The sequence below is a fragment of the Bosea sp. PAMC 26642 genome, from assembly GCF_001562255.1.
Classification (GTDB): domain Bacteria; phylum Pseudomonadota; class Alphaproteobacteria; order Rhizobiales; family Beijerinckiaceae; genus Allobosea.
In genome coordinates this window covers 3937501-4048495 of record NZ_CP014301.1, presented here as the reverse complement: position 1 = coordinate 4048495, position 110995 = coordinate 3937501, and the positions used below count along the sequence as shown (strand labels likewise).

Here is a 110995-nt window from a genome sequence, read left to right as displayed (position 1 = left end):
CGCTCGCCATCCGCGGCCTGCCGCCGGCGGCGGCGCTGATCTGCTACGAGGTCGTCTTTCCCGGCCAGGCGATGCCGCAGGGTCCGCGCCCCGGCTTTATGCTGAACCTGACCAATGACGGCTGGTTCGGGCAGACGAGCGGTCCCTATCAGCACCTCGCACAGGCACGGCTGCGGGCGATCGAGGAAGGCCTGCCGCTGATCCGGGCTGCCAATACCGGCGTATCGGCTGTCGTCGATGCCTATGGCCGCATCATCGCGAGCCTGCCGCTCGGCACGGAGGGAGTGCTCGATGCGAGCCTGCCGAGAAGTGTTGCCGCTACGCCCTACGCGCAGTACGGGGATGCTCTTTTCGCGGTGCTCGTTGTCGGTTTTCTTGCCCTATCGCGGGTTCGGCGAAGCTGATCATCCCATCTGGAACTTTTTTCGCGGGCCGGATGGTGGTTCAGTCTGGAACTTGTTACAAATGCGTTACAAGGGATTTCCGTCAGGTCGCGGTTCCCGTTGAGGTGGTTTGATCCGAGGGCCGTCGATCCATGATGAAGAAAGTCCCGAACCCGATCGATCGCCATGTCGGCGCCCGCGTCCGGATGCGCCGGATGCTGGCGAGCATCAGCCAGGAGAAGCTGGGAGAGGCGCTCGGACTGACGTTCCAGCAGATCCAGAAGTACGAAAAGGGCTCCAACAGGATCAGCGCCAGCCGGCTGCAGCAGATTGCCAAGACGCTCGATGTGCCCGTCTCCTTCTTCTTCGACGGCGCCCCGACCGGAGACATGCCGAGCGGCGGATTCTCGGACGCCGCCTCGACCGCCTATATCTCGGACTTCCTGGCGACGAGCGAAGGCGTGCAGCTGACCAAGGCCTTCATCCGCATCAAGAGCGCCCGCGTGCGGCGACGGGTCGTCGATCTGGTCGAGGCCCTGGCCGAGGAAGACGCCGGAACCGCGTGATCTGGTGCATATTTCGTTCTTTTTGGCGAACGAAGCTCCCGATAAACGGATAGTGATGCTTGACGGCGAACGCGTCCGCTGCAAAGAGAGCGTCCGTTTTCGCTGATCGAGCGCAGCTTCGCGCCGGTCATCCGATCCGCCGCATCTGAAGGACATCGAGATCGTGTCACGCCAGAATTACCTGTTCACCAGCGAGTCCGTCGGCGAAGGCCATCCCGACAAGATCTGCGACCGGATTTCCGACGAAGTCGTCGATCTGTTCTTCAAGGAAGCCGCCAAGTCCGGCATGGACGCGGCCCAGGTGCGCGTTGCCTGCGAGACGCTGGCGACGACCAACCGCGTCGTCATCGCCGGCGAGGTCCGCACCTCGCTCGACGAGAAGGCGATGAAGAGCAAGGTCAAGTCGGCCGCGCGCAAGGCGATCAAGGCGATCGGCTACGAGCAGGACGGCTTCCACTGGAAGAAGTGCAAGATCGACGTGCTGCTGCACGCACAGTCGGCCGACATCGCCCAGGGCGTCGACGCCGCCGGCAACAAGGACGAGGGCGCGGGCGACCAGGGCATCATGTTCGGCTATGCCTGCCGCGAGACGCCCGAGCTGATGCCGGCACCGATCTACTACGCCCACAAGATCCTCGAGACGCTGGCCAAGGCCCGCCATGCCAAGGACGGCGCTGCCGCCAAGCTCGGCCCCGACGCCAAGAGCCAGGTCACGGTCAAATACGAGAACGGCAAGCCTGTCGGCGTCACGCAGATCGTGCTGTCGACCCAGCATATCGACGAGAGCCTGTCCTCGGCCGACGTCCGCAAGATCGTCGAGCCCTATATCCGCTCGACGCTTCCCGAGGGCTGGATCACCAAGGAGACCGTCTGGCACGTCAACCCGACCGGCAAATTCGTGATCGGCGGCCCCGACGGCGATGCCGGCCTGACCGGCCGCAAGATCATCGTCGACACCTATGGCGGGGCTGCGCCCCATGGCGGCGGCGCCTTCTCCGGCAAGGATCCGACCAAGGTCGATCGCTCGGCAGCTTACGCGGCGCGCTATCTCGCCAAGAACGTCGTCGCGGCCAAGCTGGCCGACCGCTGCACGATCCAGCTGTCCTATGCCATCGGCGTGGCCAAGCCGCTGTCGATCTATGTCGACCTGCACGACACCGGCAAGGTCGACGAGGCCAAGCTCGAATCCGTGCTGGGCACCGTGATGGATCTGACCCCGCGCGGCATCCGCACGCATCTCCAGCTCAACAAGCCGATCTACGCGAAATCGGCGGCCTATGGCCATTTTGGCCGCAAGGCCGGCCGCGACGGCAGCTTCTCCTGGGAGAAGACCGATCTGGTCGATGCGCTGAAGAAGGCCGTCGCCTGAACAGCGCTGCTTGGATAAACCGATCAGGCCGGAGCCAATCGCTCCGGCCTTTTTCTTTTGCTACAAAGTCCCCAACGCGCCGTCATCCCGGGCGCAGCGAAGCGGAGACCCGGGATCCATTCCTGAACCTCACAGAGAGGCGTTCTGGAATGGATCCCGGATCGGCGCCGCGTCGCGGCTTGTCCGGGATGACGGCGCGTTTCCGAAAAACATCGTCAAAGACCGCTCATGACCGACGAGTTCAATCCCGACCGCGCCTTCTTCGGGCGACGCAAGGGCAAGGCGCTGCGCGAGGGACAGGCCGCCCAGATCGACGGCGTACTGCCGCGGCTGCGCCTACCCGAGGGCGAGATCTCCGACCTCACGGCGCTGTTTCCGCAGACTGTCAGTGCCGTGAGGCTCGAAATCGGCTTCGGGGGCGGCGAGCATCTCCTGCATCGGATGCGCGAGAGCCCCGATATCGGCTTCATCGGCGTCGAGCCCTTCATCAATGGGATGGCGAAATTCCTGGCCGTGATCGAACGCGACGGCCTGACGAACATCCGGCTCTGGGACGGCGATGCGGCACTGATGCTGCCGTGCCTGCCCGCCGGCTCGCTCGACGCGATCGACCTGCTCTATCCCGATCCGTGGCCGAAACGCAGGCAGCGCAAGCGCCGTTTCGTCTCCGAGCGGACGCTGGAGCTGTTTGCCCGCGCCTTGCGGCCTGATGGTCGGCTCAGGTTCGCCAGCGATATCGACGATTATGTCGGCTGGACGCTGTCGCGGCTGCTGGCTTCGCCGGATTTCGAGTGGACGGACGAGAAGGCCGACGACTGGCGGCAGCCCTATCCCGGCTGGGTCCGCACGCGCTACGAGGCCAAGGCGGTCGCGGCGGGTCGCGTGCCGAGCTATCTCACTGCGCGGCGTCGCGCGCCCTGAGGAAGCCGAGGACGCGCTGCGCCGTGGTGGGGGTGAGATTGCGGAAACTCTGGCGCGCCTTCTCGATGGCGGGCGCCGATTTTCCGTGATCGTTGCGCAGGCCGATCAGCGCGCGCGTCGTCTCCCAGGACCAGCCCAGCCCGCGCCCGACCAGCAGCACGGCGTCGCGATCGGCTCCCAGGATGATCTGCTCCGTCGCCGGCAGGCCAAGCCGTGCCAGGATGGCGACCGCGCAGGTCGCGTGTTCCGTCGCACCGGCCGTGGCAAATTCGGCGACCTTGGCTTCGTCGAGCCGGCCGGCCTCGTTCAGGCGGTTGATCTCCAGGAGAGCGGCGCTGACCTTACCGAGATCGTCGTGCATCTGCCGGCCCTGCGCGGCGACGGCCTCAGCCCCGCGCTCGACAGCACCGTCGATGGCGCCGGCGAGACCAGGATCGATCGTCGCCGAGAGACGGCGACGCGCGGAATTCTTGGCGGCGGTCATCAGCTGTTCGGCAAGTTCGGCGGGGATGTCGCGGCGCGTCCCCAGCGTCGCCTGCAGGGCGTCGTCCTGGGCGGCGCGCATCACGAGCACGCCCATGCCATGGCGCGAGAAGCGCGCCGTCTGGTTGGCCGCGACAGCGTGGGTGACGACCCGGCCGCCACGCAGGATCAGGAAATCTGTGACGGGCTCGCCGAGATGAGGCCGCTCGGTGATGGCCAGCATGTGGTCCCGGCCCTTGGCGGCCGAGACCGCGACCAGATCCTGGTCGGTCAGGCGGGGCGAGCCGATCAGGACGGAGCGGGCGACGGCGATCTCGTCGAGGGCGAGTTGGCGGATCACGCCGCCCGGCGCATTGTCGATACTGGCGAGGCGTTCGGCCAGTTCGATCCGGGCGCGGGTCTCGATGGCGCGTGACAGCCGGCCGATCACGACGTCGAAGATGTTGACCTGATCGTCGGCCATGCCGGATGCGGTGGCGACGAACAGGTCGGTCAGCCGCGCCAGAATCTGCACGCGCTCCTCGTTGGAACCACGCACCATCGTCGATTCGAGATCACGCAGCAGCGTGTTGACCGAACTCATTCCGCAACCCCAGGCCCACTCGCACCTGACCATGCGCCCAAAGAATGACCAGCGCGTTAGCGCGATCTTCGAAAGCGGCCCGGCCGTTCGGACAAAGCCCGCCGCGCTTCGAGCTTGCATGAGGCGGCAAGCGGGATTAGACAGGCGTCCAACAGCTCTGGTACGGTGAAAGCCGATGATCAAGAGTGGGCCTGCCGGCCCGCTCTTTTTTGTTGGCGCGAGCCCTGCCGGGGAAAAGGCAGGCCGGGCATGAACGAACCGAGAGCAGCTGACCAGGATCCACGGCTCATCACCGAGAGCGGTGTCGCTGCACGCGTCGCGGCCGTCGTCGAGCCGGCGATCGCGGATCTCGGCTACAGGCTGGTGCGGGTCCGCGTCAGCGGCCAGAACGGCTGCACGGTCCAGATCATGGCCGAGAAGCCGGACGGCACCATGAATGTCGAGGGCTGCGAGGCCGTCAGCCAGGCGGTGTCGCCGGCACTCGATGTCGACGACCCGGTGCAGGTCGCCTACCATCTCGAGGTGTCGTCGCCGGGAATCGACCGGCCGCTGGTTCGGGCCGGCGATTTCGAGCGCTGGGCCGGGCATCTTGCCAAGATCGATACCGAGCAGGTCGTGGCCGGGCGCAAGCGCTTTCGCGGCATCCTGCGCGGCGTGGACGGCGGCGACGCGCTGCTGTCGCGTGACGATGCGAAGTCGGAGGAGGAGCGCGACGTCGCGATCCCGATGCGGCTGATCGCCGAGGCCCGGCTCGTGCTGACCGACGCGCTGATCACCGAATCGCTCCGGCGCGGCAAGGCGGGACTTCCGCCCGAGATGCCGCCGGTCGAAGAACTCGCCACCCCGCCCAAGGGCCGGAAGAAATCGCTGGGACCGCGTCCGGACAAGAAGCCCGGCGCTGCTCCGCAGCCTACAGAAACCGAAGAGGAGTAAGCGCCATGGTCGTCAGCGCCAACAGGCTCGAACTGCTGCAGATCGCCGATGCGGTCGCCCGCGAGAAATCGATCGACCGGCAGATCGTCGTCGATGCCATGCAGGATGCGATCGCCAAGGCGGCGCGCTCGCGCTACGGCGCCGAGACCGACGTCCATGCCGAGATCAACACCAAGACCGGCGAGCTCAGGCTGGCCCGCCATCTTCAGGTCGTCGATCTGGTCGAGAACGGCGCGATCGAGATCACGGTCGACGAGGCCAAGCGCCACAATCCTGCGGCCCAGGTCGGCGACGTGATCGCCGATCCGCTGCCGCCCTTCGATTTCGGCCGCATCGCGGCGCAGTCGGCCAAGCAGGTCATCGTGCAGAAGGTGCGCGAGGCCGAGCGCGACCGCCAATACGACGAGTACAAGGACCGCATCGGCGAGATCGTCAACGGCGCGGTCAAGCGCGTCGAATACGGCAACGTCTTCGTCGATCTCGGCCGCGGCGAGGCGATCATCCGCCGCGACGAGATGATCCCGCGCGAGACCTTCAAAGTCGGCGACCGTGCCCGCGCCTATGTCTACGACGTGCGCCGCGAGCCGCGCGGCCCGCAGATATTCCTGTCGCGCACCCATCCGCAGTTCATGGCCAAGCTGTTCGGCCAGGAAGTGCCCGAGATTTATGACGGCATCGTCGAGATCAAGGCTGTGGCCCGCGATCCCGGCTCGCGCGCCAAGATCGCCGTGATCAGCCGCGATTCCTCGATCGACCCGGTCGGCGCCTGCGTCGGCATGAGGGGTTCGCGCGTCCAGGCCGTCGTCGGCGAGCTGCAGGGCGAGAAGATCGACATCATCCCGTGGTCGCCCGATGTCGCGACCTTCGTCGTCAACGCGCTGCAGCCGGCGGAAGTCGCCAAGGTCGTGCTCGACGAGGAGGCCGACAAGATCGAGGTCGTGGTGCCCGACGAGCAGCTCTCGCTCGCCATCGGCCGTCGTGGCCAGAACGTTCGCCTCGCCTCGCAGCTCACCGGCTGGGACATCGACATCCTGACAGAGGCCGAGGAATCGGAGCGCCGCCAGAAGGAGTTCGTGACGCGCACCGACATCTTCATGAACGCGCTGAACGTCGACGAGACGGTCGGCCAGCTGCTCGCCTCGGAAGGTTTCCGGACCGTCGAGGAAGTCGCCTATGTCGAGCCGTCAGAACTCGCCTCGATCGAGGGCTTCGACGAGGACACCGCCGCTGAGATCCAGTCGCGCGCGCAGGAATATCTGGCGACCATCGAGGCCGAGTTCGACGAGAAGCGCCTTGCGCTCGGCGTCGAGGACGCATTGCGCGAAGTCGACGGCATCACCACATCCATGATGGTGGCGCTGGGCGAGAACGACGTGAAGAGCGTCGAGGATCTCGCCGGCTGTGCCACCGACGACCTCGTCGGCTGGACCGAACGCAAGGATGGCGAGACGACCCGCCATGCGGGCTATCTCGACGGCTTCGATCTCTCGCGCCAGGACGCCGAAGCCATCGTGATGGCCGCACGCGTCAAGGCCGGCTGGATCGAGGCTCCCGTCGAAGAGACAATCGACGCGGAAGCGCCGGCCGAGACGGAAGAGGCCTGAGCCGGGGCGACCGCAGGAGTGCCGGCGATGAAGGCGGCCTCGACGCGCGAAACCCGCCGGGACGGCTCGGAACGGAGCTGCGTGGTAACGCGCGCCGTTAAGGCTCCCGAGGACCTGATCCGCTTCGTGGTCGGTCCAGACGGCGTGCTGACGCCGGATCTGCGCCGCAAGCTGCCCGGACGTGGTGTCTGGACGAGCTTGAGCGCAGCCCGGGTGACTGAGGCGATCAAGCGCAAGGCGTTCGAGCGATCGCTGAAGACGAAGGTGACCGTGCCGCCCGATCTGGTGGCGATGATCGACGGGCTGATGCTGCGCGACGCGCTTCAGGCGCTGGCCATGGCGAACAAGGCGGGGCTGGTCTCGTCGGGTTTCGCCAAGGTCGAGGCCACGGTCGGCTCGGGGCGCTGCGCGGCGGTGATCGAGGCGAGCGACGGCGCCGAAGATGGGCGCCGCAAGATCGGACAGGCCTTGAGGCGGGTCGAGATCGCGCGTGAAACGGACGGGCTCAAGCCCCGGAAAGTGCCGGTCGTCGCTATTTTCGCGTCGGCCGATTTGGAATTGGCGTTGGGGCGGGCACATGTGATACATGCGGCCCTTGCTCCGGGACCGGCGGCCGAGGGTTTCCTCTCCCGCTGGCGTCGGCTCGTCCGCTATCGGACGGATGACGCAAGTCCAGACGATGCGGATGTGATGCAGCCGGAGGCTCCGGCGGATCTCGACGACACCAACGAACTGACGACCGAAGCGGCAGGACCGAAAGCGGCAGGACCGAAAGCATAATGAGCGATACCAAGACCCCGGGCGACAAGACACTGAGCGTGGCCCCCCCGAAGACCCTGACCCTGAAGCGTCCCGTCGAGCAGAGCACTGTCCGGCAGAGCTTCTCGCATGGGCGCTCGAAGCAGGTGGTCGTCGAGGTGAAGCGGCGCGTCGCCGGCCCCGAAGTCAAGGAGGCGCCGGTCGTCCGCGCGCCCCAGCCAGCTGTGCAGCAGGCAGCGCCGCGCCCGGCCGCCCCGCCGACACCTCCGGCCCCGCCGCGTCCCGCAGGCGGGATGCTGCTGCGTACTCTTTCCGAGGACGAGAAGGATGCGCGCCAGCGCGTGCTCTCGGACTCCCGCGTTCGCGAGGCTGAAGCGCGCCGCATCGCCGAGGACGAGGCGCGCCAGCGTGCAGCCGCGGTCGAACGCGACCGTCAGGAGCGTGAAGCGGCCCTTGCCCGCCAGCGCGAGGACGAGGAGCGCCGCCGCCAGGACGACGATCTCAAACGCCGGGCCGAGAGCGCCGCGCGCCAGCGCATGAACGAGGAGGCGCCGCGTCCTCCGCAGCCGCCGCGCGAGTTCACGCCCGCACCGCAATCCGAGAACAACAGCACGCCGGCGCCGGCCTATGCCCAGGCTCCGCGTCCCGCACCGTCGGGCCCGCGTCCCGATTTCGCGCCGCGTACGCCGATGCGCGACATCGGTGCACGTCCGCCCCGGCTCGATTCTCGGCCGCCGCGCCTCGATACGCCGCGTCCGCCGCGCCCGGTCGATGCGACCGCTCCGGCGGAACCGGCCATCACCCGGCCGACGCGTCAGGCTCCTTCAACGGCAGCGCCGCGCAGCCGTCCCGACGACGGCGAGGCGCGTCCCGCGTTCCGCCGTCCCGGTGGCTTTGCCGGTGGTCCGCCGCGTGGTGCACCCGTGCCCGCGCCCAAGACCCCCAAGGTCGGGGAAAAAGTTCGCGGCCGCCTGACGCTGTCGACCGCCACGGGCGGTGACGACGAGCGTACGCGTTCGGTCGCGGCCTTCCGCCGCCGCGTCCAGCGCATGACCGGGCACCGCGCCTCGGATGTCGCCAAGGAACGCGTGATGCGCGAGGTGATCATCCCCGAGACGATCACCATCCAGGAACTCGCCAACCGCATGACCGAGCGGGGCGTCGACGTCATCCGCCTGCTGATGAAGCAGGGCGCGATGCACAAGATCACCGATGTGATCGACGCCGACACCGCCCAGCTCGTCGCCGAGGAAATGGGCCACACCGTCAAGCGCGTGGCCGAATCCGACGTCGAGGAAGGCCTGTTCGACACGCCAGACACTGACGAAACGCTGGAGCCGCGTCCGGCCGTCGTGACGATCATGGGCCATGTCGACCACGGCAAGACCTCGCTGCTCGATGCGATCCGCCAGACCCATGTCGTCTCCGGCGAGGCCGGCGGCATCACCCAGCATATCGGCGCCTATCAGGTGACGACTCCGTCGGGCGCCAAGGTGACCTTCATCGACACGCCCGGCCACGCCGCCTTCACGGCGATGCGCGCCCGCGGCGCCAAGGTGACGGACGTCGTCGTGCTCGTGGTCGCGGCCGATGACGGCGTCATGCCGCAGACGATCGAGGCCATCAACCACGCCAAGGCGGCCAAGGTGCCGCTGATCGTGGCGATCAACAAGATCGACAAATCGGACGCCAATCCCGAGCGCGTGCGCTCGGAACTGCTGCAGTACGAGATCCAGGTCGAGACGCTCGGCGGCGAGACGCTGGAAATCGAGGTTTCGGCCAAGACGCGCCAGAATCTCGACAAGCTGCTCGAGGCGATCGCGCTGCAGGCCGAACTGCTCGACCTCAAGGCCGACCCTGTGCGGCCGGCCGAAGGCACCGTGATCGAGGCCAAGCTCGACCGCGGCCGCGGTCCCGTCGCCACCGTTCTGGTTCAGCGCGGCACTTTGCGCACCGGCGACATCGTCGTCGCGGGTTCCGAATGGGGCCGCGTTCGCGCCCTGATCGGGGACACCGGTGCGCAGATCAAGGAGGCCCCGCCTTCGCTGCCCGTCGAGGTGCTCGGCTTCAACGGCACGCCCGAGGCCGGCGACCGCGTCGCGGTGGTCGAGTCGGAAGCGCGTGCCCGCGAGATCACCGACTACCGCGAGCGCCAGAAGCGCGACCGCGTGGCGGCGCGCGGCGGCGCCTCGGGCGGCGGGCGCTCGCTCGCCGAGATGATGCGCGACCTCAAGGAAGGCGCCGGCCGCAAGGAGTTCCCGCTCGTCATCAAGGGCGACGTGCAGGGCTCGGTCGAGGCCATCGTGGGGACTTTGGAAAAGGTCGGCAACGAGGAGGTGCGCGCCCGCGTGCTGCAGTCGGGCGTCGGCGCGATCACCGAATCCGACATCACGCTGGCCCAGGCCTCGGGCGCGGCCGTGATCGGCTTCAACGTCCGCGCGCACAAGGAAGCGCGTGAGGCGGCAGAACGAGCCGGCGTCGAAATCCGCTATTACAACATCATCTACAACCTCGTGGACGATGTGAAAGCGGCGATGTCTGGCCTGCTGGCCCCGACTTTGCGCGAAACCATGCTCGGCAATGCCCAGATCCTGGAGATCTTCGCGGTCTCCAAGGTCGGCAAGATCGCGGGCTGCCGCGTCACCGATGGTACGATCGAGCGCGGCGCCAATGTCCGCCTGATCCGCGACAACGTCGTCGTCCACGAGGGCAAGCTCGCCCAGCTCAAGCGCTTCAAGGACGACGCCAAGGAAGTGGTGGCGGGCCAGGAGTGCGGCATGTCCTTCGAGAACTACCAGGACATGCGCGCCGGCGACGTGATCGAGTGCTACCGCGTCGAGGAGATCAAGCGCACGCTGTAAGGCGAACCGCTTTTGCAACAAGCGCGTCATGGCCGGGCTTGACCCGGCCATCCCGTCGTGAACAGAGCGCCGCCCAGGCGCCTTATCCTTCAAGAGATGGTCGGGTCAGGCCCGACCATGACGTTTGATCCGGTCCGATCCCGGAGAACGAGAACCATGGCAAAATCAGCAAAACCATCCGGCTCTGCGCAGCGTCAGTTGCGTATCGGCGAGGTCATCCGTCACGCGCTCGCCGAACTGCTCGCGCGCGGCGACATTCATGACGAAGTGCTGGCCAAGCATGTCATCACCGTGCCCGAAGTCCGACTCTCGACGGACCTCAAGCTCGCCACCTGCTTCGTGATGCCGTTGGGTGGCGGCGATGTGAAGCCCGTGCTGAAGGCGCTGAACGACCACAAGCGCTATATCCGCGGCGAGATCGCCCATCGCGTGAACCTGAAATATGCGCCCGATATCCGCTTCCTGCAGGATGAGAGCTTTGCCGAGGCCGAGCGCGTCGATGCGCTGCTCTATTCCGACAAGGTGCGCCGCGACATTCTCAAGCAGCCGCTGCGGATCGGACAGGATGAGGGAACGCAGCAGGCGGAACCTGACGATGAGTGAGGTCACCGATACCGAGGACGCCGCTCCGGAAATCCTAGAAGGCGGCCGCAGCTTCGCGCCGCGACCCAAGAAGCGCGACGTCCATGGCTGGGTGGTCCTGGACAAGCCGGTCGGCATGACCTCGACCCATGCCGTCGCGGTGGTCAAGCGGGTCTTTTCCGCCAAGAAGGCAGGCCATGCCGGCACGCTCGATCCGCTAGCGTCAGGCCTGCTGCCGATCGCGCTCGGCGAGGCGACCAAGACCGTTCCCTTCGTGATGGATGGGCGCAAGGCCTATGAGTTCACCGTGGCCTGGGGCAGCCAGACCGACACCGACGATACCGAAGGCAAGGTCATCGCCTCGTCGGATGCGCGTCCGGAGATCGACTCGATCACAGCCCTGCTGCCGCGCTTCACCGGGACGATCAGCCAGGTCCCGCCGAAATATTCGGCGATCAAGATCGCAGGCGAACGTGCCTACGATCTTGCCCGCGACGGCGAGGATGTCGTGCTGGAGGCCAGACCCGTCGAGATCGATGCCCTGCGCGTCGTCAGCCATGAAGGCGAGCGCACCACCTTCGAGGCCGAATGCGGCAAGGGCACGTATGTCCGGGCGATCGCACGCGATCTCGGGCTGGCGCTGGGCTGCCTCGGGCATGTCGCGCATCTGCGACGGACGCGCGTGGGGCCGTTCAGCGTGGCAGACGCCGCCACAGTCGAGATGCTGCGCGACGAGCCGGACGGGCCCGCCAGGGCGCTGCGGCCGGTCGCCACCGCGCTCAGCCTGATTCCCGAGATCGCGGTGCACCGCGATGCGGCCCTGCGGCTGAAACGCGGTCAGAGCGTGCTCCTGCGCGGGCGCGACGCTCCGGTGGAATCGCAGGCCGTCTATGCGACATCCGGTGGCGTGCTGATCGCGACCGGCTCGATCGACCAGGGCGAATTCGTGCCGCACAGGGTATTTAACCTGTAGCTGCAGCGTGAATCTTGCTGCAGAGCGGCAAGGTTTAAACACAATCGCAAGCCTTTCGACCATATCGTTAATGGATACCGCGCCTGTTCAGGCTGCGGATTCCGCGACGGGGGCTTGCGTGGTGAAGCTATTTTCAACGATGTCGATCAAGACGATGCTTGCCGGCATGATCGGCATCATGGGCCTCGTCGTTGCAGGCCTGAGCGGTCAGCAGATGTGGACATCCTACTGGCAGCGCGATGCGGCCATGCAGGCCGCCAGCCTTTCGACGCTGAACAAGGACCTGTTCGAGGCGCTCGTCGCCGCGCGCTATGAGCGCTCCTCGCTGCAGACCTCGGTCATCCAGCCGCCAGAGACCAACCAGACCTCGGTCAAGACCTATATGGAGCGTCGCAAGGAAGTCGACGACGCCATGACCGATGCCCAGCCGGCGCTGGACAAGGCGTCGGCCGCGACCATGAAAGCTGCCGCCGGGACTCTCCGGAGCGCTTACGCGGATTACCGCAAACTGCGCGAGCAGGTCGACGCCGAGGCCAGGATCGCTCCGGCCAACCGCGAGAAAGGCCTGTCGGCAAAGGTCCAGACTGTGGGCGAGGCCTATCTCCAATCGCTCGAGGGCGCATCAGCCACGGTCGAGAACGAGATTCGCGCCATCAATCCGAATCTGTCGGAACTCGTGATTATCCGCGCGCTGGCGTGGTCGGTTCGCGCCGTGACGGGCACAAGCGCCGCGATGGTGAGCACGACACTGGCCCAGAACCGCGCCTTCGACGCCCGGGAGAGCCGCGCCGTGGTCATCGCGGATGCTCGCGGCAGCTTTTCCTGGGATTCGATGCGCGCCATCGCCGAGGCCCCGCAAGTGGCGCCGGAGATCAAGGCTGCCGTCGCCAAAGCCAACAGCACGTTCTTCGGCGGCCCCTTCAAGGAGATGAGGGACAGCCTCGTCCAGAAAATGACGACGGCCCCGGCCGAGATGAGCACCGAGAAATGGCGGGAGGTCGTGGTCCCAGCCCTCGATACCATCGGCGATGTCGCCAGCGCGGCGATCACCGTGCTCAATCGCCGCGCCTCCGCCGATGCCGAGGCCGCGTCCTGGACGCTCGGTAAATATTCCGTGCTGTTCGTCGGCGCTCTCCTGCTGACCGCCTTCGGCTACGGGCTGATACGGTCGCGTGTGACGACGCCGATCGCGCATATGACCAAGGTCATGAAGTCCATGGCCGACGGCGATCTGTCCGTTGCCGTTCCTTATGGAGAGCGGCAAGACGAGATCGGCGCGATGGCCGGTGCCCTGACCGTCTTCATGGAAAACGGATTGCGCGTCCGTGCGCTGGAGGATCAGGAGCGCACGGCTTCGGCGGCGCGTCTGGCGCGGGCGCAGTCGATGGAGGCGGTGGTTTCCGATGTCGGCGAGGTGGTCGCGGCTGCGGCCGCGGGCGATTTCTCGGCGCGGCTGCAGATCGACCACGCCGATGAGCAGATGCAGAAGCTGGTCTCCGGCATCAACGAGATCAACGCGGTGGTCGATTCGGCCACATCCGAGTTCGCCCTGGCCTTGCAGGCTGTGGCCGGCGGCGATCTGACGAGCCGGATCGAGACGGGCTACCTCGGCAAGTTCGCCGAGCTGAAGGGCGCGATCAACGAGACGGTCGACCGGCTGTCGACGACGGTGCGCACGATCCAGACGACCTCCTCGGATGTCGGTCTGGCCGCACGCGAGATCAACATGGGCGCCGACGATCTGTCGAAGCGCACCGAGGAGCAGGCCTCGAGCCTGGAGGAGACGGCCGCCACGACCGAGGAACTCGCGGCCTCGGTGAAGGCCTCGGCGCAAGGGGCGCGCCAGGCGGCGACGATCGCCGACGAGGCGATGCAGGCGGCGCAGTCGGGCGGCGCGATCGCGACTGAAGCCGTGGCGGCGATGGCGCGCATCGAGACCGCCTCGCAGAAGATCTCCGACATCATCCGGGTGATCGACGACATCGCCTTCCAGACCAATCTGCTGGCGCTGAACGCGGCGGTCGAGGCCGCGCGTGCCGGCGACGCCGGCAAGGGTTTTGCGGTCGTGGCCTCCGAGGTGCGCACGCTGGCGCAGCGCTCGTCCTCGGCGGCCAAGGACATCTCCGGACTGATCTCGTCCTCCAACGAGGAGGTCACCGGCGGCGTCAAGCTCGTGCGCCAGGCCGGCGAGCAACTGGCCCGCATCCTCGAGGCCTCGCGCAAGGTCGCCTCGACCATCGCCGAGATCTCGACGGCCTCGGCCGAGCAGGCCAACGGCATCGACGAGATGAGCCAGGCGGTGGCCCATCTCGACGAGATGACGCAGCAGAACGCGGCACTCGCGGAACAGAGCGCGGCCTCGGCGGGCTCGCTCACCGGCAAGATCGGCCAGCTCAACGACCTCGTCGCGGCGTTCAGGACCGGCCAGGACGCGCCCGGCCGAAGCACCAGCCCAGCCGGCGAGCCCGAACGCCTGCGCAAGCTCGCAGAGGCCGCCTTTGCCCAACCCAGGACTGCTGCCCCGGCAAGAGCCGCAGCCCCCGCCCGGCCCGCTCCCGCAGCATCGCCCGCCCGCAAGGCCGCCGCAGGCGGACGCGCCAGCGATGCGGGATGGGAGGAGTTCTGAGACGCGGGCGAAATGATCTGAGTAACAACGGCTTCCTGTTTGTCGTCCAGGGGCCGTCATTCCGGGCGTAGCGCAGCGGAGGCCCGGAATCCATGCCTGGACCTCCAGGGCCAGCGTTCCGGCATGGATTCCGGATCGGCGCCGCTAAAGCGGCTTGTCCGGAATGACAGAACCTTGGCGTGAAAGAGTTATTTCAAGCTCTGCGGGACAGCGACTCAGTCAGGCTCCGATCATCTCGACGGCGGAGGCGTTGCGCAGACGCGCAGCGTCCCGCAGCGGCGGGGCGCCGAACAGCCGGCGATACTCCCGGCTGAACTGGGAGGGGCTCTCATAGCCCACCCTGAAGCCGGCCGAGGCCGCATCAAGCGCGGCGCTGAGGATCAGTCGGCGGGCCTCCTGCAGCCTGAGCTGCTTCTGGTATTGCAGCGGGCTCATCATGGTGACCGCCTTGAAATGCTGATGCAGCGCTGACGGGCTCATGCTGGCCACCTCGGCCAGCGTCTCGATGCTGAAGCCCTTGTCGTAATTGCGCTTGATCCAGCCGATGGCGCGGTTGACCTGCTGCAGCCGGCTTTCGGCGGTGGCGATCTGGCGCAACCTCGCCGCCTGTTCGCCGAGCATCAGGCGATAGAGGATTTCCCGCTCGGCCAGAGGCGCCAGAACCGCGATGTCGCGCGGCGTCTCCAGCAGGCGGACCAGCCTCAGCGTGGCGTCGAGCAGTTCGGGTGCAATCGGATTCAGGGCAAGGCCCGGCCCCGTTCCAGCTGCTGTGGCGGCGTGGTCCGGCGAGTCCAGCATCAGCGCGGCAAGCAGCACCGGGTCGAGATCGAGCCGGACGCAGAGATAGGGTTCATCTGGCGTCGCCTCGATCACCTGCCCGACGACCGGGAGATCGACCGAGACGACGAGATAGCGCGAGCGGTCGTAGATATAGACCTGGTCGCCGAGCATGACCTGCTTGCGGCCCTGAACGAGGATGCACAGGGCCGGTTCGTGCAGCGCGTGCAGGGGTTCCGTCGGTCGGCCGAGGCGGACCAGCGACAGACGCGGGATCGCGGTCTGGTGAATGCCATCCGTGGGCGCCAGACGCATGATCAGGGCGGCCAGTTCATCGATCGCCTGCATTGCCGAGCTCCGTGGTCCTGATGGCGACCCGGATTCGAGCGGGTCGGGCTGGATTTTCATATAATGAATTCCCAGCCCGAAGCGAGCTCGAAACCGATCTTCTGGAGGATCAGGCAATCCTTGCGGCTTATCGGTCTACCGCCGGGACCCGCCGATGCGGCATTACGCTTTCCACACCGGCCACCACCGGCAACAGGGAGATCGAACCATGCCATTCAGCCAGGTTCTTCAGGCGCTCAGCACATTTTCGGCCAGCATCGTGCCCGCAGCCAGGCCGCCGCGTCCGCTCGAGATCGATTTCGACATGGCCGATGCGGCCAGCCCGTTCGAGCGGGCCGCGATCGGGACGTGGGTTACCGAAGACGGTGCGATCCATCTCCACCTGCAGCCCGACGGCCGCTACGACAAGGCCAAGAGCGCCACGCCCGCGCGCTATCGCGGTCGCTACGAAGTCGACCGCTCGAAGCTTTATTTCGAGGACGATAGCGGTCTTGTCGCGCTCGGCCGGATGGGCCGGGGCACGCTCGAAATCGGCGAAAAGCGCTTCCGCAAGGCGGCCTGAGCGGCTGCCGGTCAGTAGCCGACGGTGAAGCGCTTGCGGCTATGGGCCGGCTTTTCGAGTTCATCGACGAGAGCGATCGCATAGTCCTCGGTCGAGATCGCGCTTTTGCCGGCGGCATCGACCAGCAGCTGGTCGAGACCGAGCCGGAACTTGCCGGTGCGCTCGCCGGGCTGGATCAGCGCCGAGGGGGAGAGGAAGGTCCAGTCGAGCGCGGTTTCCTGCTTCAGCAGATCGAGGAAGACGCCGCCCTTCCTGGCCTCGTCGAGATAGATCGCAGGAAACTCCGGCGTGTCGACCAGCTTGACGCCGGGCGCGACCTCGAGACTACCGGCGCCGCCGACCACAAGGTAGCGCGCCACGCCCGACTGCTTCACCGCCGCGATCAGCGTTGGACCATCGCTCGCCATGTAATGCACGGCGCTGATCACGGCCTGATGGCCGGCCAGGAGGGCGGCGAGGCCGTCCTTGTCGAAGACATCGCCCTTCGCCGCCTTGACGCCCGGAAGGGCCGGCACCTTCTCGGGGTTGCGGACGATGGCGGTGACTTCGTGGCCGCGCGAGACGAGTTCGGAGAGCAGCCGCGAGCCGATATGACCGGTGGCGCCGATGAGTGCGATCTTCATGACAGGGTCCTTTTTGTGTGGTAACTCTTGGATACCAACATCCCAACGGAACCTACATGGCTTGCCTGTGCCGCCGCGTAAAGAAGGCACTTTCGCGAGACATGGTCACCTTCTGGAAACCGCCATGCTGATGCGCCCGGATCCCTTTCGATCGCAATGCCCGACGCGGCTGGTGCTCGACCGCATCGGCGACAAATGGGCGGTCCTCATCCTGATCCTGCTGGAACGCGAAACGCTGCGCTTCAACGAGCTGCGCCGCCGTATCGAAAACATCTCGCAGAAGATGCTGTCGCAGACGCTCAGAAGCCTGGAGCGGGATGGGCTGGTCCGGCGCAAGGCGTTTGCAACCGTGCCGGTGACGGTGGAATATTCCCTGACCGAACTCGGCCGAACGCTGGCCGCGACCGTCGATACGCTGCGGCTCTGGGCGGAGACGCATATCGAGGCGGTCGAGACTGCCCAGCAGCGCTACGACCGTGGCGTGCCCTCCGCTGCGGACACGCCCGACAAGGCTCCGTCACGCTAGCGTTTCGCCGGGTTTCGTGTATATCCGGCCACAACCGGCCTTAAAGCCGGCTGCGCAGCCTCTCCTCGATGAGAGCGCCTGCGGGCTTCGGACCCTGCTGGACGACATCCCGGCCTGGCCCGCCAGATCAACACCCAACCGAAGGATCATCCGATGTCGATCACTGCCGAGCGCAAGACCGCGCTCATGAAAGAACACGCCACCACGCTGAACGACACCGGCTCGCCGGAAGTCCAGGTCGCGATCCTGACGGAGCGCATCAACAACCTGACCGGCCACTTCAAGTCGCATGTCAAGGACAACCATTCGCGTCGCGGCCTGCTCAAGATGGTCTCGCAGCGCCGTTCGCTGCTCGACTATCTCAAGGGCAAGAGCGAGCAGCGCTATCGGACCCTGATCGAGAAGCTCGGCATCCGCCGCTGATCGAGACCTGACAGCCTTGCTGCCCGGTGCGATCTCGCTCCGGGCGGTCTTCCACGACGGGGACGGCCGCAATGGTGCGGCGACACGCCCCGATCCAGCGCGGTAGCCGCATGGGGCGGACTGCCGCATGACCCTCCGGGCGTCTCCGACGTCCATGGCAGGATCGCCGAGCGCCCGGGCGCGGACTTCCCCTCCCCGAGCGTTCCGCCGTCTTGCCCATGGGCTTGGTGACACCGGACGGGTCGCATCCGATCCGAAAGAAAATCAATGTTCGATGTACAGACCGAAGAACTGATGTGGGGCGGGCGCAAGCTCGTGCTCGAAACCGGCAAGATCGCCCGCCAGGCCGACGCCGCCGTGCTCGCGACCTATGGCGAGACCGTGGTGCTCGCGACCGTGGTCTCCGCCAAGACGCCCAAGGCCGGGATCGACTTCTTCCCGCTGACCGTGAACTACCAGGAAAAGACCTTCGCCGCCGGCCGCATTCCCGGCGGCTATTTCAAGCGTGAAGGCCGCCCGACCGAGAAGGAGACGCTGGTCTCGCGCCTGATCGACCGGCCGATCCGCCCGCTTTTCGTCGAGGGCTACCGCAACGAGACGCAGGTCGTCTGCACCGTGCTGCAGCATGACCTCGAGAACGACCCCGACATCGTCGCGATGGTCGCAACTTCCGCTGCGCTCACCCTGTCGGGCGTGCCCTTCATGGGTCCGATCGGCGCCGCCCGCGTCGGCTATTTCGACGGCGCCTACAAGCTCAACCCGCTGGTCGACGAGATCAAGGAATCGCAGCTCGACCTCGTCGTCGCCGGCACGCCCGACGCCGTGCTGATGGTGGAGTCGGAGGCCAAGCAGCTCTCCGAGGAGATCATGCTGGGTGCCGTGATGTTCGGCCACAAGCACTTCCAGCCGGTGATCGACGCGATCATCCGCCTGGCCGAGAAGGCCGCCAAGGAGCCGCGCGACTATACGCCGGCCGACAACTCCGTCGTGCTCGACGCGGTTCTCAAGCTGGTCGACAAGGATATCCGCGCCGCCTACCAGATCCGGACCAAGGCCGAGCGCTACAAGGCACTGGATGCCGCCAAGGCCAAGGTCGCTTCGCTGATCGCGGAGACGCCGGACGGCAAGACGACCTTCACAAAGGAGCAGGTCGGCGGCCAGTTCAAGGAGGCGCAGGCCAAGGTCGTGCGCTGGATGATCCTGGACGACAGCGTCCGCATCGACGGCCGCGACCTCAAGACGGTCCGCAAGATCGTCGCCGAGGCCGGCATCCTGCCGCGCACCCACGGCTCGGCCCTGTTCACCCGCGGCGAGACCCAGGCGCTGGTCGTGACCACACTGGGCACCGGCGACGACGAGCAGTATATCGACTCGCTGGAGGGCACCTACAAGGAGACCTTCCTGCTGCACTACAACTTCCCTCCCTATTCGGTGGGTGAAGCCGGCCGCATGGGTTCGCCCGGCCGCCGCGAAATCGGCCATGGCAAGCTCGCCTGGCGGGCGATCCGGCCGATGCTGCCGGCGAAGTCGGAGTTCCCCTACACCATCCGCGTCGTTTCGGAGATCACCGAGTCGAACGGCTCCTCCTCGATGGCCACCGTCTGCGGCACCTCGCTTGCCCTGATGGATGCCGGCGTGCCGCTGAAGGCGCCGGTTGCGGGCATCGCCATGGGCCTGATCCTGGAAGGCGAGCGCTTCGCGGTGCTCTCCGACATCCTGGGTGACGAGGACCATCTCGGCGACATGGACTTCAAGGTCGCCGGAACCGCCGAGGGCATCACCTCGCTGCAGATGGACATCAAGATCGCCGGCATCACCGAGGAGATCATGAAGGTCGCCCTCGACCAGGCCAAGGGCGGTCGCGACTACATCCTCGACGAGATGAACAAGTCGCTCTCGACCTCGCGCGGTCAGCTCGGGGAGTATGCCCCGCGCATCGAGACGATGAAGATCCCGGTCGACAAGATCCGCGAAGTCATCGGTTCGGGCGGCAAGGTGATCCGCGAGATCGTCGAGAAGACCGGCGCCAAGGTCAATATCGAGGATGACGGCACGATCAAGATCGCCTCGGCCGACGGCAAGTCGATCGAAGCCGCGATCAAGTGGATCAAGTCGATCGTCTCGGAAGCCGAGCCGGGCATGATCTATGACGGCACGATCGTGAAGATCATGGAGTTCGGCGCCTTCGTGAACTTCTTCGGCGCCAAGGACGGCCTCGTCCACATCTCCGAACTCGCCGCCGCCCGGGTCCAGAAGGTCTCGGACGTCGTCAAGGAAGGCGATAAGGTCAAGGTCAAGTTCCTCGGCCAGGACGAGCGCGGCAAGATCCGCCTCTCGATGAAGGTCGTCGACCAGGAGACCGGCGAAGACCTGACCGAGAAGCTCAAGGCCCAGCGCGACGCCGAGAAGACCCGCGAGAAGCAGTCGGCCGAGTGAGGCTTCGCGGTTTCACGTGAATCAGGACGCCCCCGCATCGCGAGATGTGGGGGCGTTTTTTTTGGTGTGTCCGTTGCCAGCGCCGTCATCCCGGACGCAGCGAAGCGCCGATCCGGGATGACGGTGAGGATACAGAAGTCAGCGGACAACGACGGACCAAAGCTGACGCCGATATATGGAGCCAATTCCCATGTCCCACGCAATCACCTCCCTCGACGCCCTTGCCGCGCTCTATCCGAATCCTCCCGCGATCGCCTCCATCGCCAAGGAGATCGATCATGTCGACGAAAACTACGGTCCGCTGATCGAGGCTTCGCCCTTCATGCTGCTGGCGACGAGCGGTCCGGAGGGGCTGGATTGTTCGCCGCGCGGGGATAAGCCCGGCTTCGTCAGAATCCGGGACGCCAAAACGCTGCTGATTCCCGACCGAAGAGGCAATAACCGACTGGATTCGTTGAAGAATATCCTGTCCGATCCGGGAGTCGGAATGCTCTTCCTGATCCCCGGATACGGCGAGACCCTGCGCGTCAACGGAACGGCGACGCTATCTGACGACCCTGAGTTGTGTGCGTCATTCGAGATGGCCGGAAAGCTGCCGGCCTGCGTCATCGTCGTCCATGTCGAGCGCGTCTACTTTCAGTGCTCGCGCGCCGTGGTGCGGGCCGACCTCTGGAACCCGGCGACGCATGTCGCCAGGGGCGCAGTGCCGAGCGCGGGCGCGATCCTGCGCAACATCACGGCGAAGAACGACGCGGTCGAGACGTTTGACGGGGAGGCCTATGACAAGGCCTTGCCAGAACGGGTGAAGGCGACGCTGTATTGAGAGGCGCTGGAAGAACCCCTCTCCTGTAAGGAGAGGGGCAGGGGTGAGGTGACGGACGTTTCGAGATTGGCCTCGACAGACGCGCGGACAGGTTTTCGTTACGCTGGTTGACGGGCCGACCCCTCACCCTGCCCTCTCCCTCCGGGAGAGGGTTCCCCGCGCCAGACTTCCCGGCCGATCACAGCAGCCCTTCGTTCCCCGCCAGCACCCGCAGGCTCACGTCCGGCCTCGCGCCGACATGGCTGATGATCTCGGCCGCCGCCAACGCGCCCAGTCTCAGCGAATCGCGGACCTCGCGGCCCGAGGTCAGGCCGAAGAGGAAGCCGGCGGCGAAGAGGTCGCCGGCGCCCGTCGCATCGACGACGCGGTCTACCGGGAAGACCGGCTCCTCGACGATGCCGTCGGGCGTCACGGCGAGCGCGCCGTTCTCGGAGCGCGTCACGACCGCAAGGATGTTTTCGGCCCGCAGCGCCGACAATGCGTCGTCGAAGGATGCGGCGTGGTAGAGGCTCTTCAGCTCGTGCTCGTTGGCGAAGACGATATCGACCATGCGGTTGCGGATCAGGCCGACGAATTCGTCACGATAGCGATCGACGCAGAACGAGTCCGACAGCGTGATCGCGACCTTGCCGCCCGCCTTGTGGGCGATCTCTGAGGCCTTGCGGAAGGCGTCCTTGGCCGCCGGCGGATCCCAGAGATAGCCTTCGAGATAGATGATGTCGGCGTTTTCGACCGCCTTGGCATCGACATCGGCGACGGTGAGCCCCTGGCAGGCACCGAGATAGGTGTTCATCGTACGCTCGCCATCGGGCGTGACGATGATGAAGGAGCGTGCCGTGGCGGGGCCTTCGGTCGCGAAGGCCGTGTCGAAGGACACGCCGAGCGAGGTCAGGTCATGACGGTAGAGCTTGCCGAGTTCGTCGGCCTTGACCTTGCCGATGAAGGCGCCCCTGCCGCCGAAGGAGGCGAGGCCGGCGATGGTGTTGGCGGCCGAACCGCCGGAGATGACCTTGCCCGGCCCCATGGCGGCATAGAGCGCCTCGGCCCGCTCTTCGTCGATCAGGGCCATGGCGCCCTTGGTCAGGCCGTGCTTCGCCAGAAAATCCTCTTCCGCCGAGGCAATGACGTCGACGATAGCGTTGCCGAGGGCGAGGACGTCGATACGCGAGCTGGTCATGGGTGCGGTGATCCGTGTTCTTGGCTGAAGATGGCTGGCGGCGCGTGTTGCATCCTGCCGTTGCGGGGTCAAGCGGGCTGGTCGGCAGCGCTGCGCCTAGCAGCGGCCTCATCGAGGATGGAAGCGAGGCGGAGCAGGTCTTCGGGCTCGAGTTCCGCGATCTCGCGGGCGAGCCGGTTGGCGAGCAGGGTCGCCTCCGGCTCGAGCCCGGCGGTATCGACCGTGACGCGCGGATGGGAGAGGTCGGCCAGACGGACAAGCTCGTCGGCCTCGTCCCAGATCACGCCGAGCACATGGATGACGCCCTGGATCAGGGTAAAGGTCGGGCGGCCGCGTTTGCCGTGTTCGAGTGCCGAAAGATAGGCCGGGGTGACGCCGAGTTCGCCCGCCATCTGCGCCAGGGTGACGCCACGCTGGGCCCTGAGACTGCGGACGCGCTCGCCGAAGGGGGTCACAGGTTGGGCTCGCGGCTGCGGCGAAGTCTGACATAGAGCGCGCCCGAGCCACCATGGCGCTGTTCGGCCTCCTCGAAGCCGACGACGAGCAGGCGCAGATCGGCCAGCCTAAGCCAATGCGGCACCATGCGGCGCAATACGCCGCGCTCTTCACCGAACAGGGCATCGCCGGCAGCGCCCTTGCCGGTGACGACCAAGGCGAGCTTGACCCCGCGCGACTGCTCGCGGCGCAGGAACGAACGCAAGGCGTAATGGGCTTCGTCCTGGCGCATCCCGTGCAGATCGATGACGGCCTCGACCGATTGCTGGCCACGGCGCAGCTGGGTGCGCAGCCGGCGTTCCAGCGGGGCGAGCGGCGGAGGCGCGGGCTTCGAGAGAGTCTGCTTCTGCGGGAGCGCCGGCGCGTGCGTTGCGGGCTCCGGAGTGGCCGTAACGGGCAGTTGCGGCGCCGGCGCCGGTTCGACAGGCTTTCGTCCCGGCAGCGGCCTGACCGAGCGGGCGACCTCGCGCCAGAGCGCGATATCGGCCGGCGTCAATGTCTTGCCCCGGCGCGAGCGCATCTCAGCGCGGCCAGAGCACGATGAAATCGAAGGGTTGGCGGATCAGCCCGGCGCGATGGCCCGCTGCCGCACCGGAACCGACGAAGAGATCGACACGCGCCGGCCCCAGGATCGCTGAGCCGGTGTCCTGCGCGATCGTCAACCGGGCCAGCCGTTCCGTGCCGCCCTGGCCGTTCGGCAGCGTGGCGTCGATCCAGGCCGGCAGGCCATATGGCCAGACGGTCCGGTCGATGGCGATGCTGCGCAAGGGCGTCAGCGGCAGCCCCGCGCCACCGATCGGCCCCGATTCGGGCGGCAGGTCGTCGCGACGGGCGAAGAAGACGAAGGAGCGGTTGAGCCGGATCAGGTCACGAGCGAATGCGGTATCGGCCTTTAGCCGGGCGATCAGCCGGTCCATGGTCATTTCGGCGGGCGGGATCGCCTCGCGCTCGCTGAGCACGCGGCCGAGCGAGGTATAGGCATGGCCGTTGCGGCCCGAATAGACCAGCCGCGTGACCTTGCCGTCGGGTAGCCGGATGCGGCCCGAACCCTGCACCTGCAGGACGAAACGATCAACCGGATCGCGCATCCAGAAGATTTCCAAGCCCTTGCCATCGAGCGCCCCGGTTTCGATGGCAGCGCGATCTGGGAAGACTTCAAGGCCCTTGCCGGTGGTCCGTGCGGCCGAGAGAGCGGGATCGAGACCCGGCCAGTCGTCTCCCGGCATCCTGGTCACGAGATCGGAGGGGCGGCCGTAGAGCGGCGTCGGAAAGGCATCCGAGCGTGTCAGCGAGCCCTCGAATTCAGGCTCGAAATAGCCGGTCATGAAACCGGTCTCGCTGTCGGCCGGCCGAATTCGCCAGAAGGAGAAATTATGCTCGAAGAAGCGACGAGCCTCGTCGCGACCGATCGCCGATGCCGGCTGGAGACGCCCGGCTTCGGTGCAGACCCGCTGCAGTGCATCGGGCGAGGCCACTGCGGCCCGCAGTGGCGGGTCGGCCATACAGCCGCGCGCGAAGATGTCGAACGCCGCCTTGTGGTCGTCTTCAAGCCAGCCCGAAATGGCATCAGGCGCCAGCGCTTGTGCGCGGGCGCCCTTCGAAAGCGGGGGCGATTGGGCGAGGCTCGTCGTCATGCCCGAAATGCCCGCCGAGAGAAGGAGCGCCAGCGCGACACCGGCGCGGCCGATCACGCGGCGGATTCGGTGGCGACCAGCAGCCAGTTCGGATCGCGGCTGCCGAGCTGGCGCGAGAAGGTCCAGATGTCGTTGACCTCGGAGACCGCCTCGGCACTGCCATCGACGACCGCGCCCTGCGCGTCGCGCGTCACGCTGATCAGCTGCGAGAAGAAGGCGATGGTGACCTGACCGGTCTTGCCCTTGACATCGACGGCGGTGATCTCGGCCTTGTCGATCGAAACGAAATTGGACTCCGCCTTCTCGCCGCGCTTCTCGCGGTCGGTGATGGCCTGCTCGAAGCCCTCATAAACCTCCTTGGCGAGCAGACCCTTCAGCGCCTTGCGATCGCCGCGGGCAAAGGCCGTGACGATGGTCTCGTAGGCCGCCTTGGCGCCACCGAGAAAGGCGCGCGGATCGAAGGACGGCTCCTGCTGGATGACGGCCTCGATTCCCGCGATGATCGGCGAATCCGGAGGGGCGATGTCCTTCCAGCGCTCGGCGGGAGGCGCGGCCGGAGCGACGGGCTCGCTCGCTGCACCGGGCAGGCGCACGACATTGTCGCGGCGGGTTTCGGCGGGCGCGGACTGGTCGGGACGAAGCGGCGGCGTCTCGCGGCGGGAGAACGGATCGGCCGGCGGTTTTTCGCTACCGGTCTTCTGCCCCAGCACGGAGCGCAGCTTCCAGGCGACGAAAACGGCCAGCGCGAGGAAGACCAGGGTCGTCATGTCGAAGGAATTTTGCATCGAACGCTGTTCCGAGGCTCCAGAGACCGTTTTGTATCAAGCCCGTAGCGGCAGCGGCGGGCGGTTGGAGCCGATATGGTGATCAAGGCTCGTAACATCCACCCCCGCGCTTGTGAAGGCGGCTTCTTGTGCCGGAAAGTCGTCCATGTTAGCCGACGCCCGCGTGGCGCCAGTAGAGCGGTGCGCAGTTCCTCAAGACGCCGGATGGCGCGGAACTTCCCGAGACAGCCTGCCAAACTCATGATGGGACCGATGGCCAACGAATTTCCCAACGGCAACGGCACGGGCGCTGCGGACGCGGCCCCGAGCATGAGCGCCCTGATCCAGTACACCAAGGATTTCTCCTTCGAGAACCCGAAGGCCCCGCGCGCACTCGGCCAGCAATCGCAGCAGGGGCCGCAGATGTCGCTGCAGGTCAATGTCTCGACCGTGGTGCTCGGCGATACCGACTACGAGACCGTGCTGCGGCTCGAGGGCAAGGCGGAGCTCGACAACGACACGCTGTTCGCCTTCGACCTCAGCTATGCCGGCGTGTTCCGCCTCGTGAACGTGCCGCAGGAGCATATCCACCCTGTGCTGGTGATCGACTGCGCGCGGCTGCTCTTCCCGTTCGCGCGCCAGATCATCGCCGATGCGGTGCAGGGCGGCGGCTTCCCGCCGTTCTATGTGCCGACGATCGACTTCGCGCAGCTCTATCAGCAGCGTGTTCAGGAATTGCAGGGCGAGGGCGCGCCGAACGCCTGAGGCTTCGCGCTTTACGGTGACTGTCACAAAAGGGCCCATCCGGGCCCTTTTTCGTTTTCGGCGCACACCGCCACCCCTTGCCGCCCGCCGAGTGAGCCTCCATGTCGCGATGCAATCGGCCGTCGTCCATAAGGGCTCCTGCCGTTTCGTCGCATGTGGAGGACAGATGGATTACCTGATGACGCTTGCCGCCGACCCTGCCGTATGGGCAGCACTCGGGGCACTGATCGCCATGGAGGTCGTCCTCGGTATCGACAACCTGATCTTCATCTCGATCCTGACCAACAAGCTCCCTGAGGAGCAGCGGGCCCGTGGCCGCAAGATCGGCATCGGTCTCGCACTGATCCTGCGGCTCGGCCTGCTCTCGACGGTGGCGATCATCGTGCAGCTCACCGAGCCGATCTTCTCCCTGTTCGGCAAGGCGTTCTCCTGGCGCGACCTGATCCTGATCGCCGGCGGTCTGTTCCTGGTCTGGAAGGCGACGAAGGAAATCCATCACAAGGTCGATGCCGATCATGGGCCCGACGTCTTCGACGGGGGCAAGGCCGCGGCCGTGACCTTCGGCGGCGTGATCGTGCAGATCCTGATCCTCGACCTCGTCTTCTCGATCGACAGCATCATCACGGCGGTGGGCATGACGGATCATATCCCGGTCATGGTCATTGCAGTCGTCTTCGCGGTGCTCGTGATGCTGCTGGCGGCCGATCCGCTGGCGACGTTCATCGAGAAGAACCCGACCATCGTGATGTTGGCGCTGGGCTTCCTGCTGATGATCGGCGGCACGCTGATCGGCGAGGGCTTCGGCGCGCATGTGCCCAAGGGCTACATCTACGCGGCGATGGCATTTTCCGCGGCGATCGAGGCGCTGAACATGCTGTCGCGGCGCGGCACGAAGAAGGGCTGAGATTGCCAGATGCTCCGCAGTCATTCCGGGCGCAGCAAAGCGGAGACCCGGAATCCATGCCTGATCCTCTCAAGACCAGCCTTCCGGCATGGGTTCCGGATCGGCGCCGCTGACGCGGCTTGTCCAGAATGACGGCTGGAATTCCCGTTATCTCAACTCTCGTCGGCGATGCCGAGATAGCCGTTCCAGAGCGGCGCCTTCAGCGTGCGGATGAAGGTCTCATGCGCGGCGATCGTCGCCGCGTCGAGGCGATGCGGCAGCGGGCGGAGGCGTTGCGGACGGTCGATCACGGCGCCGGCGGAACCGATCTGCCCGCTCGCGGCATTGGCAACGCCCAGGCCCAGCGAGGTCTGCTTGCCGCCGATCAGCTCGATATATACTTCGGCAAGGATCTCGGCATCGAGCAGCGCGCCGTGCTTGGTGCGGCGCGTGTTGTCGATGCCGTAGCGCGAGCAGAGCGCATCGAGGCTGTTCGAGGCGCCAGGATGCTTGCGGCGGGCCATGCCGAGCGTATCGACGACGCGGCTCTGATCGATCGGCCCGCGGCCAACCCGCTTCAGCTCCATGTTGAGAAAGCCGACGTCGAAGGCGGCGTTGTGGATCACCAGCCGTGCATCCTCGACGAAGCCGATGAATTCATCGGCGACGGCAGCGAAGACGGGCTGCGGCGCAAGGAAGGCATCGGACAGGCCGTGGACCTTGAAGGCGCCCTCCGACATCGGCCGCTCGGGATTGATGTAGCGGTGGAAACTGCGGCCCGTCGGGCAATGATTCAGCAGCTCGACGCAACCGATCTCGACGATGCGGTCGCCGCCATTGGCTTCGACGCCGGTGGTCTCGGTGTCGAGGACGATCTCACGCATGGGCGGCGCTTTCCGAAGACTGCTGGCGGCCGGGACGGCCGGCGAGTGCGCTCAGGATAGACCCGACCTGCCGGCGCGCCGCCATCAGGCCGCCACCTGAGTCCACAAGGAAATGGGCGCGGCGACGCTTTTCGGCATCGGGCATCTGGCGGGCCAGGATCGCCTCGAATTTCTCTACTGTCATTTCAGGGCGTGCGAGCACCCGTTCGCGCTGGACGGCGGCCGGAGCGGTGACGACGAGCACGGCATCGCAGCGAGTCTCGCCGCCGGTTTCGAGCAGTAACGGCACATCGAGAACGGCAAGTGCTGCGCCGGCCAGGCGGCAGTCCGCCAGGAAGGTCTGCTCCTCTTCGCGCACCAGCGGATGGATGATCGCTTCAAGGGCGTGCAGGGCCTCAGGCTTTCCGAGCACGGCGGCCGAGAGTGTGGCCCGGTCGATGGCGCCATCACGGACGACACCGGGAAAGACCGCCGCAATCGGAGCGACCGCCCTGCCACGATAGAGCCCATGGACCGCGGCATCGGCATCGTGAAGCGGCACGCCACAGGCTCGGAACATCGCCGAGGTGGTGGATTTGCCCATACCGATCGAGCCGGTCAGTCCGAGGAGAAAGGTCATGGCCTGGTCGTCGTCGCCCTTTTGCCGAATCAGGCCCCGACGATATCCACTTCGAGCCGCGCCCGCAGCGCCGGGGTGACCTCGGGCACGACGCCGAACCAGCGAGCGAAGCCGGGGACGGCCTGATGGAGCAGCATCCCGAGACCATCGACGGCGATGGCGCCACGCCTCTCCGCCTCAACCAGAAGGTCCGTCTTGAGTGGGACATAGACGATGTCGTCGACGATGGTGCCCGGGCGCAGTGTCGCAAGGTCAAGACCGAGCGGCGGCTGGCCCTTCATGCCGAGCGAGGTCGTGTTGACGATCAGGTCGGCTTCACCGACCAGAGCGCTGCGGGCCGACCAGTCCATGGCCTGCAACGGCGCGCCGAAAGCGGCGACCAGTTCGGCGGCGCGAGCCGGGTTTCGGTTGACGACGGCGATGCGGTCCAGACCCCTGCTCTTTAGGGCGTAGACGACAGCGCGCGCGGCACCGCCGGCGCCGATGACGAGCGCGGTCCGCACATGATCAAGCCAGCCCGGCGTTGTGGCATCGAGATGCCCGAGAAAGCCGGCGGCATCCGTGTTGTCGCCGCAAAGCCGGCCGCCCTCGCGCCAGAGCGTGTTCACGGCGCCGATGGCACGCGCCGCCTCGCTGACCTCATCAATCAGCGCTTCGGCCGCCTGCTTGTGCGGGACGGTGACGTTGCCGCCGACGAATTCGCCTGCCCGAAGACGAGTGATGAAGGCCGGCAGGTCGGCGGGTGCGACATCGATACGCTCATAGGACCCGTCGAGGCCATGGTCGGCCAGCCAGGTGCCGTGGATCAGGGGTGACCGGGAATGGGCGATAGGGTGCCCGATGACGAAGCAGCGACGTGTCATAGATCAGGTGTCCGGTCAGCGCAGGAGCAGGTCGTGGTCACGCAAAGCCGCGAGCACGGCAAAGAGCGGCATCCCCATGATGGTGAAATGATCACCCTCAACCGAGTCGAAGAGCTGGGAGCCAAGCTCTTCCATGCGGTAGGCACCGACACTGCCGAGGATGCTCTGGTCCAGAGAGGCGAGATAATGCGCGATGAAGGCCGGCGTCAGGGTTCGTACCGTGAGATGCGCGGTGACGGACCCTTCCGCGAGAATCGCGCCGTCGCGCACGAGCGCAAAGGCCGAATGGAGTTCATGCCTCTGCCCGCTCAGCATCGTCAGCCGGGCCTCTGCTTCGACGAGATCGGCCGCCTTGTGCAGCGTCTGCTCTCCGCAGGTCAGGATCTGGTCGGAGCCCAGGACGATGCGATCGGGGAGGCGGATGCTGACGGCCAATGCCTTGGCGACAGCGAGTGCCGAGGCGACAGCCTGCGGGGTTGCGCCTTCCGCGATGAGCGGCGCCTCGACTTCGCGTTCGTCGACGCCGGACGGCATCGTCTCAACTGGAATGCCGACGGCCATTAGCATGTCGCGCCGCGCGGAGCTGCCGGAAGCGAGGACGAGCGGCGCCGGCGCGAGCCAGAACGACGACCCGGTCATGTCGCGATGAATTGCAGACGATGATCACGCAGCAGATCGAGGATCGCGGCGGCGGTTTCCTCGATCGAGCGGCGGGTCACATCGATGACGGGCCAGCCCTTGCGGGCGCAAAGCCGGCGCGACTGCGCGACCTCGTCAGCGACCATGGCCGGATCGACATAGGGCGTCTCGTCATCGGCCTTGAGCGAGAGCAGCCGGTTCTGGCGGATCTGGACGATGCGGTCGGGGCTGGCGACGAGGCCGACGATCAGGGGTTTGCGGAGCCGTTCCAGCTCGGCGGGCAGGGGGACGTTGGGGACGAGGGGGATATTGGCGGTCTTGACGCCACGATTGGCGAGATAGATCGAGGTCGGCGTCTTCGAGGTGCGGCTGATGCCGACCAGGATGACGTCGGCGCTTTCAAGATCGCCGCCGAGCTGGCCGTCATCATGCAGCAGGGTGTAGTTCATCGCATCGATGCGGCGGAAATAATCGGCGTTGAGGACGTGCTGCGCGCCGGGCTTCGGAGCCGAGGCCTGGCCAAGATAGGACTGGAACAGCGACAGCACCGGCTGCAGCACCGAGAGGCAGGGGCACCCAAGCTCCTTGCAGAAATCCTCCAGACGCTTGGACCATTCCGGCTCGACCAGCGTGTAGAGCACGACTCCGGGCGAGGTCTCGATTTCGGCGAGCACACGGGCGAGCTGCGCCTCCGAACGGACGAGCGGGTAGACATGCTCGATCGCCGAGACGGTCTCGTACTGGGCGGCGGCGGCCCGGCTCACTGCGATCAGCGTTTCACCGGTCGCGTCGGAGACGAGGTGCAGATGGAAATAATTGCGCGCCACGACCGCTCCCAGGTTCGGCAAGATCCTGCCACCTCTAGCGCGGCGCCCGGGCAAAGCAAATTGCGACGCGGCAACCATGTTCGCCCTCTGTCGTCGATCGCCTGCAGCAGGCGGTAAAGATATCCGCCAGGCTGGGGAGGAATGTGGACAACCGGACCTTTTGGAAGGGCCGGTCCGGCGCTCTGTATAAGTCGGGGTATCGATCAACAGGCTGGAGGCTGTGCGCCGGAAACGGGGATGTTTCACGTGAATCATTTTGGCGGGTCATGCGCCGGCTCGGATTCGGATTGGTTAAGAAACTCTTAACGGTTGGATTGGCCTTGGTCGTATCGCCGCACCGGCACGTCCTGGCCTGTGGACTGGTTGTGGACGATCTTGTGCCGCGCTATGTGCCCCCCTCCAAGAGTCAAAAAAGAAGATTCTCTCTCTAGGATTCTTATTTGATTCAAGAAGGCCTTGAGAGCGGAGTGGCTATGGCAACGCGTGACGTACCGCTCTTCCTGCGTGCGCTGTCGGGTGAAGTCCTGCCGAAGCCGCCGATCTGGCTGATGCGGCAGGCTGGCCGATATCTGCCCGAATATCGCGAACTCAGGGCCAAGGCCGGCAGTTTCCTCGATCTCTGCTACAATCCTGAACGCGCCGCCGAGGTGACCCTGCAACCGATCAGGCGCTTCGGCTTCGATGCGGCGATCCTGTTTTCTGACATCCTCGTCATTCCGCACGCGTTGGGACAAAAGCTCTGGTTCGTCGAGGGTGAAGGTCCGCGGCTCGAACCTGTCGCCGATGAGGCGCGACTGAATGCGATCCATACCGAAGCCGATGAGGCGGTGCTGGCGCCGGTCATCGAGACCGTCCGCCGTGTCAAAGCTGCCCTGCCCAAGGAGACGGCCCTGATCGGCTTCTGCGGGGCGCCCTGGACCGTGGCGACCTATATGGTCGCTGGTCGAGGCACGCCCGATCAGGGGCCGGCCAAGGCGCTGTTTACCAGGGAACCGGAGCTGTTTGCGAGGCTCATCGACAGAATCGTCGTGGCGTCGACGGACTATCTCTGCGCCCAGATCGAGGCCGGTGTGGATGCGGTGCAAATCTTCGACAGCTGGGCGGGGTCGCTCGGACCGGTCGATTTTGATCGCTGGTGCATTGCGCCGACGAAACGCATCGTCGATGCGGTACGCGCGCGGCATCCCTCAGCCCGGATCATCGGGTTTCCACGAGGGGCGGGCCGGCTGATCCCGGCCTATGTCAAGGCGACGGGCGTCGATGCTTCGGGGCTGGAGACTGCGATCGATCGCGATTTCGCGCGCAACGAGATCCAGTCGCTGGTGCCGGTGCAGGGTCATCTCGATCCGCTGGTGCTGCGGGCGGGCGGTCCCGAGCTGGAGGCCGAGGTCGCTGCGATCCGCGCCGCCTTCGGCAGCGGGCCCTTTGTTTTCAATCTCGGCCACGGCATCTTGCCGGACACGCCGATCGCGCATGTCGAGCGTCTGCTCGCGGCGGTGCGAGCCTGACGAGGACCGATACGATGTATGAATGGATCAAGGCCTTCCATGTCATGGCGGTCATCGCCTGGATGGCGGGGATGCTCTATCTGCCCCGGCTGATGGTCTACCATACGGAGGCGCAGACCGGCTCGATCCAGTCCGAGACCTTCAAGATCATGGAACGGCGGCTGCTCAAGGGCATCATCAACCCGGCGATGATCGTGACCTGGGTGCTGGGTCTCTACCTCGCCTGGTCGGCCTTCGGCTTCAAGGGCGGCTGGCTGCACGGCAAGATTCTGCTGGTCTTCCTCCTCTCGGGCATCCACGGCTATCTCGCCGGACGGGTGCGTGCCTTCGCGGAGGATCGCAACGACAAATCGGCGCGCTTCTACCGGATCCTCAACGAGGTTCCGGCCGTGCTGATGGCGGCGATCGTGATCCTGGTCATCGTCAAACCGTTCTGAACGAGCGGGTTGAGATTCCCGCTTGAGCAGGCGGGCGATTCCGGCTATCAGGCAGGACGCTTCTCCAGCGTTCTCCCTGTTGCCGATGGTTCGTGAGCCGACTGCCGTTGCAGACGCTCGTGGCGCGCAACGTCCACGCCGGTCCGTTCTGGACTGTCGTTTTTCCTTTCACGTCCTGGTCCCGGCCGATCGCGCAGGGACATTTACGATGCGGGTGTCCCATGCGGGAAATCAAGCTCCAAGACCTCAAGGTCAAATCTCCGACCGAACTCCTGACCTTTTCCGAGGGGCTCGAGGTCGAGAACGCCAGCACGATGCGCAAGCAGGAGCTGATGTTCGCGATCCTGAAGCAACTCGCGGCGAAGGAGACGGAGATCCTCGGCGAGGGCGTCGTCGAGGTGCTTCCCGACGGCTTCGGCTTCCTACGCTCGCCCGATTCAAATTATCTGCCCGGTCCCGACGACATTTATGTCTCGCCGACCCAGATCCGGAAATTCGGTCTGCGCACCGGCGATACGGTCGAGGGGCCGATCCGGGGACCGAAGGATGGCGAGCGCTATTTCGCGCTGCTCAAGGTCAACACGATCAATTTCGAAGACCCTGAGAAGATCAAGCACAAAATCAATTTTGACAATCTGACGCCGCTTTATCCCGACGAGCGCCTGCGCATGGAAGTGCAGGATCCGACGAAGAAGGATTTTTCGGCCCGCGTCATCGACATCGTCTCGCCAATCGGCAAGGGCCAGCGCGCCTTGATCGTCGCGCCGCCGCGCACCGGCAAGACCGTGCTGCTGCAGAACATCGCGCAGTCGATCACGACCAACCATCCGGAATGCTATCTGATCGTGCTGCTGATCGACGAGCGGCCGGAAGAGGTCACCGACATGCAGCGCTCGGTGAAGGGCGAGGTCGTGTCCTCGACCTTCGACGAGCCGGCGACGCGCCACGTCCAGGTGGCGGAGATGGTGATCGAGAAGGCCAAACGCCTGGTCGAGCATGGCCGCGACGTCGTGATCCTGCTCGATTCGATCACGCGTCTCGGACGTGCGTACAACACCGTCGTGCCGTCATCCGGCAAGGTGCTGACAGGCGGCGTCGACGCCAACGCCCTGCAGCGGCCGAAGCGCTTCTTCGGCGCGGCCCGCAACATCGAGGAGGGCGGGTCGCTGACGATCGTGGCGACCGCGCTGATCGACACCGGCTCGCGCATGGACGAGGTGATCTTCGAGGAGTTCAAGGGCACCGGCAATTCGGAAATCATCCTGGACCGCAAGGTCTCGGACAAGCGCATCTTCCCGGCGATCGACATCCTCAAATCCGGCACCCGCAAGGAAGAGCTCATCACGCCGAAGGATGTGCTGGCCAAGACCTATGTGCTGCGCCGCATCCTGAATCCGATGGGGCCGCAGGACGCCATAGAATTCCTGATGGACAAGCTGCGCCAGACCAAACAGAACTCCGACTTCTTCGACTCGATGAACACCTAAGGCGTTTCGCGTCTCAGCGCGCGGAAGCCACGGCCTCAGCCAATCGATTCGGATCCGTTACGGGCGGCAGGCAGCGGCCGTGCAGGCAGATGAAGGCCGCGCCGGTTCCGGCATGACGGGCCATCGCGGCCGCCGGGTGGTCGGCCGGTACAGAGGCCGGATCGGGACAATCGAGCAGCATCGTCGCCGTGTAAGGCAGCCGGCGGGCCGCTTGGTGAAGGGCCTCGCGTTCGGGCCCGACCAGCACGATCTCGACGCCATGGCGCGCCAGATCATAGGCGTTCAGAATCGAGCCATGCGCCGTGGGTGAGCGGGCTGCTGCCGCCAGGGCGCGCGCCAACGTGTCGTCTGCCCTATCGGTGTCGGCAGCCTCCCCCGTCTTCGCGGCGATGCGAAGCAGGTTCGCGGCTTGAATGCCGTTGGCGTTGGGAACGGCATCGTCATGCGTCGGTCGAGGTAGGACCGGCAAGCTGTTGTTTTCAAGCCGAGTCATACCGAGCAGTTTGGTCTCGTCGCTGCGGTAGTGCTGCTCCAGATGGGCGGACCAGCGCTTCGCGTCGTCGAGGTAGTGCTTCGCGAAGCTGGCATCGTGCATGGCCAGGGCCGCGTCGATCATCGCGGCATGATCGAGCGCAAAGCCCGGACGGATCACGCGACCGGCGCGATAGGAATGGGCCAAGCCTTCGCCATCGGCCATCGATTCGGAAACGAAATGGTAGGCGTTTTCAGCCAGCGCAAGCCAGTCCGGGCGTTCGAGAAGACCCGCCGCCCGGGCCAGCGCCGCGATCATCAGCCCGTTCCAGTCGGCCAGTATCTTGTCGTCGCGGCCGGGTGGGATACGCGAGGACCGCAGCGTCAGAAGCTTGGCTCGTAAACCGGCAAGAGCGACCTCTGTGTCTTTGTCGGGATCGGGCGTCTCCAGGCGGTTGAGGATCGTCACCTCTTCCCAGTTGCCATGGGGCGTAACGTCGTAATGGGTCGCCAGCAGCTTGAACTCGTCGGGTGCCAGTACCCTTCCGAGTTCCGCCGCGGTCCAGACATAGAATTTGCCTTCCACCCCTTCGGAATCGGCATCGAGGCTCGCGGCGAAAGCGGCCTCCGGAAGCAGCATGTCGCGTTCCAGCCAGGCGACGATGCCCTCGGCGGCCGCGCGTGCGATGGGCGAGCCGCTGCGCGCGGCTTCGAGTGCATAGAGTCCGAGCAGCTGAGCGTTGTCGTAGAGCATCTTCTCGAAATGCGGCACGAGCCAGCGCTCGTCGACCGAATAGCGCGCGAAGCCGCCGCCGAGATGGTCATGGATGCCGCCGCGCGCGATTTGCTCGAGGGTGTTCGTCGCGGGGGTCAGCATCGTTTCGCTGCGCGTTCGCGTGCCATGCCGCCAGAGAAGCTCGATCAGGCCAGGATTGGGAAATTTCGGTGCGCCGCGCAGGCCGCCATGACGGCTGTCGAAGGCATTGGCGATCTGGCCCGCCAGAGAGTCGAGATCCGGCTCGCCGGCCGCTGTGGCCGGCGCCTCGCTTTGCCGCAGCGCCTCACCGATCGCGGCCGCGTTGCGAGCGATGCGATCCGGATCCTGGCTATGGGTCGCCGCGATCTGGCGCAGGACCGAGACAAAGGAGGGGCGGCCGTAACGCGGCTCGGGCGGGAAATACGTGCCGCCCCAGAAGGGCTCGCGATCTCCGGTAAGAAACATCGTCAGCGGCCAGCCGCCCTGCTCGCCGAGGCTGTGCAGGGCGCTCATATAGACATGGTCGATATCGGGCCGCTCCTCGCGATCGACCTTGATGTTCACGAAAAGCTCGTTCATGACCGCGGCCGTCGCGGGATTCTCGAAGCTTTCATGTGCCATGACATGGCACCAGTGGCAGGCAGCATAACCGACCGAGAGCAGCACCGGCCTGCGGCTGCTCTTTGCCTCTTCGAAGGCTGCATCGCTCCATTCCCACCAATCGACCGGATTGTCGCGATGCTGCAAGAGATAAGGGCTGGCGGCTTCGGACAGGCGGTTCATCGGCTGGAGCCTTGCAGGTGGCGGCATGAATAAGCTCACCTCATACAAGACGATTGTGGCGGTATCGTCCGGCAGCGGACGCGCCGGCGTCGCGGTACTGCGACTGTCGGGACCCGGCGTTCGATTCGCTCTCGAAACATTTGCCGGAGTTATTCCCGAGCCGCGAAAGGCGGTACTGCGGCGGCTGCGGGACGGGCAGGGCGAGACCATCGACACCGCCCTCGTCCTGTTCTTTCCGGCTCCCGCGAGTTTCACCGGCGAAGATGTCGCCGAGTTCCATGTTCATGGTTCCCGCGCAGTGCTCGCCAGAATGCTCGCTGCTTTGACGGCCCTTCCTGGTTTCGCACTCGCGGAACCCGGTGAGTTCACGCGTCGGGCGTTTGAGGCCGGCAAGCTCGACCTGGCAGCCGTCGAAGGTCTTGCCGACCTGATCGATTCGGAAACGGAATGGCAGCGACGGCAGGCGTTGCGCCAGATGGAAGGCGCTCTGGGCGCCAGCGTCGAGGATTGGCGCTTGCGGCTAATCGGAGCGATGGCGCTGCTGGAGGCGGAGATCGATTTTTCCGACGAGGGCGATGTCGGGAGCCACATCGTCGACGATGCCCGAGCGATGCTCGCGGCCATCCTCGCCGATCTGCGTGCCGCTCTTGGCAGCTTCGCGATGGGCGAGCGTGTGCGGGAGGGCTTCGTCGTCGTGCTCGCAGGGCCGCCAAATTCCGGAAAGTCCAGCCTTCTCAATGCGTTGGCACGGCGCGATGTCGCGATCGTATCGGCCATACCCGGTACGACCAGGGACGCGATCGAGGTCCGCCTCGATCTGAAGGGGCTGCCCGTGACCCTCATCGATACGGCAGGCGTTCGCGAAAGTACCGATCCGGTCGAATCGGAAGGGGTACGGCGGTCGCTGGCGTTGATCGCCCGAGCTGATCTCGTACTCAGCCTGCGCGCAATCGATTCGGAGCCGAACTCAATCGCTGCCGATGATCGAACCATGGCCATCGCTACCAAGTCCGACCTGGCGGGAACCGTATTTCCAAATGAGATGGCCCTTTCGGTTTGGTCAGGCCAGGGCATCGACGACCTTCTCGCGGCGATTGCAGAGCGGCTGATCGGCGAAGCCTCTTCGGAGCCCGCACTCCTGACGCGCGAGCGGCATCGACAGGCCGTGCGGGAAGCTATCGTCGCTTTGGAGCGCGCAGTCGCGGGTGAGAGTGCCCAGATCGAGCTGCTGGCCGAGGACGTCCGGGTCGCGGTCGGAGCGCTGGAGCGGTTGGTCGGGCGGATCGATGTCGAGGATGTGCTGGACCAATTGTTCAACGGGTTCTGCATCGGGAAATAACGGCGGCAGCTTCACAAGAGGGCAGTTTTCAATGGCCTTGGACAGGCTCCGTGTGCGAATTCGTTGACCCACCGCCTCGCTTTCGCTAGCGAAAGCAATGCAGAATTCTTCCGATAGAAGCCGATACGACGTCATCGTCGTGGGCGGAGGCCATGCCGGTGTCGAGGCGGCATCGGCTGCGGCGCGCATCGGCGCGCGCACGGCGCTGGTAACGCATCGTCGCGAGACGATCGGGGTGATGTCGTGCAACCCGGCCATCGGCGGATTGGGCAAGGGTCATCTCGTTCGGGAGATCGATGCGCTCGACGGGGTAATGGCGCGCGCCGCCGACCGGGCCGGCATACAATTCCGGATGCTGAACCGCCGCAAAGGGCCGGCCGTGCGCGGTCCGCGCGCGCAGGCCGACCGCAAGCTCTATCGGCAGGCCGTGCAGGAGCTGCTGGCCGAGCCGGACACTCTCGACATCATCGACGGCGAGGTTTTCGATCTGTCCGTTGAAGCCGGTCAGGTCGATGGCGTCATTTTGGCCGATGGACGTCGATTCGTATCCGGAACGGTCGTTTTGACGACCGGAACCTTTCTGCGCGGGCTGATCCATATCGGTGAGACCAAGACGCCGGCCGGGCGTGTGGGCGAAGCGCCGTCGCTAGGACTGTCGGCAACGCTGGAGCGGCATGGCTTTCCGCTCGGCCGCCTCAAGACCGGCACGCCGCCTCGGCTGGATGGGCGGACGATCGATTGGGCGTCCCTCGAGATGCAGGCGGGAGACGATCCGCCGGAGCCGTTCTCGGCGCTGACCGATCGCATCACGACGCCACAGATCTCCTGCGGCATCACGCGCACCACGGTCGCGACGCATGACCTGATCCGGGCCAATCTTCACCGCGCACCGATGTTTTCGGGCCAGATCGAGGGACGCGGTCCGCGTTATTGCCCGTCGATCGAGGACAAGGTCGGCCGCTTCGGCGATCGCGAGGGGCATCAGATCTTTCTTGAGCCCGAAGGGCTAGACGATCCGACCGTGTACCCCAACGGGATTTCGACTTCCCTTCCGGAGGATGTCCAGCTCGGGATGCTCAAGACGATCCCAGGTCTGGAGCAGGCGACGATGCTGCGGCCGGGCTATGCGATCGAGTATGATTTCGTCGATCCTCGCGCCTTGCAGAACACGCTCGAAAGCCGCGCAATCCGTGGGCTTTTCCTTGCGGGTCAGATCAACGGTACGACCGGCTACGAGGAGGCGGGTGCTCAGGGCCTGCTGGCCGGACTGAATGCGGCGCGACGAGCGAGTGGGGCTGAGCCTGCCGTCCTCGAACGGACGTCTTCCTATATCGGCGTCATGGTCGACGATCTCGTCACCCGTGGTGTTACGGAGCCGTATCGAATGTTCACCTCGCGGGCCGAATTCCGCCTGTCGCTGCGAGTTGACAATGCCGATGAGCGGCTGACGGCTATGGGGCTGGCGCTTGGTCTCGTCGGAGCCCGCAGAAAACTGAGCTTCGAGACCAGCACTACCCAGGTGGCGCGCCTGCGCGCTTTGCTGACGAGCTTAACTCTGACTCCGCAGCAGGCGGACGGCGCCGGTCTTCAGCTCAATCGCGACGGCCTGAAGCGTAGTGCCTTCCAGCTTCTCTCCTACCCGGATATCGGCTTGGAAGCGTTGGCGCGCATCTGGCCCGAACTCGGATCCTTCGCCCCGGCCATTGCCGCACGCGTTACCGCCGACGCGACCTATTCGGTCTACCTGGAACGGCAATCCGCCGAGATCCGGGCTTATCAGCGTGATCAGGCGCTGATCATGCCGGATCCTCTCGATCTCCAGGGCATTTCCGGCCTGTCGAACGAGTTGAAAGCAAAGCTGGCCGAGCATCGACCGGGCAATCTAGCGCAGGCGTCTCGGATCGAGGGAATGACTCCGGCGGCGCTGACGCTGCTGGCAGCGCATGCGCGCCGCGACCGCCGGCCCACCGCCGTTCCGGCGATTTGACGTGGGTGTTGAAAAGACAGACCGGGCCAGCGCATTGGCCTTGACACCTGTTTCACGTGAAACAGAGGAGCGCCTGGCACTACTGGTGTCGGAGCTGTTGCGATGGCAGACAGCGAAGAACCTCGTCTCCTCCGCAACGCTTGGCGATGTCTGGACCCGCCATATCGCTGACTCACTTCAGATTCACGCTCTGGCTCCCGATGCGACCCGCTGGCTCGATCTGGGCTCGGGGGGGGGCTTCCCCGGTCTTGTGATCGGGATATGTCTGATGGAGAAGGCCGGCGGGCATATCGATCTCGTCGAGAGCAATGGTCGAAAATGCGCCTTTCTGCGCCATGCGGCGCGGATCACCGGCGCTCCGGTCACCGTTCATGCGGCGCGCATCGAGAATGTGATCGGCGACTTCGTCGGCAAAGTCGATGTCGTCACGGCGCGTGCACTGGCGCCACTGCCGCAACTTTTGGAGTGGTGCAAAGACCTGTTGAGAACCGGTGCGTTGGGACTCTTTCCCAAGGGACAACATCTAGATGCCGAATTGACCGACGCCTCTAAATATTGGAAGATTCACGCCTCAACGGTTCCTTCCGTGACAGACAGCGCCGCCCGAATCCTGATGGTGAGGGGGGCCGAGAAGCAGGCCGATTCATGACCGATATGACCCCGATCCTGCTACCGCGCCGCCCGCGTGTGCTCGCTTTGGCAAATCAGAAGGGGGGCGTCGGCAAGACGACAACGGCGATCAACCTCGGCACGGCCCTGGCCGCGATCGGCGAAAAGGTGCTGATCGTCGATCTCGATCCCCAGGGAAATGCGTCGACCGGGCTTGGCGTCGACCGCCGCAGCCGCAAATCGTCGACCTATGATGTGCTTTGCGGCGATGTCGGACTCGGTCAAGCGTTGCAGGAGACGGCGGTGCCTGGCCTGTTCCTGGCGCCCTCGACGCTGGATCTGCTCGGCGTCGAGCTGGAGATCGCCGGCGCCAAGGACCGGGCGCATCGGCTGAAGAAGGCGATCGACGAGCTGGTCTACGACCAGCGCTGCTCCGACCTGACCTATATCCTGATCGACTGCCCGCCCTCGCTCAGCCTGATCACGATCAATGCGATGACGGCGGCCGATGCCGTGCTCGTGCCGCTGCAATGTGAGTTCTTCGCGCTCGAAGGCCTGAGCCAGCTGCTCAAGACCGTCGAGCAGGTGCGCAACGGGCTCAATCCCCGGTTGATCATCCAGGGCGTCGTGCTGACGATGTACGACCCGCGCAACAACCTGTCCGGCCAGGTCATGGCTGATGTCCGGGATTTCCTGGGCGACAAGGTCTACGACACCGTGATCCCGCGCAATGTCCGGGTCTCTGAGGCGCCGTCCTATGGCAAGCCGGTTCTGCTCTACGATCTGCGCTGCTCGGGATCGCAGGCCTATCTGAAGCTGGCATCCGAAGTGATCAAGCGCGAACGCGCTCTGCGCGCCGCCGCCTGAAACCGTTCGGACCGAGGATTGACGAGGATGACGATGGCCGAAGAACAGGGGCGTTCACGCCTGGGCCGTGGCTTGGCGGCCTTGATTGGCGATGTCGGCGAGGAAATGGGTGCGATCGACCGGGCGCGCGGCCAAAGGCGTGTGCCGGTCGAATTCCTGCGTCCGAGCGCGCGCAATCCGCGCCGCCATTTCGCCGAGGGTGACTTGGAGGACCTGACCGCGTCGATCCGCGAGCGGGGCATCCTGCAGCCGATGATCGTGCGTTCGATCACGGGCATGATCGACGCCTATGAGATCATCGCCGGCGAGCGGCGCTGGCGGGCCGCGCAAAGGGCGGGCCTGCACGACGTTCCCGTGATCCTGGTCGAGGCCGACGATCGCGAGGCGCTCGAGATCGCCATCGTCGAGAACGTCCAGCGTACTGATCTCAACGCGATCGAGGAGGCTGCCGGTTATGAGCGGCTGATCTCGGAGTTTGACTACACCCAGAACGATCTTGCCAAGATCATCGGCAAGAGCCGTAGCCACATCGCCAACACGCTGCGACTGTCGAAACTGCCGGAGTCGGTGCGGCAGATGGTCAGCGAGGGAACCGTATCCGCCGGCCATGCTCGCGCCTTGATATCAGTTCCGGAACCGGAACGGATGGCGAAGAAGATCGTCGATGAGGGTCTTAGTGTTCGCGATATCGAGCGTCTCGTGCAGACCGAGGTCAGGGGCGAGAGCAAGAGCGTTCCGGGCAAGCCCAGGCTCGACAAGGATCCCGACACGCGCGCCGTCGAGAAGGCTCTGGAAGAGGCGCTCGGCCTTTCCGTCTCGATCCAGCATCGCCCTAATGGCGGTGGCGAGATGAAGATCGGCTACAAGACGCTCGATCAACTCGAAGCCTTATGCCGGCGGCTGAAGGCCTGAAATCAGTCGCGCGCTGCGCTACGCGCCAGCCTTGCCATGGTCCAGAGGGCCCTTGCCGCTGCGGCTTTTCCGAGCTCGCCGTCCCGCCGGACGGCGAGGGTTGCCGCCCCTAGCACGCCGATCGCCTCCGTCAGCTTCGATTCCGTCCAGGCGGTGAGGGCGGCTTCCATCGCCGGAATGCGCGGATATGGCAGGCGCATCGTCGCGACGACGTCCTTGGCACTTCGTCCTCCGGTCATGCCCTGGCGCGCCTTCAGGAGGCTCAGCGCCTGGCGCAGGACCGCGCCGAGCATCACGCCGGCGTCGAGGCCTTCGCCTGCAAGTCTGGAATAGGCGAGGTCGAGCGCAGGCAGCTTGCCGGCAAAGACGGCCTCGACGAGCGCCGCCTGCTCGCGCTGGGCGGTGTCGCCGACGACAGCCTCGACATGAGCCTCCGTGATCGCCGGATCGGCCCCGGCGTAAAGCAGCAGCTTCTCGATCTCGCGGCGCGATGTCTGGCGGTCGCCGCCGAGCAGCCCGGCGAGCTGGTCGCGAGAGGCGCGGTCGATGGTCTTGCCCGCCGCGCGGGTCATTTCGTCGATGATCGTGGAGAGGTCGCGGGCTCCATCGCCGTAGCAGGGCACGGCGAGCGCGGTCTTTGCCCGCTCGCAGGCCACCCGCAGTGGATTGCTGCGCTGGAGGTCGCCGGCCTCGACGATAACGATGGCGTCCTTTGAGGGCGTCGTCAGCAGCGGTTCGATCGCTGGTAGCAGCATCTTCGAGGTCGGCGAGACCCGGATCGCGCGGCGGCCGCCGAAGAGCCCGATGGTGTTGGCCTCATCGACGAGCTTGAGCGGGTCAGCGGCGCAATCGTCGCCATTCATGCGGACGAGCTGGAAGGCATCGTCGGCGTCGTCGACATGGGCGCGTGCGAGCGCCTTCGCTCGTTCAGAGACCAGACCGGCATCGGGTCCGTAGATCAGCACGAGCCGCAAGGCAGGGTCGAGCCGGGTAAGCGCCCGGTCGGCTTCATGGGCCTTGATGGCGACCATGCGCGGCCCTCCGGCTCAGCCGGCAGTCAGATCGGCAGCGAGCTGGCCGCGTATCAGTGTCGCAAGGCTTTTCGCGGCGCGGATCTGGGCATCGCGCGCGGCGCGGACCGTGGAGAAACGCTGCTGCGAGCGCTCATAGGGCGAGCGGACGGTGTTCGTGCCTGAGGCGACGACCTCGCCGGAGCCGATCCGCTTGACCGACCATACGGCCTTGGCAACGAGAACCGCGGAATCAGCGCGGCCGTTCGTATAATCGACAGTCAACACCTCGAGCGATTCGGTGATGGCTGCCTCCAGCACAAGGCGCTTGGGGCCACTCGGCTCGCCGCCGCCATCGAGCTCGAAGACGAGTTCGTTGCGGAGATAGTGGCCGCTCAGCCCCTTCATCTCGCCGATCTCGACATCGCGAAGGGCGCTCTTAACGCTGCCGCCGATGGTGCTGGTCGTACCTTCGGCATAGAGCGGCCGCAGGCAGCCGCCGCTGAGTGCAGCCGCGCCGAGCGCGATCGCCAGCATAAAGCGGCGGGTCGGGGCTTCAGACGACGACATTCACAATTCTCCCGGGCACCACGATGATCTTCCGGATCGGCCGGCCTTCGAGTGCCCTGATGACGGCCTCGTTGGCACGGGCGATCGCTTCGACCGCCATTGTATCGGCATCGGCGGCCACGGTCACCTCCGCGCGCTTTTTGCCGTTGATCTGGATCGGCAGGACAAGGCTATCGTCGCGCAGCAGGCTGTCTTCGGCATCGGGCCAGGCGGCCTCGCCGACCAACCCGTTTTGGCCGAGAACCTGCCAGCAGGATTCCGCCAGATGCGGCATCATCGGCGCGACGAGCTGCGTCGCGATCGTCGCCGATTCGTGAAGCGCGAAGGCGATGTCGGGTTCGATCGCGGCGTTTTCGGCCGCGGCGTCGAGGGTTTTCCCGATGGCGTTGGTCAGCGTGTAGATGTGGGCGACGCAGCGGTTGAAGCCGAGGCGCTCAATATCGGCGCCGACAGCGTTCAAGGCCCGGTGGCTCGCCTTGCGCAGCACGAGGGCAGCTTCTCCAAATTCGGCGGGCCGGGCGGCCTGATTGCCGGTACGCTCTGCGATCTCGCCGATCAGGCGCCAGAGGCGCTGCACGAAGCGGGCGGCCCCCTGAACGCCTTCGTCCGTCCAGATCACGTCGCGCTCGGGCGGTGAATCCGACAGCATGAACCAGCGCGCGGTGTCGGCGCCGTAGGAGCCGATGATGTCGTCGGGATCGACGACGTTCTTCTTCGACTTCGACATCTTCTCGATCGCGCCGATCTCGATCGGCGCGCCGCCGTCGACATGGAAACCCTTGCGATCGCCGCCCATGCCCTCGATGCGGACATCGCCGGGCTCGACCCAGGTGCCGTCGGCGGCCTTATAGGTCTCGTGGACGACCATGCCTTGCGTGAACATGCCCTCGAAAGGCTCGTCGAGTCCGGCATGGCCGGTGGCCTTCATGGCGCGCGTGAAGAAGCGCGAATAGAGCAGGTGCAGGATCGCGTGCTCGACGCCGCCGATATACTGGTCGACCGGCAGGAAGCGATCGACGACGGCACGATCGGTCGGGCTGTCCGTCCGCCACGGGTCGGTGAAGCGGGCGAAATACCAGGACGAATCGACGAAGGTGTCCATCGTGTCGGTTTCGCGCCGGGCGTCCTTGCCGCATTGCGGGCAGGCGACGTGCTTCCAGCTCGGATGATGATCGAGCGGATTGCCCGGCTTCTCGAAGGAGACGTCGTCGGGCAGCTTTACGGGCAGGTCGGCATCCGGGACGGACACCGTGCCGCAATCGGCGCAATGGATCACGGGGATCGGGCAGCCCCAATAGCGCTGCCGCGAGACCCCCCAGTCGCGCAGGCGGAAATTCACCTTTCGCGCCGCGACGGGGGCATTGCCGCGCAACTCGGCTTCGAGCTGGCGCGCGACCGCTTCCTTCGCGTCGGGAATGGTCATGCCGTCGAGGAAGCGCGAATTGATCATGCGGCCGTCATCGACATAGGCCGTGTCGGTGATGACGAAGCTCGCCGGGTCCTGACCTTCTGGTGCCACGACAGGCGTGTTGCCGAGGCCGTATTTGTTGACGAAATCCAGGTCGCGCTGGTCATGGGCAGGGCAGCCGAAGATCGCGCCGGTGCCGTATTCCATCAGGATGAAGTTCGCGACATAGACCGGCAGGGTCCATGACGGATCGAGCGGATGCACGGCGCGGATGCCAGTGTCGAAGCCGAGTTTTTCGGCCTTGTCGATCGCTTCCTGGGCGGTGCCGGTGCGCTTGCAGTCCTCGATGAAGCTCTGCAGTGCCGGGTTGTTCGCGGCTGCGGCCTTGGCCAGCGGATGGTCGGGCGCGACCGCCATGAATTTCGCGCCGAACAGCGTGTCCGGCCTTGTGGTGTAGATTTCGAGTTCGTTCAGGCCGAACGCATTCGATTCGAGAGCGAAACGAATCAGCAGGCCCTCGGAACGACCGATCCAGTTCTTCTGCATCAGCCGTACCTTGTCGGGCCAGCGGTTCAGGCCCTCGAGCGCGTCATGCAGGTCCTGGGCGTAGTCGGTGATCCTGAAGAACCACTGCGTCAGCTCGCGGATTTCGACGGGCGCGCCAGAGCGCCAGCCCTTGCCGTCAATGACCTGCTCATTGGCGAGCACGGTCTCGTCGACCGGGTCCCAGTTGACCTTGGCGGTCTTGCGATCGACCAGCCCGGCCTTCAGGAAATCGAGGAAGAGCTTCTGCTGGTGCTTGTAGTAGCCCGGGTCGCAGGTCGCGAGCTCGCGGCTCCAGTCGAGCGACAGGCCCATGGACTGCAACTGCGTCCGCATCGTCGCGATATTGGCGTAGGTCCATTCGCGCGGATGGACCTTGTTGGCCTTGGCGGCGTTCTCGGCGGGCAAACCGAAGGCGTCCCACCCCATCGGGTGCAGGACAGCGAAGCCCTTGGCGCGCTTGTAGCGCGCCACGACATCGCCCATCGCATAATTGCGGACATGGCCCATATGGATGCGTCCCGACGGGTAGGGGAACATCTCGAGGACGTAATAGGTCGGGCGCGGATCGTCGTTGCGGGTCTCGAAGAGCTTGCGCTCCTGCCAGACACGGCGCCATTTCGGCTCGGATTCCTTGGGATTGTAGCGTTCGACGGCCATGAGAGCATGCAATTGTTGCGTGAGCGAAGTGAGCCGGACTAGGACACGATTGCGCGCGCGGGGTCAACGCCGCCCGCGAGCCGGAAAGGGCCTGCGATGAGCGAGACGGTTACGCGGCTGGACACAGTCAAGGCCGCGATCGAGCGGATGACGCGGGATTTCGAGCGTGAGCCCGGTTCGGTCACGCTGATCGCCGTTTCCAAGACCATGCCGGCCGAGGCCATCCTGCCGGCGCTGGAGGCAGGGCAGCGGGTCTTCGGGGAGAACTACGTCCAGGAGGCCAAGGCCAAGTGGCCGGCGCTGCGCGAGCGTTTCCCCGATGCGCAGGTGCACATGATCGGGCCGCTGCAATCCAACAAGGCGCGCGAGGCTGTCGAGCTGTTCGATGCGATCCATTCGCTCGATCGCGAGAGCCTCGCCAAGGAGATCGCGCGCGAAATCGCCAAAGCGGGGAAAGCGCCGACGCTGTACGTCCAGGTCAACACCGGCGACGAGCCGCAGAAGGGCGGGGTTTCACCCTCCGAGATCGACGCATTTCTGGAGACCTGCCGCGTGCATCATGGGCTCGTGATCGAGGGCCTGATGTGCATTCCGCCGGCCGACGATCCGCCTTCGCCGCATTTCGCACTGCTGGCTAAGATCGCCGCACGCCACGGTCTGAGCGGCCTATCGATGGGCATGAGTGCGGATTACGAGGCGGCGATCCAGCTCGGCGCAACCCACGTCCGCGTCGGCAGTGCGATCTTCGGCGCACGGGGCTGACGCTGCGCGTCAGGCGGCAATCTGGTTGGAAGCGTTGTCGGCTGCGGCCATGACGACCTGGTTCCGGCCCGCGGACTTGGCCGTATAGAGCGCGGCATCGGCCCGTGCGATCACGTCCTCGATATCGCGGTCGCCCTCGCGCGCCATAGCTGCGCCGATGCTGATCGTGATCGAGAGCTGTGCCAGTCCCTGGCTCACGATAGTGTTCTGGACCTGCTCGCGGATGCGGTTGGCCAGAAGTTTCGCGCCTGCGCCGTCGGTTTCCCGCAGCAGGACGACGAACTCTTCGCCGCCGATGCGCGCGACCTTGTCGGTCAGGCGGATCTGGCCGGCGATGATCTTGCCGACCGCCCGGATGACCTCGTCGCCGGCGGCATGGCCGAAGGTGTCGTTGACCCGCTTGAAGTGGTCGATGTCGAACATCAGGATTCCGAGATCGCGACGATAACGCTTGTAGTAGTTCATCGCGTCTTCGGCGAAGGGCAGGAAGGCGCGCCGGTTGAACAGCCCGGTGAGCGGGTCCGAATCGGCCAATGCCCGCAAAGTGTGGATGTCGGAGCCGAGGCGACGGGTCTTCTCGTCTGCGGCCTTGGCCTGGAGTTCGGCCCTGAGCTCGACCTCCCTGATGGTGTCCTGCGCCTCGCGCGCGCTTCGTTCCGCAGTGCCGAGGCGGCGCAGCAGCGAACGCAAGGCGGCCGACAATTGCAGGATGTCGCGCGAACCATGCTGGCGCTGGATATTGTTGGCTGCGGGATCACGCCCGATCAGGTCAATAGCGCTGCCCAGCCGGGTCAGCGGCCGCGTTACCGTGCCCGCGAGCAGCCAGGCCAGCGCCGCTCCGGCGGCAGCCGTGAGCAGACCGACCAGGCCGATCACCATCGTCAGGGCGTTGGCGGGTCCAAGCGCCACGTCGACGGGCCTGCGCGCCGCCACGATCCAGCCGAGGCCGGGGTAGTCGCCCTGCCCCTTGGTCGCGACGAGCGCGGTCAGCATCGGGCGCTCGCCGCTGCGATCGTCAAAGGTCGTTCCGTTTCCGTCGCGGGAGCGGGTCAGGTGTTCCGGTGCGAATGTTGCAGCGTTCGCCGGGCCGAGCAGGACGTTGCCGTCCCGGCCCAGCACCCAGATGTCGGTTTCGAGATCGGGGCTGTGCTTGAACAGGATATTGGCGCGGACGTCGCTGGCCCAGTTCCAGCTCAGATGGGCGCCGAGCACGCCGAGCTTAGCGCCGTTCTGGGCAGTGACGGGCATGGCGACATCGACGAATCGGAACGGCGCCGCGTCGGGGCTGCGCCGCAGCAGCGCGTCGAGCAGCTTTGCATCGTGAACGTCCTCGACGGCCGGCCCCTTCATCCCGTTGGCGAACCAGGGACGCTGAGCGACGGAGGCACCTTCGAGCATACCGCGCGTGGCGGCGCGCACCGTGCCGTCAGGGGTCGCAAAGCCAAGCCAGGCATAGTCCGGCAAGGTCGATTGCAACTGTCCAAGTACGCCGCGGATCTTCGCGGGGTCGCTCTGCCAGATACCGCGCAGTGGTTCGAGATCGACGATGTTGCGAATCTCGCGATAGCGTTCGAACATGTTCTGGTCGAGGCTGTCGGCCATGGTGCGCGCCATCGTCGCCAGTTCGAGATTGGCGTCGCGGACCGCTTCCCTGCGCGCGAGCAAGGCAGCACCGATCGTCACCATCGCGACCGTCGCGGCGCAAAGCAGGCCGGTCATGACGGCCGTCTGCTGCCTGACGGTCAGGCGGTCGGCCAGACGGGTGGACCAATAGCTGCTGAACATGGAAACTCCGGCGATCACATCGCGGAAGCTCGGTCATGAAGGCAAAACTGAGGTTAATCCCGCCCAAGGAAGTCCTTGCATGGTTCACATGGCCTGAATGGAACGGCTTGGATGCGCCGTTCAGACGATCCTCATCACGCAGGCGCGCGCCAGCCGCGGCAGCAGCTTGGCGAAGACATGGCCTTCGACCGCGACGCAGCCCGCTGTCGGCGTAAAGCCGGGTCTCGCGAGATGCCAGAAGATGGCGCTGCCGCGGCCCCGGATCACCGGGGCATCGTTCCAGCCGAGTTCGACGATGACATCGTAGAGATGGTCGGCCCGCTGCAGCCGCTCCTCAGCCTCGCCGGGTGGCCTGTCGATCAGGCGGTTGTAGCGGCGGTCGCCGGCGTCGTCGCACCAGGCGTCGCGGGAGGCGATAGCGCGCACCGGCAGCAGTGTCGGGGGGCGGCGGAGGCGGTCTCTACGATAAAGCACGCTGCGCAGCTTCAACGCCGCGCGTGGCGTGCCCCCGTCGCCCTCGCGCTTCTGCGCACGAATGCCGCCGCGACCCAGGGCGCAGGGGAAGACGGACCGGCCAGCGACCAGGAAACCACGGCTGCGGTTCGCGACCGAGGCGAAGACGCGCAGCGTCGTCAGGCCGGATCGCGTCGGTGCGCGTCCGGAGGTGATCGGACTCTCACGTTTTCTCACGGTAATTCCATCTCGCGTGACTTGCGGTCGTGATTCAGCGGGCTCATGGTAAAGCCATTGCAACCTGCCGATCGATTTTCCATGTCCGCCGTCCATCATATCCTGCTCGTCGACGACGACCAGATGCTGCGCGACGCGCTTGCCGAGCAATTGGCGCTCTATGACGAGTTCAAGCTCTCGGCGGCGGGCACTGCGACCGCGGCGGTGAAGCTGGTCCAGGCCGAGCGGATCGATCTCGCCGTGATGGATGTCGGGCTGCCCGACATGGACGGGCGCGAAGCGGTCAAGATGATGCGCAAGAACGGCTTCAAGAGCCCCGTCATCATGCTGACCGGCCAAGGCTCCGATGCCGACACGGTGCTCGGGCTAGAGGCCGGCGCCAACGACTATGTCGTCAAACCATTCAAGTTCGCCGTGCTGCTGGCGCGGATCCGTGCGCATCTGAGGCAGCACGAGGCCAGCGAGGATGCGGTTTTCCAGGTCGGCCCCTACACCTTCCATCCGGGCTCGAAGCTGCTGGTCAGCGAGAAGGGTTCCAAGACCAAGTTGACGGAGAAGGAAACGGCGATCCTGCGCTTCCTCTACCGCGCCGGGCGCAAGCCGATCGCGCGCGAGATTCTGCTTCAGGAGGTCTGGGGCTATAACTCGCAGGTGACCACGCATACGCTCGAGACGCATATCTACCGGCTGCGGCAGAAGATCGAACCCGATCCGGCCCATGCGCGGCTGCTCGTGACGGATGCGGGCGGCTACCGCCTCAATCCGTAAAGCCCCGACGTGGCGCTCGACGACGACATCGCGATCCTGGCCCGGCAGCCGCTGCTGGGCCTGATGGATCGGGACGCGCTGCGGCTCCTCGCCTTCGCGGCGGAAAGCCGGATCATGCGGGCTGGCGACATCCTGTTCCGGCGCGGAGAGGCCTCGGACGGGGCCTTGCTGGTGATCTCGGGGGCGGTGGCCCTGACCAGCGAGGATGACGGACGCAAGGCCGACGAGGTCGTCGGTCCCGGGTCGCTTCTGGGCGAACTCGCGCTTTTCACCTCGGTCGAGCGGCCGGTCACGGCGATCGCGCGTGAGCCGACGCAGGTGATGCGGCTGTCGCGCAGCGTGATGCGCCGGGTTCTGGGCGAATCGCCGGGCTCGGCAGAGGCGATTGCGGCCGCCGTCAGCGAGAGGCTGCGCCAGTTCGCAGAAGAACTTGCGCCGGTCCGCGATGCTCTGGACGCGCTCGACCGCGGCTGAGGCGGATTTCAGAGTTCGAGCGTGACCGTCACCGGAACGTGGTCGGATGGACGTTCCCAGCCGCGTGCCTCACGAAGAAAAGCAAGATCGCGCAAGGCGGGTTTGAGGCCGTCCGAGAGCCAGATGTGGTCGAGCCGGCGGCCGCGGTTCGAGGCCTCCCAATCGGCGGCGCGATAGCTCCACCAGCTGTAGAGCTTTTCGGGTTCGGGCCTGAGCGTGCGCGCCGCATCGGTCCAGCCGAGCTCGGTGCGCAGCCTTTCCAGTGTCGTGGTCTCGATCGGGGTGTGGCTGACGACGTCGAGCAGCTGCTTGTGGCTCCAGACGTCGTGCTCATAAGGCGCGATGTTGAGGTCGCCGAGCAGGATGCTGGGCCGGTCCGTCGGCCTTTTGGCGATGCCCCAGGCGCCGACCTCGTCGAGAAAGGCGAGCTTGTGGGCAAATTTGATGTTCTTTTCGGGATCGGGAATGTCGCCGCCGGCCGGGATATAAAAATTATGGATCGCGATGCCGGCTGCGGCACCTGCGCCCTTGTCGAGCACGGCCGTCATGTGGCGGGCATCGTTCCTGCCGCACATCGACATGGCGTCGCGCTCGCTGAAGGGCAGCTTCGACAGGATCGCGACGCCGTTATAGCCCTTCTGGCCGATGAAGGCCTGATGGACATAGCCGAGCTTCTCGAAGGCCTTTGCGGGAAACTGCTCGTCGGGCGTCTTGGTCTCCTGCAGGCACAGGATGTCGGGCTGATAGCGGGTCAGGAATTCCCCCACCATGCCGATGCGAAGCCTGACGGAGTTGATGTTCCAGCTGGTGACAGTGAGTTGCACGCGCATTTTCCGGGTCAAAGAACGGCCGGAAACTGGTTCGTGGCGCGGCGAAAAGCAAGCGTTATGGCGACGCCATAGCCCTCATCCTTCGAGACGCCGCTAACGCGGTTCCTCGAGATGAGGGCTGTGCGGAGCCGAGACAGCAGCCTTAAAGAACCCGCTCGTAGTTGATCACAAAGTTCTTCGGGTCGGGCCGGCGCTGGGTGTCGAGATTGTAGAGGGAGACGCTGGTCTCGTAGCCCTGGGGGTCGATGACGACCCATTGCCGCAGCTCATTGGAGGTGAGGTCGTAGTTCAGCGTGATCTTGGAGGTGCCGCCCAGTGTCGAGCGGTCCTCGATCTTGACCGAGAGGATATCGCCCTTGGTGCTGGTGCCGGTGACGATGGAATCGCGGGCGAGGTCCATGCGTTCCTTAACCAGGAACTTCAGCGGCGTCTGGCCGATCGAATAGAGATCCTGCGTCGCCAGTTTCCTGTCGCGGATCGCGACGGAGGTTCCGTCGGCGATGACCTCCATGGTCACGGGAGGGCGGTATTCGAAACGCATCTTGCCCGGGCGCTGGATGTAGAGCTTGCCTTCGAAGCGGCGTCCGTCGGCGGCGAACTGGATGAAATCGGCCTGAAGATTCGCAAAGCCGTTGAAATAGGCGTTCAGCATCTCGACCGCGTCCTGCTGCGACAGCGGCCCGCTTGCTCGCGCCGCGGGTTTGGCCGGAGCCGTGGCGACGCGGACAGGCGCAGGCTCGGCCGATGCGGTGAGAACGGGCGCGGCAGTGGCGGTGGTCGCGGTGCGGGGGAGCCCGAGATTCTGCGGCCGCGCGGGCGGCAATGGCGTGGCGCGCGGCGGTTTGGGAGCGATTGCTGCCGGCGCAGCCGGCTGAAGCTGCAAGGGCTGGGCATGAAGCCCGCCGAGCGACGCTGCCAGGCCGAGGGCGACAAGCGCGCCGATCGAGGCCTGCATCGGGAGTTTGCGTGTCATGAGCAGAACGCTCCAATGGTTTCGGCCAAGACGGCCGGGATCGTCGCACCTTTGCGCGTCGTTGGCACGTTTTCGATCGGACAACGCGTCGGATCCTCGTCAGGTTGCAGCAGCGTCATGGCAATTTGACGGCTGCCGAGACGGTTTCGTCGATCGCACTGACGCGGCTCAGTCCTCGTCCTCGCGGGCGCGGCCGGTCTCGACGAGGATTTCGCGCTTGCCGGCGTGGTTGGCGGGGCCGACGATGCCCTCGGTCTCCATCCGCTCCATGATCGAGGCGGCGCGGTTGTAGCCGATCTGGAGGCGGCGCTGGATGTAGGAGGTCGAGGCCTTCTTGTCGCGCAGCACGACGGCCACTGCCTGGTCGTAGGGGTCCTCGCTCTCGGCCTGGCCCATGGCGCTCTTGTCGAAGACGGCGCCGTCCTCGCCTTCTTCGGCAGCAGGCTCCTCCTCGGAGGTGACGGCGTCAAGATATTGCGGGCGCCCTTGCGTCTTGAGATGGGCGACGACCTTCTCGACCTCGGCGTCGGAGACGAAGGGGCCGTGGACGCGGGTGATGCGGCCGCCGCCGGCCATGTAGAGCATATCGCCCTGGCCGAGCAGCTGCTCGGCGCCCTGCTCGCCCAGGATGGTGCGCGAATCGATCTTGGAAGTGACCTGAAAGGAGATTCGGGTCGGGAAGTTGGCCTTGATCGTGCCGGTGATGACGTCGACCGAGGGACGCTGCGTCGCCAGCACGACGTGAATGCCGGCCGCGCGGGCCATCTGGGCAAGCCGCTGGATGGTGCCCTCGATCTCCTTGCCAGCGACCATCATCAGGTCGGCCATCTCGTCGACGATGACGACGATAAAGGGCAAGGCCTCGAGGTCCATCGCCTCTTCTTCGTAAATCGCCTCGCCGGAATGCCTGTCGAACCCGGTCTGCACGGTGCGGGTAATGACTTCGCCTGCGGCCTTCGCCTCGCCGACGCGGGCATTGAAGCCGTCGATGTTGCGGACACCGACCTTCGACATCTTCTTGTAGCGCTCCTCCATCTCGCGCACGGCCCATTTCAGCGCAACGACCGCCTTCTTCGGGTCGGTGACGACGGGCGTCAGCAGATGGGGAATGCCGTCATAGACGGAAAGTTCGAGCATCTTCGGATCGACCATGATCAGCCGGCACTCTTCGGGCTTCAGCCGGTAGAGCAGCGACAGGATCATGGTGTTGATCGCGACCGACTTGCCCGAGCCGGTGGTGCCGGCGACGAGCAGATGCGGCATCTTGGCGAGATCGACGATGACCGGCTCGCCGCCGATGGTCTTGCCGAGGCCGAGCGCCAATTTGTGCTTCGAACTCTCGAAATCCTGGCTCGCCAGCAGTTCGCGCAGATAGACCGTCTCGCGCTTGGCGTTGGGGAGCTCGATGCCGATCGCGTTTTTGCCCGGGATCACCGCGACGCGGGCGGAGATCGCGCTCATCGAGCGGGCGATGTCGTCGGCCAGCGAAATCACGCGGGAGGATTTGGTGCCCGGAGCGGGCTCGAGCTCGTAGAGCGTCACGACGGGGCCGGGGCGGACCTGCGTGATCTCGCCGCGCACGCCGAAATCCTCCAGCACGCCTTCGAGCAGCGTGGCGTTCTGCTCCAGCGCATCGGTCGAGATCGCGTTGGCGGGCAGCTTCTTCGGCTCGCCGAGATAGGTCAGTGGCGGCAGCTCGAACTGGTCGCGGTCGAGCAGCGAGGGCTGCGCCTCACGCTGGATGCGCTTGCCGGGCTTCGGCGAGACCGGCGGGGCGGTCACGCGCGGGGCGTTCAGGTCGCGGAGATCCTGCGGCTCGTCGTCGTCCTGGTCGAAGGCCTCGCCCACAGGCGCGCGCGCGCCGGGCAGGGGTTCCGGTGCAAAGACGGGCGGCGCGGGCCGGGCCGGGCCGTCGCCGAACTGCGGTTCGCGGCGGACGCGCCCGATCGAAGGCGCCGATGGGACCGGGCCAAGGCCGGTGCTGGCCAAAGGCTCCGGAGGGCGGGGCATACGGCGCATGACCATGCTTTTCAGCGCCATGGCGCCATGGGCCAACCAGCCGATCAGGATTACCGAAAGGCCGGGCTCGTCGTCGCGGCGATCCTCGTTGTCCGACCAGGATTCGTCCTTGTCCTCCACCTCGGCAATCGGATCCTCGTCGGCGACGAAGCCGAAGCCCGCTGCGGCGGTAATCGAAAGGATTGCGATGCCGGCATAAAGGAAGCCGACAAGGCCACCGAGCGCATTGCCGGCTATGCCAACCAGGTTGCGAGTGCCCAGCAACAGCCCGTCGCCGATGACGCCACCCATGCCGGTGGGCAGGGGCCAGCGCGGCGTGGCCGGCAGCGCGCTGGCGACGGCTGCGGTCGCCGCGATCCCGACGACCCAGAGGCCGAGCTTGAGCGCGCCGCGGTCGAAGACATGAAGCCGCGCCAGCCGCAGCGACCAGATCAGCGGCGGAAACAGCATGGCGACGACGCCGAGCCCGAGCAGCTGCATGGCGAGGTCCGCTACCATGGCGCCGGGCTGGCCGAGCCAGTTGCCGACGGCACCGCCCGTGGCGTTGCTGAGGCTGGGATCATCGACCGACCAGGTGGCGAGCGACAGGGCGATCGCGGTGGTCAGTGCGAGCAGGCCGAGTCCCGTCATTTCGGCGGCCCGGCGCGACAGGAACTCCCGCACCGGATCGGGCAGGCGGTCCATCAGCGAAGCGGAACGTCTTATCGTGCGCATAAGGGGCTGGCCGTCTCTCGGGAAAACGCCGGCCGCGTCGTTTCCGGCCTCTCCGGTCACGTTAGGAAGCGCAGGTTAAGACCCGCTTAACCTTGGCCGGCGCGGAGCCCTTTGCTGCAGGATCGACGCAAAGAAAAACCCCGGCGGTTTCCCGCCGGGGTCGAATGTTTCACATGAAACGCTTCTCAAAAGTCAGAGCATGATGTCGTCCGAAAACCGGTTCGCACTTTTCGGCATCATGTCCGATATCAGGCGTGGTAGGCGCGCTCGCCATGTTCGGCGATATCGAGGCCTTCGCGCTCGGCGTCGGGAGCGACGCGCAGGCCGACGATGACATCGACGATCTTGTAGAGGATCAGCGAGCCGACGCCGCTGAACACCAGCGTGAACAGAACGGCCTTGGCCTGCGCCATGAAGGCCGCAGCGAACTCGTAGGTTCCGACCGCCAGCTCGCCCGGCTTCGAAGCGTAATCCGGGATGCCGGCGCCGCCGAGATCGACATTGACCAAGATGCCGGTGGCTAGCGCGCCGAGGATGCCGCCGATGCAGTGGATGCCGAAGACGTCGAGCGAGTCGTCATAGCCGAGCGCGTTCTTGACGGTCGAGCAGAAGACGAAGCAGACGACGCCGGCGATGAGGCCGAGCACGATGCAGCCCATCGGACCGGCGAAGCCGGCCGCAGGGGTGACCGCGACGAGACCCGCGACCGCGCCGGAGACCATGCCGAGCATCGAGGGCTTGCCCTTGACCGCCCATTCGATGAAGAGCCAGCCGACCGCCGCCGCCGCCGTGGCGACGAAGGTGTTGATCATGGCGAGAGCCGCCGTGCCGTTGGCCTCCAGGTTGGAGCCGGCGTTGAAGCCGAACCAGCCGACCCAGAGCAGGGCGCCGCCGATCAGGGTCATCGTCAGCGAATGGGGAGCCATCAACTCCTTGCCGTAGCCGATGCGCTTGCCGAGCAGAATGCAGCCGACGAGGCCTGCGATACCGGCATTGATATGCACGACGGTGCCGCCGGCGAAGTCGAGCGCACCCCATTTGAAGAGCATACCGGCATCGGCGTTGACCGCATCGAGCGCCGCCTGGGCAGCCGCCTTGCCGTCGGCAGGAGCTTCGGCGAGAGCCTTGGCGGCATTGCCGACGAGGTCAGGACCGCCCCAGTACCAAACCATGTGGGCCATCGGGAAGTAGATGAAGGTGACCCAGAGCACGCTGAACAGCAGCAGCGCCGAGAACTTCATGCGCTCGGCGAAGGCGCCGACGATGAGGGCCGGCGTGATGCAGGCGAAGGTCATCTGGAAGCAGACATAGACATATTCCGGGATGACGACGCCGTTGGAGAAGGTCGCCGCGACCGTGGTCGCATCGACGCCCTTCAGGAAGGCCTTGGAGAAGCCGCCGACATAGTCGTTGAGGCCGCCGCCATTGGTGAAGGCGAGCGAATAGCCGAAGAAGACCCAGAGCAGGGAGACGATGCAGACGATGGCGAAGACCTGCGTCAACACCGAGAGCATGTTCTTGCTGCGGACGAGGCCGCCATAGAACAGGGCCAGCCCCGGAATGGTCATGAGCAGGACCAGCACGGTCGAGCTCATCATGAAGGCGACGTCGCCCTTGTTGGGAACGGGCGCGGCGGGCGCGGGGGTCTGCGCAAGCGCGGTACCGGCGGCGGCGAGCGCCACTCCGACAAGTCCGGCCCGGCTGAGGGTCTTGAAGTCCATCTTGGGAAACTCCTGAAAAGATCGAGGGCTCAGAGGGCGTCGCTGTCGGTCTCGCCGGTGCGGATTCGCACGGCCTTCTCGATCGACGAGACGAAGATCTTGCCGTCACCGATCTGGCCGGTGCGGGCGGCCGCGGTGATCGCCTCGATCACCTTGCCGACGAGTTCGTCCGAGACGGCGACCTCGATCTTGATCTTCGGGAGAAAGCTCACGGCGTATTCGGCGCCACGGTAAATCTCGGTGTGGCCCTTCTGTCGGCCATAGCCCTTCACTTCCGTCACGGTCAGGCCGTGTACGCCGATGGCGGTGAGCCCGTCGCGCACCTCCTCCAGCTTGAACGGCTTGATGATAGCCATCACGATCTTCATTGCAGGGTTTTCCCCGTTACGCCGCCCGGAAGTCAGCCCCGGCGATCTTGTTGCGCCTCGCGCACCTGCCGGCAGCCGGCGCACGTCGTTCAGTCGTAATTCAAGCAGCGTGCCAACCGCCGCAGTGCACTATGGGCGGCTGACGCGCGAAAATAAGGGCAAGCGCGTGCACGCGCGGCACAATTTGCGCACGTAATAAGCAAATGTCTAATTATTAGGCTGTTCGGCGGGCGGAGCCTAAGCCAGATCGGGCCTTGGCCGAATCAGCCCTTCCTGCGCCACAGACGCAACGAGCCGGCCCTGTCGATCGAAGACGAGTCCGCGCGAAAAGCCCCGCGCGCCGGATGTCGAGGGGCTGTCCTGCGAATAGAGCAGCCACTCGTCGGCGCGAAAAGGCCGGTGGAACCACAGGGCATGGTCGAGACTCGCGCCCTGGATGCGCTTGTCGAATACGGTGGTGCCATGGGCGATCAGGCTTGAATCGAGCAGCATGAGATCGGAGGCATAGGCCAGCACGCTCTGGTGGATCGCCGGTTCGTCAGGCAGGCGCTCCATGGCCTTGATCCAGACGTTGAATTTCGGCTCCATCTTGCCGCCGGTGACATAGCGCTCGAGTTCGACCGGCCTGATCTCGATCGGGCGCTCGCGCTGGTAATAGGCGCGTACCGCCTCGGGCATATGCGGCAGGACGCTACGCTTCATCTCCTCGCGATCGGGGAGATCCTCGGGCATCGGCACGTCGGGCATCGGCATCTGGTGTTCGTAGCCCTCCTCGGCGACCTGGAAGGAGGCGGACATCGCGAAGATCGCCTCGCCTTTCTGGATCGCGAGAATGCGCCGCGTGGTGAAGGAGCGGCCGTCGCGCAGGCGGTCGACTTCGTAGACGATCGGGATCGTGGGGTCGCCCGGCAGCAGGAAATAGGCGTGCAGCGAATGCGGCTGGCGGTCCTCGACGGTCTTGCAGGCGGCATAGAGCGCCTGGCCGATGACCTGGCCACCGAAAACGCGCTGCCAGCCGACTTCGGGACTGCGACCCCGGAACAGGTTGCGCTCGAGCGGCTCGAGGTCGAGGATCGACATCAGGGAGTCGCTGATCTGGGACATGCTCGGCGGGCTCTTGCTTGGCGTTCGAGCAGGCTGGCCTGCCTGCGTCGGTAGGGTTAGGTACGAAGACTTGCCGGCTGCATCAGCAACGACGGGTTGCGCGGCGTCAAGCCGCGTATCGGGCGATGCGGCCGTCGGCCGGGAGCAGGACATGACAGCCCAAGAGCTATCCGCGCGGGATCGCATCATCATCGCCGGTGGCGGTATTGCCGGGCTTTCGCTGGCACTGGCGCTCAAACAAGCGCTTGGCGAGGCGTTTTCCGTGATTCTGGCCGATCCCAGCCTGGCGAAGCCGCCTGCCGAGGACCGTGCCTATGCCGTGGCCGCCGCCGCCCAGGCTATGCTGCAGGCACTGGACGTCTGGCCGGCGATCGCTTCGACCGCCCAGCCCATGACCGAGATGGTGGTGACCGACAGCCGCAATCCCGATGTGGTGCGGCCCGCCTTCCTGACCTTCGACGGCGAGGTCGAGCCCGGGCGGCCTTTCGCCCATATGGTCGAGAGCGCGACCTTGCTGGCGGTGCTACTGGAGCGCTGCAAGGTGTCCGGCGTGGAGCTTCGGCCCGAAGGCGTCAGGCGCTTCCTCAATGAGGAGGGCGCGATCACGGCGGTGTTCGCCGGCGGCGAGCGGCTCGATGCCGCCTTGCTGGTCGCAGCCGACGGCGCCCGCTCTAAGCTGCGCGAGATGGCCGGCATCGGCTGGGTCGGCTGGGCCTATAACCAGATGGGGCTTGTCGCGACGCTGAGCCATGAGCGGCCCCATGGCGGGCGCGCCGTCGAGCATTTCCTGCCGTCGGGACCCTTCGCTATCCTGCCGCTGAGCGATGGCGGGCGGCTCGGCCACCGCTCGTCGATCGTCTGGACCGAACGGGCGGAGAACGTGCCCGCGCTGCAATCGCTGGACGATATCGACATGCTGCTGGAGATCGAGCGCCGGTTCGGACCGGAGCTGGGTGAGCTGGCGCTGGAGAGCCCGGTCAGAGCGTTTCCGCTCGGCTTTGGCGTGGCACGCCGTTTCGTCGGTGACCGGCTGGCCCTGCTCGGCGACGCGGCCCATGTCATCCATCCGATCGCGGGCCAGGGCCTCAATCTCGGCCTGAAGGACGTGGCGGCCCTGGCCGAAACGATCGTCGATGCCGCGCGGCTCGGGCTCGATGTCGGCGAGGCCGAGGTGCTCGAAGGCTATGAGCGGGCGCGGCGCTTCGACACGGTTGCGATGGGAGCAGTGACGGACGGCTTGAACCGGCTGTTCTCCAACGATTTGACGCCGGTCCGGCTGGCACGCGATCTGGGGCTCGGCCTCGTCGACCGGCTGCCGGGGCTGAAGCGCTTCTTCATCCGCGAGGCGGCCGGGATCGCGGGCGCGCCGCCGCGATTGCTGCGGGGCGAGGCGTTGTGATCCCTTCTCCCCTTGCGGGAGAAGGTGGCCCGAAGGGCCGGATGAGGGGTCGCGCAGCCGTCTGCAGGTCGGTGCCGAGCTCGCGATGAGGGGAGCCCGACCCCTCACCCCAACCCTCTCCCGCAAGGGGAGAGGGGGCAGGTCGGCGCCGCTTCAGCCGATACTCTACCCCTCCAGCTGCCTTGCCTCTTCCGGCAGCATGATCGGAATGCCGTCGCGGATCGGATAAGCGAGCTTTGCGGCGCGGCTGATCAATTCCTGCTTGCCGGCATCGTATTCCAGCGTGGTCTTGGTCACGGGACAGACCAGGATCTCCAGCAGCTTAGGGTCGATGCGGCTTTTCGTCGGTTCTGCGTCGGTCATGGCGTTCCTCGTCTAGGACTTGCGCGGCAGATCGGCCAGCATACCCGCCGCGACCATCAGCTTGGGCAGGGACAAGCCCGAAAGGGCGATGGCCTGGACGGTGCTGCGGATGCGCTCGGCTTCCGTGCTGCGTTCGGCGAGCCAGCTGTCGAGCGTGCCGCTGCCGCCCCCGCCGGCAGCGATCTCCTGCGTCAGCCCGGCATGGGCATCGACCAGGGTTTCGACGGCGCGGTCGCGGGCAAGGCGCTCGTAATCGTCGGTTGCCGGCACGGCTGCCGCCGAGCCTGCGAGGCTCGACAGCCCGAAGACCGAATCGACTCCGAAATGGATCCGCGCAACCTCCGCGATCGGCCGCCCGCTGCGTCCGGCGATATCGACGATGTCGGTCGCCTGCGCCAGGGCCGGCAGGCTGGCGACGCGCGTCGCGAGCGCTTCCGGCACGCCTTCAGAGACAAGCACCGCGATTCGCGCCGTGCGGGTCTGGGCCGCGGCCTCGGGCAGGAGAGCGTCGAGCTCGGTCGCGAGTTCGGCCACACCCTTGGCGTAATGCGCGACCGTCTGCTCGATCGCGCCGGGCTTTGCCACGCCCCGGCGCAGGAACCAGCTCATCCTGTCAGTGACCAGGGCCTGGGCCGCGCCATAGAGGCCGATCTGGGTCTTGCCGGGGATTTTCGCGTCGAGCGCGTCGATCGACGTGTTTAGAGCGAGGAGGTCGAAGGAATCGCGTGCGATGGCATAGGCCGCGGCGATGGCAGGGGCCTCGGCGCGGGTCTGGTCGGCGAGCGTCGTGACGATGGCGGGGCCGCCGCGGTTGACGATGGCGTTGGCGAGCTGCGTCGCGACGATTTCGCGGCGAAGCTTGTGGCCGGCGATCTCGGGGCCGTAGCCGTCGCGGAGGGCTTTCGGGAAATACCTGATCAGTTCGCTGTTCAGATAGAGGTCGTCCGGAACGGGCGATTCGAGCAGCGCATCGTGCAAGGCGAGCTTGGCATAGGCCAGCAGGACGGCAAGCTCGGGCCGTGTCAGGCCCTCGCCGCGCTTTTCGCGCTCGGCGATGATCGCATCGCTCGGCAGATACTCGACCGAACGGTCGAGCCGGCCCCCGGTCTCGAGCGACTGCATCAGGCGGCGCAGGCCCGGCGTCGCGGCCAGCCCTTGCGCCTCCGTCAACGAGAGCGCCAGCGTCTGCAGATAGTTGTTGCGCAGGACGAGCAGGCCGACCTCGTCGGTCATCTCCGCCAGCAAGGCGTTGCGGTCGTCTTCGGCCAGGCGGCCGTCCTTGACCGGCGCGGCCAGCGCGATCTTGATGTTGACCTCGACGTCGGAGGTGTTGACGCCGGCCGAGTTGTCGATCGCGTCGGTGTTGAGCTTCACGCCCTTGCGCGCCGCCTCGATGCGGCCGCGTTGGGTCGCGCCGAGATTGGCGCCCTCGCCGATGACCCGCGTCCTCAGATCGCTGCCGGTGATGCGGATCGCGTCGTTGGCGCGGTCGCCGACCTGGGCATCGCTCTCGTCCGTGGCGCGGATATAGGTGCCGATGCCGCCGAACCAGAGCAGGTCGACCCGGGCCTTCAGGATGGCGGTCATCAGTTCCGGCGGGGTGACCTCGGCTTTCGGCAGATCGAGCAGCGCCTGCATCTGGGGCGATAGCGGGATGCTCTTGGCCTGCCGCGAGAACACGCCGCCGCCGGGCGAGATCAGCGACTTGTCGTAGTCCTGCCAGGACGAGCGAGGCAGATCGAACAGGCGCTGGCGCTCGGCCAGCGTCCGTGAAGGATCGGGCTCGGGGTCGAGAAAGATGTCGCGATGGTCGAAGGCGGCGATCAGCTTGATCGCCGGGGAGAGCAGCATCCCGTTGCCGAAGACATCACCCGACATGTCGCCGACGCCGGCCACGGTGAAGGGCGTCGTCTGGATGTCGATATCGACCTCGCGGAAATGGCGCTTCACCGCCTCCCAGGCGCCGCGCGCTGTGATGCCCATCTTCTTGTGGTCGTAGCCCTGAGACCCGCCGGAGGCGAAGGCGTCGCCGAGCCAGTGGCCCTTTTCCAGCGAGAGCGCGTTGGCAGTGTCCGAGAAGGTCGCGGTGCCCTTGTCGGCGGCGACGACGAGATAGGGATCGTCGCCGTCATGACGCACCGTGTCGGCCGGCGGAATCACGGTCTCGCCGTCGAGATTGTCGGTGAGTTCGAGCAGGGTGCGCACGAAGATGCGGTAGCTCTCTGTGCCCTCGGCGAGCCAGGCCGCGCGGTCCGTGGCCGGTGGCAGCTGCTTGGGGACGAAGCCGCCCTTGGCGCCGACCGGTACGATGACGGCGTTCTTGACCTGCTGGGCCTTGACGAGGCCGAGCACCTCGGTGCGGAAATCCTGCGGCCGGTCCGACCAGCGTAGCCCGCCGCGCGCGACCTTGCCGAAACGCAGATGGATGCCCTCGACGCGGGGCGAATAGACGAAGATCTCGTAGAGCGGACGCGGCAGCGGCAGCGAATCGACCTTCGCGCATTCGTATTTGATCGAGATCGTGCCGCGCGGATGGCCATCGGGGCCGATCTGGAAGAAATTGGTCCGCAGGGCCGCATCGATCAGATTGACGAGACGGCGCAGGATACGGTCCTCGTCGAGGCTGGTGACGGCGTCGAGCGCGGTCTCGATGCGCTCGCGCTCGGCCGAGATCCTCGATTCGCGATCGCCAGCTTCGATCCGGGGATCGAATTTGGCGAGGAAGAGGGCCACGATGCCCGATGCGATGCCGGCATGGCTCGTCAGCGCATCTGCGATGTAGCCCTGGGCATAGGGCGCGCCAATCTGCCGGAGATAGCGGCCGAGCGAGCGCAGCAGCGCGGCTTCGCGCCAGGCAAGTCCCGCCACCAGCACGAGCTGGTCGAAGCGGTCGGATTCGGCAAGACCCCGGAACTGCGCCATCAGCGCGGCCTCGATGATGGGATCGAGGCGTTCGATGTCGATGCCGCCGTCGTCGGCGCGCTCCAGCGTCATGTCGTGCAGCCAAACGCGTATCGGATCGGATGCCTCGCCAGCGCCCGAGGCCGGCTGCGGCGTCATGTCGAAGGTGCGTTCATTGACGACACGGAAGCCCATGTTCTCCAGCACCGGGACGCGGGCCGAGAGCGAAACCGGTTTCCCGCGCGAAAACACCTTGAGGTTGGCGCGCGTCGCCGCGTCGCCCTCGCGACGGTAGAGATTGACCGCGCGTGGCCGCTCGCCCGAGAGCTTCTGCAGCATGTCGATGTCGATGAGCGCATCCGCAGGCGAAAAGCGCTCGCGATAGGCGGCACCGAAGGCCTCGGCGAAGCGCTCGGCCAGCGCGCGTGCCTTCGGACCGGCCTTTCTCTCGTCGAGCACCTCCTTGAGCCCATCGGGCCAGGTCCGCACGATCGCGGCGATGCCGGCTTCGAGGGTCGCCTGGTCGATCCGCGGGGTTTTGCCCTCATCGCGGCCGATGATGTAGTGCGTGCGGGCGAGCGGGCCTTCGGGATAGGCCGGGTAGGCCGCCGAAAGCCTGCCCCGATAGATCTCCGCCAAAAACTCGCCGACGCGGCGGCGGACCTGGGTATCGTAGCGATCCTTGGGAATGAAAACGAGAACCGAAACGAAGCGGTCGAATTCGTCGACGCGGGCGAGGGCGCGAATGCGCGGGCGCTCGGTGAGCTGAAGGATGTCGACGGCGAAGCGCTCCAGCGTCTCGGCGTCGATCTGGAAGAGCTCGTCGCGCGGATAGGCGTCGAGCACATTGAGCAAAGCGCGGCCGGAATAGCTCGCGGCGTCGAAACCGGTGCTCCTGGCGACGCGGGCGACCTTGAGGCGCAGATAGGGGATGGCGCGGGCGCTGCCGGTATAGGCGTTCGATGTCAGGAGGCCGACGATGCGCAGCTCGCCGTCGAGGCGACCATCGGGGGTGAACAGCTTGACGCCGACATAGTCGAGATGGACGCGCCGGTGCACACGGCTCTTGACGTTGGCCTTGGTGATGATCAGCGCCAGCGGCTTGGCTAGGAAGGCCCGGATCTCGGGCGTCGTCACCACCATCTCACGGTTCTTGCGCAGCACCCGGACGGTCGGGTCGCGCAGAATCCCCAGGCCTGAGCCGTCGATCGGATCGGCTGCCGCATCGCCGCCGGGAAACCGGTAGGCGCGCATGCCCAGGAGTGTGAAATTGTCGCCGGCAATCCATTCGAGGAAGTTCAGCGCTTCGGCGACCTCGTCTTCCGGCAGCGGCGGCGGGTTGGCGCGATAGGCCTGGATCACTTCTGTGATGCGGCCGCGCATGGCCGCCCAGTCCTCGACCGCCAGTCCGACATCGGCATAGACCAGCTCCAGCCCGACCTTCAGGCGCTCCCGCGCCTCGATCGTGTCGATGCGGTCGAGATGGATGTGGATCAGGCTCTCGCGCCGCGTGCCCTCGGGCGCGCGGCCAACGGCCTCCCCGGCCAGCGAGAGGAAACGACCGTCGGCGTCGCGGGCAACGGCCAGGATGGGGTGGGCGACGAGCCGGGGTTCGAAACCCTGTTCGCTGAGCTCGGCCAGGGTCGAATCGAGCAGGAACGGCTTGTTGTCGTTGACGATCTCGAGGATCGTGACCTGGCGCTCGCGCTCGCCGATGCTGAAGGCCTCATCGCGGAACCGGAGCCTGATCTCATCGTGCGGGCGCGGTTCGACGAGCAGCCCATAGGCATAGGCCGCAGCCCGGGCCAGCATATCGGCCGGCGGCGCCACCAGATCCTCCGCCGCGGCGCGGCCAAAAAGCAGGCGCGGGAAATCGGCGGGCATGGCGGGATGGTCCTGCGCGGCGCAGGCCTCGATAGCCGCGACGGCCGCTGCCGTCGCATTCGTCAACCGCTTCGCCATTCGTCCCACCCCTGTTATTTTGCCGCAGCGATGACATAGCCCGCGCGGCTGTTCAACTTTTGTCGAGACCCGGCTTCCGCCGACGCAGGATAGACCCATTTCAGGCCGCTTTTGAAGTTCCCGTAGCCCCGACAATCAGGATTCGCAGCATGGCGACAAAGCATGACAAACCGAAGGTGAGCGAGACTCCCTCGCCCCAGGATGTCGATCAGGCCGCCATGGCGCTGGAACTGGCGCAGGGGCAGTTATCGGCGGAAAACCGGGCCTATTTCGACAAATGCCTGGAGAAGCTCGGCTTCGTGCCGAATGTGCTGGTGTCATATGCGCATGACGACGCCAAGCTTTCGGCCTTCGCGGCCTTCTACAACGATCTGATGCTGGCGCCGTCGGGGCTGTCGAAGCTGGAGCGCGAAATGATCGCGGTCGCGGTGTCGGCCGTGAACCGCTGCTATTACTGCCTTACGGCGCATGGCGCGGCGGTGAGGCAGCTTTCGGGCGATCCGATTCTGGGGGAGCTGATGGTGATGAACTACCGTGCCGCGAAACTCTCGCCCCGGCATCGCGCCATGCTCGATTTTGCCGTCAAGCTGACCGAGACGCCGCATCTCGTGGAGGAGGCGGACCGTGCCGTCCTGCGCGCCGCAGGGTTCGGGGAACGCGACATTTGGGATGTCGCCGCGGTCGCCTCGTTCTTCAACATGTCGAACCGAATGGCGTCGGCGGTCGATATGCGGCCGAATGCGGAATACCATGGGCTGGGACGGTAAACTGCTGGCCACCAAAGAAAACGGCCAGCGCGGGCGCCGGCCGTAAGGTAGCCTCGACATCGATTGGCCCGGCCCGCCAAGACTCCGGGGGGCTGGGGGGCTGACAAATCCGGAGACCAGCAAAGCCGGGCCGTCGAGGCAACGATCAGGAGTTGAGCGGGGCAACACGGCCATGGCTGGGCGCGTTCGGGGCGAAAATGCGGCGCATCTGACGAAGCCGTGATCGGTACGGATGCCTTGCCAGCGCAACATCGCGGGAGCATCATCGTCACGTTATGCGCGAGGTTACGACCCGCCAGCAGGAGGCGAGATGAGCGAAAGCGAAACGCCGCAATCGCCGGCGACCGGCGGTGTCGTCGCCTTCCCGGGTGCAGCCAGACCTTCAGCCGTCACGTTCGATCGGCGCGAACTCGGCGAATTGCTGAACCTTTATGGGCGGATGGTCGCGGCCGGCGAATGGCGCGACTATGCGATCGACTTCCTGAAGGACAAGGCGCAGTTCTCAGTCTATCGGCGCTCCTCCGAAGTGCCGCTCTACCGGATCGTCAAGGATCCGGCACTGGCCAAGCGGCAGGGTGCCTATTCCGTGGTGGCGGCGACGGGCCTCGTGCTCAAGCGGGGTACGGAGCTGTCGCGGGTGCTGCGCGTGCTCGACAAGCGGCTGAGCGTGGTGAGCTAGGTATTGCACTCATAAGTTGTGCATAATCGGATTTTGCCGCTGACTGGCGGTTCGGTCGATGCCATCTTGCTTTTCGGGCGGGGTGACATCAACATGAGGCAGTTTCGCGCAGCGGCCACGGCTTTGATCGGCGTGCCTTTGGCAGGGTGCGCCATGCATCCGTTGCCGGAAGACTACTCCCGGTACAAGACGACGGACATTGTGCGGCAGGTGCGCTGCGAGGCGAAGGCCGCGCTCCGTTCGCAACTCATCAAATTTCTTTCACTCGACGACCAGACCAAACGGGCGAAAGACGTCGGGCTGAAATATAGCGACAATACGAACGAGATCGATCCAGCGGACTACGCCAAGCTCGACAAGGCCGCAAAAGAGGGTGTGGACGAGTACCGCAAAGCGGCCATCGCCTATGATTTCGAACTGGAGGCGATCGAGAACAACAAGTACGGGGCCGGCCTCGATCTGCTGAACCCTCTGGCTGGCGGAACGATCAATGCCGCCATTCGTGTCGGCAGCGATTTCCAGCGCAAGAACACACGCAATTTCACGATGACCGACAGCTTCCAGGACCTGCTGTTCAACGCGGACCTGCAATGCGGCAAGCCAGATCTCAGGTTCCGCCCGGCCTATCCGGTGACAGGAACGATCGGCCTTGGGGAGGTCTTCGACACCTTCGTCTCGCTCAACGAGTTCGGCAAGCTGCAACCGGGGGACAAGCAGAAGGCGCCCTATCTGAGCGATACGCTCTTCTTTCAAACCAAAATCTACGGCTCCGTCAGCCCGACGCTCGAGTTGCTCCCCGCCGGGCAGCGCTGGCAGACGATCGGCTCGCCGACAAACACAATCGGCGCCGACCGCACCGACAATCACAAGGTTACCATCACACTGACGGTCGATTCGACGCCGCCGGAGGCTCCAGCAGGGCGTGGCCGCACGGCACGCAGCGGCAAGGCCGTTCAGACCTCGCCGATCCAGCCCCTTTCGGTGCCGCCGGGTTCGACCCGCTTCAGGACAAATGCGGAGATCAACGCCGCAGAAGAAGCCAAGAATCAAAGTTTCCGGCAAATCCTGAAGGATAACAACCGGCTCTATCTGCCGCGGTAACCGTCGGGCGGGGCCCTGTCGCCCTCCCCCAATTCCTTCTGCATCAGCATCTGGTCGAGCCAGCGGCCGTGCTTGTAGCCGACCTTTTCGGCGATGCCGATCAGGCGGAAGCCGGCGCGCTCGTGCAGGCGGCGCGAGGCGCCGGTGCCGTCGCCGATCACCGCGATCATCTGACGGAAGCCGCGCTCGGCGCAGGCCCGCATCAGGGCGGCGAGCAAGGCGCTTCCGATACCGAGGCCCTGCGCGTCGGGCGCGATGTAGATCGAGTTCTCGACGGTCGCGCGATAGGCCGGGCGCGGGCGGTAGGCGCCGGCATAGGCATAGCCGAGCAGAATGCCGTCGCGCTCGGCTGCGAGCCAGGGATAGCCGCCGGCCAGGATAGCCTCATGACGGCGCAGCATCTCGCTTTCGTCCGGAGGATCGAGTTCCCAGGAGGCGGTGCCGTGCAGGACGGCGTGAGCGTAGATTGCCGTGATGGCGGGGATGTCGGCCGGCCCGGCCGGGCGGATCGAGAGCGTCGTCATTGGCGCGATGATGCCGGGTCGATCGCTTAAAAGAAAAGCCCCGGCCTTGCGGCCGGGGCTCGCTTTCCCCGCATGGCGGGGAAAGTTTTGATCACTCCTGCTTGCTGCCGAACAGCGAGAGCAGCATCTGGAACATGTTGATGAAGTTCAGGTAGAGCGACAGCGCGCCGTTCACCGAGAGCTTCGCGGCCGATTCCGCATCCATGTCCGAGTAGAGATACATCTCCTTCAGGCGCTGGGTGTCCCAAGCGGTCAGGCCGGCGAAGACCAGCACGCCGATCGCCGAGATGGCGAAGGACAGGGCGCTTGAGGCCAGGAAGATGTTCACGATCGAGGCGATCATCAGGCCGATCAGGCCCATGATCAGGAACGAGCCCATCGCCGACAGCGACTTCTTCGTGGTGTAGCCGTAGAGGCTGAGCGCACCGAAGGTCGCGGCCGTGATGAAGAACACCTTGGTGATCGATTCACCCGTGTAGACCACGAAGATCGACGACAGCGAGACGCCCATCACCGCCGCGAAGGCGAAGAACATGGCGCGCGCCGCCGAGGAGCTCATGCTCTCGGCCTTGAACGAGAAGAAGAAGATGAAGGCGAGCGGAGCCAGCATCACGACCCATTTCAGCGGGCTGAGATAGAGAGCCTGGCCGAGCGGCGTCAGAGCCGTGACCTTGCCGGTCGACGAAACGCCGGCGATCGCCAGCATCGAGATGCCGATGGCGGCGAGGCCGGTGATGGCCAGACCGATCGACATGTTGTTGTAGACGCCGAGCATGAACGAGCGCAGGCCCTGATCCATCTCGACGGCGCTGGTCTGCTGTGCGCGGCCGGCACCCCAGACTGGAGCATTGCGGTCGAAGTTGCTCATAAAAAGAGTTCCCCTGACGTTGAAAACGAGGCGTTATCGCCTTCGCGACAGCCACCATCGCGCACAATCGTGGCGATGGTGGGGAATATGAGGGGGATCGAACCGGCTTACAAGGGGCGGCAGGACGCGCGGCATGGTTAAGGCCGACAGTTCCATAGAAACGCTGCCCGTCGATCATGCAAAGCCGGGGTCCGGCCATGTCTATCGACAGGCTAGTTCAGGCGGTCGTCATAGATTACGCAGGTGAGATGCCGGTGCTTTCGCCAGTATTTTCAGCGTTCCAGCGAGCCCGAACAGTACGGTCACGGCGATCGCTGCAGTCGCGGCCAGCAAGGCGCCGGTCGGATCACTGACGAAATCTATGCGCATCACTTGAGTGACGACGCCCCAACCGGCCAAAGCGCCTGCGACAACGCCGAACAATGCCGCGACCAGCCCGATCCCGGCATACTCAAGGGCGTACGACGAAAGTATAAAGCGCCGGGTTGCGCCGAGCGTCTTCAGGATCATCGCGTCATAGAGCCGCGCCCGCTGCCCGGCGGCGAGCGCCCCGCCGAGCACGAGCAGGCTGGCCGCGATGGCGAGACCCGATGCGCCGCGGATGGCAGTGGCGAGCTGCGCGACGATCGTGTTGACCGCTTCCAGCGCATCCTTGACCCGGACAGCCGTCACCGAGGGGAATTCGAGCGCGAGCCGGCGCAGCAGCATGGCGTCGTCGGCGACCGGCCGGTCGGCAGCGGGCGTCACCGTAGCGAGGTTGGTGTGGGGGGCGCCGGCGAAGGTGTTCGGCGAGAACAGCATGACGAAATTGATGCCGAGCGAGCGCCATTCGACCGCGCGCAGATTGGCGATGCGGGCTGTGATGTTGCGGCCGAGGACGTTGACGGTCAGCGTGTCGCCGACCTTGAGGCCGAGGCCGGCTGCGATCGGTGCGTCGAAGGAAACCAGCGGCTCACCGCGATAATCGGCCGGCCACCATTCACCGGCGGCGAGTTTCGAGCCCTCGGGGATAGTCTCGCTATAGGTGATGCCGCGGTCGCCATCGAGCACCCAGGCGGCCTGCTCGGTCGCCTTGACGTCCTCGGCCCTCACGCCGTTCAGGCTGACGATGCGCCCGCGCATCATCGGGACGCGTTCCAGCACGGCGCCCGGCCGCTGTTCGGCAACGAAGGCGTCGAAGCGGGCCGATTCGGCGTTTGGAATGTCGAGAAAAAAGAAGCTCGGGGCCTTTTGCGGCAGCGCCTGGGTCAGTTGCCGGGTGATGCTGACATCGATGAAGGCGAGCGCCGAAAGGAGTGCAACCCCCAAGCCCAACGAGAGCACGAGCGAGGGCGTCAGCGCGCCGGGGCGGTGGCTGTTGGCGAGCGCCATGCGCAGCGAGGGATTGCGTGGCCGGGGCGTGATGCGAGCCAGCGCCATCAGGCCTGTCGAGACGCCCCGCAGCAGCAGGAAGACGCCGGTCATGACGCCGATATAGATTAGCGCGATGCGCCGCTCATAGGCGAAACCGACCGCGACGCCGACGAGGCCGGCCAACGCGAGCGCGCAGATCACCAGATAGATCGCGCGCGGGCGGCTCTGGTCGGGCGAAATCTGGTCGCGGAACAGGGCCGAGACCGGCACGTCATGGGCGCGGCCGAGCGGCAGGATCGCGAAGACGAGCGCGGTCAGGAGGCCGTAGAGCGCCGCGATCGCCAGTTCGCCCGGCGCCAGCGTCGGCTCGAAAGGCAGCGGCAGGATGCCCGACAGCACGTAGCCGAGCGCGAAGGGAGCGGCCGCGCCGAGCACGAGGCCGATCGCGGTGCCGAAGGCTGCGACCAGCATGACCTCGGTCAAATGGATCGCGACGACGCGTCCGCCGGTGGCGCCGATCGCCTTCATGGTAGCGAAATCGAGCTTCTTTGCCTCGACGAAGCGGCGCACGGCGTTGGCGACGCCGACGCCGCCGACCAGGAGCGCGGTCAGGCCGACCAGCGTCAGGAACTGGGTGAACCGTTCGAGATTGCGCTGGAAGCCGGGATTGGCGTTAGCGCGGGAGCGGATCTCCCAGCCGGCATCGCGTTGCTGCGTTCCCGCTGAGGCGATCAGGGCGTCGAGCGCAGCGTCGTTTGAGGCGGTGGCCGGCAGGATGACACGGTAGGTCCAGCGCACGAGGCTGCCAGGCTGAAGCAGACCGGTGGCGCGCAGCGCCTCCTGCGGCATCAGCAGGCGCGGGCCGAAGCCGACGCCGGCTGCGATCTTGTCGGGTTCGGAGACGAGATTGGCGCGCAGCTGGACCTTGGCTGCGCCGACGCTGATGGTGTCGCCGACCTGGAGGCCGAGACGGCCGAAGAGGACGGGGTCTGCCACCGCGCCGAACACACCGTCGCGCTGCGCCAGCAGTTCGGACAGGGGCGCTGGCTGGTCGGTGGTGACGGTGCCGATGCTCGGATAACTCGCATCGACCGCCTTGATCTCGACAAGGGCCGCGCCTTTCTCGCCGGCATTGGCCATGCCACGCATGGTCGCGATCGTGGAGACCGCGCCACGACCGCCGAGGAAGGCGAGTTCGGCCGGGCTTGCCTCGCGATGGATCAGGCTGAAGGCGGCGTCGCCGCCGAGGATGCGACTGCCTTCGCGGGCGAGGCCCTCGGTCAGGCCGCGCGAGGCCGAGGCGACGGCGGCGATCGCCATGACGCCGAGCGCCAGGCAGGCGATGAAGACGCCGAAGCCGCGCAAGCCGCCGCGCAAATCGCGCCAGGCAAGCCTGAGCGCCAGCGCGGCGCCTGACATTCCTGAGGGCGGGCGGGCAGACGGAGATGCGGCAGGCTTGACGGTCGCGTGCATGGTCAGGCCACCGCCAGATCGGCGTCGGCCTCGATGCGTCCGGCGCGCAGGCGCACGGTGCGGTCGCAGAGCGCGGCGAGCGCGAGATCATGGGTGACGAGCACCAGCGTCGCGCCACGCTCGCGCCGCAGCGCGAAGATCAGATCGACGATCGAGCGGCCTGTGCCCTCGTCGAGATTGCCGGTCGGCTCGTCGGCGACGAGGATGGCCGGGTCGGGCGCGACGGCGCGCGCAATGGCGACGCGCTGCTGCTCGCCGCCCGAAAGCTGGGCGGGATAATGGTCCATGCGGTCGCCAAGGCCGACATTGCGCAGCTCGGCTTCGGCGCGGGCGAAGGCATCCTCGCCGCCGGCGAGCTCCAGCGGCAAGGCAACGTTCTCGCGCGCCGTCATGGTCGGGACCAGATGGAAAGACTGGAAGACGATGCCGATGCGCTTGCCGCGAAAGAGCGCCAGACCATCCTCGTCGAGTTGGCCGAGATCCTGTCCAGCGACCCGGACGAGACCGGAATCGGGGCGCTCGAGGCCCGCCATGGTCATCAGCAAGGTCGACTTGCCTGAGCCCGAGGGACCGACCAGCCCGGTCGCCTCGCCGGAGGCCAGCGACAAAGAAACGCCCTTGAGGATATGGACGCGGGCTGCTGCACGCCCCAGACTAAGGTGGACATCCTGCAATTCGATCGCCGGCAATTCTGCTGCCGAGGCTCGCCGTTCGCTCATCACCCAATGATCCTGACTTCGAAATCCATCTTCCACTCCGCTCGCACCGCATCGCGGCTCAAGCGGGGCGAAATCGCGTCGCGCCCCGTTCGGGGGCGATATGGGCGCGCATCCGCGTTTGTCCAAATGCTGGGCGTGGCTTTCCTGCTCTGTTTCACGCTGTTTGCGGATGCCGCCATGGCCCAGATACCACCGACACGCCCGCTGAAACTGGTCGCGCTCGGCGACAGCCTGTCGGCCGGCTACAATCTGCCGGGCAATGCCGCCTTCCCGGCCGTTCTCGAGCAAGCGCTGCGCCAGAAAGGCGTCTCTGTCGAGATCGTGAATGCCGGCGTCTCGGGCGATACGGCGCAGGGCGGTCTGGAGCGGCTCGACTGGTCGGTGCCCGACGGCACCGACGGCGTGATCCTTGAACTTGGCGCGAACGATGCGCTGCGCGGGATCGATCCCGCCGCGACCGAGAAGACGCTGGATACGATCGTTGCACGGCTGAAGGCGCGCGGCATTCCGGTACTGCTGGCGGGAATGTATGCGCCGCGCAATCTCGGCCCGGAATATTTCCAGCGCTTCGACGGGCTGTTTCCGAGGCTTGCCGAAAAGCACAAGCTGATGCTTTACCCGTTCTTTCTGGAGGGCATCGCGGGCGACCGCGCGTTGAACCAGGCCGATCTGCTCCACCCCACCGCCGAGGGCGTCCGCGTCATCGTCCGGAACATCCTGCCCACGGTCGAGCGCTTTATCGCGGCGCTGCCCGCCAAATCCTAGAACGTGGCCGTCCGGCCCAATTCGTTTCCCCCACAGCCGCTGACTAGCCATTTCTCTGGAGTGCATTGCCATGGACTATCGCCGTCTCGGACGCACCGACCTCAAGGTCTCGGTGATTTGCCTGGGCACCATGACCTGGGGCCAGCAGAACACGGAAGCCGAGGGCCATGAGCAGATGGACTACGCGCTCGACCAGGGTATCAATTTCTTCGACACGGCCGAGATGTACTCGATCCCGCCCAAGGCGGAGACTCAAGGCTCGACCGAGCGGATCATCGGCAGCTGGTTCAAGGCCAGGGGCAATCGCGACAAGGTCATCCTGGCCTCCAAGATCCTGGGGCGCGGCACCAGCGACTGGCTGCGCGACGACAAGGGCCCGACGCGCGTCAATCGCGCCCAGATCTTCGAGGCCGTCGACAAGAGCCTGAAGCGGCTCCAGACCGATTATATCGACCTGTACCAGATCCATTTTCCGGAGCGGCCGATGCCCTGGGGGTCGAACCCGACCCGCTTCAGCAAGGCAGCCTTCGAGCGCCCGGCCGACGAGACGCCGATCGCCCAACAGCTGGACGCCTTCGCCGAGTTGGTGAAGGCCGGCAAGATCCGGCATCTCGGGCTTTCCAACGAGAGCGCCTGGGGCACGATGAGCTTCCTGCGCGATTCGGAGGGGCGCGGCGGGCCGCGCGTCCAGTCGATCCAGAACGCCTATAATCTGCTGAACCGCACCTTCGAGACGGCTTTGGCCGAAATCGCGCTGCGCGAAGATGTCGGGCTGCTAGCCTATTCGCCTCTAGCGCAGGGCTTCCTCACCGGCAAATATCTGGATGGCGCCAAGCCCGTAGGGGCGCGCACGACCCTGTTCGACCGGGGCCAGCGCTACCAGGTGGCGGGCGCCGAGGCTGCGATCAAGCGCTACATCGCGATCGCCCGGGAGGCGGGTCTCGATCCGGCGCAGATGGCGCTGGCCTTCGTGAATTCACGCGCGTTCGTCACCTCCAACATCATCGGCGCGACGACGATGGCGCAGCTCAGGACCGACATCGCCTCGGCCAATGTCACATTGTCGGCCGATGTCGAGGCGAAGATCGACGCGGTCCACCAGGAGGTAGGCAATCCCTGCCCGTGACGACGGGTTGTGATTGAAGCCCTCCTGTGGACGAATGGCTGCCCTGCCTGGCGGCCGTCTCGCCAGAGTCACAAAAACTTGGCACTGATTCGGACATGCCGAGGCTGTTCACAGCTCTTGAGATTCCCGCCGAGGTCGCCACGGCGCTAACGCTGCATCGTGGCGGCCTGAGCGGCGCCCGCTGGATCGATCCGGCCGATTATCACATCACCTTGCGCTTCCTCGGCGACGTCGATCGGCGGATGGCCAACGATGTCGACAGTTTTCTCGGCGATCTGCAGTCCTACCCCTTCGAGGTGACGCTGGACGGGCTCGGCAGTTTCGGCGGCGACAAGCCGCGCGCCGTGTTCGCCCGGGTCCAGCCGAGCGCGAAGCTGACCGAGCTGCAGGGCGATCTCGAGCGCTTGCTGCGGCGGCTCGGTTTGCCGGCCGAGGGCCGCAAATTCGTGCCGCATGTCACGCTCGCGCGGCTGCGCGATACGTCGCCGGTCGAGCTGGCGCATTATTTCGGGCAGCACGCGATCGTGCGGCCGATCAGCTTCACGGCGCGGCGCTTCACGCTGATGTCGTCGCGCGATTCGGTCGGTGGCGGCCCCTATGTCATGGAAGCCGCCTATCCGCTGGGGCCGGCCTATCCCAACCGTCTGCACCGGACGAATTTCCAGCGGAGATGACGATGCCCAAGCGCCTCAGCCCCGACGCCCGCAACGAAGCGCTGGTGACGCTGACCGGCTGGAAGCTCGTGGAGGGCCGCGAGGCGATCGGCAAGCGCTTCGTCTTCCGCGATTTCAGCGAGGCGTTCGGCTGGATGACGCGGGTGGCGATGCTGGCCGAGACGATGGGCCATCATCCGGAATGGGCGAACGTCTACAGGACGGTCGACGTGACGCTGGCGACGCATGATGCCGGCGGGCTGACGGAGCTCGACGTGCGGCTTGCGCGGGCGATGGATGCGATCGCCGCCTAAGGATCGGGCGACCAGCCGCAGGCCCGCAGGGCGGCCAGCATGTGCGGCGGCGGCGGTGCCTCGACATGGATCGGCGCGCGCTTGCGATAGAGCGGGATGGTGATGGAGCGGGCATGGAGCTGCAGCCCCGGTCCGCCGTCGCGCGGGGCGGTGCCGTAGATCTCGTCGCCGAGCATCGGCCAGCCCGAAGCAGCGCAATGCACGCGCAGCTGATGCGTACGGCCGGTCAGCGGCTCCAGAGCGAGCCAGGCAAGCGGGCCGGCTTCCCCGTCGCCGCGGCCAAGCACTCGGTATCGCGTCTGCGAAGGCAGGCCCTGCAGATCGACCTTCATCCACCAGCCGCGATCGGGCGATTTCTTCGCGAGCGGCAGGTCGATCAACCCGGTTTCGTCGGCGGGGCCGCCCTCGACGACCGCCCAATAGGTCTTGTCGATGCGGCCGTCGCGGAACATCTGGTTGAGTTCGGCCATGGCACGCGGGTGGCGGCCGAGAACGAGGCAGCCCGAGGTGTCCTTGTCGAGGCGATGGGCGGCCTCGGGCCGGCGCGGCAGGCCGAAGCGCAGGGCGTCGAGATGGTCGGTGAGCACGGGGATGACCCTATGCCGCGATTGCGGGCCGCGATGGGCGGGCAGGCCAGCGGGCTTGTCGATGACCAGCATCATCGCGTCGCGATAGAGCAGCGGAACGGGGAGTTCCGCGTCCTGCAGTTCTCGTTCCTGCTGTTCCTGCGAAAATGCTGGTTGATCGCGGCTCGTCATGGCATTGCGCTAGCGAAGGCCGGGCGGACGCGCAACCCAAGGGCTGCGACCGCGAGGCGACGGGACAGGCGATGAGCGAGACGCAACCGAAGAAACGCGGCTTCCTTTCGAAGCTTTTCGGGTTCGAGGACGACCTGCCGAAGGCGGCCGAGCCGCAGACCGCGCCCGAGGCCCTGCCGCAGCCCGAAGCCGAAGCGGCGCTTGCTCCCGATTTGCCGGCGGGCGAGAGCGCGCCGCCGCCGATCGCCATGCCGGAACCGGCGCCGCTGCCCGCGCCCCCGGTGATGGCGCCGCCCGCGATCGCCGAACCGCAGCCGAAGCGAAGCTGGTGGCGGCGGCTGACGGAGGGGCTGTCGCGGACCTCCTCGGCGCTGACGACCGGAATCACGGACCTCTTCACCAAGCGCAAGCTCGATGCCGGCACGCTGGAGGATCTCGAGGACATCCTGATCCAGGCGGATCTGGGCCTGGCGACCTCGGCTCGCATCGCCAAGGCGGTCGGCGAAGGCCGTTACGACAAGCAGATCGATCCCGCCGAGGTGAAGGCGATCCTGGCGCGCGAGGTCGAGGCGATCCTGACGCCGGTGGCGCTACCACTCTCGATCGACGCCACGAAAAAGCCGTTCGTGATCCTGATGGTCGGCGTCAACGGCTCGGGCAAGACGACGACGATCGGCAAGCTCGCCGCGAAATTCAGGGCCGAGGGCAAATCGGTGATGTTGGCCGCCGGAGACACCTTCCGCGCCGCCGCGATCGAACAGCTCAAGGTCTGGGGTGAGCGCACCGGCGCGGAGGTCGTCTCCGGCCAGCAGGGCGCCGATGCCTCGGGGCTGGCCTTCGAGGCGCTGCAGAAGGCGCGCGCCGCCGGCACGGATGTGCTGCTGGTCGATACGGCCGGGCGGCTGCAGAACAAGACGGGGCTGATGGACGAACTCGCCAAGGTTGTCCGGGTGATCCGGAAGCTCGATCCGGAGGCGCCTCATGCGGCGCTGCTCGTGCTCGACGCCACCGTCGGGCAGAACGCGCTGGCCCAGGTCGAGGTGTTCCAGCAGACGGCAGGCGTCAGCGGGCTCGTCATGACGAAACTCGACGGCACGGCGCGCGGCGGCATTCTGGTGGCGCTGGCGGCCAGATTCGGTCTGCCGGTGCATTTCATCGGCGTCGGCGAGAGCGTCGAGGATCTGGAGCCGTTCTCGGCGCGCGAGTTCGCGCGCGCGGTAGCGGGATTGGGAGAAGCGGCGTGACGAGCGACAACGGAGCCGACACCGCCGAGGCGGTCACGGAACGGGCGGCGGGCCGGCGCAACGTCCATCCGCTGCTCAAGCTCGCGCTCGAATTCGGGCCGCTGGCGATCTTCTTCTTCGCCAACTCCTATGGCGACCGGCTGTTCGGCGTGGCGCCGGACCGGCGCATCTTCGTGGCGACGGGCATCTTCATGGTCGCCTCGCTGGCGGCGTTGGCCCTGTCGCGCATCCTGATGGGCTATCTGCCGCGCATGGCGATCGTCAACGCCGTCGTCGTCAGCGTTTTCGGAGGGCTGACGATCGCGCTCGACGACGCCTTCTTCATCAAGGTCAAGCCGACGATCGTGAATGGGCTGTTCGGCTGCGTGCTGCTGGGAGGCCTGTTCTTCGGGCGCTCGCTGCTGGCGCTGGTGCTGGAGACGGTGCTGCAGCTCGACGAGGAGGGCTGGCGCAAGCTGACCTTCCGCTGGGGCCTGTTCTTCTTCGTGCTGGCAGGCTTGAACGAAATCGTCTGGCGCACCCAGACCCAGGATTTCTGGGTCGCCTTCAAGGTCTGGGGCGTGATGCCGCTGACCATGGCCTTCGCGCTGGCGCAGACGCCGCTGATCCTGAAGCACGAGATCAAGGCGAAGGCGGCTGAGTAGACTGCCGCGTGGGCCTCGCGATGCGCCTGTCATGCCGCAGGCGCATCGCGGAACCCTCGTTTGCGGCGCGCCTGACCGCTTGCGACCCGCCGGCATCCGTTCTCTGCTGACGCCACTCAGGCAGTCCAATCACAGAGACCTGAGACGGAGGTCACACCCATGCCGTCACTACGTCTGCTATCCCTGTCGTTGCTCTTCGCGGCCGGAAGTTCCGCCGCCGTCTGGGCGCAAGCCGCCCCGGTCCAGCAACCAGCGCCTCAACCCGGTTTTGCCGCCGAGCAGGCCGCCGCCAATGCCGCCGCTGGGCCGCGTAAGACGCCGCCGCGCAGCTTTCCGGTACCGACCGACGAGGTCAGTCCGGAGATGCAGAAGCTCATCGCCGGCCCCTTCCCGCCGCATATGGATGCGGCGCCCAAGAGTGCGGCCGAATGGAAGGAACTGATCGACCGGCGCGCCAAGCTCGCGGTCGCTGCGATTCCAGCGATGAAGGAGAAGCTCAAGGTCGATGTCCAGCCGGCGGTGATCGGCGGCGTCAAGGCGTTCATCGTCACGCCCAAGGTCATGCCGCGCGCCAATCGCAACCGGCTGCTCGTTCATGTCCATGGCGGCGGCTATGTCTTCGGCCCCGGCGAGGCGGCGCTGCCGGAAGCGATTTTGCTTGCCGGTTTCGGCGGCTACAAGGTGATCTCGGTCGATTACCGCATGCCGCCCGACGCGCCCTATCCCGCGGCCATGGACGATGCGATGGCCGTGTGGAAGGCGGCCGTCAAAATGGCCAAGCCGCGCAACATGGCGATCTTCGGAACCTCGACCGGCGGCGCCATGACGCTTGCCATGGTGCTTCGGGCCAAAAGCGAGAAGCTGCCGCTGCCGGCTGCGATCGCGCCGGGCACGCCCTGGTCGGACATCGCCAGGATCGGCGACACCTACGCCACCAACGAATGGGTCGACAATGTGCTGGTGACTTGGGACGGCTGGCTTGGCCGCGCTGCTCTGCTTTACGCCAATGGCCGCGACCTGAAGGATCCGCAGCTTTCGCCGATCTATGGCGATTTTCACGGCTTTCCGCCGACGATCCTGACCTCGGGCACGCGCGACCTGTTCCTTTCGAACACGGTCAGGACGCATCGCAAGCTGCGCCGGGCCGGCGTCGTGGCCGATCTCAACGTCTATGAGGGCCAGAGCCACGCCCAATACGGCTTCGACATGAACGCGCCCGAGACCAAAGAAGCGTTCACCGACATCGCCCGCTTCTTCGACCGCCATCTCGGGCGCCGATAGGTACGCATCCGAATGGGCGGTGCTGCCGCCAGGGCGGCACGTCGAAAGGAGGCCTCGCGCCGCTTTATTTCGGCGCGAGCCTTATCGCGCCGTCGAGCCTTATCGCCGTTCCGTTGAGCATGTCGTTGCCGATGATGCTCTCGACCAAAGCGGCGTATTCGGACGGCTTGCCGAGCCGCGACGGATGCGGGATCGAGGCTCCAAGCGAGGCGCGCGATTCCTCGGGCAGGCCGTCGAACATCGGCGTTTCGAACAGGCCGGGCATGATCGTCATGATGCGGATGCCGATCTGGGCGAGATCGCGCGCGATCGGCAGCGTCATGCCGACGATGCCGGCTTTCGAGGCGGAATAGGCGGCTTGGCCGATCTGGCCGTCCTGCGCGGCGATGGAGGCGGTGCAGATGAAGACGCCGCGGCTGCCATCGGGCGTAATCGGCTCGAGCGCGGCCAGCGCGACCGCCGATTTCGCGATCATGCGGAAGGTGCCCGTCAGGTTGATGGCGATGGCCTTTTCGAACATCGCGGTGTCGTGCGCGACGAGTTCGCCGGTCTCGCGCTTCTTCGAGACGATCCGGCGGCCCGGCGCGATGCCGGCACAGTTGACGACGATGCGGGCGACGCCATGGGCAGCGCGTGCCTCGACCAGGGCGGCATCGACGGACGCTTCGCTGGTGACGTCGCAGGAGACGAAGAGCGCCCCGGTGTCGGCTGCAACCGCTTGGCCGCGCTCGGCATTCATGTCGAACAGCGCGACGCGCACGCCATGATCCGTAAGCATCCGGGCGGTCGCCTCGCCGAGGCCGGACGCGCCGCCGGTGACGATGGCGGCAATGGAGGGATCGAGTTTCATGAGCGCGTCCCGTTCGCGTTGAGCGTTCGGACAGCGTTTAACGGCGCCGCGAGTGTGCTCCAAGCGGGATTGTTGACGTCTCCCTTGTGCAGCGTTTCGGTCGGGGCCACATCTTTTGACATTCACATCTCGCTTCCGAGCCTGGATGATCCGGCGGGTTGGCGCAGATGTGCGAGGAGACAGGGATGAGCGAGGGCTTTCGTTCGCAGTTCACGGCCGACGAGATGGCGGAGATTCGCAAGAGCCTGCGGGACGAGGCGCGCTTCGGCTCGGATTTCATCAGCGTCCTCAGGCGCGTGGCCAAGCGCATTCCGTTCTCGGAGGATCTGCTGGCGGCGTGGATCTGCGCGCGCGATCCGGCGACGCCGCGCCGCGTCCGGTTCACCTTGCTGGCGGCGCTCGGTTATTTTGTGCTGCCGATCGACGCCATTCCCGACATCCTGCCATTCCTGGGCTTCACCGACGATGCGGCGGTAATCGCGGCTGCGATCGCGGCGGTGGCGGGTTCGATCACGCCGGAGCATCGCGAGAAGGCTAAGGCCGCGCTGGCGCAGCTTTGAGGATTCGAGGTCTCGACTCGGCAACACCACGTCATCCCGGACGCAGCGAAGCGGAGATCCGGGATCCATCATCAAGCACCATCCATGCCCTAAGATGGATCCCGGATCGGCGCGGCTTCGCCGCTTGTCCGGAATGACGACGGGTGTTGGATAGGTGGCGTGTTCGAGAGCGAAGCGCTCCAGCCTCACAGCGTCAGGACGATTTTGCCCTTGGCCTTGCGGTCGCCGATCAGGGCGTAGCCCTCGGTCCAGCGCTCCAGCGGGATCGTGGCGTGGACGTGGGCGCGGATCTGTCCGGCCGCTGCCCATGCGAGCAGGCGCTCCATGTTGGCCCGGTGCGCGGCTGGGTCGCGCGTGACGAAATCGCCCCAGAACACGCCGCGCAGGTCGCAGCCCTTGAGCAGCAGCAGATTGAGCGGGATTTTCGGGATCGTGCCGCCGGCGAAGCCGACCACGAGATAGCGTCCCTCCCAGGCCATGGCGCGCAGCGCGGGCTCCGCGAGATCGCCGCCGACCGTGTCGTAGAGCACGTCGACGCCGCGGCCGTCGGTCAGCCGGCGCAACCCTGTCTTCACGTCTTCGGCGACGTAGTCGAGCCCGGCCTGCGCGCCATGCTCGCGGGCGAGCGCGAGCTTGTCGGGCGAGGAGGCGCAGGCGATGACATGAGCGCCGAGCAGCGCGCCGATCTCCACGGCGGCGAGGCCTGCGCCGCCCGCGGCCCCCAGGATCGCCAGCGTCTCGCCGGGTTTGACGTGGCCGCGCTGGATCAGGCCGTGCATCGCGGTGCCATAGGTCACGAACAGCCCGGCGGCCTGTGCATCGTCTAGCGTCTCGGGCACACGCACGATCGCGTCCGTCGAAACGACGACCTTTTCGCGGGCGGCGCCATATCCTGTCCAGGCGGCGACGCGCTCGCCGATCCGCCAGCCGGTGACGCCTTCGCCGATCGCTGCAATCTCTCCCGCGCATTCGGCGCAGGGCGAGAAGGGCAGTGCCGGCTTGGTCTGGTAGCGATTCTCGATGATCAGCGTGTCGAAGAAGTTCAATGCCGCGGCCCTGACCGCGATGACGATCTCGCCGGGGCCGGGCTGGGGTTCGGGCAGATCACGGATCACCAACATCGCGGCTGGGCCATGGCTCTCGCAGAGAAGTGCCTTCATCGTCCCGTTACCCGTCGCGACCGAGTGCCTCAGGCTTTCCCGGCCGGACTGTGCCATGGCGAATAGCCGAACGAAACAGCCCCGCGAGGGGCGCGGGCGTTCGCATTTTCGCCAGGATCGTGACACTCTATGCGGCTCGCCTTCCGCCATCGCGCCCACTGAATGGGTGGTAAAGGCAGTGTTAAGATTTTTAATGACTGATGGCGGTCCATGAATATCTCTTACTTCCACTTCGGCGTCCTCGCCTCGCCCCGCCCGACATTCATCCTCGCCATCCTGGCAGGATGCTTGGGGCTCTCGCCGATGGCCGCCCAGGCGCAGCGTGCGCGCCCGGCCGCGCCGGCAGCAACGCCCGCGGCGACAGGTCAGGCCCAGGCGATGCTGCTCGAGACCGCCGGCAAATGGCAGGCGTTTTCCTCGCAGCAGGGCCGCACCAAGGTCTGCTACGCTCTGTCAAAGGCCGAGGCGCGGATACCGACCAATCTCAAGGATGTGGAGGGTATGCTCTTCATCTCCAGCCGCCCGACCGAGGGTGTGCGCAACGAGATCAGCTTCGTGATGAATTTCGACCTCAAAGAAGATGTCGAGCATCATGCGATCATCGGAACCGAGCGTTTCGCGATGGTCGCGAAGGGCCAGAACATGTGGCTGAAGAACCCGGCCGAGGAGCCCCGGATGCTTGACGCCCTGCGCAAGGGTGCCGGGCTCGAGGTTAAGGGCACCTCCAAGCGCGGCAATCCGACCAGCGACAAATACTCGCTTACGGGCATAAGCCAGGTGGTGAAGCGCGCCGAGGACGCCTGCAAGTAGCCTTCGTGGAATCCAGGAGCGCGGCCGTCTGACGTGAGGCCCTGCGCTTCCGGTCTCGCGGACCGATTTCGCGGCTGAGCGTTCTCATGCTATGAGCCGCTCCAATTCGGGCCGATGATCGCCCGACCCGAGCCAGAGTTCCGATGACCCTATCCGTCCTTGAACCTGCCGCGCCAGCGGCCGAACCCGTTTTGCAGCGCCTCTCGCTGGTCGGGCGCACGCGCGCAGGCCTCGGTGAGGCGCTGGCCGAGATCGGAATCCCCGAGAAGGAGCGGCGCATGCGCGTCGGCCAGCTCTGGAACTGGATCTATCATTACGGCGTGCGCGATTTTTCCGCGATGACGACGATCGGCAAGGGATTGCGCGCGGCGCTCTCCGAGCGCTTCACGCTCGATCTGCCGGAGGTGACCGCCGAGCAGATCTCGACCGACGGCACCCGCAAATGGCTGATCCGGATGGCCTCGACCGGCCCGCGCGACCGCGGGGCCGAGATCGAATGCGTCTACATCCCCGAGGTCGATCGCGGCACGCTCTGCGTCTCCAGCCAGGTCGGCTGCACGCTTACCTGCACCTTCTGCCACACCGGCACGCAGCGCCTCGTGCGCAATCTGACGACCGAAGAGATCGTCGCGCAGTTGATGGTGGCGCGCGACCGGCTCGGCGATTTTCCCAACCGGAGCACGCCGGGCGGCGCCTTCGTGCCCAGGGATGGCGGGCGCTTCGTCTCCAACATCGTCTTCATGGGCATGGGCGAGCCGCTCTACAATTTCGACGGCGTGCGCGATGCCATCGACGTGATCTCCGACAATGAGGGGTTGTCGCTCGGGCGCCGCCGCATCACCGTCTCGACCTCGGGCGTGGTGCCGCAGATCGAGCCGCTCGGCGCGCAGATGAACACGATGCTGGCGATTTCGCTGCACGCGGTGCGCGATGAGCTGCGCAACGAACTCGTGCCGCTGAACAAGAAATATCCGATTGCCGAGCTGATGGAGGCCTGCCGGACCTATCCCGGCGTGTCGAACGCGAAGCGGATCACCTTCGAATACGTCATGCTCAAGGGCGTGAACGATTCCGACGCCGAAGCGCGCGATCTGGTGCGTCTGCTCAAGGGCATTCCGGCCAAGATCAACCTGATCCCGTTCAATCCCTGGCCGGGCACACGCTATGAATGCTCCGATTGGGACCGGATCGAGCGGTTTTCCGACATCGTCTTCCGGGCGGGCTATGCCTCGCCGGTGCGCACCCCGCGTGGGCGCGACATCCTTGCCGCCTGCGGGCAGCTCAAGAGCGAGACGGAAAAGCTTTCGGCCCGGGCCCGGCTGATGCTCGACCAGGACGAGGCGGCCGCCGCTTCGCTCGCCGGCTGAACCCATGCTGCGCTGGCTGCTGCTGATCCCGTTCGCCCTGCTCGTCGCCATGGGCGCGGGCCTGTTTGCCATGATGATCGCCAGCGTGGTCTCGCCCGAGATCGCGCTGCTGATCGGCGGCGGCTTCGAGCGGCTGATGGAGGCGTTGTTCGGGCTGGCCGATGCCGGCGTCGATCCAGGCCCGGCCGCGGCTGCGGCGCTTGGGCTGATCGGCCGGCTGGGGCTTGCGATCATCGTTGCGCCGGTCGTGCTGGTGGCGGTGTTCAGCGAGCTCTTCCGGATCCGCAGCGGCCTGATCCAGAGCGGGCTGACCGGGCTTCTGGCGACGGCGCTGCCGCTCGCCATGCTGCGGCTGTCGCGCGCGCCGAGCGAGGCCGAGACGCGGGTGATCGGGGCGCTGTTTCTGGTCGGGGCGGCGACGGGGTTCGCGTACTGGGTGATCGCGGGGCGTGGGGCTGGCGGGGAGCGGCGAAGCGAAAATGCGGCGCATCGGTCATGACGTCAGCCGCGAGATCGATTATCTTGCATAATGATGACACGCGATGAAATCATGACGCAGCTTCGATCCGTGGAGCCGGCGCTCCGGGCGCAAGGCGTTGCCGCACTATACCTCTTTGGATCTTATGCTCGCGATGAGGCGAGATCCGACAGCGACATCGACATCCTCGTCGATTTTCAAGCGGAACGCGGTGTCGGGCTGACCGAATACATGGCGCCCTATCACGTTCTGGAGCGCACCTTTCCCGGAATCGAGATAGGCTACGGCACGCGCGACAATCTCGTGTCGCACTACAAGCCCTATATCGAAGCGAGCGCATTGCGCGTCTTCTGATGCAATCAGGCAAGCTTCCGCAGGTTCGCCTCAGGCATATCATCGAGAGCATCGATGGGATTATCGACGCAACGACCGGCGTCAGCGGGCGCGAAATCGCCGAAAGCTTCGTTCTGATGCGAGCGCTCGAGCGCGCGATCCAAATCATTTCCGAAGCAGCCAAGGAGCTGCCGGCCGAAATGAGAGCTTTAGAGCCCTCGGTGCCTTGGACTGATGTGATCGGGATCGGCAATGTGCTGCGGCATGAATATCATCGCGTGCGAGAAGAGACGCTGTTAGCGATTCTCACTGACGAACTTCCTGTTCTGAGGCTTGCCGCCGTACGGTTGTTGGCTGGCATCGAGTCGCAACCGCGATAACTCAATCTCCGATCGCCACGCCCTCCCGTCGCCCATCCGCGCCACCCACGAACCCCTCAGGCGTCTTGACGATCGCCTGGATACCCGAGGTCATCTCGACCAGACGGACCTCGTGGCCCTTCGCTTCCAGCGCAGCTTTCCAGGGCTCGGCTTCGGTGCCCTTCTCCAGTTCGGTCGGGCCGTTGCGGCTGCCGAAATTGGCGAGGTCGACGGCGGCTTGCGGGTCCATCTTCCAGTCGAGCAGCGCGACCAGCGTCTTGGCGACATAGCCGATGATCTGGCTGCCGCCGGGGGAACCGACAACGGCGTAGAGCCGGCCGAAGGCGTCGAAGACCAGCGTCGGCGCCATCGAAGAGCGCGGGCGCTTGCCGCCCTCCACGCGATTGGCGACGGGCTTGCCGTCCTCCTCGGGTGCGAAGGAGAAATCGGTCAGCTCATTGTTGAGCAGGAAGCCACCTTTTGTCATGATCCGGGCGCCGAAGCCGTCCTCGATCGTCGTCGTCATCGAGACGGCGTTGCCGTCCGAATCGACCACGGAGATGTGGCTGGTGCCGTTCTCGACGCCGTCGGAGGGCGCGAGCAACTGGGCCCGCTTGTTGGGGGGATCGCCGGCTTTGGCGCGGCCCATCGATCTGTCGGGACTGACGAGGCCGGCGCGCGAGCCGACATAGCCGCGGTCGATGAGGCCCGAGACAGGGACATTGAGGAAGGCCGGATCGGCGAGATAGAGCGCGCGATCGGCGAAGGCGAGGCGGCCGGCCTCGCTGAACCAGTGCACGGCTTCCGCGCCTGCGCCGATTCGCGCCATATTCTGCGGTTCCAGAACGCCGAGCATCTGCTGCACGGCGATGGCGCCCGAACTCGGCGGGCCCATGCCGCAGATGCGCCAGACACGATAGGCACCGCAGACCGGCTCGCGCTCCTCGACCCGGTAAGCGGCGAGATCGGCCAGCGTCATGTCGCCGGGATTGCTCTTGTGGCCCGTGACCGAGGCGACGATGTCCTGCGCGATCGGGCCGGAATAGAAGGCATCTGCGCCGTTTTCGGCGATGGTGCGCAGGGTGGCGGCGAAGGCCGGGTTCTTAAGGACCGTGCCGACGGGTTTGGGCTTGCCGCCGGGGTCGTAGAAATAGGCAGCCGCGAGCGGATCGGCGCTGAGGTTTCTTTCGCCCGCGAGCAGGCCGTTCAGTCGCGGGGAGATGGCAAAGCCCTCCTCGGCCAGCGCGATCGCCGGCGCGACCAGCTGACGCCATGGCAGCCTGCCCCATCGCCTGTGCGCCTCTTCCATCAGCTTCAGCGTGCCGGGCACGCCGACGGAGCGGCCGCCGATCACGGCGTCGTAGAATTTCATCGGCTTGCCGTCGGCACCGATGAAGCGTGTCGGCGTCGCGGCTGCCGGCGCGGTCTCGCGGCCGTCGAGGGTCTGGACGCTCTTCTTCGCCTCGTCCCAGTGCACCAGGAAGGCACCGCCGCCGATGCCCGAACTCTGCGGTTCGACGAGGTTGAGCACCAGCTGGATCGCAATGGCGGCATCGACGGCGCTGCCGCCGGCACGCAGGATGTCGCGCCCCGCGCTCGCAGCGAGAGGGTTGGCGGCGGCGGCCATGTGGCGCTGGGCCTGACCGGCCGTTTTTGTGATTCGCCCGGTCGCGGCCTCTGGGGCCGGGGCCAGCGTCTGGGCGTTCGCCGCGGCGGCGAGCAGCGCAAGGACGGCTGCGAATGGGAGGCGCGTTGCAATCCGTGGACTGCGCGGGATTGCCGGTGTCATGATTGCCTTCTTCCCTCGCCGATCGAGACCAGATCGATACAGTAATGCCAGATCGGGCCGGCAGGCCATGACGCTGCTTTGGGTCGCGCACCTTGGAGCTGCGACCGTGCAAGGCTAAGGTTGTGGTCGATGCCTGTTCGGGACGTCGCCAAGGGGTTTTTGCATGTCGCTTTCCTTTTCCGTTGCCGCGCGTCGCGGTTTTGCCCTGTTGGCGATTGCCTTCATGGGGCTCGCGCTCGCCGGGTGCGGCGTCAACAACGTCCCGACGCTGGAGGAAGCGGCCAAGGCACGCTGGAGCGAGGTGCAGAACCAGTATCAGCGTCGGGCCGACCTGATTCCCAATCTGGTCGAGACGGTGAAAGGGTTCGCGGCGCAGGAGCGCGATGTGCTGACCGCCGTGGTCGAGGCCCGCGCCAAGGCGAGCCAGGTCAAGGTCGATGCCTCGACCATCACCGATCCGGCGAAGTTCAAGGAATATCAGGACGCGCAGAACCAGCTGACCGGTGCGCTCGGGCGGCTGCTCGTCACGGTCGAGCGTTATCCCGAGCTGAAGTCGAACCAAAACTTCCTGGCGCTGCAATCGCAGCTGGAGGGCACCGAGAACCGGGTCACGGTGGCGCGGCGCGACTACATCCAGGCCGTCCAGGCATTCAACACCGAAATCCGAACCTTTCCCGGCGTGATCTGGGCGCGGTTGTTCTGGGGCGCCAAGGCGATGGAGACGTTTGCCGCGACGGAGGGTGCCGAGCGGCCGCCGGCGGTGAAGTTCTGACGGCGGACTGCGAGGCGAGGTATGTCCGCTACCAATCGAAGCCGGACTGGGGTTCTGCGTCGCGTTGCCGCGCTTCTCCTGCTGTTGCTCTGGTGCGGCTTCGCCGCCGCCGATCCGTCTTATCCGCCACTGACCGACCGGATCGTCGATGGCGCCAACCTCATCGCGCCCGAGGCCCGGCCGCGGATCGCGGGCAAGCTCAAGGCGCATGAGGACAAGACCGGCGACCAGCTGGTGGTCGCGACCGTGCCGTCGCTGCAGGGGCTTGGCATCGAGGATTTCGCCAACGGCCTGTTCCGGTTCTGGAAGCTCGGCGAAAAGGCGCGCAATAACGGCGTGCTACTGCTGGTCGCACCCAATGAGCGCAAGGTCCGGATCGAGGTTGGCTACGGGCTGGAGGGCGCGCTGACTGATGCGCTGACGAAAGTCATCATCACCACGGCGGTGGCGCCTAAGTTCAAGACCGGCGACTTCGCCGGGGGCATCGAGGGCGGGGTCGATGCGATCCTGACGATCCTGTCTGGCGATGCCGAGGAGTGGCAGCGCCGCGCCGTGGTGCGCAATGACGAGATGTCGTCGAGCGATCTCATGGTCGTGCTCTTCGTGGCGGCGATCTTCCTCTTCATCCTGATTCGCGCCTTCCGGAATGCAAACGGTTCGGACGGCAGGCAGCATCGCACGCGCAACGGCCGTTGGATCGTGCTGCCGACGGGTTCGTCGTCCTCGGGCTGGGGTGGCGGCTCGTCGGGCGGCTGGGGCTCGGGATCGGGTGGCGGCGGCTTTTCCGGCGGCGGCGGGTCGTCGGGCGGTGGCGGCGCTTCGGGAGACTGGTGATGGATTCTGACGACAGGGATGCGGTCGCCGAGGCGGTCGCGCAGGCCGAGCGCTCGACATCGGGCGAGATCGTCGTGGTGATCGACCGGGCGGCGGGCAGCTATCGCAGCGTGCCGCTGGTGATGGCCCTGACACTGGCCCTCTTCGTGCCCTGGCCGCTTCTGGCGATGACGGCGACCAGCGCGCCGCGCATCTTCCTGATCCAGCTCGTCTGCGCTTCGATCCTGATCGCCGTGCTGCTCTGGTACGGGCGCGGCGGACGCTTCGTGCCGGGCTTCGTCAAGCGCAGGCGCGCCCATGACGTGGCACTGCGCGAGTTCACGGCGCGGGGCCTGACGCACACGCGCGGCCGCACCGGCGTGCTGCTCTATGTCGCCCTGCAGGAGCGTTATGCCGAGGTCGTTGCCGATAGCGGCATTGACGGGAAGATCGACAAGGAGGTTTGGCGCGGCATCGTCGCACCGCTGCTCGATGCGGCGCGTCAGGACCGGCTGCGCGAGGGGCTGATCGAGGCCGTCGGGGCTGTCGGGCGCGTATTGGCGCAGCATGCGCCGCCGGCGACGGACGATGTCGATGAACTGCCCAACAAGGTCGTGCTGCTGTAGGCGATCAGTGCGCGGCGCGTGCCGCTCCCAGGATCGCACCCGGCATCATGCCATATTTGCCGGCCTGCTCCGCCTGGACGACCACGACATAGCTGTCGGCGTTGGCGGCACGGGTCGTGGTGAGCGGAACGCTTAGGGTCGTCTCCTTGCCGTCCCAGTCGCCGACGCGGACCAAGCCGCGCACGACATTGGCATAGGAGACAGTGCGGCCCTCATTTTCGCCGCGGCCGATCGGCACCGTGACGATCCGCGTGATCGGCAAAACCCAGATTCCCGCCGGCTTGTCGCCGACAGCGACGCTGCCAGAGAGCCCGATGCGCAGGGCGTCATCCGTTTCCGCCAGCGCGATCGTCGCAGTAAGCGTCGTCTGGCGCAGACCGGGCTCGATGCCGGAGCGATCAGAGCCGACGAAATGGCCGGCGCCGTTGATCACGGCCTGCGGCGTGTAGACCTGCCCGTCGCCACGGGCCTTGGCATAGAATTTCTGGCGCTTGGTGAAGGCATCCTGGCCGAGCGTGTCCTTCCAGCCGAGATAGTCCCAATAGGTCACCGGCAGGGTCAAAGCGAGGATGCCCGGATCCTTTGCAAGCTCGCCGAACAGGGCATCGGCCGGCGGGCAGGACGAGCAGCCCTGGCTGGTGAAAAGCTCGACGACCGCCTTCGGCTGCACCACCGGAGCCTGGGCATGCGCCGCGGAGCCGCCCCAGAGCAGGGCGGCACATGATGCGAGGAGCAGGCCGGAACGGGTGATCATCTCTTCAATCCGATGAGGCAGAGCGAGACACTAGAATGCATGGCGTTACCAAAGCGCCCAACGGCCCTCACTTGGAAATCACGTTGACTTGAAAAGCGGCGTTTGCGGGATGGTCCGGGCGAAATCGTCCAGCGCTGCCGGCTTGATCAGGTTGGGCCGCCAGCGCCGGTGCATCCAGAGCCATTGTTCGGGGTGTTCGCGGACCCAGCCTTCGACCACTGCCGTCATCATCGCCATGGCGCCCTGCACGTCGATCTCGCCGGCCGCATCGCGCGGCAGGTCGAGCGGCGGCGTCAGTTCCAGGCGGAAGCGCAGATCCGGCAGGCGGATGACGCGGACACCATGGACAGGACATTCGAAGCGCCGCGCGAACTTACCCAGGATGGGGTTGGTTAGCGCCGGCCGCCCCATGAAGGGCACGACCACGCCGCGGGTAAAATGCTGGTCGATCAGCATGCCGAGATGCCCACCTCGCTCCAACACCCCCTGCATGGCGAAAGCGGCACCCTGCTTGGCCGCCGCCAGCCCGCCCATGGCGCCGGAACGGATTTCGTGGACGACGCTGGCGATGGCCGGATCGTTGGGGGCGCGGAACACGGCCGTGGTGTCGAGATCGTAGGCTGCGGCGCAGATCGCAGGTAGTTCCCAATTGGCGAGATGGGCCGAGAAGATCAGGCCCGGTTTCTCGTCGTCCTTCAGGGCAACGAAATGCTCGATGCCTGTGACCTCGACGCGGGAGGGCGCATCGGGGTTGAGATAGTCGTAGTCGAACAGCGTCCGCAGATGAGCGTATTCGGCGGCGGTGCGGCCGAGATTCTCCCAAGCGCCGCGGGCGATGCGGCGCACCTCCGGCTCGGGCATGTCGGGAAAGGCGGCCCGGATATTAGCCAGCGCGACGCGGTTGACCGGGATGACCGGGCTCGCGCTGCGCAGGAGCCAGCCGCCGAGATCGCTGGCCCGTTGCGGGCCGAGCCAGCGCAGGAAGCCGAACAGAGCCCGGATCAGGCCGATCATCACCGCGGCGCCGGCGCGCGCGGCGATTGCTTGCAAGCGTCTCAAGGTCGGCCCGGTTCTCTCTTGCCCGGCACGGAGCCTTGCGGGCACAAGCGGGCGACTTGCGGCAGGAAAGCCGCCTCGTCAAGCTTTGGCGGCGCGCGAGGCTCGTTCAGAAGGTGACGACGACCTTGCCGAAGACCTTGCGGCCTTCAAGCCGCGCGAGGCCTTTCTCGAAATCTTCGAGCGGAAACACCGAATCGATCACCGGCTTCATGCCGCCGGCCATCTTTTCCAGCGATTGCGCGATGTTCTCAATGCGGCAGCCGAAGGAGCCGGTGATGCGGTATTGCTGCTGGAAAAGCTGCATCAGGTTCATCGTGGTCGAGGCACCCGAGGTCGCGCCGCAGGTGACGAGTCGACCGCCGCGCTTGAGGCAAAGCAGCGAGCCGTTCCAGGTGTCGGCGCCGACATGCTCGAAGACGACGTCGACGCCCTTGCGCTTGGTCATCTGGCGGACCTCGCCCTCGAAGCGCTCGGTCTTGTAGTTGACGACGAAATCGGCACCGAGCGCCTTGGCCTTGGCGCCCTTTTCGTCGTCGCCCACGGTGGTGTAGACCGTGCAGCCGATCGCCTTGGCCATCAGGATCGCGGCCGTGCCGATGCCGGAGCCGCCGGCATGGATGAGGATCGATTCGCCGGGTTCGAGCTTCGCATTGTCGAAGAGCATGTGCTGCACGGTGCCGAAGCCGATCGGCGCGCAGGCGGCATCCTCGAAGGAGACGCCATCCGGGGCCTTGATCACGAGTCGCGCGGATTTGTTGAGCAATTCGCGGGCGAAACCATCGATATGGAAGCCCATGATGCCGGCGACGTTCTCGCAGAGATTGTCGCGGCCCTCCAAGCAGGCCTTGCAATGGCCGCAGGTCTCGGCGCCATAGGCGGTTACGGTGTCGCCGACCTTGAGGTTGGTGACGCCCTCGCCGACGCAGACGATCTCGCCGGCGGCCTCGACGCCGGCCGCCTGTGGCATCTTGCGCTTGGCGAAGGCCATGCCCCGAAAGCCCCAGATGTCGAGATAGTTCAGCCCGATCGCACGGATGCGGATCTGGACCTCGCCGGCGGCGGGCGGCGGCGGCGGCTCGATCTCCTCGAGACGGAGATCGCGGTCGCCATGAAGCTGGAGGGAACGCATGAGAGTTCAGGCTTTCAGAGGTCGTCCGGCCAAAGCCTAGACGTATGGATCACGGCAAGGATTTCGACGCGACCATCGCTGACACGGTAGGGAAGAATATAAGGGGTGCCGGCTACGATAAGTTCACGGCTTTCATCAACACGGCCAAGCCGGCCCTTATGCGGGTGTTCTCCAAGCAGTCTGCCTGCCGACCGCAGGCGGCGCACCTGGTCCAATGCGGTCGCGGCACCGAACGCGCTCAGATAATCGGCGATTTCATCAAGTTCGGCTCGAGCCCGCGCGGTCCATATGCCCTTCATCGGCCAGCGTCGATCAATGCTTGAAGCTTGACCTCGATAGCATCCAGCTCTTCTTCCGTCGCGAACTCACCGCGATCGGCTTGAGCGATGCCTTCCTTGATGCGTGCGATCTGCCAAGCGTTGAGTTCGACATAATTCTCGATCGCCTTGGCGGCGATCCAGCTGCGCGAGCGATCCATGTCGGCGGCCAATGCATCGAGCTTGGCCAGCTTTTCGTCGTCGAGGCGAATGGTGAAGGCTGCGGTCATGACCAAATCCTCTGGTGGTTCACCCCGGTTCGGAGCGAACCTAGCATAGGCCGTGCGCGCGGTCGATCTTAGCGATGCACGCCGAGCTGCGCCGTGACGCCGCCATCGATCGGGATGACGGTACCGGTAATGTAGGCGGCTGGTTCGCTCATCAGGAAGGCGGCGAGGCCTGCGACCTCCTCAGGCTTTGCGAAGCGGCCGGCCGGGATTTGGGCCTGCATCTTGTCGCGATAGGCGGCGTAAGGGGCCATCATGTCGGTATCGACGAAGCCGGGCGCGATGACGTTGACCGTGACGCCGCGCTTGCCGGTCTCGACCGCGAGCGTCTTGGCGTAGGAGATCAGTGCGCCCTTAGAGGCGGCATAGGCCGCGTTGCCCGGGTTGCCGCGCAGGGCGGCGACCGAGCCGATCGCGACGATGCGCCCGGTGCGGGCTCGGATCATGTTGCGCATCAGGCTTTTGGCGATGCGGGTAAAGGCCCAGAAATTGACCTGCATCGCCGCTTCCGCCTTGTCCTGGACCATCATGGCGGCGAGCGAATCATAGGGCTGTCCCGCGTTGTGAACGAGCCCGAAATAGCTTTCCGTTTCGCGCTCCTCGCAGAAGTCATCGAGAGCTGCCTTGTCGGAAAGATCGAGCGGAAGCGGGACGATGCTCCGGTCGGGATGGTCTGATCCGATCGCCGCCGCCAGCGCCAGCGCCTGCTCGGCCGAGGAGCGATAGGTGAAATCGACATCGTGGCCGGCCGCGGCCAGCGCGCGGACGATCGCGGCGCCGACGCCCTTGGCGCCGCCGGTGACGAGGACCCGGGTCACGCGCGGCGTTCCAAGACCTGGGGCCCTGCCGTCAGTACGAGGCTGGTGTTCTGGCCGCCGAAGCCGAAGGAGTTCGAGATCACGGTTTGCACCTTGGCGTCGCGTGCCGTGTTGGGCACGACGTCGAGCGCGATGGCGGGGTCGGGGTTCACATAGTTGATCGTCGGCGGCAGGCGGCCGTTGGCGATGGTCATGAACGAGATCACCGCCTCGACGGCGCCGGCCGCCGTCAGCGTATGGCCGATCATCGACTTGTTGGACGAGATCGGCAGGCTTGCCATGCGCTCGCCGAAGACGGCGGTGCAGCTCATCGCCTCCATCTTGTCGTTCTCGGGCGTCGAGGTGCCGTGCGCGTTGATGTAATCGACATCGTCGGGCGCTAGACCCGCATCGGCGAGCGCATCCTGCATGGCGAGGATGGCTGGCTTGCCGTCGGGACTCGACCTGGTGCGGTGAAAGCCGTCGCCACGCTCGCCGCAACCGGCGACGATGCCGAGGATCGTCGCGCCCCGCGCCAGTGCATGGTCGTAATCTTCCAGCACCAGCGCGCCGGCGCCTTCACCCATGACGAAGCCGTCGCGGTCCTTCGAGAACGGCTTTGCGGCAGCTTCGGGCGGATCGTTCCGGGTCGAGAGCGCCGAGAGCAGCGAGAAGCGGATCAGAGCCTCGGCATGGACCGAGCCATCGGTGCCGATGCAGAGAGCGGCCTCAGTGTCGCCCCGGCGGATCGCCTCGACGCCCATCTGGATCGCCGTCGCGCCCGAGGAGCAGGCGGTCGAGAGCGAAATCGGCGAGCCTTTGGTACCGAACCTGTCGGCGATGTGGTCGGCGACGGCGCCGAACAGGAAGAGTTCGTGCATCGGCTTGTGCTTCAGCGTTGCCGCTTCGCGCAGCAGGCCGTCATAGTCGACGTCGCCTTCGATCGCCTGCGCCAGCTCCTGCTTCTGCGGCCATTCCATCTCGACGGGAGGCACCGCCATGAAGAGTTCGCCCGGAAAATCGCCCGGCTGGCCAAGGCCGCTCTGGCTTACGGCCTCGTCGGCCGCCAGCGTCGCGAGTTTTTCGGACAGTTCCGGCGCGCTGAAGCTGCCGTCGAACAGGAAATCGACCGTGCCGGCGATGGTGGTACGCAGGCCCTCGATCGGGAAGCGTTCGATGCGATGGATGCCGGATCTGCCTTCGGTCAGCGCTTGCCAGTTGGCGTCCTTGCCCTGGCCGAGCGAGGTGACGATCCCCATGCCGGTTACGGCGACGATGGGCCGGCCTCTGGCGTCGCGATGCTCTGTGCTCATCGTATGACCCTCACGCTTTCGTCAGGCGCGCCGCGCCTTCGCCGCGCCAATGACCGGCGCCGGTGACGATCGCCTCGCTTGCCTGCTCGTTCGCGATTGCGGCGGCGGCAAGCGCCACCGAGACGGGGAAGGCAGCTTCCAGTGCGTGGCCGACAAGATCGCCCGTGGCGACGCGTTTCGCCAGCGGCAGGGCGGCAGCGATCGCCGAGGCCTCCTCGGTAGTTATGCCGGCGGCTCCGGTCGCGGCCGAAAGCGCGAGCGCACCGGGAGCAATGGGTCCCAAGCCTGCAATCAAGCCGCGAAGCGCCGATTCGACCGTGCCGGTCGCGCGCTTGCTGCGCGCTGCCGCGACCTGATCGAGGCGGGCATGGATCGTGGCGCCGCGCGCTGAGGCGCGTTCGGCCGATTCCAGAACGAGGAAGGCGGAGGCGCTGCCGGTAATCATGCCGGGCACATCGTCGCGGGCGAATACCGGTGCAAATTCGCCCTTGCGCAAAAAGCCGCCGAGTTCGAGCAGCAGCAGCATGTCGCGCCGCTCGGCATTATAGGAACCGCCGACCAGCATGATATCGGCCTGACCGGAGGCGATGCGGGCATGGGCGGTGCGGATCGCATCGACGCCGGCCTGCTCCTCGCCCATGAAGGTGCGCGAGGCGCCGGTGACGCCATGGACGATGGCGATGTTGCCGGCAAGCAGGTTCGAGAGCTGGGCCAGGAAGAGCGTGGGCCTGAGGTCGCCCATCAGCCGCTCGTTCAGGAACGCGCCGGGCTGGTTGGCACCGCGCAGGCCGCTGAGAATGGCGCCGTCGACGGCGTGGTCACGCTCGCCGCCGCCGGCGGCGACGATGACCTGAAGCTGGCTCTTGGCCTCGACATCGTCCTTGATCCCAGCCGAATCGAGCGCGAGACCGGCGGTGTAGACGCCGAGTCGCTGCCAGGGCTCCATCTGGCGCTGATCGGATTTCTTCGGGATCTGGCGGTCGAGTTCGAGGGGTTTGAGCGGGTGCAGCGGATAGGGCGCGAAGCTCGCGACATCGACGACCGGCGCCGCCCCTGATGCCAGTGCCTGCGCATGGGTCTCGATGCCCTCGCCGAGGCTGGAGGCGAGGCCGATTCCCGTGATGACGATGTCGCGCTTCATGGTCGGGCCTGTTCCGGCACGAGGCCGATCGCCTTGATGCGGGCTTCCATCAGGGTCCGCATGTCGGCGGGGAAGGGCATCAGGCGGAAGCGCAGCTGCGCATCGCAGATCGGCTTTCCGGCGATGGTGATGGCGGCCTTGGTCGCGGCATAGCCCGAGCCCTCGATCACCAGCTCCGCGATGACGTCAAGAACGGCGTCGGGCTCGACGAAGGTGCGGAAGCGCGCCTTGTCGACCGTCATCAGGAAGGGCATCTGGGTCAGCCCGTTGAGGCCGAGCAGGAGATAGCCGGAGGCCTGCGCCATGGTCTCGGTCAGCAGGACGCCCGGCACGAGCGGGTGGCCGGGAAAATGGCCTTCGAAGACGGGGCTCGCTGTGGCTCCCGGAACGGTCGAGCGCGTGACGATACGCTTCTCAGCGGGCACGAACGCCACGACCTCGTCGATCATGTCGAAATATTCGAGGCGCATGAGTGTCCGTTCATCGGTGGCGGCGGAAAGCCGGGCGGACCGGTCGCCGGCTATGCTTTACCGGGTCACGAAGTCCGGCTCAAGCGAACGACGAATTCTCCTGCCGTCATTGCGAGCGTAAGCGAAGCAATCCAGAGGGGGGCGTCGAGCATTTCCCTCTGGATTGCTTCGCTTACGCTCGCAATGACGAAGAGGTCGATGAAAGCCCTCAGGCCTTCTTGGCCGCGACGAGGTCGTCGATGCGCTGGCACAGGTTCTCCAGCACGAAATACTGCTCGGCCGGGGCCTTGCCCTCGTTCACTTCCTGCGTCCATTGCTCCAGCGGCAATTTGATGCCGAAGGCCTTGTCGACGGCGAAGGCGATGTCGAGGAAGGCGAGCGAATCGATGCCGAGGTCGTCGATGGCGTGGCTTTGCGGCGTGATCTTCTCACGCGGAATATCGCAGGTCTCCGAAATGATTCCGGCGACCGTCTCGAAAGTGGCGGACATGCGGGTGCTCCCGTCTTGATGATGGAGGCGGACGACATCCGGGCGCGGGTGTTAGCCCTGCGCCTGCCCCAAGCCCCCCGCCAAGGATGACTGTGACGCCCCCTTACACCGGGGGACGGGAGAGGACAACTGTCGGGGCTTCCCTTCCCCCCTTGCGGGGGAAGGTGGCAGCGCGAAGCGCTGACGGATAAGGGGTGGCGCTCCCTTTGCGTTCCAGGACCTATCGGACAGGGCGGCGCGACCCCTCACCCCAACCTCTCCCGCAAGGGGAGAGGGGGTGCGTCAGCGCTCAGGCCGCGATGCCGCGCAGGACGTAGTGCAGGATGCCGGCGTTCCTGAAGTAGTCGATCTCGTCCAGCGTATCGATGCGGCAGAGGATCGGGACGTTCTTCACCGTGCCGTCGGCATAGGTGATCTCGGCTTCGAGCATCTGGCGCGGCTTTACCGTGGCGAGCCCCTTGATCGAGACGGTCTCGTCGCCCTTCAGATCGAGCGAGGCCCAGCTCGTGCCCTCGACGAAGGTGAAGGGGACGACGCCCATGCCGACCAGGTTCGAGCGGTGGATGCGCTCGAAGCTCTGCGCGATCACGGCCTTGACGCCGAGCAGGTTGGTGCCCTTCGCGGCCCAGTCGCGCGAGGAGCCGTTGCCGTATTCGACACCGGCGAAGACGACCAGCGGGACCTTCTCAGCCTGGTAGCGCATCGAGGCGTCGTAGATCGGCAGCTCTTCCTTGCTCGGATAATGGATGGTGTAGCCACCCTCGCGGCCGTTCGGCCCCATCATGTGGTTGCGGATGCGGATATTGGCGAAGGTGCCGCGCATCATCACCTCGTGATTGCCGCGCCGCGTGCCGTACTGGTTGAAGTCGGCGACCGCGACGCCATGCTCCGAGAGATAGGCGCCGGCGGGCGAGGCCGCCTTGATCGAACCGGCCGGGGAGATGTGGTCGGTCGTGATCTTGTCGCCGAACAGGCCCAGAATCCGGGCGCCCTTGATGTCGGTGACCGGCGTCGGCGTCTTGCTGATGCCCTGGAAATAGGGCGGGTTCTGGACGTAGGTCGAGGCGTCCTCCCAGGCGTAGGTCTGGCTTTCGGGGGTCTTCACCGCCTGCCAGTGCGCGTCGCCCTTGAAGACGTCGGCATATTTCGCCTCGAAGATGGCGCGGGTGACGTTCTTGGCGATGAAGCTCTGGATCTCCTTGTTGGAGGGCCAGACGTCCTTGAGGAAGACGGGCTGGCCGTCCGAGCCGATGCCGAGCGGCTCGGTGGTCAGGTCCATCTGTACCGAGCCTGCCAGCGCATAGGCGACGACCAGCGGTGGCGAGGCGAGATAGTTCGCCTGCACGTCGGGCGAGACGCGGCCCTCGAAGTTGCGGTTGCCGGAGATCACGGCACCGGCGATCAGGCCCTGATCGTTGATCGCTTTCGAGATCGGCGCCGGCAGCGGGCCGGAATTGCCGATGCAGGTCGTGCAGCCGAAGCCGACCAGATTGAAGCCGAGCGCATCGAGATCGGTCTGAAGTCCCGATTTGGAGAGGTACTCGGCGACGACCTGCGAGCCCGGCGCCAGCGAGGTCTTGACCCAGGGCTTGACCTTCAGACCCTTGGCGACGGCGTTGCGGGCGAGCAGGCCCGCCGCCATCAGCACCGAGGGGTTGGAGGTGTTGGTGCAGGAGGTGATGGCGGCGATGACGACGTCGCCATGGCCGAGATCGAAGGACTGGCCTTCGACCGGCACACGGCGCGCAATCTCGCCGCCCTTCTTGTATTCGGTGTCCATCGCCGCCTTGAAGCCCTTGGCGACGCCGTTCAAATCGATGCGGCCTTCGGGGCGCTTGGGGCCGGCCATCGAGGGCTGGACGGTCGAGAGGTCGAGCTCCAGCGTGTCGGTGAAGACCGGGTCGGCGGTCTCGATCGTGGCAAACAGGCCTTGAGCCTTGCTGTAGGCCTCGACCAAGGCGATCCGATCTGTGCTGCGGCCGGTCGTGGTGAGATATTCCAGCGTCTCGGCGTCGACCGGGAAGAAGCCGCAGGTGGCGCCGTATTCCGGGCCCATATTGGCGATGGTGGCGCGGTCGGCCAGCGTCAGATTGTAGAGGCCCGGGCCGAAGAACTCGACGAACTTGCCGACGACGCCCTTCTTGCGCAGCATCTGGGTGACGGTCAGCACGAGGTCGGTGGCGGTGATGCCTTCCTTCAGCGCGCCGGTCAGCTTGAAGCCGATGACCTCGGGCAGCAGCATCGACTGCGGCTGGCCGAGCATGGCAGCCTCGGCCTCGATGCCGCCGACGCCCCAGCCGAGCACGGCCAGGCCATTGACCATGGTGGTGTGCGAATCGGTGCCGACGACGGTGTCGGGATAGGCGACCTCGACCTCGACGCCGTCGATGGTCTCCTTACGGGTCCAGACGGTCTGGGCGAGGTATTCGAGATTGACCTGGTGGCAGATGCCGGTCCCGGGCGGGACGACGCGGAAATTGTCGAAGGCGCCCTGGCCCCATTTCAGGAACTTGTAGCGCTCCTGGTTGCGCTCGTATTCGAGTTCGACGTTCTGCGCGAGCGCCTTGGGCGTGCCGAACTCGTCGACGATGACCGAATGGTCGATGACCAGATCGACCGGCACGAGCGGGTTGATCTTGGCCGGGTCGCCGCCCAGCGCCACGACGCCGTCGCGCATTGCCGCGAGGTCGACGACGGCGGGGACGCCGGTGAAGTCCTGCATCAGTACGCGGGCGGGGCGGAAGCCGATTTCCTTGCCGGCGGTGCCCTTGTCGGTCAGCCAGGCGACGAAGCCCTCGATGTCGGCCTTGTAGACCGAGCGGCCATCCTCGAAGCGCAGCAGGTTCTCCAGCAGAACTTTCATCGAGAAGGGCAGTTTCGAGATGCCCGCCAGGCCATTCTGTTCGGCGAGCGGCAGGGAGTAATACTCATAGGATTTGGCGCCGACGGTGAGTGTCTGGCGGCATTTGAAAGAGTCGAGCGAAGCCATGCGGGCTGATCCTGATCAAGGGGTTGCGGTCACGACCCGTCTCGCCTTGCAGCGATGAGCGAATCGAAGGCCTATTGCGCATGACGCGCGCGCCGCCCCGGGAGTGCCCGAGCCCCGCGCCGGATCGGCGTGCGGCGTAGCCACGGGTTCTATAGATCAATTCCAAGAAGCCCGCTACAGGATCGACGCGCGTATCGGGAAGATGATTGACGTTCGGGAAGACGTAGCCAGCCTTGACGCCATTTTCGTTCCCAGAACTGGTTCTGACCGTCGAGGGGCTGGCCTGCCGACGTGGCGGCCGGCTCGGTTTTGAAAATTTGAATCTGAGCCTTGGCAATGGCGGGGCGATCGCGCTGACCGGCCGCAACGGTGCCGGAAAATCCAGCCTGATCGCCATGTTGTGCGGGCGGCTTCGGCCCGAAGCGGGCCGCATCACGATCGATGGTGCTGACGACGTACCCTTGTCGGAACTCAGTCATCTCGTCGGCCATCGCGACGGACTGAAAACGGCGCTGACGGCGCAGGAAAATCTCGGTTTCGCTCAGGCGCTGCTGGGGGAGGCGGCGCTGACGCCGGCCGATGCTCTGGCCGCTGTCGGCTTGCCGCATGTGGCCGCGCTGCCGGCCGGCTATCTCTCGGCCGGGCAGCGGCGGCGCGTCGCGCTGGCGCGGCTTTTGGTCACGCGGCGGCCGTTCTGGCTGCTCGACGAGCCGATGTCGGCGCTGGATGCCGCCTCGCAGGCGATGCTGGTCGGGCTGATGCGAGTCCATCTTGCCCAAGGCGGCGCGATCCTGGCCGCGACGCATGGTCCGCTTGGGCTCGACGATGCGCGCGAGGTCAGGATCGGACCATGAGCCGGGCCTTCCTCGCCATCCTGAAGCGCGATCTGACGCTTGCGGCCCGCGCCGGGGGCGGCGGAGAGCTTGCGCTCGTGTTCTTCCTGACGATCGTCGTGCTGGTGCCGTTCGCGCTGGGGCCGGATCTGAACCTGCTCTCGCGCATAGGCCCCGCGATCCTCTGGCTGGGCGCGCTGCTTTCAATGCTGATCGGGCTCGATCGGCTGTTTCAGGGCGACGAGGAGGATGGTTCGCTCGACCTGATCAGAGGCTCGGCGCTGCCGCTCGAACTCGCCGTGGTCGCCAAGGCGCTGGCGTATTGGCTGACGACGGGGCTGCCGCTGGCGCTGGCGGCGCCGTTGCTCGGCCTTCTGGTTGCGCTGCCGGGCGAGGCGATGCTTCCGGTCGCGGCCACGCTGCTGGTCGGCACGCCCGCGCTGAGCTTCATCGGCGCGGCAGGCGCTGCGCTGACGGCGGGTCTGCGGCGCGGCGGACTAATCCTGCCAGTGCTGGTCGCGCCATTGACGATTCCGGTGCTGATCTTCGGGGTTTCGTCTGCCAACAGCGCTGTCGGCGGGACGATTCCGTTCCTAACGCCGTTTCTGATCATGTGCGCGCTGTCGCTGGCCGCGATCGTAATCGGGACGATCGCGGCTGCGGCTGCGCTGCGGCAGGCCGAATAGGCTGCGACGATGCAAGCGCCGTCCGTGCATTGTCGAGAGAGAGCCCGATTGCTACATCCTGAACGCCTGATGACGATTTCACGAGAAAAGGCCGCAAAGCCTCGCCGATGGCTAGCCTGATCGACCTTGCAAACCCGACGCGCTTCATGCGCCTGTCAGGTCTGCTCCTGCCCTGGCTGGCGGGCGCGGCACTGCTGCTACTCGCGGTGGGCTTCTATCTCGCCTGGTTCGTCGTGCCTGCCGACTATCAGCAGGGCGAGACGATCCGGATCATGTTCGTGCACGTGCCCGCCGCGTGGCTGGCGCTGATGTTCTACACGATGATGGCGGTGTCGGCGCTGGGTACGCTGGTCTGGCGCCATCCCCTCGCTGATGTCGCGCAGAAGGCGGCGGCGCCGATCGGAGCGTGCTTCGCGCTGATCTGCCTGCTGACCGGTGCGTTCTGGGGCAAGCCGATGTGGGGCACCTACTGGGTCTGGGATGCCCGGCTGACCTCGGTCCTGGTGCTGTTGCTGATCTATCTCGGCATCATCGCGCTCCGGCGTGCGCTCGACGAGCCCTCGCGGGCCGGCCGGCCGGTTGCGATCCTGACGCTGGTCGGCTTCGTCAACGTGCCGATCATCAAGTTCTCGGTCGATTGGTGGAATACGCTGCATCAGCCCGCCTCGGTCTTCCGGGCGGGTGGGCCGACCATCCACCCGAGCATGCTCTGGCCGCTGCTGATTTTGGCGACGGGCTTCACGCTGCTGGCACTGGCGCTGCATCTCGTCGCGATGCGGGCCGAGATCATGCGTCGGCGCGTGCGGACGCTGACGATTCTGGAGGCCGAGCGGCTCGACCGGCTGGCGCTGCAGGGCGTGCTAGCATGAGTGAAGTTCAATCATGAGTGATCTTGGACCCCATGCCGGCTTCATCCTCGCTTCGTATGGTGCGGTCTTCGTGGTACTCGGCGGGCTGATCGCCGGCATCCTGCTCGACCACCGGGCGCAAGCGCGGGCGCTGGACGCCCTGGAACGGCGTGGCGCCGGGCGCCGCTCCGGCAGGGCGGCCCCATGAGCGAGGTCGAAATCGCTCCGCGTCAGCGTTCGCCGCTGATTTTTCTGGTACCTCTGATCCTCTTCGGCGCGCTGTCGCTGGTTTTTGTGGCGGGGCTATTTTCGGGCAATGCCAGCAAGGTGCCCTCGGCCCTGATCGACAAGCCCGCCCCGCCGATCACGCTTGCACCGCTCGAAGGGCTGCAGCGCAGCGGCCAGCCGGTGCCGAGCTTCGCCATGGCCGATCTGGCCAAGGGCCGCGCCACCATCGTCAACGTTTTCGCGAGCTGGTGCGCGCCCTGCCGGGTCGAGCATCCGTTTCTGGTGGCGATGGCGGAATCGCCGGCTGTGAAGCAGGGCAAGGTCGCCGTCGTCGGCATGAACTACAAGGACGAGGCCGAGAATGCGCGGCGTTTCCTCGGTGCGCTGGGCAATCCTTATTCCGCGGTCGGCGTCGATCGTGGCGGACGCGCCGCGATCGAGTGGGGCGTCTATGGCGTGCCGGAGACGTTTCTCATCGGTCCCGACGGGCGGATCCTGGAAAAGCATGTCGGGCCCCTCGACGCCGAAACGGCGGGGCGCTTGCTGTCGCGGGCGGTGGCGGGACGGTAAGCTCGTATGGACGAGTGGTAACACGGGTTGTCATTCCGGGCGGAGCGAAGCGGAGACCCGGAATCCATTATAGGGCGCTGGCGGTGCTCTATAATGGATTCCGGATCGGCGCGGCTTCGCCGCTTGTCCGGAATGACAACGCGGGTGTGCAACGCAGTCGCGTTTACGCCGCCTTCTTCCCGCCCATCAGGCTCTCGAACATCGCCCGCCCGTCGGTCCCGCCGGTCAGCGAATCGATCAGGTTCTCCGGGTGGGGCATCAGGCCGAGCACGTTCAGGCCGGGCGAATAGATGCCGGCGATATTGTTCAGCGAGCCGTTGGGGTTGCCGGCCGGAGTGACCTTGCCGTCCGCGTCGGCATAGCGGAAAGCCACCAGACCATCGCCTTCGAGCCGCGCCAGCGTCTCGTCGTCGGCGATGTAGTTGCCTTCGCCATGGGCGATGCAGACATCGATGACCTGCCCCTTGGCATAGGCACTCGCATAGGGCGTGTCGTTGCGCTCGACGACGAGATTCTGGCGCTTGCAGACGAATTTCAGGTCGGCGTTGCGCCGCAGGATGCCGGGCAGCAGTCCGGCCTCGCAGACGATCTGGAAGCCGTTGCAGATGCCCAGCACATAGCCGCCACGAGCGGCGTGGGCCCGAGTCGCATCCATGATGTTGGCGCGCGCCGCGATGGCGCCGGTGCGCAGGTAGTCGCCATAGGAGAAGCCGCCCGGCAGGACGACGAGGTCGGTGCCGGCGGGCAAGTCGGTGTCGGCGTGCCAGACATGGGAAACGCTGGCCCCGGCCTGCTTCAGCGCCTTGGTGACGTCGCCTTCGCGATTGGAGCCGGGAAAGGTGATGACGGCGGCTTTCACGGCATCAGCCCTCGATCTCGACGCGGTAATTCTCGATCACGGTGTTGGCGAGCAGCTTTTCGCAGGCCGTCTTCAGCGCCGCCTCAGCTGCCGGCTTGTCGGAGCCCGTCAGCTCGATATCGAAGATCTTGCCCTGGCGGACGGAGCCGACACCGTCGATGCCGAGCGATTTCAGCGCGCCTTCGATCGCCTTGCCCTGCGGATCGAGCACGCCGGTCTTCAGGGTGACGGTGACGCGGGCTTTCATTGCGGCTCTCCAAGGGCTTGATCGGCGTGGCTTAACGGCGAATCGGAGACGGCTCAACCTTTTCGCGTGCTTTCACGCGAATCAGCGGCTGCGCCAGGTCGCGCCGACATCGCGGCGGGCAGCGTCGGGATCGGGGCTGACGGCGAGCGCGACGACGAGGGCCCCGGCCTCGCGGGCCGAGAGGATCGCGGTCGCGGCGCGCTTGCCATTCGCGTCGCGGGCCCGAATCTCGACGAGCACGCCGGCGACGCCATCGTCTGAGAAGCGCGACACGGTCGTCCTGCTCTTCGGCGGCGACGGTTTGGCTTTGGCCTTCTTGCGGGTCTCGTCTATCGGTGGCGGCTTGGCGAAGCTCCGGGCGAGGCTGGCCGGGTCCTTCCGGAGCAGTCCCTCCAGCGCGTCGGCCTCGCCTCCTTCCAGTGTGATCAGAGCGGCGAAACCCTGGCGCAGGCAGGTTTCGCGCGGGCAGAAGACCATCGCCTTGGCGGCGATGCCGTCATTCAGCACCCAGTCGCCGATCGGCAGCGGTTGCCAGCCGCGATCAGCTGGAAGCTCTGTGATGATCTGGCCATAGTCGTGACCGCAGCCAGCGATGAGCGAGAGGCCTAGCAGCAGCGCCACGACGCAAAAACGGGAGCGCGAACGCTCCCGTTTCAAAGCTGTCGATTCCGGGGGAGGCAGGCTCACGGCACCCGGCGACGTTACTGGACCAGCCGTGGTCCGGCCGGTCCGGCCTTTTCGTTCTCGCCGAGAATGCCGAGGCGGCGGGCGACTTCGGTATAGGCTTCGATCAGCCCGCCCATGTCGCGGCGGAACCGGTCCTTGTCCATCTTGTCCTTCGACTTGATGTCCCAGAGCCGGCAGGAATCGGGGCTGATCTCGTCGGCGACGACGATGCGCATCATCTCGCCTTCCCAGAGGCGGCCGCACTCGATCTTGAAGTCGACGAGACGGATGCCCGCGCCCAGGAACAGGCCGGAGAGGAAGTCGTTGACACGGATGGCCAGCGCCATGATGTCGTCGATCTCCTGCGGCGTCGCCCAGCCGAAGGCGGTGATGTGCTCCTCGGAGACCATCGGGTCGTTCAGCGCGTCGTTCTTGTAATAGAACTCGATGATCGAGCGCGGCAGCTGCGTGCCTTCCTCCAGCCCGAGGCGGGTGGAGAGCGAGCCGGCGGCGACGTTGCGCACCACGATCTCGAGCGGAATGATCTCGACCTCGCGGATCAGCTGCTCGCGCATGTTCAGCCGGCGGATGAAATGCGTGGGAACGCCGATGTCGTTGAGGTTCGAGAATATGTGCTCGGAGATGCGGTTGTTCAGGACCCCCTTGCCATCGATCACTTCATGCTTCTTGGCGTTGAAGGCGGTGGCGTCGTCCTTGAAATGCTGGATCAGCGTACCGGGCTCTGGCCCTTCATAGAGGACTTTCGCCTTGCCTTCGTAGATGCGACGGCGGCGATTCATGGGGATGTACCGTGGCTTGAGGAAATCCAAAGGTCGGCCTTTCTCTGGACGCGGGCTGCCCCGCGGCGGGATCTTGGCCCTGGTCGTGCGGCATTTGCGATGTGCCGATGCGGAATGACCCGAATCGGCCCGAGCGCGAAGCCGGTTGGCGCGATGCGACGGCCGCCGAGAGGCGAACTTCGCGCCCGCTATATGGCGCTTCTGCACCGCAAACGCAACAAATCCGCTGTGGAAGCCTGTCGTGATGGTTACGCCAATAGCGGCCGGACGCGCATTCCGGACTGGCCCTGCCGGGCGCCTCATCCTATATGGCGCAGATCGGCACCATTCCGAGCCCCTGATGGGGCCATACTTCCCGAGAGGATTTGATCCGCATGTCGACTTTCGATCAGCGCAAGGATGCTTTCGAGAACAAGTTCGCCCATGACGAGGAACTGCGCTTCAAGGCGACGGCCCGGCGCAACAAGCTGCTCGGGCTGTGGGCTGCCGAGAAGCTCGGCAAGAGCGGGCCGGATGCGGATGCGTATGCCAAATCGGTCGTGGTGGCCGATTTCGAGGAAGCGGGCGACGAGGATGTCGTGCGCAAGGTCAAGACGGATTTCGCAGCGGGCAGCGTCGAGGTTGGCGATGCCGAAATCCGCAGGGTCATGACCGAGCTGCTGATCCGGGCGGCCGAGGAAATACAGGCCGGGCGCTGAAGGCGTCCTGGAACGCAGGTCGTGTTTGAAACGGGCGCATGGGCGCCCGTTTGCTTTTCGGGGGCTCTCCGGTCCAACCTGACGCACCCGCCATGTCCAAGAGCGGGCCCACAAACCGGATGAACGCGCCATGGCCAAACCGACCGTCCTGTCCTCTCTCGCCGACCGTCTCGCCAAGGGCGACACGGTCGTCTCGGCGTGGTGCGGCATCGCGTCTCCGAGCATTGCCGGAATTCTGGCGCAGGAGGACTTCGATGCCGTCACCCTGGACATGCAGCACGGGCCGATCACGCTGGGCGAGGTCATCCGGGCCATCCCGCTGATCAATGCGGCCGGCAAGCCGGCGCTGGCGCGTATTGCGGTCGGTGAGTTCCAGAACGTGTCGCGCCTGTTCGATGCCGGTGCCTCGGGCGTGATCGCGCCGATGATCAACACCATGGCCGATGCGAAGGCCTTCGCGGCCTATTCGAAATATCCGCCGATGGGCGAGCGCAGCTGGGGCAGCTATGGCGGCCTGGGCGCCTCCGGACTCGACCAGAACGGCTATCTCAAGGAAGCGAACCGCTTCTCGCTGTCCTTCGCGATGATCGAGACCCGCGAGGCGATGGCGATCCTCGACGATATCCTGGCGCTGGACGGCATCGACGCCGTCTTCGTCGGTCCCTCCGATTTGTCGATCGCGCTGTCGGGCGGCGCACGCGTCGATTCGGGCGCCAAGGAGGTCGACGAGGCGATCGCGCATATCGTGACGCGGGCGGCGGCGGTGAACAAGCCGGTTGCGGTCTATGCCCAGAGCGCCGAACGGGCAAAAGCCTTCCTGGCGATGGGTGCCAGGATGGTGACGCTGATGAGCGACACCGCCTTTTTGAGGACGGCAGCGCAGACGGCGCTGAAGCTCACCCGGAGTTAATCGTCAGGCGTTGACGCCCTCGCGTGCCTTGATCGCGGCGTAGTAGGCCCAGAGCAGGCGGGCGGCAACGCCACGCCAGGGCCGCCATGCCTCCGCGAGCGCCAGCAACTCGGCGGCCTTTGGCTTGGCGGCGAGGCCGAAGGCCTGCCTTGCAGCCTCCTGTATGGCGAGGTCGCCCGCGGCGAAGGCGTCGCGGTGACCGAGGCAGAACAGCAGGTAGATGTCTGCGGTCCAGGGTCCGATGCCGGAGATCGCCGTCATCTTGGCATGGACGGCGTCGGCCGGGGCATCGGCCAGCGTGTCGAGATCGAGGGCGCCGTTTAGGAGAGCGGTCGCCAGTGCCTGCAGGGTGCGCTGCTTGGGGCGCGACAGCCCCGAGAGGCGCATATCGTCGTCGCTTGCGGCCAGGATGCGCTCCGGTGTCAGCGGATCGAACACGGTTGCAACCCTCGCCCAGACGGCGCGCGCGCTCGCTACCGACAATTGCTGCGCGACGATGATCGCCGCCAGGCCCTCGAAACCGTCCGCGCGGCGGCGCAGCGGCGGCAGGCCGACGCGATCGATGATGGCAGCCCAATGAGGATGGAGCGCAAGCAGCGCCGCCATGCCTTCCTTGAGATCGGCGTCGCAGGTGATCAGGGTCATGGCACGTCTCTATCGCGGGGCATGGTCATCGTTCGTCAGCAGGGGTTCGGGCCTTGGCGGCCGGCGGCCGAGACCATAAACAGGCGACTATGGCAGCGTCCTCTCCCGATGGTGGCAAACCGGTCTTACGCTTTGCGCCAAGCCCTAATGGGCGGCTGCATCTGGGGCACGCACTCTCGGCGCTGACCAATCAGTGCTTCACCGCGAAGCATGGCGGCCGGCTGCTGCTGCGGATCGAGGATATCGACAAAGAGCGCTGCCGGCCGGAGTTCGAGCAGGCGATCCATGACAATCTCGCCTGGCTCGGAATCCGCTTCGACGGAGCGCTCCGGCGGCAATCCGAGCATTTTTCCGATTATGCGGAAGCGGTGGCACGCTTGCGGGCGAGGGGGCTGGTCTATCCCTGCTTCTGTTCACGGCAAGAGGTAAAGCGCGCCGTTACGGCCCGCGAGGCGCAATCGGGGCAGCCCTGGCCCGCCGATCCGGACGGCGCGCCGCTTTACCCGGGCACCTGCCGCGATCTCGACGAAGACGATGCCAGGCGACGGGTAGCGGCAGGGGGAGCGCATGTGCTGCGGCTCGCAATGGACCGGGCGCTTGCCGCCACCGGAGAAGCGCCCGGCTATGTCGTGTTTGACGAAGACGGGCAGCAACGAACCGTCATCGCCGACCCGGCGCGCTGGGGCGACGTCGTGCTGGCGCGCAAGGATGTTCCGACGAGCTATCATCTCTCCGTCGTCGTCGACGACGCCCTGCAGGGCGTCAGTCACGTCGTGCGGGGGCGTGATCTGGAGGCCGCGACCGATATCCATGTCGTGCTTCAGCGTCTGCTCGGCCTGCCGACGCCGCTCTATCATTTCCATCCGCTGCTGTTGAACGAAGGCGGAGACAAGCTCGCCAAGAGTCGCGGTTCGGAAAGCCTCGCCGATCTGAGGGCGCGTGGTGTGACCGCAGCCGAGATCAGGAAGCGACTTGGATTTGCATGACGGGTAGCGGCCTCAGCCGACGCCGAGCCAAGTCAGCCAGGCAGCGGTGGTGAAAAGCGAGAGCATGGTCGAGAGCGCGATCGCACTCGATGCATCGGCGATACCCTGCCGGTAGCGCTCGGCGAAGAGATAGGCGTTGATCCCGCATGGGCAGGCGGCGAAGAGCACGGCGACGCCCGACCAATGCGGGGGCATGTCGAAGACGCGTGTCGCCAGCACATAGACGATCAGCGGGTGGAGGCCGAGCTTCAGCACGCTGAGGATCAGAGGCAGGCCGAGGCCCGAGGCGAGCCCGTAGCGGCGCATGGCGATGCCGAGACTGATCAGGGCGCAGGGTACGGCGGCTCCGGCCAAAAGATCGACCAGCGTCCATATCGGCTGCGGGACGAGGCCGATGACCGGCCGCACGGCCATGGCAAGCAGGATGCCCACAATGATGGGATGGGTGAAGAGGCGCTTCACCAGCATGGCGAAGGATGCGGACCGGCCTTCGGCGAGAATGGTCGCGGCCGTCATGGTGACGGGCAGATGCACCGCCAGCAGCAGTCCGAGCGGCACGGCGCCGGCTTCGCCATAAGCCTTCAGGATCATCGGGATGCCGACGAAGACGGTGTTCGACTGGGCCGCGGCGAAGCCCGAGACCACGAGTTCGGGGCCCTTGCGGGCGAATATCCGATGCGCGACCAGCATCGCCAGGGCCCAGACCACCGTAAGGCCGGCGAAATAGGCGATCCAGTAGCCCCAGGGCTGGGCGGCGGGGATGTCGGCTTTCGCCAACGTCCTGAACAGCAGGCAAGGCACCGCCAGCACGAAGACGAAGTCGGACAGGCCCTCGCCGGTCGTCTCGCGCAGCAGCCTGGTCCAGCGCGCGGCATAGCCGATCGCGATCAGGCCGAAGACCGGAAAGACGATGAGAAGGGAGGCGAGCATGGGCCTGAACTCGCGGCGCTGGAAGGGTGGTTACAAGCCCCCTGCGCCGTCGCCCTGCCGCGAGTCAAGCGCCGGGCGCTCGATGACACGTGCCGGCCGTCATCGTCATGCGCTCAGCGCAACTGCGCGAGCGCCCCTCCGGCACGTACATTGAGCTCCTGGATGGTATCGCGCTGGCGCTTGAACTCGGCGAGCGTACGGCCCTCAAGCTCGCGGCCACGCGGCACGCGGATCTTCATCGGGTTGACGAAGTTGTCGTTGACCTTGACCTCGTAATGCAGATGCGGACCGGTCGAGAGGCCGGTCGAGCCGAGATAGCCGATGACCTGACCCTGCCGCACCTTGGCGCCCGGCACGATGCCGTTGGCGAAATTGGACTGGTGCGAATAGGTCGTGACATAGCCGTTGGCGTGCTGGATCTCGGTGTGCTTGCCGTAGCCCGAGGACCAGCCCGCACTGATCACGGTGCCGTTGCCGGCCGCCAGGATCGGAGTGCCGATGCGATTGGCCCAGTCTACGCCGGTATGCATCTTGGAATAGCGCATGATCGGGTGGTAGCGCATACCAAAGCCCGAGCGCATCTCGCCATCGGCGATCGGCTTGCGCAGCAGGAATTTCTTCAGCGACTTTCCTTCCTCGTCGAAATATTCGATCAGCCCGTCCTCGGGCGCCTGGTAGCGGAAGACGCGGCGGGTCTCGCCTCCGATCGTCAATGCAGCCGACAGAATCTCGCCGCGCTCGCCTTCGTCGTCCTCGGTGAAGACGATCTCGAGATTGTCTCCGGTCCGGACGCGCTGCTGGAAGTCGAGGTCGTAGGAGAAGATGCGCACGAGTTCGTCGATCATCGGACGCGGCACCTCGTGGCGCAGGCCGGTCTCGTAGAGGCTCTCGTACAGCCGCGCGCCGGTGCCTTCCTCGTCGTCCTCCTCCTCGTCGTCGCTTTGCGCGGGTTTGCGCTGAGGCCGCATCGGGCCGGCGACCTCCTGCTTCTGCAGCGAGACGGGAACGAAGACGCCCTTGTCGTTGATCGCAACCGTCGATTCGGGCTGGCCGTTTGCGAGGAGGGAGACGCGCACGATCTGGCGGGGATCGCCGGGCTGCGGGCCCGGCGCGAACAAGGCCTGCAAAACCTGGCCGTCGGGCAAGGCGGTGACGCGAACCCGACCGCTGAAGGCCTGGATCATGCCGCGGATCTGGTCCGGGCTGGCGCCGGCGGCACGCATCACCTGCTCGAAATTCTCGCCGCGCTTGGTCATCAGGAGCTTGTCCTCGACGAGCGGCTCACGCGAGGCGGCGATCGGGGTCTTGAGCGCGTTGGTGACGTT

110 protein-coding genes (2 of these 110 running past the window's edge) are annotated in these 110995 nt (G+C 66.0%); 57 read left to right on the top strand and 53 right to left on the bottom strand.

Translation table 11 applies throughout. The features are described from left to right. The 4 genes from lnt to trmB all read left to right on the top strand — a co-directional run. A protein-coding gene (gene lnt, locus AXW83_RS19490) for an apolipoprotein N-acyltransferase (RefSeq protein WP_066616112.1) crosses the window boundary here: on the top strand, positions 1 to 404 show its 3' portion. 1189 nt of this gene lie to the left of the window's left edge; the window shows 404 of its 1593 coding nt (coding positions 1190-1593); its start codon lies beyond the left edge, outside the window; its stop codon occupies positions 402 to 404. A gap of 131 nt (positions 405 to 535) precedes the next feature. Further along, positions 536 to 949: a helix-turn-helix domain-containing protein gene (locus AXW83_RS19485; RefSeq protein WP_066616110.1), complete on the top strand. Its 414-nt coding sequence runs from the start codon at positions 536 to 538 to the stop codon at positions 947 to 949. A 163-nt stretch (positions 950 to 1112) separates the two neighbouring features. Beyond that, positions 1113 to 2318 (top strand): methionine adenosyltransferase, encoded by a 1206-nt coding sequence (gene metK, locus AXW83_RS19480; protein ID WP_066616108.1) that lies wholly within the window; start codon positions 1113 to 1115, stop codon positions 2316 to 2318. Positions 2319 to 2546: 228 nt separating this feature from the next. Then, the gene (gene trmB, locus AXW83_RS19475; RefSeq protein ID WP_066616106.1) at positions 2547 to 3239 is read left to right on the top strand and encodes a tRNA (guanine(46)-N(7))-methyltransferase TrmB; all 693 of its coding nucleotides are present in this window, start codon (positions 2547 to 2549) and stop codon (positions 3237 to 3239) included. On the opposite strand, the gene AXW83_RS19470 is transcribed toward trmB, so the two are convergent. Next, positions 3214 to 4305: a DUF2336 domain-containing protein gene (locus tag AXW83_RS19470; RefSeq protein WP_066616105.1), complete on the bottom strand. Its 1092-nt coding sequence runs from the start codon at positions 4303 to 4305 to the stop codon at positions 3214 to 3216. The two genes, trmB and AXW83_RS19470, sit on opposite strands and share 26 nt — an antisense overlap. 249 nt (positions 4306 to 4554) lie before the next feature. Here AXW83_RS19470 and rimP point away from each other — a divergent pair, with 249 nt between their 5' ends. The 7 genes from rimP to AXW83_RS19435 all read left to right on the top strand — a co-directional run bounded on the left by rimP (position 4555) and on the right by AXW83_RS19435 (position 14643). Further along, on the top strand, positions 4555 to 5238 hold the full coding sequence (gene rimP, locus AXW83_RS19465) for a ribosome maturation factor RimP (protein WP_066616104.1): 684 nt from the start codon (positions 4555 to 4557) through the stop codon (positions 5236 to 5238). Between the two features lie 5 nt (positions 5239 to 5243). Beyond that, positions 5244 to 6842, top strand: a complete 1599-nt coding sequence (gene nusA / locus AXW83_RS19460) for a transcription termination factor NusA (RefSeq protein WP_066616103.1) — start codon at positions 5244 to 5246, stop codon at positions 6840 to 6842. Between the two features lie 27 nt (positions 6843 to 6869). Beyond that, complete coding sequence (locus tag AXW83_RS19455) at positions 6870 to 7622, top strand: RNA-binding protein (RefSeq protein ID WP_066616101.1); 753 nt, start codon at positions 6870 to 6872, stop codon at positions 7620 to 7622. After that, positions 7622 to 10462 carry a translation initiation factor IF-2 gene (gene infB / locus AXW83_RS19450; RefSeq protein ID WP_066616100.1) on the top strand — a complete coding sequence of 947 codons (2841 nt, stop codon included), beginning with the start codon at positions 7622 to 7624 and terminating at the stop codon, positions 10460 to 10462. Before AXW83_RS19455 ends, infB begins: the two co-directional genes overlap by 1 nt. 156 nt (positions 10463 to 10618) lie before the next feature. Continuing rightward, the gene (gene rbfA / locus AXW83_RS19445; protein WP_066616098.1) at positions 10619 to 11065 is read left to right on the top strand and encodes a 30S ribosome-binding factor RbfA; all 447 of its coding nucleotides are present in this window, start codon (positions 10619 to 10621) and stop codon (positions 11063 to 11065) included. Then, a complete protein-coding gene (truB, locus tag AXW83_RS19440) occupies positions 11058 to 12017 on the top strand; it encodes a tRNA pseudouridine(55) synthase TruB (RefSeq protein WP_236841721.1) in 960 nt (319 codons plus the stop codon). Before rbfA ends, truB begins: the two co-directional genes overlap by 8 nt. A 139-nt stretch (positions 12018 to 12156) precedes the next feature. After that, positions 12157 to 14643, top strand: a complete 2487-nt coding sequence (locus tag AXW83_RS19435; RefSeq protein ID WP_066616096.1) for a methyl-accepting chemotaxis protein — start codon at positions 12157 to 12159, stop codon at positions 14641 to 14643. A gap of 219 nt (positions 14644 to 14862) precedes the next feature. Here AXW83_RS19435 and AXW83_RS19430 read toward each other — a convergent pair whose 3' ends face one another. Then, positions 14863 to 15768 (bottom strand): AraC family transcriptional regulator, encoded by a 906-nt coding sequence (locus AXW83_RS19430; RefSeq protein WP_066616094.1) that lies wholly within the window; start codon positions 15766 to 15768, stop codon positions 14863 to 14865. 208 nt (positions 15769 to 15976) lie between these two features. Here AXW83_RS19430 and AXW83_RS19425 point away from each other — a divergent pair, with 208 nt between their 5' ends. Beyond that, entirely contained in the window at positions 15977 to 16330 is a 354-nt protein-coding gene (locus tag AXW83_RS19425; RefSeq protein WP_066616093.1) for an Atu4866 domain-containing protein, read from the top strand. Positions 16331 to 16341: 11 nt separating this feature from the next. Here AXW83_RS19425 and AXW83_RS19420 read toward each other — a convergent pair whose 3' ends face one another. Beyond that, positions 16342 to 16953 carry an NAD(P)-dependent oxidoreductase gene (locus tag AXW83_RS19420; RefSeq protein ID WP_066616091.1) on the bottom strand — a complete coding sequence of 204 codons (612 nt, stop codon included), beginning with the start codon at positions 16951 to 16953 and terminating at the stop codon, positions 16342 to 16344. Positions 16954 to 17083: 130 nt separating this feature from the next. Here AXW83_RS19420 and AXW83_RS19415 point away from each other — a divergent pair, with 130 nt between their 5' ends. The 4 genes from AXW83_RS19415 to AXW83_RS19400 all read left to right on the top strand — a co-directional run bounded on the left by AXW83_RS19415 (position 17084) and on the right by AXW83_RS19400 (position 21161). Next, positions 17084 to 17479 (top strand): winged helix-turn-helix transcriptional regulator, encoded by a 396-nt coding sequence (locus tag AXW83_RS19415; protein WP_066620874.1) that lies wholly within the window; start codon positions 17084 to 17086, stop codon positions 17477 to 17479. Between the two features lie 153 nt (positions 17480 to 17632). Beyond that, positions 17633 to 17902, top strand: coding sequence for a 30S ribosomal protein S15 (rpsO, locus tag AXW83_RS19410; protein WP_066616089.1), 270 nt, complete (start codon positions 17633 to 17635; stop codon positions 17900 to 17902). A 267-nt stretch (positions 17903 to 18169) separates the two neighbouring features. Beyond that, complete coding sequence (gene pnp, locus AXW83_RS19405; protein ID WP_066616087.1) at positions 18170 to 20338, top strand: polyribonucleotide nucleotidyltransferase; 2169 nt, start codon at positions 18170 to 18172, stop codon at positions 20336 to 20338. A 190-nt stretch (positions 20339 to 20528) separates the two neighbouring features. Then, positions 20529 to 21161: a pyridoxamine 5'-phosphate oxidase family protein gene (locus AXW83_RS19400; protein ID WP_082767249.1), complete on the top strand. Its 633-nt coding sequence runs from the start codon at positions 20529 to 20531 to the stop codon at positions 21159 to 21161. 178 nt (positions 21162 to 21339) lie between these two features. Here AXW83_RS19400 and AXW83_RS19395 read toward each other — a convergent pair whose 3' ends face one another. The 5 genes from AXW83_RS19395 to AXW83_RS19375 form a co-directional block, all read right to left on the bottom strand. Beyond that, complete coding sequence (locus AXW83_RS19395; protein WP_066616083.1) at positions 21340 to 22338, bottom strand: adenosine kinase; 999 nt, start codon at positions 22336 to 22338, stop codon at positions 21340 to 21342. 68 nt (positions 22339 to 22406) lie between these two features. Next, a complete protein-coding gene (locus AXW83_RS19390) occupies positions 22407 to 22793 on the bottom strand; it encodes a helix-turn-helix domain-containing protein (protein WP_066616081.1) in 387 nt (128 codons plus the stop codon). Then, positions 22790 to 23353 carry a Smr/MutS family protein gene (locus tag AXW83_RS19385; protein ID WP_066616079.1) on the bottom strand — a complete coding sequence of 188 codons (564 nt, stop codon included), beginning with the start codon at positions 23351 to 23353 and terminating at the stop codon, positions 22790 to 22792. Before AXW83_RS19385 ends, AXW83_RS19390 begins: the two co-directional genes overlap by 4 nt. A gap of 1 nt (position 23354) precedes the next feature. Then, positions 23355 to 24524 carry a murein transglycosylase A gene (mltA, locus tag AXW83_RS19380; protein ID WP_082767248.1) on the bottom strand — a complete coding sequence of 390 codons (1170 nt, stop codon included), beginning with the start codon at positions 24522 to 24524 and terminating at the stop codon, positions 23355 to 23357. Next, positions 24521 to 25252, bottom strand: a complete 732-nt coding sequence (locus tag AXW83_RS19375) for a Tim44/TimA family putative adaptor protein (RefSeq protein WP_066616077.1) — start codon at positions 25250 to 25252, stop codon at positions 24521 to 24523. Before AXW83_RS19375 ends, mltA begins: the two co-directional genes overlap by 4 nt. Positions 25253 to 25504: 252 nt before the next feature. Here AXW83_RS19375 and secB point away from each other — a divergent pair, with 252 nt between their 5' ends. Continuing rightward, positions 25505 to 25996 carry a protein-export chaperone SecB gene (secB, locus tag AXW83_RS19370; RefSeq protein WP_066620871.1) on the top strand — a complete coding sequence of 164 codons (492 nt, stop codon included), beginning with the start codon at positions 25505 to 25507 and terminating at the stop codon, positions 25994 to 25996. 166 nt (positions 25997 to 26162) lie between these two features. Further along, positions 26163 to 26900, top strand: a complete 738-nt coding sequence (locus tag AXW83_RS19365) for a TerC family protein (RefSeq protein WP_066616076.1) — start codon at positions 26163 to 26165, stop codon at positions 26898 to 26900. Positions 26901 to 27052: 152 nt separating this feature from the next. Here the strand turns inward: AXW83_RS19365 and dnaQ are convergent, their stop codons facing one another. Genes dnaQ through AXW83_RS19340 form a run of 5 tightly spaced genes read right to left on the bottom strand, consistent with a single transcriptional unit; the run spans position 27053 to position 30711 of the window. Then, positions 27053 to 27763: a DNA polymerase III subunit epsilon gene (dnaQ, locus tag AXW83_RS19360; protein WP_066616075.1), complete on the bottom strand. Its 711-nt coding sequence runs from the start codon at positions 27761 to 27763 to the stop codon at positions 27053 to 27055. Further along, entirely contained in the window at positions 27756 to 28382 is a 627-nt protein-coding gene (gene coaE, locus AXW83_RS19355) for a dephospho-CoA kinase (RefSeq protein WP_066616073.1), read from the bottom strand. The genes dnaQ and coaE overlap by 8 nt, the downstream gene beginning before the upstream one ends. Positions 28383 to 28411: 29 nt before the next feature. Further along, on the bottom strand, positions 28412 to 29245 hold the full coding sequence (locus tag AXW83_RS19350; protein ID WP_066616071.1) for a shikimate dehydrogenase: 834 nt from the start codon (positions 29243 to 29245) through the stop codon (positions 28412 to 28414). Positions 29246 to 29260: 15 nt separating this feature from the next. Beyond that, on the bottom strand, positions 29261 to 29884 hold the full coding sequence (locus AXW83_RS19345; protein ID WP_066616070.1) for a Maf family protein: 624 nt from the start codon (positions 29882 to 29884) through the stop codon (positions 29261 to 29263). Further along, a complete protein-coding gene (locus AXW83_RS19340; protein ID WP_066616068.1) occupies positions 29881 to 30711 on the bottom strand; it encodes a pyruvate, water dikinase regulatory protein in 831 nt (276 codons plus the stop codon). Before AXW83_RS19340 ends, AXW83_RS19345 begins: the two co-directional genes overlap by 4 nt. A gap of 473 nt (positions 30712 to 31184) precedes the next feature. Here AXW83_RS19340 and hemE point away from each other — a divergent pair, with 473 nt between their 5' ends. The 3 genes from hemE to rho all read left to right on the top strand — a co-directional run bounded on the left by hemE (position 31185) and on the right by rho (position 34143). Beyond that, on the top strand, positions 31185 to 32219 hold the full coding sequence (gene hemE / locus AXW83_RS19335) for a uroporphyrinogen decarboxylase (RefSeq protein WP_066616066.1): 1035 nt from the start codon (positions 31185 to 31187) through the stop codon (positions 32217 to 32219). Then, entirely contained in the window at positions 32216 to 32656 is a 441-nt protein-coding gene (gene hemJ, locus AXW83_RS19330; RefSeq protein WP_066620860.1) for a protoporphyrinogen oxidase HemJ, read from the top strand. The genes hemE and hemJ overlap by 4 nt, the downstream gene beginning before the upstream one ends. 221 nt (positions 32657 to 32877) lie before the next feature. Next, entirely contained in the window at positions 32878 to 34143 is a 1266-nt protein-coding gene (gene rho / locus AXW83_RS19325) for a transcription termination factor Rho (protein ID WP_066616064.1), read from the top strand. Positions 34144 to 34156: 13 nt separating this feature from the next. Here the strand turns inward: rho and AXW83_RS19320 are convergent, their stop codons facing one another. Further along, positions 34157 to 36154, bottom strand: a complete 1998-nt coding sequence (locus AXW83_RS19320; RefSeq protein WP_066616062.1) for a thioredoxin domain-containing protein — start codon at positions 36152 to 36154, stop codon at positions 34157 to 34159. A gap of 25 nt (positions 36155 to 36179) precedes the next feature. Here AXW83_RS19320 and mnmE point away from each other — a divergent pair, with 25 nt between their 5' ends. The 5 genes from mnmE to AXW83_RS19295 all read left to right on the top strand — a co-directional run bounded on the left by mnmE (position 36180) and on the right by AXW83_RS19295 (position 41868). Next, entirely contained in the window at positions 36180 to 37493 is a 1314-nt protein-coding gene (gene mnmE / locus AXW83_RS19315; RefSeq protein ID WP_066616060.1) for a tRNA uridine-5-carboxymethylaminomethyl(34) synthesis GTPase MnmE, read from the top strand. Between the two features lie 97 nt (positions 37494 to 37590). Beyond that, positions 37591 to 39480 (top strand): tRNA uridine-5-carboxymethylaminomethyl(34) synthesis enzyme MnmG, encoded by a 1890-nt coding sequence (gene mnmG, locus AXW83_RS19310; RefSeq protein ID WP_066616057.1) that lies wholly within the window; start codon positions 37591 to 37593, stop codon positions 39478 to 39480. 1 nt (position 39481) lies between these two features. Then, positions 39482 to 40129: a 16S rRNA (guanine(527)-N(7))-methyltransferase RsmG gene (rsmG, locus tag AXW83_RS19305; RefSeq protein ID WP_236841720.1), complete on the top strand. Its 648-nt coding sequence runs from the start codon at positions 39482 to 39484 to the stop codon at positions 40127 to 40129. After that, positions 40126 to 40956, top strand: coding sequence for a ParA family protein (locus AXW83_RS19300; RefSeq protein WP_066616051.1), 831 nt, complete (start codon positions 40126 to 40128; stop codon positions 40954 to 40956). The genes rsmG and AXW83_RS19300 overlap by 4 nt, the downstream gene beginning before the upstream one ends. A gap of 33 nt (positions 40957 to 40989) precedes the next feature. Then, positions 40990 to 41868, top strand: a complete 879-nt coding sequence (locus tag AXW83_RS19295) for a ParB/RepB/Spo0J family partition protein (protein ID WP_066620858.1) — start codon at positions 40990 to 40992, stop codon at positions 41866 to 41868. A gap of 2 nt (positions 41869 to 41870) precedes the next feature. On the opposite strand, the gene holA is transcribed toward AXW83_RS19295, so the two are convergent. From holA to leuS, 3 genes are read right to left on the bottom strand one after another with little or no spacing between them, the layout of a single operon-like run. Beyond that, positions 41871 to 42899 carry a DNA polymerase III subunit delta gene (gene holA, locus AXW83_RS19290; RefSeq protein ID WP_066616050.1) on the bottom strand — a complete coding sequence of 343 codons (1029 nt, stop codon included), beginning with the start codon at positions 42897 to 42899 and terminating at the stop codon, positions 41871 to 41873. Between the two features lie 15 nt (positions 42900 to 42914). Next, complete coding sequence (locus AXW83_RS19285; protein WP_156640195.1) at positions 42915 to 43448, bottom strand: LPS assembly lipoprotein LptE; 534 nt, start codon at positions 43446 to 43448, stop codon at positions 42915 to 42917. Further along, a complete protein-coding gene (gene leuS / locus AXW83_RS19280) occupies positions 43435 to 46059 on the bottom strand; it encodes a leucine--tRNA ligase (RefSeq protein WP_066616047.1) in 2625 nt (874 codons plus the stop codon). Before leuS ends, AXW83_RS19285 begins: the two co-directional genes overlap by 14 nt. A 96-nt stretch (positions 46060 to 46155) precedes the next feature. Here leuS and AXW83_RS19275 point away from each other — a divergent pair, with 96 nt between their 5' ends. Further along, positions 46156 to 46821, top strand: a complete 666-nt coding sequence (locus AXW83_RS19275; protein ID WP_066616046.1) for a YggS family pyridoxal phosphate-dependent enzyme — start codon at positions 46156 to 46158, stop codon at positions 46819 to 46821. A gap of 9 nt (positions 46822 to 46830) precedes the next feature. Here the strand turns inward: AXW83_RS19275 and AXW83_RS19270 are convergent, their stop codons facing one another. Next, the gene (locus tag AXW83_RS19270; protein ID WP_066616044.1) at positions 46831 to 48606 is read right to left on the bottom strand and encodes a sensor domain-containing diguanylate cyclase; all 1776 of its coding nucleotides are present in this window, start codon (positions 48604 to 48606) and stop codon (positions 46831 to 46833) included. Positions 48607 to 48726: 120 nt separating this feature from the next. Further along, positions 48727 to 49296, bottom strand: a complete 570-nt coding sequence (locus AXW83_RS19265; RefSeq protein WP_236841719.1) for a L,D-transpeptidase family protein — start codon at positions 49294 to 49296, stop codon at positions 48727 to 48729. An 81-nt stretch (positions 49297 to 49377) separates the two neighbouring features. On the opposite strand from AXW83_RS19265, the gene AXW83_RS19260 reads away from it, so the two are divergent. Both AXW83_RS19260 and AXW83_RS19255 read left to right on the top strand, forming a co-directional pair. Beyond that, a complete protein-coding gene (locus AXW83_RS19260; RefSeq protein ID WP_066616042.1) occupies positions 49378 to 50064 on the top strand; it encodes a response regulator transcription factor in 687 nt (228 codons plus the stop codon). Between the two features lie 9 nt (positions 50065 to 50073). After that, a complete protein-coding gene (locus AXW83_RS19255; protein WP_066616040.1) occupies positions 50074 to 50538 on the top strand; it encodes a cyclic nucleotide-binding domain-containing protein in 465 nt (154 codons plus the stop codon). Positions 50539 to 50546: 8 nt separating this feature from the next. Here AXW83_RS19255 and xth read toward each other — a convergent pair whose 3' ends face one another. The 6 genes from xth to tesB form a co-directional block, all read right to left on the bottom strand. Continuing rightward, positions 50547 to 51362, bottom strand: a complete 816-nt coding sequence (xth, locus tag AXW83_RS19250) for an exodeoxyribonuclease III (RefSeq protein ID WP_066620854.1) — start codon at positions 51360 to 51362, stop codon at positions 50547 to 50549. Positions 51363 to 51510: 148 nt separating this feature from the next. After that, on the bottom strand, positions 51511 to 52341 hold the full coding sequence (locus AXW83_RS19245) for an outer-membrane lipoprotein carrier protein LolA (protein WP_066616038.1): 831 nt from the start codon (positions 52339 to 52341) through the stop codon (positions 51511 to 51513). A 168-nt stretch (positions 52342 to 52509) separates the two neighbouring features. Beyond that, positions 52510 to 55074, bottom strand: a complete 2565-nt coding sequence (locus AXW83_RS19240) for a DNA translocase FtsK (RefSeq protein WP_066616036.1) — start codon at positions 55072 to 55074, stop codon at positions 52510 to 52512. A gap of 248 nt (positions 55075 to 55322) precedes the next feature. Next, entirely contained in the window at positions 55323 to 56795 is a 1473-nt protein-coding gene (locus tag AXW83_RS19235) for an ammonium transporter (protein ID WP_066616034.1), read from the bottom strand. 29 nt (positions 56796 to 56824) lie between these two features. Next, positions 56825 to 57163 carry a P-II family nitrogen regulator gene (locus AXW83_RS19230; protein ID WP_066616032.1) on the bottom strand — a complete coding sequence of 113 codons (339 nt, stop codon included), beginning with the start codon at positions 57161 to 57163 and terminating at the stop codon, positions 56825 to 56827. 237 nt (positions 57164 to 57400) lie between these two features. After that, positions 57401 to 58267, bottom strand: coding sequence for an acyl-CoA thioesterase II (tesB, locus tag AXW83_RS19225; RefSeq protein ID WP_066616027.1), 867 nt, complete (start codon positions 58265 to 58267; stop codon positions 57401 to 57403). A 151-nt stretch (positions 58268 to 58418) separates the two neighbouring features. Here tesB and AXW83_RS19220 point away from each other — a divergent pair, with 151 nt between their 5' ends. Then, positions 58419 to 59666 carry a ubiquinone biosynthesis hydroxylase gene (locus tag AXW83_RS19220; protein WP_066616025.1) on the top strand — a complete coding sequence of 416 codons (1248 nt, stop codon included), beginning with the start codon at positions 58419 to 58421 and terminating at the stop codon, positions 59664 to 59666. Positions 59667 to 59831: 165 nt separating this feature from the next. On the opposite strand, the gene AXW83_RS19215 is transcribed toward AXW83_RS19220, so the two are convergent. Then, positions 59832 to 60029, bottom strand: coding sequence for a Trm112 family protein (locus tag AXW83_RS19215; protein WP_066616023.1), 198 nt, complete (start codon positions 60027 to 60029; stop codon positions 59832 to 59834). Positions 60030 to 60041: 12 nt separating this feature from the next. Then, positions 60042 to 64892, bottom strand: a complete 4851-nt coding sequence (locus tag AXW83_RS19210) for an NAD-glutamate dehydrogenase (RefSeq protein WP_066616021.1) — start codon at positions 64890 to 64892, stop codon at positions 60042 to 60044. Positions 64893 to 65110: 218 nt separating this feature from the next. On the opposite strand from AXW83_RS19210, the gene AXW83_RS19205 reads away from it, so the two are divergent. The 3 genes from AXW83_RS19205 to AXW83_RS19195 all read left to right on the top strand — a co-directional run bounded on the left by AXW83_RS19205 (position 65111) and on the right by AXW83_RS19195 (position 67439). Further along, positions 65111 to 65659, top strand: a complete 549-nt coding sequence (locus AXW83_RS19205) for a peroxidase-related enzyme (RefSeq protein WP_066620852.1) — start codon at positions 65111 to 65113, stop codon at positions 65657 to 65659. A gap of 310 nt (positions 65660 to 65969) precedes the next feature. Further along, entirely contained in the window at positions 65970 to 66338 is a 369-nt protein-coding gene (locus AXW83_RS19200) for a DUF2794 domain-containing protein (RefSeq protein WP_066616020.1), read from the top strand. Between the two features lie 33 nt (positions 66339 to 66371). Next, the gene (locus AXW83_RS19195) at positions 66372 to 67439 is read left to right on the top strand and encodes a hypothetical protein (RefSeq protein WP_066616018.1); all 1068 of its coding nucleotides are present in this window, start codon (positions 66372 to 66374) and stop codon (positions 67437 to 67439) included. Here the strand turns inward: AXW83_RS19195 and AXW83_RS19190 are convergent. The 4 genes from AXW83_RS19190 to AXW83_RS19175 form a co-directional block, all read right to left on the bottom strand. After that, positions 67424 to 67963 (bottom strand): GNAT family N-acetyltransferase, encoded by a 540-nt coding sequence (locus AXW83_RS19190; RefSeq protein ID WP_066616016.1) that lies wholly within the window; start codon positions 67961 to 67963, stop codon positions 67424 to 67426. The genes AXW83_RS19195 and AXW83_RS19190 overlap by 16 nt on opposite strands. A gap of 91 nt (positions 67964 to 68054) precedes the next feature. Then, positions 68055 to 68831, bottom strand: a complete 777-nt coding sequence (locus tag AXW83_RS19185) for a Bax inhibitor-1/YccA family protein (protein ID WP_066616014.1) — start codon at positions 68829 to 68831, stop codon at positions 68055 to 68057. 228 nt (positions 68832 to 69059) lie between these two features. Next, positions 69060 to 71657 (bottom strand): ABC transporter permease, encoded by a 2598-nt coding sequence (locus AXW83_RS19180; RefSeq protein ID WP_066616008.1) that lies wholly within the window; start codon positions 71655 to 71657, stop codon positions 69060 to 69062. 2 nt (positions 71658 to 71659) lie between these two features. Next, a complete protein-coding gene (locus AXW83_RS19175; protein ID WP_066616006.1) occupies positions 71660 to 72376 on the bottom strand; it encodes an ABC transporter ATP-binding protein in 717 nt (238 codons plus the stop codon). 177 nt (positions 72377 to 72553) lie between these two features. Between AXW83_RS19175 and AXW83_RS19170 the strand changes: the two genes are divergently transcribed. The 4 genes from AXW83_RS19170 (at position 72554) to AXW83_RS19155 (ending at position 75234) form a co-directional block, all read left to right on the top strand. Beyond that, a complete protein-coding gene (locus tag AXW83_RS19170) occupies positions 72554 to 73141 on the top strand; it encodes an arylesterase (protein ID WP_236841717.1) in 588 nt (195 codons plus the stop codon). A 70-nt stretch (positions 73142 to 73211) separates the two neighbouring features. Continuing rightward, positions 73212 to 74267, top strand: coding sequence for an aldo/keto reductase (locus tag AXW83_RS19165; protein WP_066616001.1), 1056 nt, complete (start codon positions 73212 to 73214; stop codon positions 74265 to 74267). Positions 74268 to 74362: 95 nt separating this feature from the next. Beyond that, positions 74363 to 74941: an RNA 2',3'-cyclic phosphodiesterase gene (thpR, locus tag AXW83_RS19160; protein ID WP_066615999.1), complete on the top strand. Its 579-nt coding sequence runs from the start codon at positions 74363 to 74365 to the stop codon at positions 74939 to 74941. Between the two features lie 2 nt (positions 74942 to 74943). Beyond that, positions 74944 to 75234, top strand: a complete 291-nt coding sequence (locus tag AXW83_RS19155; protein WP_066615997.1) for a 4a-hydroxytetrahydrobiopterin dehydratase — start codon at positions 74944 to 74946, stop codon at positions 75232 to 75234. Here the strand turns inward: AXW83_RS19155 and AXW83_RS19150 are convergent. Then, the gene (locus AXW83_RS19150; RefSeq protein WP_236841973.1) at positions 75231 to 75896 is read right to left on the bottom strand and encodes an RluA family pseudouridine synthase; all 666 of its coding nucleotides are present in this window, start codon (positions 75894 to 75896) and stop codon (positions 75231 to 75233) included. The two genes, AXW83_RS19155 and AXW83_RS19150, sit on opposite strands and share 4 nt — an antisense overlap. Before the next feature lie 71 nt (positions 75897 to 75967). Here AXW83_RS19150 and ftsY point away from each other — a divergent pair, with 71 nt between their 5' ends. The 3 genes from ftsY to AXW83_RS19135 all read left to right on the top strand — a co-directional run bounded on the left by ftsY (position 75968) and on the right by AXW83_RS19135 (position 79161). Then, the gene (gene ftsY, locus AXW83_RS19145) at positions 75968 to 77236 is read left to right on the top strand and encodes a signal recognition particle-docking protein FtsY (protein WP_082767244.1); all 1269 of its coding nucleotides are present in this window, start codon (positions 75968 to 75970) and stop codon (positions 77234 to 77236) included. After that, positions 77233 to 77880, top strand: a complete 648-nt coding sequence (locus tag AXW83_RS19140; protein WP_066615993.1) for a septation protein A — start codon at positions 77233 to 77235, stop codon at positions 77878 to 77880. Before ftsY ends, AXW83_RS19140 begins: the two co-directional genes overlap by 4 nt. Before the next feature lie 159 nt (positions 77881 to 78039). After that, positions 78040 to 79161, top strand: coding sequence for an alpha/beta hydrolase (locus AXW83_RS19135; protein WP_066615991.1), 1122 nt, complete (start codon positions 78040 to 78042; stop codon positions 79159 to 79161). Between the two features lie 64 nt (positions 79162 to 79225). Here the strand turns inward: AXW83_RS19135 and AXW83_RS19130 are convergent, their stop codons facing one another. Next, the gene (locus AXW83_RS19130) at positions 79226 to 80011 is read right to left on the bottom strand and encodes an SDR family NAD(P)-dependent oxidoreductase (protein WP_066615989.1); all 786 of its coding nucleotides are present in this window, start codon (positions 80009 to 80011) and stop codon (positions 79226 to 79228) included. Positions 80012 to 80196: 185 nt separating this feature from the next. On the opposite strand from AXW83_RS19130, the gene AXW83_RS19125 reads away from it, so the two are divergent. Next, positions 80197 to 80571, top strand: a complete 375-nt coding sequence (locus tag AXW83_RS19125; RefSeq protein ID WP_236841716.1) for a YkvA family protein — start codon at positions 80197 to 80199, stop codon at positions 80569 to 80571. Between the two features lie 185 nt (positions 80572 to 80756). Here AXW83_RS19125 and AXW83_RS19120 read toward each other — a convergent pair whose 3' ends face one another. Continuing rightward, complete coding sequence (locus AXW83_RS19120) at positions 80757 to 81731, bottom strand: NADPH:quinone oxidoreductase family protein (protein WP_066615987.1); 975 nt, start codon at positions 81729 to 81731, stop codon at positions 80757 to 80759. Positions 81732 to 81941: 210 nt separating this feature from the next. Between AXW83_RS19120 and AXW83_RS19115 the strand changes: the two genes are divergently transcribed. The 5 genes from AXW83_RS19115 (at position 81942) to AXW83_RS19095 (ending at position 85099) form a co-directional block, all read left to right on the top strand. After that, positions 81942 to 82541, top strand: a complete 600-nt coding sequence (locus AXW83_RS19115; RefSeq protein ID WP_066615977.1) for a hypothetical protein — start codon at positions 81942 to 81944, stop codon at positions 82539 to 82541. Positions 82542 to 82684: 143 nt separating this feature from the next. Further along, positions 82685 to 83908, top strand: coding sequence for a dual-specificity RNA methyltransferase RlmN (gene rlmN / locus AXW83_RS19110; RefSeq protein WP_066615970.1), 1224 nt, complete (start codon positions 82685 to 82687; stop codon positions 83906 to 83908). Between the two features lie 4 nt (positions 83909 to 83912). Next, positions 83913 to 84407 carry a hypothetical protein gene (locus AXW83_RS19105; RefSeq protein ID WP_066615969.1) on the top strand — a complete coding sequence of 165 codons (495 nt, stop codon included), beginning with the start codon at positions 83913 to 83915 and terminating at the stop codon, positions 84405 to 84407. A gap of 51 nt (positions 84408 to 84458) precedes the next feature. Then, entirely contained in the window at positions 84459 to 84740 is a 282-nt protein-coding gene (locus AXW83_RS19100) for a nucleotidyltransferase family protein (RefSeq protein WP_236841715.1), read from the top strand. After that, positions 84740 to 85099: a HepT-like ribonuclease domain-containing protein gene (locus tag AXW83_RS19095; RefSeq protein WP_066615968.1), complete on the top strand. Its 360-nt coding sequence runs from the start codon at positions 84740 to 84742 to the stop codon at positions 85097 to 85099. The genes AXW83_RS19100 and AXW83_RS19095 overlap by 1 nt, the downstream gene beginning before the upstream one ends. 1 nt (position 85100) lies before the next feature. Here AXW83_RS19095 and ggt read toward each other — a convergent pair whose 3' ends face one another. After that, positions 85101 to 86867, bottom strand: coding sequence for a gamma-glutamyltransferase (gene ggt, locus AXW83_RS19090; RefSeq protein WP_066615964.1), 1767 nt, complete (start codon positions 86865 to 86867; stop codon positions 85101 to 85103). A 163-nt stretch (positions 86868 to 87030) separates the two neighbouring features. On the opposite strand from ggt, the gene AXW83_RS19085 reads away from it, so the two are divergent. Genes AXW83_RS19085 through AXW83_RS19075 form a run of 3 tightly spaced genes read left to right on the top strand, consistent with a single transcriptional unit; the run spans position 87031 to position 89078 of the window. Beyond that, entirely contained in the window at positions 87031 to 87639 is a 609-nt protein-coding gene (locus tag AXW83_RS19085) for a LemA family protein (protein WP_066615957.1), read from the top strand. Positions 87640 to 87660: 21 nt separating this feature from the next. Beyond that, the gene (locus AXW83_RS19080; protein WP_066615955.1) at positions 87661 to 88473 is read left to right on the top strand and encodes a TPM domain-containing protein; all 813 of its coding nucleotides are present in this window, start codon (positions 87661 to 87663) and stop codon (positions 88471 to 88473) included. Further along, a complete protein-coding gene (locus AXW83_RS19075; RefSeq protein WP_066615954.1) occupies positions 88473 to 89078 on the top strand; it encodes a TPM domain-containing protein in 606 nt (201 codons plus the stop codon). The genes AXW83_RS19080 and AXW83_RS19075 overlap by 1 nt, the downstream gene beginning before the upstream one ends. A gap of 4 nt (positions 89079 to 89082) precedes the next feature. Here the strand turns inward: AXW83_RS19075 and AXW83_RS19070 are convergent, their stop codons facing one another. The 11 genes from AXW83_RS19070 to acnA form a co-directional block, all read right to left on the bottom strand. After that, entirely contained in the window at positions 89083 to 89832 is a 750-nt protein-coding gene (locus tag AXW83_RS19070) for a DUF1223 domain-containing protein (protein ID WP_066615953.1), read from the bottom strand. Between the two features lie 78 nt (positions 89833 to 89910). Further along, positions 89911 to 90846 (bottom strand): lipid A biosynthesis lauroyl acyltransferase, encoded by a 936-nt coding sequence (locus AXW83_RS19065; protein ID WP_156640572.1) that lies wholly within the window; start codon positions 90844 to 90846, stop codon positions 89911 to 89913. A gap of 151 nt (positions 90847 to 90997) precedes the next feature. After that, a complete protein-coding gene (locus AXW83_RS19060) occupies positions 90998 to 92020 on the bottom strand; it encodes a zinc-binding dehydrogenase (RefSeq protein ID WP_066615952.1) in 1023 nt (340 codons plus the stop codon). A gap of 14 nt (positions 92021 to 92034) precedes the next feature. Then, positions 92035 to 92319, bottom strand: coding sequence for a type II toxin-antitoxin system RelE/ParE family toxin (locus tag AXW83_RS26685; RefSeq protein ID WP_082767243.1), 285 nt, complete (start codon positions 92317 to 92319; stop codon positions 92035 to 92037). After that, on the bottom strand, positions 92316 to 92567 hold the full coding sequence (locus AXW83_RS19050; protein ID WP_066615948.1) for a CopG family ribbon-helix-helix protein: 252 nt from the start codon (positions 92565 to 92567) through the stop codon (positions 92316 to 92318). Before AXW83_RS19050 ends, AXW83_RS26685 begins: the two co-directional genes overlap by 4 nt. 68 nt (positions 92568 to 92635) lie before the next feature. Beyond that, on the bottom strand, positions 92636 to 93382 hold the full coding sequence (locus tag AXW83_RS19045) for an SDR family oxidoreductase (RefSeq protein ID WP_066615946.1): 747 nt from the start codon (positions 93380 to 93382) through the stop codon (positions 92636 to 92638). Next, a complete protein-coding gene (locus AXW83_RS19040) occupies positions 93379 to 94674 on the bottom strand; it encodes a beta-ketoacyl-ACP synthase (RefSeq protein ID WP_066615944.1) in 1296 nt (431 codons plus the stop codon). Before AXW83_RS19040 ends, AXW83_RS19045 begins: the two co-directional genes overlap by 4 nt. Positions 94675 to 94684: 10 nt before the next feature. Further along, on the bottom strand, positions 94685 to 95815 hold the full coding sequence (locus AXW83_RS19035; protein ID WP_066615943.1) for a beta-ketoacyl-ACP synthase: 1131 nt from the start codon (positions 95813 to 95815) through the stop codon (positions 94685 to 94687). Next, entirely contained in the window at positions 95812 to 96285 is a 474-nt protein-coding gene (locus AXW83_RS19030; RefSeq protein ID WP_066615942.1) for a 3-hydroxyacyl-ACP dehydratase FabZ family protein, read from the bottom strand. Before AXW83_RS19030 ends, AXW83_RS19035 begins: the two co-directional genes overlap by 4 nt. Before the next feature lie 208 nt (positions 96286 to 96493). Beyond that, positions 96494 to 96775, bottom strand: coding sequence for an acyl carrier protein (locus AXW83_RS19025; RefSeq protein WP_066615941.1), 282 nt, complete (start codon positions 96773 to 96775; stop codon positions 96494 to 96496). Positions 96776 to 97064: 289 nt separating this feature from the next. After that, positions 97065 to 99764, bottom strand: coding sequence for an aconitate hydratase AcnA (gene acnA / locus AXW83_RS19020; RefSeq protein ID WP_066615940.1), 2700 nt, complete (start codon positions 99762 to 99764; stop codon positions 97065 to 97067). Between the two features lie 257 nt (positions 99765 to 100021). Here acnA and ccmA point away from each other — a divergent pair, with 257 nt between their 5' ends. From ccmA to AXW83_RS19000, 5 genes are all read left to right on the top strand, one after another. Further along, positions 100022 to 100618, top strand: a complete 597-nt coding sequence (gene ccmA, locus AXW83_RS19015; protein WP_066620843.1) for a heme ABC exporter ATP-binding protein CcmA — start codon at positions 100022 to 100024, stop codon at positions 100616 to 100618. Then, positions 100615 to 101283: a heme exporter protein CcmB gene (gene ccmB, locus AXW83_RS19010; protein ID WP_066615939.1), complete on the top strand. Its 669-nt coding sequence runs from the start codon at positions 100615 to 100617 to the stop codon at positions 101281 to 101283. Before ccmA ends, ccmB begins: the two co-directional genes overlap by 4 nt. Before the next feature lie 107 nt (positions 101284 to 101390). Beyond that, positions 101391 to 102152, top strand: a complete 762-nt coding sequence (locus AXW83_RS19005; RefSeq protein WP_066615938.1) for a heme ABC transporter permease — start codon at positions 101391 to 101393, stop codon at positions 102150 to 102152. A 13-nt stretch (positions 102153 to 102165) separates the two neighbouring features. Beyond that, positions 102166 to 102339, top strand: a complete 174-nt coding sequence (gene ccmD / locus AXW83_RS26680) for a heme exporter protein CcmD (RefSeq protein ID WP_211200379.1) — start codon at positions 102166 to 102168, stop codon at positions 102337 to 102339. Then, entirely contained in the window at positions 102336 to 102929 is a 594-nt protein-coding gene (locus AXW83_RS19000) for a DsbE family thiol:disulfide interchange protein (protein ID WP_066615937.1), read from the top strand. The genes ccmD and AXW83_RS19000 overlap by 4 nt, the downstream gene beginning before the upstream one ends. A gap of 163 nt (positions 102930 to 103092) precedes the next feature. On the opposite strand, the gene purQ is transcribed toward AXW83_RS19000, so the two are convergent. From purQ to purC, 4 genes are all read right to left on the bottom strand, one after another. Next, positions 103093 to 103788 carry a phosphoribosylformylglycinamidine synthase subunit PurQ gene (purQ, locus tag AXW83_RS18995; protein ID WP_066615935.1) on the bottom strand — a complete coding sequence of 232 codons (696 nt, stop codon included), beginning with the start codon at positions 103786 to 103788 and terminating at the stop codon, positions 103093 to 103095. Between the two features lie 4 nt (positions 103789 to 103792). Continuing rightward, positions 103793 to 104035 carry a phosphoribosylformylglycinamidine synthase subunit PurS gene (purS, locus tag AXW83_RS18990; protein WP_066615933.1) on the bottom strand — a complete coding sequence of 81 codons (243 nt, stop codon included), beginning with the start codon at positions 104033 to 104035 and terminating at the stop codon, positions 103793 to 103795. An 81-nt stretch (positions 104036 to 104116) separates the two neighbouring features. Continuing rightward, entirely contained in the window at positions 104117 to 104692 is a 576-nt protein-coding gene (locus AXW83_RS18985) for a hypothetical protein (RefSeq protein ID WP_156640185.1), read from the bottom strand. Between the two features lie 44 nt (positions 104693 to 104736). Beyond that, positions 104737 to 105531 carry a phosphoribosylaminoimidazolesuccinocarboxamide synthase gene (gene purC, locus AXW83_RS18980; protein ID WP_066615929.1) on the bottom strand — a complete coding sequence of 265 codons (795 nt, stop codon included), beginning with the start codon at positions 105529 to 105531 and terminating at the stop codon, positions 104737 to 104739. A gap of 344 nt (positions 105532 to 105875) precedes the next feature. On the opposite strand from purC, the gene AXW83_RS18975 reads away from it, so the two are divergent. After that, on the top strand, positions 105876 to 106199 hold the full coding sequence (locus AXW83_RS18975; RefSeq protein WP_066615927.1) for a DUF1476 domain-containing protein: 324 nt from the start codon (positions 105876 to 105878) through the stop codon (positions 106197 to 106199). A gap of 130 nt (positions 106200 to 106329) precedes the next feature. Next, positions 106330 to 107109 carry an HpcH/HpaI aldolase family protein gene (locus AXW83_RS18970; protein WP_066615925.1) on the top strand — a complete coding sequence of 260 codons (780 nt, stop codon included), beginning with the start codon at positions 106330 to 106332 and terminating at the stop codon, positions 107107 to 107109. 3 nt (positions 107110 to 107112) lie between these two features. Here AXW83_RS18970 and AXW83_RS18965 read toward each other — a convergent pair whose 3' ends face one another. Continuing rightward, positions 107113 to 107754, bottom strand: coding sequence for a DNA-3-methyladenine glycosylase family protein (locus AXW83_RS18965; protein ID WP_066615923.1), 642 nt, complete (start codon positions 107752 to 107754; stop codon positions 107113 to 107115). A gap of 89 nt (positions 107755 to 107843) precedes the next feature. Here AXW83_RS18965 and gluQRS point away from each other — a divergent pair, with 89 nt between their 5' ends. Beyond that, positions 107844 to 108740 (top strand): tRNA glutamyl-Q(34) synthetase GluQRS, encoded by an 897-nt coding sequence (gene gluQRS / locus AXW83_RS18960; RefSeq protein WP_066615922.1) that lies wholly within the window; start codon positions 107844 to 107846, stop codon positions 108738 to 108740. A gap of 12 nt (positions 108741 to 108752) precedes the next feature. On the opposite strand, the gene AXW83_RS18955 is transcribed toward gluQRS, so the two are convergent. Further along, positions 108753 to 109670, bottom strand: coding sequence for an AEC family transporter (locus AXW83_RS18955; RefSeq protein WP_066615920.1), 918 nt, complete (start codon positions 109668 to 109670; stop codon positions 108753 to 108755). Positions 109671 to 109783: 113 nt separating this feature from the next. Continuing rightward, a protein-coding gene (locus AXW83_RS18950; RefSeq protein WP_066620840.1) for a M23 family metallopeptidase crosses the window boundary here: on the bottom strand, positions 109784 to 110995 show its 3' portion. It continues 822 nt past the right edge of the window; only the last 1212 of its 2034 coding nucleotides appear in the window; its start codon lies beyond the right edge, outside the window; its stop codon occupies positions 109784 to 109786.

What these genes read in the sequence shown, in the direction of transcription:
- mnmE (WP_066616060.1), top strand. Translation starts at nt 36,180, where the DNA reads ATGAATAAGCTCACCTCATACAAGACGATTGTGGCGGTATCGTCCGGC.
- gluQRS (WP_066615922.1), top strand. Translation starts at nt 107,844, where the DNA reads ATGGCAGCGTCCTCTCCCGATGGTGGCAAACCGGTCTTACGCTTTGCG.
- holA (WP_066616050.1), bottom strand. Translation starts at nt 42,899, where the DNA reads ATGGTCGCCATCAAGGCCCATGAAGCCGACCGGGCGCTTACCCGGCTC.
- AXW83_RS26685 (WP_082767243.1), bottom strand. Translation starts at nt 92,319, where the DNA reads ATGAAGGGCATATGGACCGCGCGGGCTCGAGCCGAACTTGATGAAATC.
- AXW83_RS19385 (WP_066616079.1), bottom strand. Translation starts at nt 23,353, where the DNA reads ATGCGCTCGCGCCGGGGCAAGACATTGACGCCGGCCGATATCGCGCTC.
- AXW83_RS19295 (WP_066620858.1), top strand. Translation starts at nt 40,990, where the DNA reads ATGGCCGAAGAACAGGGGCGTTCACGCCTGGGCCGTGGCTTGGCGGCC.
- AXW83_RS18965 (WP_066615923.1), bottom strand. Translation starts at nt 107,754, where the DNA reads ATGACCCTGATCACCTGCGACGCCGATCTCAAGGAAGGCATGGCGGCG.
- AXW83_RS19470 (WP_066616105.1), bottom strand. Translation starts at nt 4,305, where the DNA reads ATGAGTTCGGTCAACACGCTGCTGCGTGATCTCGAATCGACGATGGTG.
- pnp (WP_066616087.1), top strand. Translation starts at nt 18,170, where the DNA reads ATGTTCGATGTACAGACCGAAGAACTGATGTGGGGCGGGCGCAAGCTC.
- AXW83_RS18955 (WP_066615920.1), bottom strand. Translation starts at nt 109,670, where the DNA reads ATGCTCGCCTCCCTTCTCATCGTCTTTCCGGTCTTCGGCCTGATCGCG.
- AXW83_RS19050 (WP_066615948.1), bottom strand. Translation starts at nt 92,567, where the DNA reads ATGACCGCAGCCTTCACCATTCGCCTCGACGACGAAAAGCTGGCCAAG.
- AXW83_RS19155 (WP_066615997.1), top strand. Translation starts at nt 74,944, where the DNA reads ATGCCCAAGCGCCTCAGCCCCGACGCCCGCAACGAAGCGCTGGTGACG.
- rpsO (WP_066616089.1), top strand. Translation starts at nt 17,633, where the DNA reads ATGTCGATCACTGCCGAGCGCAAGACCGCGCTCATGAAAGAACACGCC.
- AXW83_RS19395 (WP_066616083.1), bottom strand. Translation starts at nt 22,338, where the DNA reads ATGACCAGCTCGCGTATCGACGTCCTCGCCCTCGGCAACGCTATCGTC.
- AXW83_RS19080 (WP_066615955.1), top strand. Translation starts at nt 87,661, where the DNA reads ATGTCCGCTACCAATCGAAGCCGGACTGGGGTTCTGCGTCGCGTTGCC.
- AXW83_RS19075 (WP_066615954.1), top strand. Translation starts at nt 88,473, where the DNA reads ATGGATTCTGACGACAGGGATGCGGTCGCCGAGGCGGTCGCGCAGGCC.
- AXW83_RS19240 (WP_066616036.1), bottom strand. Translation starts at nt 55,074, where the DNA reads ATGCGCACGATAAGACGTTCCGCTTCGCTGATGGACCGCCTGCCCGAT.
- AXW83_RS19040 (WP_066615944.1), bottom strand. Translation starts at nt 94,674, where the DNA reads ATGAGCACAGAGCATCGCGACGCCAGAGGCCGGCCCATCGTCGCCGTA.
- AXW83_RS19270 (WP_066616044.1), bottom strand. Translation starts at nt 48,606, where the DNA reads ATGTTCAGCAGCTATTGGTCCACCCGTCTGGCCGACCGCCTGACCGTC.
- AXW83_RS19125 (WP_236841716.1), top strand. Translation starts at nt 80,197, where the DNA reads ATGAGCGAGGGCTTTCGTTCGCAGTTCACGGCCGACGAGATGGCGGAG.
- AXW83_RS19375 (WP_066616077.1), bottom strand. Translation starts at nt 25,252, where the DNA reads ATGCAAAATTCCTTCGACATGACGACCCTGGTCTTCCTCGCGCTGGCC.
- leuS (WP_066616047.1), bottom strand. Translation starts at nt 46,059, where the DNA reads ATGGCCGTCGAACGCTACAATCCCAAGGAATCCGAGCCGAAATGGCGC.
- AXW83_RS19105 (WP_066615969.1), top strand. Translation starts at nt 83,913, where the DNA reads ATGCTGCGCTGGCTGCTGCTGATCCCGTTCGCCCTGCTCGTCGCCATG.
- AXW83_RS19180 (WP_066616008.1), bottom strand. Translation starts at nt 71,657, where the DNA reads ATGCACGCGACCGTCAAGCCTGCCGCATCTCCGTCTGCCCGCCCGCCC.
- AXW83_RS19170 (WP_236841717.1), top strand. Translation starts at nt 72,554, where the DNA reads ATGGCCCAGATACCACCGACACGCCCGCTGAAACTGGTCGCGCTCGGC.
- AXW83_RS19230 (WP_066616032.1), bottom strand. Translation starts at nt 57,163, where the DNA reads ATGAAGATCGTGATGGCTATCATCAAGCCGTTCAAGCTGGAGGAGGTG.
- AXW83_RS19365 (WP_066616076.1), top strand. Translation starts at nt 26,163, where the DNA reads ATGGATTACCTGATGACGCTTGCCGCCGACCCTGCCGTATGGGCAGCA.
- AXW83_RS18970 (WP_066615925.1), top strand. Translation starts at nt 106,330, where the DNA reads ATGGCCAAACCGACCGTCCTGTCCTCTCTCGCCGACCGTCTCGCCAAG.
- AXW83_RS19135 (WP_066615991.1), top strand. Translation starts at nt 78,040, where the DNA reads ATGCCGTCACTACGTCTGCTATCCCTGTCGTTGCTCTTCGCGGCCGGA.
- rlmN (WP_066615970.1), top strand. Translation starts at nt 82,685, where the DNA reads ATGACCCTATCCGTCCTTGAACCTGCCGCGCCAGCGGCCGAACCCGTT.
- AXW83_RS19435 (WP_066616096.1), top strand. Translation starts at nt 12,157, where the DNA reads ATGTCGATCAAGACGATGCTTGCCGGCATGATCGGCATCATGGGCCTC.
- AXW83_RS19210 (WP_066616021.1), bottom strand. Translation starts at nt 64,892, where the DNA reads ATGGCGAAGCGGTTGACGAATGCGACGGCAGCGGCCGTCGCGGCTATC.
- AXW83_RS19175 (WP_066616006.1), bottom strand. Translation starts at nt 72,376, where the DNA reads ATGAGCGAACGGCGAGCCTCGGCAGCAGAATTGCCGGCGATCGAATTG.
- tesB (WP_066616027.1), bottom strand. Translation starts at nt 58,267, where the DNA reads ATGTCCCAGATCAGCGACTCCCTGATGTCGATCCTCGACCTCGAGCCG.
- AXW83_RS19000 (WP_066615937.1), top strand. Translation starts at nt 102,336, where the DNA reads ATGAGCGAGGTCGAAATCGCTCCGCGTCAGCGTTCGCCGCTGATTTTT.
- AXW83_RS19400 (WP_082767249.1), top strand. Translation starts at nt 20,529, where the DNA reads ATGTCCCACGCAATCACCTCCCTCGACGCCCTTGCCGCGCTCTATCCG.
- AXW83_RS19150 (WP_236841973.1), bottom strand. Translation starts at nt 75,896, where the DNA reads ATGATGCTGGTCATCGACAAGCCCGCTGGCCTGCCCGCCCATCGCGGC.
- ggt (WP_066615964.1), bottom strand. Translation starts at nt 86,867, where the DNA reads ATGACACCGGCAATCCCGCGCAGTCCACGGATTGCAACGCGCCTCCCA.
- AXW83_RS19060 (WP_066615952.1), bottom strand. Translation starts at nt 92,020, where the DNA reads ATGCGTTCCCTCCAGCTTCATGGCGACCGCGATCTCCGTCTCGAGGAG.
- purS (WP_066615933.1), bottom strand. Translation starts at nt 104,035, where the DNA reads ATGAAAGCCCGCGTCACCGTCACCCTGAAGACCGGCGTGCTCGATCCG.
- AXW83_RS19095 (WP_066615968.1), top strand. Translation starts at nt 84,740, where the DNA reads ATGCAATCAGGCAAGCTTCCGCAGGTTCGCCTCAGGCATATCATCGAG.
- AXW83_RS19100 (WP_236841715.1), top strand. Translation starts at nt 84,459, where the DNA reads ATGACGCAGCTTCGATCCGTGGAGCCGGCGCTCCGGGCGCAAGGCGTT.
- rbfA (WP_066616098.1), top strand. Translation starts at nt 10,619, where the DNA reads ATGGCAAAATCAGCAAAACCATCCGGCTCTGCGCAGCGTCAGTTGCGT.
- AXW83_RS19205 (WP_066620852.1), top strand. Translation starts at nt 65,111, where the DNA reads ATGGCGCTGGAACTGGCGCAGGGGCAGTTATCGGCGGAAAACCGGGCC.
- AXW83_RS19185 (WP_066616014.1), bottom strand. Translation starts at nt 68,831, where the DNA reads ATGAGCAACTTCGACCGCAATGCTCCAGTCTGGGGTGCCGGCCGCGCA.
- AXW83_RS19485 (WP_066616110.1), top strand. Translation starts at nt 536, where the DNA reads ATGATGAAGAAAGTCCCGAACCCGATCGATCGCCATGTCGGCGCCCGC.
- AXW83_RS19120 (WP_066615987.1), bottom strand. Translation starts at nt 81,731, where the DNA reads ATGAAGGCACTTCTCTGCGAGAGCCATGGCCCAGCCGCGATGTTGGTG.
- AXW83_RS19235 (WP_066616034.1), bottom strand. Translation starts at nt 56,795, where the DNA reads ATGGACTTCAAGACCCTCAGCCGGGCCGGACTTGTCGGAGTGGCGCTC.
- AXW83_RS19165 (WP_066616001.1), top strand. Translation starts at nt 73,212, where the DNA reads ATGGACTATCGCCGTCTCGGACGCACCGACCTCAAGGTCTCGGTGATT.
- rimP (WP_066616104.1), top strand. Translation starts at nt 4,555, where the DNA reads ATGAACGAACCGAGAGCAGCTGACCAGGATCCACGGCTCATCACCGAG.
- truB (WP_236841721.1), top strand. Translation starts at nt 11,058, where the DNA reads ATGAGTGAGGTCACCGATACCGAGGACGCCGCTCCGGAAATCCTAGAA.
- secB (WP_066620871.1), top strand. Translation starts at nt 25,505, where the DNA reads ATGGCCAACGAATTTCCCAACGGCAACGGCACGGGCGCTGCGGACGCG.
- AXW83_RS19190 (WP_066616016.1), bottom strand. Translation starts at nt 67,963, where the DNA reads ATGACGACGCTCTCGATCCGCCCGGCCGGGCCGGCCGACATCCCCGCC.
- AXW83_RS19220 (WP_066616025.1), top strand. Translation starts at nt 58,419, where the DNA reads ATGACAGCCCAAGAGCTATCCGCGCGGGATCGCATCATCATCGCCGGT.
- AXW83_RS19320 (WP_066616062.1), bottom strand. Translation starts at nt 36,154, where the DNA reads ATGAACCGCCTGTCCGAAGCCGCCAGCCCTTATCTCTTGCAGCATCGC.
- rho (WP_066616064.1), top strand. Translation starts at nt 32,878, where the DNA reads ATGCGGGAAATCAAGCTCCAAGACCTCAAGGTCAAATCTCCGACCGAA.
- AXW83_RS19085 (WP_066615957.1), top strand. Translation starts at nt 87,031, where the DNA reads ATGTCGCTTTCCTTTTCCGTTGCCGCGCGTCGCGGTTTTGCCCTGTTG.
- AXW83_RS19455 (WP_066616101.1), top strand. Translation starts at nt 6,870, where the DNA reads ATGAAGGCGGCCTCGACGCGCGAAACCCGCCGGGACGGCTCGGAACGG.
- infB (WP_066616100.1), top strand. Translation starts at nt 7,622, where the DNA reads ATGAGCGATACCAAGACCCCGGGCGACAAGACACTGAGCGTGGCCCCC.
- AXW83_RS19285 (WP_156640195.1), bottom strand. Translation starts at nt 43,448, where the DNA reads ATGTCGTCGTCTGAAGCCCCGACCCGCCGCTTTATGCTGGCGATCGCG.
- AXW83_RS19215 (WP_066616023.1), bottom strand. Translation starts at nt 60,029, where the DNA reads ATGACCGACGCAGAACCGACGAAAAGCCGCATCGACCCTAAGCTGCTG.
- AXW83_RS19035 (WP_066615943.1), bottom strand. Translation starts at nt 95,815, where the DNA reads ATGAAGCGCGACATCGTCATCACGGGAATCGGCCTCGCCTCCAGCCTC.
- acnA (WP_066615940.1), bottom strand. Translation starts at nt 99,764, where the DNA reads ATGGCTTCGCTCGACTCTTTCAAATGCCGCCAGACACTCACCGTCGGC.
- AXW83_RS19420 (WP_066616091.1), bottom strand. Translation starts at nt 16,953, where the DNA reads ATGAAGATCGCACTCATCGGCGCCACCGGTCATATCGGCTCGCGGCTG.
- ccmD (WP_211200379.1), top strand. Translation starts at nt 102,166, where the DNA reads ATGAGTGATCTTGGACCCCATGCCGGCTTCATCCTCGCTTCGTATGGT.
- AXW83_RS19200 (WP_066616020.1), top strand. Translation starts at nt 65,970, where the DNA reads ATGAGCGAAAGCGAAACGCCGCAATCGCCGGCGACCGGCGGTGTCGTC.
- AXW83_RS19070 (WP_066615953.1), bottom strand. Translation starts at nt 89,832, where the DNA reads ATGATCACCCGTTCCGGCCTGCTCCTCGCATCATGTGCCGCCCTGCTC.
- dnaQ (WP_066616075.1), bottom strand. Translation starts at nt 27,763, where the DNA reads ATGCGTGAGATCGTCCTCGACACCGAGACCACCGGCGTCGAAGCCAAT.
- AXW83_RS19005 (WP_066615938.1), top strand. Translation starts at nt 101,391, where the DNA reads ATGGCTAGCCTGATCGACCTTGCAAACCCGACGCGCTTCATGCGCCTG.
- AXW83_RS19430 (WP_066616094.1), bottom strand. Translation starts at nt 15,768, where the DNA reads ATGCAGGCGATCGATGAACTGGCCGCCCTGATCATGCGTCTGGCGCCC.
- AXW83_RS19025 (WP_066615941.1), bottom strand. Translation starts at nt 96,775, where the DNA reads ATGTCCGCCACTTTCGAGACGGTCGCCGGAATCATTTCGGAGACCTGC.
- AXW83_RS19245 (WP_066616038.1), bottom strand. Translation starts at nt 52,341, where the DNA reads ATGACACGCAAACTCCCGATGCAGGCCTCGATCGGCGCGCTTGTCGCC.
- AXW83_RS19350 (WP_066616071.1), bottom strand. Translation starts at nt 29,245, where the DNA reads ATGACACGTCGCTGCTTCGTCATCGGGCACCCTATCGCCCATTCCCGG.
- ftsY (WP_082767244.1), top strand. Translation starts at nt 75,968, where the DNA reads ATGCTGGTTGATCGCGGCTCGTCATGGCATTGCGCTAGCGAAGGCCGG.
- AXW83_RS19065 (WP_156640572.1), bottom strand. Translation starts at nt 90,846, where the DNA reads ATGATCGGCCTGATCCGGGCTCTGTTCGGCTTCCTGCGCTGGCTCGGC.
- thpR (WP_066615999.1), top strand. Translation starts at nt 74,363, where the DNA reads ATGCCGAGGCTGTTCACAGCTCTTGAGATTCCCGCCGAGGTCGCCACG.
- AXW83_RS19275 (WP_066616046.1), top strand. Translation starts at nt 46,156, where the DNA reads ATGAGCGAGACGGTTACGCGGCTGGACACAGTCAAGGCCGCGATCGAG.
- AXW83_RS19030 (WP_066615942.1), bottom strand. Translation starts at nt 96,285, where the DNA reads ATGCGCCTCGAATATTTCGACATGATCGACGAGGTCGTGGCGTTCGTG.
- AXW83_RS19345 (WP_066616070.1), bottom strand. Translation starts at nt 29,884, where the DNA reads ATGACCGGGTCGTCGTTCTGGCTCGCGCCGGCGCCGCTCGTCCTCGCT.
- AXW83_RS19130 (WP_066615989.1), bottom strand. Translation starts at nt 80,011, where the DNA reads ATGAAACTCGATCCCTCCATTGCCGCCATCGTCACCGGCGGCGCGTCC.
- mnmG (WP_066616057.1), top strand. Translation starts at nt 37,591, where the DNA reads ATGCAGAATTCTTCCGATAGAAGCCGATACGACGTCATCGTCGTGGGC.
- AXW83_RS19425 (WP_066616093.1), top strand. Translation starts at nt 15,977, where the DNA reads ATGCCATTCAGCCAGGTTCTTCAGGCGCTCAGCACATTTTCGGCCAGC.
- AXW83_RS19415 (WP_066620874.1), top strand. Translation starts at nt 17,084, where the DNA reads ATGCGCCCGGATCCCTTTCGATCGCAATGCCCGACGCGGCTGGTGCTC.
- hemE (WP_066616066.1), top strand. Translation starts at nt 31,185, where the DNA reads ATGGCAACGCGTGACGTACCGCTCTTCCTGCGTGCGCTGTCGGGTGAA.
- nusA (WP_066616103.1), top strand. Translation starts at nt 5,244, where the DNA reads ATGGTCGTCAGCGCCAACAGGCTCGAACTGCTGCAGATCGCCGATGCG.
- trmB (WP_066616106.1), top strand. Translation starts at nt 2,547, where the DNA reads ATGACCGACGAGTTCAATCCCGACCGCGCCTTCTTCGGGCGACGCAAG.
- AXW83_RS19300 (WP_066616051.1), top strand. Translation starts at nt 40,126, where the DNA reads ATGACCGATATGACCCCGATCCTGCTACCGCGCCGCCCGCGTGTGCTC.
- AXW83_RS18975 (WP_066615927.1), top strand. Translation starts at nt 105,876, where the DNA reads ATGTCGACTTTCGATCAGCGCAAGGATGCTTTCGAGAACAAGTTCGCC.
- AXW83_RS19115 (WP_066615977.1), top strand. Translation starts at nt 81,942, where the DNA reads ATGAATATCTCTTACTTCCACTTCGGCGTCCTCGCCTCGCCCCGCCCG.
- coaE (WP_066616073.1), bottom strand. Translation starts at nt 28,382, where the DNA reads ATGACCTTTCTCCTCGGACTGACCGGCTCGATCGGTATGGGCAAATCC.
- ccmB (WP_066615939.1), top strand. Translation starts at nt 100,615, where the DNA reads ATGAGCCGGGCCTTCCTCGCCATCCTGAAGCGCGATCTGACGCTTGCG.
- AXW83_RS19260 (WP_066616042.1), top strand. Translation starts at nt 49,378, where the DNA reads ATGTCCGCCGTCCATCATATCCTGCTCGTCGACGACGACCAGATGCTG.